At 54.0% G+C, this 115343-nt stretch carries 104 protein-coding genes, 5 tRNA genes and 1 pseudogene (1 of these 110 running past the window's edge); 26 read left to right on the forward strand and 84 right to left on the reverse strand.

Going from position 1 to position 115343, the window contains the following annotated elements; genetic code table 11:
* Nucleotides 1-320 precede the first annotated feature (320 nt).
* From C5Y83_RS16245 to C5Y83_RS16265, 4 genes are all read left to right on the forward strand, one after another.
* A complete protein-coding gene (locus tag C5Y83_RS16245) occupies nucleotides 321-1109 on the forward strand; it encodes a class I SAM-dependent methyltransferase (protein WP_105330829.1) in 789 nt (262 codons plus the stop codon).
* 180 nt (nucleotides 1110-1289) lie between these two features.
* Entirely contained in the window at nucleotides 1290-1958 is a 669-nt protein-coding gene (locus C5Y83_RS16255; RefSeq protein ID WP_105330831.1) for a hypothetical protein, read from the forward strand.
* A 60-nt stretch (nucleotides 1959-2018) separates the two neighbouring features.
* Nucleotides 2019-2702, forward strand: a complete 684-nt coding sequence (locus C5Y83_RS16260) for a hypothetical protein (protein ID WP_105330832.1) — start codon at nucleotides 2019-2021, stop codon at nucleotides 2700-2702.
* Nucleotides 2703-2808: 106 nt separating this feature from the next.
* Nucleotides 2809-4956, forward strand: coding sequence for a discoidin domain-containing protein (locus tag C5Y83_RS16265; RefSeq protein ID WP_158262382.1), 2148 nt, complete (start codon nucleotides 2809-2811; stop codon nucleotides 4954-4956).
* An 89-nt stretch (nucleotides 4957-5045) separates the two neighbouring features.
* Here C5Y83_RS16265 and C5Y83_RS16270 read toward each other — a convergent pair whose 3' ends face one another.
* From C5Y83_RS16270 to rpsJ, 34 genes and pseudogenes are all read right to left on the reverse strand, one after another.
* Nucleotides 5046-7106, reverse strand: coding sequence for a LamG-like jellyroll fold domain-containing protein (locus C5Y83_RS16270; protein ID WP_105330834.1), 2061 nt, complete (start codon nucleotides 7104-7106; stop codon nucleotides 5046-5048).
* Nucleotides 7107-7274: 168 nt separating this feature from the next.
* Nucleotides 7275-8339, reverse strand: a complete 1065-nt coding sequence (locus C5Y83_RS16275) for an HD-GYP domain-containing protein (RefSeq protein WP_105330835.1) — start codon at nucleotides 8337-8339, stop codon at nucleotides 7275-7277.
* Nucleotides 8340-8341: 2 nt separating this feature from the next.
* Nucleotides 8342-12160, reverse strand: a complete 3819-nt coding sequence (amt, locus tag C5Y83_RS16280) for an ammonium transporter (protein WP_105330836.1) — start codon at nucleotides 12158-12160, stop codon at nucleotides 8342-8344.
* 495 nt (nucleotides 12161-12655) lie between these two features.
* Complete coding sequence (locus C5Y83_RS16285) at nucleotides 12656-13078, reverse strand: carboxypeptidase-like regulatory domain-containing protein (RefSeq protein ID WP_105330837.1); 423 nt, start codon at nucleotides 13076-13078, stop codon at nucleotides 12656-12658.
* Between the two features lie 133 nt (nucleotides 13079-13211).
* On the reverse strand, nucleotides 13212-14198 hold the full coding sequence (locus tag C5Y83_RS16290; RefSeq protein ID WP_105330838.1) for a DUF1559 domain-containing protein: 987 nt from the start codon (nucleotides 14196-14198) through the stop codon (nucleotides 13212-13214).
* A 185-nt stretch (nucleotides 14199-14383) separates the two neighbouring features.
* Nucleotides 14384-15082: a putative metallopeptidase gene (locus C5Y83_RS16295; protein WP_233207256.1), complete on the reverse strand. Its 699-nt coding sequence runs from the start codon at nucleotides 15080-15082 to the stop codon at nucleotides 14384-14386.
* Between the two features lie 256 nt (nucleotides 15083-15338).
* Nucleotides 15339-15902, reverse strand: a pseudogene (locus C5Y83_RS16300) (bL17 family ribosomal protein); the annotation flags it as partial.
* A 65-nt stretch (nucleotides 15903-15967) separates the two neighbouring features.
* A complete protein-coding gene (locus C5Y83_RS16305; protein ID WP_105330840.1) occupies nucleotides 15968-16963 on the reverse strand; it encodes a DNA-directed RNA polymerase subunit alpha in 996 nt (331 codons plus the stop codon).
* A gap of 84 nt (nucleotides 16964-17047) precedes the next feature.
* Nucleotides 17048-17428, reverse strand: a complete 381-nt coding sequence (gene rpsK / locus C5Y83_RS16310; RefSeq protein ID WP_105330841.1) for a 30S ribosomal protein S11 — start codon at nucleotides 17426-17428, stop codon at nucleotides 17048-17050.
* Between the two features lie 122 nt (nucleotides 17429-17550).
* A complete protein-coding gene (rpsM, locus tag C5Y83_RS16315; RefSeq protein WP_105330842.1) occupies nucleotides 17551-17934 on the reverse strand; it encodes a 30S ribosomal protein S13 in 384 nt (127 codons plus the stop codon).
* 160 nt (nucleotides 17935-18094) lie between these two features.
* A complete protein-coding gene (gene rpmJ, locus C5Y83_RS16320) occupies nucleotides 18095-18208 on the reverse strand; it encodes a 50S ribosomal protein L36 (protein WP_105330843.1) in 114 nt (37 codons plus the stop codon).
* A 203-nt stretch (nucleotides 18209-18411) separates the two neighbouring features.
* Nucleotides 18412-19188 carry a type I methionyl aminopeptidase gene (map, locus tag C5Y83_RS16325; protein WP_105330844.1) on the reverse strand — a complete coding sequence of 259 codons (777 nt, stop codon included), beginning with the start codon at nucleotides 19186-19188 and terminating at the stop codon, nucleotides 18412-18414.
* A 2-nt stretch (nucleotides 19189-19190) separates the two neighbouring features.
* Nucleotides 19191-19769 (reverse strand): adenylate kinase, encoded by a 579-nt coding sequence (locus tag C5Y83_RS16330; RefSeq protein ID WP_105330845.1) that lies wholly within the window; start codon nucleotides 19767-19769, stop codon nucleotides 19191-19193.
* 124 nt (nucleotides 19770-19893) lie between these two features.
* Nucleotides 19894-21279, reverse strand: a complete 1386-nt coding sequence (gene secY, locus C5Y83_RS16335) for a preprotein translocase subunit SecY (protein ID WP_105330846.1) — start codon at nucleotides 21277-21279, stop codon at nucleotides 19894-19896.
* Between the two features lie 167 nt (nucleotides 21280-21446).
* On the reverse strand, nucleotides 21447-21944 hold the full coding sequence (rplO, locus tag C5Y83_RS16340) for a 50S ribosomal protein L15 (RefSeq protein WP_105330847.1): 498 nt from the start codon (nucleotides 21942-21944) through the stop codon (nucleotides 21447-21449).
* Nucleotides 21944-22426 carry a 30S ribosomal protein S5 gene (gene rpsE / locus C5Y83_RS16345; RefSeq protein WP_105330848.1) on the reverse strand — a complete coding sequence of 161 codons (483 nt, stop codon included), beginning with the start codon at nucleotides 22424-22426 and terminating at the stop codon, nucleotides 21944-21946. The genes rplO and rpsE overlap by 1 nt, the downstream gene beginning before the upstream one ends.
* A 78-nt stretch (nucleotides 22427-22504) precedes the next feature.
* Entirely contained in the window at nucleotides 22505-22870 is a 366-nt protein-coding gene (gene rplR / locus C5Y83_RS16350; RefSeq protein WP_105330849.1) for a 50S ribosomal protein L18, read from the reverse strand.
* A gap of 75 nt (nucleotides 22871-22945) precedes the next feature.
* Entirely contained in the window at nucleotides 22946-23491 is a 546-nt protein-coding gene (rplF, locus tag C5Y83_RS16355) for a 50S ribosomal protein L6 (protein WP_105330850.1), read from the reverse strand.
* Between the two features lie 108 nt (nucleotides 23492-23599).
* Entirely contained in the window at nucleotides 23600-23998 is a 399-nt protein-coding gene (rpsH, locus tag C5Y83_RS16360) for a 30S ribosomal protein S8 (protein WP_233207310.1), read from the reverse strand.
* A 13-nt stretch (nucleotides 23999-24011) separates the two neighbouring features.
* A complete protein-coding gene (locus tag C5Y83_RS16365) occupies nucleotides 24012-24197 on the reverse strand; it encodes a type Z 30S ribosomal protein S14 (protein ID WP_105330852.1) in 186 nt (61 codons plus the stop codon).
* Between the two features lie 74 nt (nucleotides 24198-24271).
* On the reverse strand, nucleotides 24272-24844 hold the full coding sequence (gene rplE / locus C5Y83_RS16370) for a 50S ribosomal protein L5 (RefSeq protein WP_105330853.1): 573 nt from the start codon (nucleotides 24842-24844) through the stop codon (nucleotides 24272-24274).
* Nucleotides 24845-24905: 61 nt separating this feature from the next.
* The gene (rplX, locus tag C5Y83_RS16375) at nucleotides 24906-25241 is read right to left on the reverse strand and encodes a 50S ribosomal protein L24 (protein ID WP_105330854.1); all 336 of its coding nucleotides are present in this window, start codon (nucleotides 25239-25241) and stop codon (nucleotides 24906-24908) included.
* On the reverse strand, nucleotides 25241-25609 hold the full coding sequence (rplN, locus tag C5Y83_RS16380; protein ID WP_105330855.1) for a 50S ribosomal protein L14: 369 nt from the start codon (nucleotides 25607-25609) through the stop codon (nucleotides 25241-25243). The genes rplX and rplN overlap by 1 nt, the downstream gene beginning before the upstream one ends.
* A 63-nt stretch (nucleotides 25610-25672) precedes the next feature.
* Nucleotides 25673-25987, reverse strand: a complete 315-nt coding sequence (rpsQ, locus tag C5Y83_RS16385; RefSeq protein WP_105330856.1) for a 30S ribosomal protein S17 — start codon at nucleotides 25985-25987, stop codon at nucleotides 25673-25675.
* A gap of 32 nt (nucleotides 25988-26019) precedes the next feature.
* Nucleotides 26020-26220 carry a 50S ribosomal protein L29 gene (gene rpmC, locus C5Y83_RS16390; RefSeq protein WP_105330857.1) on the reverse strand — a complete coding sequence of 67 codons (201 nt, stop codon included), beginning with the start codon at nucleotides 26218-26220 and terminating at the stop codon, nucleotides 26020-26022.
* 68 nt (nucleotides 26221-26288) lie between these two features.
* Nucleotides 26289-26726 (reverse strand): 50S ribosomal protein L16, encoded by a 438-nt coding sequence (gene rplP / locus C5Y83_RS16395; RefSeq protein ID WP_105330858.1) that lies wholly within the window; start codon nucleotides 26724-26726, stop codon nucleotides 26289-26291.
* Nucleotides 26665-27387: a 30S ribosomal protein S3 gene (rpsC, locus tag C5Y83_RS16400; protein ID WP_105330859.1), complete on the reverse strand. Its 723-nt coding sequence runs from the start codon at nucleotides 27385-27387 to the stop codon at nucleotides 26665-26667. Before rpsC ends, rplP begins: the two co-directional genes overlap by 62 nt.
* Nucleotides 27388-27434: 47 nt before the next feature.
* Nucleotides 27435-27785 carry a 50S ribosomal protein L22 gene (rplV, locus tag C5Y83_RS16405; protein WP_105330860.1) on the reverse strand — a complete coding sequence of 117 codons (351 nt, stop codon included), beginning with the start codon at nucleotides 27783-27785 and terminating at the stop codon, nucleotides 27435-27437.
* Between the two features lie 85 nt (nucleotides 27786-27870).
* Nucleotides 27871-28143: a 30S ribosomal protein S19 gene (gene rpsS, locus C5Y83_RS16410; RefSeq protein ID WP_105330861.1), complete on the reverse strand. Its 273-nt coding sequence runs from the start codon at nucleotides 28141-28143 to the stop codon at nucleotides 27871-27873.
* A gap of 49 nt (nucleotides 28144-28192) precedes the next feature.
* Complete coding sequence (rplB, locus tag C5Y83_RS16415; RefSeq protein ID WP_105330862.1) at nucleotides 28193-29053, reverse strand: 50S ribosomal protein L2; 861 nt, start codon at nucleotides 29051-29053, stop codon at nucleotides 28193-28195.
* A gap of 52 nt (nucleotides 29054-29105) precedes the next feature.
* Nucleotides 29106-29432: a 50S ribosomal protein L23 gene (rplW, locus tag C5Y83_RS16420; RefSeq protein WP_105330863.1), complete on the reverse strand. Its 327-nt coding sequence runs from the start codon at nucleotides 29430-29432 to the stop codon at nucleotides 29106-29108.
* Between the two features lie 58 nt (nucleotides 29433-29490).
* Nucleotides 29491-30123, reverse strand: coding sequence for a 50S ribosomal protein L4 (gene rplD / locus C5Y83_RS16425; RefSeq protein ID WP_105330864.1), 633 nt, complete (start codon nucleotides 30121-30123; stop codon nucleotides 29491-29493).
* 35 nt (nucleotides 30124-30158) lie between these two features.
* Nucleotides 30159-30848 carry a 50S ribosomal protein L3 gene (gene rplC, locus C5Y83_RS16430; RefSeq protein WP_105330865.1) on the reverse strand — a complete coding sequence of 230 codons (690 nt, stop codon included), beginning with the start codon at nucleotides 30846-30848 and terminating at the stop codon, nucleotides 30159-30161.
* A 114-nt stretch (nucleotides 30849-30962) separates the two neighbouring features.
* Nucleotides 30963-31280, reverse strand: a complete 318-nt coding sequence (gene rpsJ / locus C5Y83_RS16435; RefSeq protein WP_146117800.1) for a 30S ribosomal protein S10 — start codon at nucleotides 31278-31280, stop codon at nucleotides 30963-30965.
* A gap of 363 nt (nucleotides 31281-31643) precedes the next feature.
* Between rpsJ and C5Y83_RS16440 the strand changes: the two genes are divergently transcribed.
* The gene (locus tag C5Y83_RS16440; protein ID WP_158262383.1) at nucleotides 31644-31910 is read left to right on the forward strand and encodes a hypothetical protein; all 267 of its coding nucleotides are present in this window, start codon (nucleotides 31644-31646) and stop codon (nucleotides 31908-31910) included.
* A gap of 17 nt (nucleotides 31911-31927) precedes the next feature.
* Here C5Y83_RS16440 and fusA read toward each other — a convergent pair whose 3' ends face one another.
* From fusA to C5Y83_RS16530, 18 genes are all read right to left on the reverse strand, one after another.
* Complete coding sequence (fusA, locus tag C5Y83_RS16445; RefSeq protein ID WP_105330868.1) at nucleotides 31928-34006, reverse strand: elongation factor G; 2079 nt, start codon at nucleotides 34004-34006, stop codon at nucleotides 31928-31930.
* A 125-nt stretch (nucleotides 34007-34131) separates the two neighbouring features.
* Complete coding sequence (gene rpsG / locus C5Y83_RS16450) at nucleotides 34132-34602, reverse strand: 30S ribosomal protein S7 (RefSeq protein WP_105330869.1); 471 nt, start codon at nucleotides 34600-34602, stop codon at nucleotides 34132-34134.
* A gap of 83 nt (nucleotides 34603-34685) precedes the next feature.
* On the reverse strand, nucleotides 34686-35054 hold the full coding sequence (rpsL, locus tag C5Y83_RS16455; protein WP_105330870.1) for a 30S ribosomal protein S12: 369 nt from the start codon (nucleotides 35052-35054) through the stop codon (nucleotides 34686-34688).
* A 326-nt stretch (nucleotides 35055-35380) separates the two neighbouring features.
* Nucleotides 35381-39829 carry a DNA-directed RNA polymerase subunit beta' gene (gene rpoC, locus C5Y83_RS16460; RefSeq protein ID WP_105330871.1) on the reverse strand — a complete coding sequence of 1483 codons (4449 nt, stop codon included), beginning with the start codon at nucleotides 39827-39829 and terminating at the stop codon, nucleotides 35381-35383.
* 130 nt (nucleotides 39830-39959) lie between these two features.
* On the reverse strand, nucleotides 39960-43709 hold the full coding sequence (gene rpoB / locus C5Y83_RS16465; RefSeq protein WP_105330872.1) for a DNA-directed RNA polymerase subunit beta: 3750 nt from the start codon (nucleotides 43707-43709) through the stop codon (nucleotides 39960-39962).
* Between the two features lie 354 nt (nucleotides 43710-44063).
* The gene (gene rplL, locus C5Y83_RS16470) at nucleotides 44064-44477 is read right to left on the reverse strand and encodes a 50S ribosomal protein L7/L12 (protein ID WP_105330873.1); all 414 of its coding nucleotides are present in this window, start codon (nucleotides 44475-44477) and stop codon (nucleotides 44064-44066) included.
* A 132-nt stretch (nucleotides 44478-44609) separates the two neighbouring features.
* Nucleotides 44610-45134, reverse strand: a complete 525-nt coding sequence (gene rplJ / locus C5Y83_RS16475; RefSeq protein WP_105330874.1) for a 50S ribosomal protein L10 — start codon at nucleotides 45132-45134, stop codon at nucleotides 44610-44612.
* 58 nt (nucleotides 45135-45192) lie between these two features.
* Nucleotides 45193-45870, reverse strand: a complete 678-nt coding sequence (gene rplA / locus C5Y83_RS16480; RefSeq protein ID WP_105330875.1) for a 50S ribosomal protein L1 — start codon at nucleotides 45868-45870, stop codon at nucleotides 45193-45195.
* Between the two features lie 52 nt (nucleotides 45871-45922).
* Nucleotides 45923-46348 carry a 50S ribosomal protein L11 gene (gene rplK / locus C5Y83_RS16485; protein WP_105330876.1) on the reverse strand — a complete coding sequence of 142 codons (426 nt, stop codon included), beginning with the start codon at nucleotides 46346-46348 and terminating at the stop codon, nucleotides 45923-45925.
* A gap of 159 nt (nucleotides 46349-46507) precedes the next feature.
* A complete protein-coding gene (gene nusG, locus C5Y83_RS16490; protein ID WP_233207257.1) occupies nucleotides 46508-47356 on the reverse strand; it encodes a transcription termination/antitermination protein NusG in 849 nt (282 codons plus the stop codon).
* A gap of 78 nt (nucleotides 47357-47434) precedes the next feature.
* Nucleotides 47435-47902 (reverse strand): preprotein translocase subunit SecE, encoded by a 468-nt coding sequence (gene secE, locus C5Y83_RS16495; protein ID WP_105330877.1) that lies wholly within the window; start codon nucleotides 47900-47902, stop codon nucleotides 47435-47437.
* A 107-nt stretch (nucleotides 47903-48009) separates the two neighbouring features.
* A tRNA-Trp gene (locus tag C5Y83_RS16500) sits at nucleotides 48010-48082 on the reverse strand.
* 57 nt (nucleotides 48083-48139) lie between these two features.
* Nucleotides 48140-49336: an elongation factor Tu gene (gene tuf / locus C5Y83_RS16505; RefSeq protein ID WP_105330878.1), complete on the reverse strand. Its 1197-nt coding sequence runs from the start codon at nucleotides 49334-49336 to the stop codon at nucleotides 48140-48142.
* Between the two features lie 79 nt (nucleotides 49337-49415).
* A tRNA-Thr gene (locus tag C5Y83_RS16510) sits at nucleotides 49416-49487 on the reverse strand.
* A 168-nt stretch (nucleotides 49488-49655) separates the two neighbouring features.
* Nucleotides 49656-49726, reverse strand: a tRNA-Gly gene (locus C5Y83_RS16515).
* Nucleotides 49727-49782: 56 nt separating this feature from the next.
* A tRNA-Tyr gene (locus C5Y83_RS16520) sits at nucleotides 49783-49864 on the reverse strand.
* A gap of 100 nt (nucleotides 49865-49964) precedes the next feature.
* Nucleotides 49965-50037, reverse strand: a tRNA-Thr gene (locus C5Y83_RS16525).
* Nucleotides 50038-50432: 395 nt separating this feature from the next.
* Nucleotides 50433-52106 (reverse strand): sigma-70 family RNA polymerase sigma factor, encoded by a 1674-nt coding sequence (locus C5Y83_RS16530; protein ID WP_105330879.1) that lies wholly within the window; start codon nucleotides 52104-52106, stop codon nucleotides 50433-50435.
* 749 nt (nucleotides 52107-52855) lie between these two features.
* On the opposite strand from C5Y83_RS16530, the gene C5Y83_RS16535 reads away from it, so the two are divergent.
* A complete protein-coding gene (locus C5Y83_RS16535; protein WP_105330880.1) occupies nucleotides 52856-54112 on the forward strand; it encodes a hypothetical protein in 1257 nt (418 codons plus the stop codon).
* Nucleotides 54113-54186: 74 nt separating this feature from the next.
* Nucleotides 54187-54948 (forward strand): DUF3891 family protein, encoded by a 762-nt coding sequence (locus C5Y83_RS16540; protein WP_158262384.1) that lies wholly within the window; start codon nucleotides 54187-54189, stop codon nucleotides 54946-54948.
* 6 nt (nucleotides 54949-54954) lie between these two features.
* On the opposite strand, the gene C5Y83_RS16545 is transcribed toward C5Y83_RS16540, so the two are convergent.
* The 11 genes from C5Y83_RS16545 to C5Y83_RS16595 form a co-directional block, all read right to left on the reverse strand.
* A complete protein-coding gene (locus C5Y83_RS16545) occupies nucleotides 54955-55659 on the reverse strand; it encodes a VIT family protein (RefSeq protein WP_105330882.1) in 705 nt (234 codons plus the stop codon).
* 167 nt (nucleotides 55660-55826) lie between these two features.
* Nucleotides 55827-56033: a small basic protein gene (locus tag C5Y83_RS16550; protein ID WP_105330883.1), complete on the reverse strand. Its 207-nt coding sequence runs from the start codon at nucleotides 56031-56033 to the stop codon at nucleotides 55827-55829.
* Nucleotides 56034-56190: 157 nt separating this feature from the next.
* Nucleotides 56191-57069, reverse strand: a complete 879-nt coding sequence (locus C5Y83_RS16555; RefSeq protein ID WP_105330884.1) for a serine/threonine protein kinase — start codon at nucleotides 57067-57069, stop codon at nucleotides 56191-56193.
* A gap of 237 nt (nucleotides 57070-57306) precedes the next feature.
* Nucleotides 57307-58167: an acetyl-CoA carboxylase, carboxyltransferase subunit beta gene (gene accD / locus C5Y83_RS16560; RefSeq protein WP_105330885.1), complete on the reverse strand. Its 861-nt coding sequence runs from the start codon at nucleotides 58165-58167 to the stop codon at nucleotides 57307-57309.
* Between the two features lie 55 nt (nucleotides 58168-58222).
* Complete coding sequence (locus C5Y83_RS16565; RefSeq protein WP_105330886.1) at nucleotides 58223-58810, reverse strand: histidine phosphatase family protein; 588 nt, start codon at nucleotides 58808-58810, stop codon at nucleotides 58223-58225.
* 16 nt (nucleotides 58811-58826) lie between these two features.
* Complete coding sequence (rpe, locus tag C5Y83_RS16570; protein ID WP_105330887.1) at nucleotides 58827-59522, reverse strand: ribulose-phosphate 3-epimerase; 696 nt, start codon at nucleotides 59520-59522, stop codon at nucleotides 58827-58829.
* A 219-nt stretch (nucleotides 59523-59741) separates the two neighbouring features.
* A complete protein-coding gene (gene scpB, locus C5Y83_RS16575; protein WP_105330888.1) occupies nucleotides 59742-60497 on the reverse strand; it encodes an SMC-Scp complex subunit ScpB in 756 nt (251 codons plus the stop codon).
* A 117-nt stretch (nucleotides 60498-60614) separates the two neighbouring features.
* Nucleotides 60615-61463, reverse strand: coding sequence for a sugar phosphate isomerase/epimerase family protein (locus tag C5Y83_RS16580; RefSeq protein WP_105330889.1), 849 nt, complete (start codon nucleotides 61461-61463; stop codon nucleotides 60615-60617).
* 41 nt (nucleotides 61464-61504) lie between these two features.
* Nucleotides 61505-62158: a hypothetical protein gene (locus tag C5Y83_RS16585; RefSeq protein ID WP_105330890.1), complete on the reverse strand. Its 654-nt coding sequence runs from the start codon at nucleotides 62156-62158 to the stop codon at nucleotides 61505-61507.
* 87 nt (nucleotides 62159-62245) lie between these two features.
* Nucleotides 62246-63385 (reverse strand): Gfo/Idh/MocA family protein, encoded by a 1140-nt coding sequence (locus C5Y83_RS16590; RefSeq protein WP_105330891.1) that lies wholly within the window; start codon nucleotides 63383-63385, stop codon nucleotides 62246-62248.
* Between the two features lie 76 nt (nucleotides 63386-63461).
* On the reverse strand, nucleotides 63462-64496 hold the full coding sequence (locus C5Y83_RS16595; protein WP_105330892.1) for a sugar phosphate isomerase/epimerase family protein: 1035 nt from the start codon (nucleotides 64494-64496) through the stop codon (nucleotides 63462-63464).
* A gap of 494 nt (nucleotides 64497-64990) precedes the next feature.
* On the opposite strand from C5Y83_RS16595, the gene C5Y83_RS16600 reads away from it, so the two are divergent.
* Complete coding sequence (locus C5Y83_RS16600) at nucleotides 64991-66145, forward strand: aldose 1-epimerase family protein (RefSeq protein WP_158262385.1); 1155 nt, start codon at nucleotides 64991-64993, stop codon at nucleotides 66143-66145.
* Nucleotides 66146-66148: 3 nt separating this feature from the next.
* Here the strand turns inward: C5Y83_RS16600 and C5Y83_RS16605 are convergent, their stop codons facing one another.
* Both C5Y83_RS16605 and C5Y83_RS16610 read right to left on the reverse strand, forming a co-directional pair.
* On the reverse strand, nucleotides 66149-67180 hold the full coding sequence (locus tag C5Y83_RS16605; protein WP_105330894.1) for a nucleoside hydrolase: 1032 nt from the start codon (nucleotides 67178-67180) through the stop codon (nucleotides 66149-66151).
* A 60-nt stretch (nucleotides 67181-67240) separates the two neighbouring features.
* Nucleotides 67241-67957: a class I SAM-dependent methyltransferase gene (locus C5Y83_RS16610; RefSeq protein ID WP_199195062.1), complete on the reverse strand. Its 717-nt coding sequence runs from the start codon at nucleotides 67955-67957 to the stop codon at nucleotides 67241-67243.
* Between the two features lie 251 nt (nucleotides 67958-68208).
* Here C5Y83_RS16610 and glgC point away from each other — a divergent pair, with 251 nt between their 5' ends.
* Both glgC and C5Y83_RS16620 read left to right on the forward strand, forming a co-directional pair.
* Complete coding sequence (gene glgC, locus C5Y83_RS16615; RefSeq protein WP_105330895.1) at nucleotides 68209-69468, forward strand: glucose-1-phosphate adenylyltransferase; 1260 nt, start codon at nucleotides 68209-68211, stop codon at nucleotides 69466-69468.
* Between the two features lie 125 nt (nucleotides 69469-69593).
* Nucleotides 69594-71006: an N-6 DNA methylase gene (locus C5Y83_RS16620; protein WP_105330896.1), complete on the forward strand. Its 1413-nt coding sequence runs from the start codon at nucleotides 69594-69596 to the stop codon at nucleotides 71004-71006.
* Nucleotides 71007-71009: 3 nt separating this feature from the next.
* Here C5Y83_RS16620 and C5Y83_RS16625 read toward each other — a convergent pair whose 3' ends face one another.
* Together C5Y83_RS16625 and C5Y83_RS16630 are read right to left on the reverse strand one after the other, a co-directional pair.
* Complete coding sequence (locus C5Y83_RS16625; RefSeq protein ID WP_146117802.1) at nucleotides 71010-72083, reverse strand: site-2 protease family protein; 1074 nt, start codon at nucleotides 72081-72083, stop codon at nucleotides 71010-71012.
* A 187-nt stretch (nucleotides 72084-72270) separates the two neighbouring features.
* A complete protein-coding gene (locus tag C5Y83_RS16630; protein ID WP_105330898.1) occupies nucleotides 72271-73908 on the reverse strand; it encodes an HDOD domain-containing protein in 1638 nt (545 codons plus the stop codon).
* Nucleotides 73909-74177: 269 nt separating this feature from the next.
* On the opposite strand from C5Y83_RS16630, the gene C5Y83_RS16635 reads away from it, so the two are divergent.
* Complete coding sequence (locus C5Y83_RS16635; RefSeq protein ID WP_233207259.1) at nucleotides 74178-75104, forward strand: DUF1559 domain-containing protein; 927 nt, start codon at nucleotides 74178-74180, stop codon at nucleotides 75102-75104.
* Between the two features lie 123 nt (nucleotides 75105-75227).
* Here C5Y83_RS16635 and C5Y83_RS16640 read toward each other — a convergent pair whose 3' ends face one another.
* The 3 genes from C5Y83_RS16640 to C5Y83_RS16650 all read right to left on the reverse strand — a co-directional run bounded on the left by C5Y83_RS16640 (nucleotide 75228) and on the right by C5Y83_RS16650 (nucleotide 78479).
* Nucleotides 75228-76463 carry an LL-diaminopimelate aminotransferase gene (locus C5Y83_RS16640; protein WP_105330900.1) on the reverse strand — a complete coding sequence of 412 codons (1236 nt, stop codon included), beginning with the start codon at nucleotides 76461-76463 and terminating at the stop codon, nucleotides 75228-75230.
* 135 nt (nucleotides 76464-76598) lie between these two features.
* A complete protein-coding gene (locus C5Y83_RS16645; protein WP_105330901.1) occupies nucleotides 76599-77693 on the reverse strand; it encodes a glycosyltransferase in 1095 nt (364 codons plus the stop codon).
* A gap of 24 nt (nucleotides 77694-77717) precedes the next feature.
* The gene (locus C5Y83_RS16650; RefSeq protein WP_105330902.1) at nucleotides 77718-78479 is read right to left on the reverse strand and encodes an alpha/beta hydrolase-fold protein; all 762 of its coding nucleotides are present in this window, start codon (nucleotides 78477-78479) and stop codon (nucleotides 77718-77720) included.
* A 109-nt stretch (nucleotides 78480-78588) separates the two neighbouring features.
* Between C5Y83_RS16650 and C5Y83_RS16655 the strand changes: the two genes are divergently transcribed.
* Complete coding sequence (locus C5Y83_RS16655; RefSeq protein ID WP_105330903.1) at nucleotides 78589-79824, forward strand: serpin family protein; 1236 nt, start codon at nucleotides 78589-78591, stop codon at nucleotides 79822-79824.
* Here the strand turns inward: C5Y83_RS16655 and C5Y83_RS16660 are convergent.
* Nucleotides 79776-80210, reverse strand: coding sequence for a hypothetical protein (locus C5Y83_RS16660; protein ID WP_146117803.1), 435 nt, complete (start codon nucleotides 80208-80210; stop codon nucleotides 79776-79778). The genes C5Y83_RS16655 and C5Y83_RS16660 overlap by 49 nt on opposite strands.
* Before the next feature lie 300 nt (nucleotides 80211-80510).
* On the opposite strand from C5Y83_RS16660, the gene hpt reads away from it, so the two are divergent.
* The 3 genes from hpt (at nucleotide 80511) to C5Y83_RS16675 (ending at nucleotide 83116) form a co-directional block, all read left to right on the forward strand.
* The gene (hpt, locus tag C5Y83_RS16665; protein WP_105330905.1) at nucleotides 80511-81041 is read left to right on the forward strand and encodes a hypoxanthine phosphoribosyltransferase; all 531 of its coding nucleotides are present in this window, start codon (nucleotides 80511-80513) and stop codon (nucleotides 81039-81041) included.
* Nucleotides 81038-82222 carry a glycosyltransferase family 4 protein gene (locus tag C5Y83_RS16670; RefSeq protein ID WP_105330906.1) on the forward strand — a complete coding sequence of 395 codons (1185 nt, stop codon included), beginning with the start codon at nucleotides 81038-81040 and terminating at the stop codon, nucleotides 82220-82222. The genes hpt and C5Y83_RS16670 overlap by 4 nt, the downstream gene beginning before the upstream one ends.
* Nucleotides 82223-82315: 93 nt before the next feature.
* Nucleotides 82316-83116 carry a hypothetical protein gene (locus C5Y83_RS16675; RefSeq protein ID WP_146117804.1) on the forward strand — a complete coding sequence of 267 codons (801 nt, stop codon included), beginning with the start codon at nucleotides 82316-82318 and terminating at the stop codon, nucleotides 83114-83116.
* A 33-nt stretch (nucleotides 83117-83149) separates the two neighbouring features.
* Here the strand turns inward: C5Y83_RS16675 and C5Y83_RS16680 are convergent, their stop codons facing one another.
* From C5Y83_RS16680 to C5Y83_RS16690, 3 genes are all read right to left on the reverse strand, one after another.
* Nucleotides 83150-84082 (reverse strand): SGNH/GDSL hydrolase family protein, encoded by a 933-nt coding sequence (locus C5Y83_RS16680; protein ID WP_105330908.1) that lies wholly within the window; start codon nucleotides 84080-84082, stop codon nucleotides 83150-83152.
* 29 nt (nucleotides 84083-84111) lie between these two features.
* Complete coding sequence (locus tag C5Y83_RS16685; protein WP_105330909.1) at nucleotides 84112-84891, reverse strand: hypothetical protein; 780 nt, start codon at nucleotides 84889-84891, stop codon at nucleotides 84112-84114.
* A gap of 173 nt (nucleotides 84892-85064) precedes the next feature.
* Entirely contained in the window at nucleotides 85065-85409 is a 345-nt protein-coding gene (locus C5Y83_RS16690) for a YciI family protein (protein WP_105330910.1), read from the reverse strand.
* A gap of 365 nt (nucleotides 85410-85774) precedes the next feature.
* Here C5Y83_RS16690 and C5Y83_RS16695 point away from each other — a divergent pair, with 365 nt between their 5' ends.
* Nucleotides 85775-88135, forward strand: coding sequence for a glycoside hydrolase family 2 TIM barrel-domain containing protein (locus tag C5Y83_RS16695; protein ID WP_105330911.1), 2361 nt, complete (start codon nucleotides 85775-85777; stop codon nucleotides 88133-88135).
* On the opposite strand, the gene C5Y83_RS16700 is transcribed toward C5Y83_RS16695, so the two are convergent.
* On the reverse strand, nucleotides 88116-88673 hold the full coding sequence (locus tag C5Y83_RS16700) for a rhodanese-like domain-containing protein (protein ID WP_105330912.1): 558 nt from the start codon (nucleotides 88671-88673) through the stop codon (nucleotides 88116-88118). The two genes, C5Y83_RS16695 and C5Y83_RS16700, sit on opposite strands and share 20 nt — an antisense overlap.
* Nucleotides 88674-89023: 350 nt before the next feature.
* Between C5Y83_RS16700 and C5Y83_RS16705 the strand changes: the two genes are divergently transcribed.
* Complete coding sequence (locus C5Y83_RS16705; protein WP_105330913.1) at nucleotides 89024-90505, forward strand: Gfo/Idh/MocA family oxidoreductase; 1482 nt, start codon at nucleotides 89024-89026, stop codon at nucleotides 90503-90505.
* Between the two features lie 211 nt (nucleotides 90506-90716).
* The gene (locus tag C5Y83_RS16710; RefSeq protein ID WP_105330914.1) at nucleotides 90717-92351 is read left to right on the forward strand and encodes an isochorismatase family protein; all 1635 of its coding nucleotides are present in this window, start codon (nucleotides 90717-90719) and stop codon (nucleotides 92349-92351) included.
* Nucleotides 92352-92377: 26 nt separating this feature from the next.
* Here C5Y83_RS16710 and C5Y83_RS16715 read toward each other — a convergent pair whose 3' ends face one another.
* From C5Y83_RS16715 to C5Y83_RS16725, 3 genes are all read right to left on the reverse strand, one after another.
* A complete protein-coding gene (locus C5Y83_RS16715) occupies nucleotides 92378-93634 on the reverse strand; it encodes a sialidase family protein (protein ID WP_105330915.1) in 1257 nt (418 codons plus the stop codon).
* 107 nt (nucleotides 93635-93741) lie between these two features.
* The gene (locus C5Y83_RS16720) at nucleotides 93742-95202 is read right to left on the reverse strand and encodes an RtcB family protein (RefSeq protein ID WP_199195063.1); all 1461 of its coding nucleotides are present in this window, start codon (nucleotides 95200-95202) and stop codon (nucleotides 93742-93744) included.
* A gap of 216 nt (nucleotides 95203-95418) precedes the next feature.
* Nucleotides 95419-96219 carry a hypothetical protein gene (locus C5Y83_RS16725; protein ID WP_105330917.1) on the reverse strand — a complete coding sequence of 267 codons (801 nt, stop codon included), beginning with the start codon at nucleotides 96217-96219 and terminating at the stop codon, nucleotides 95419-95421.
* Nucleotides 96220-96482: 263 nt separating this feature from the next.
* Here C5Y83_RS16725 and panB point away from each other — a divergent pair, with 263 nt between their 5' ends.
* From panB to C5Y83_RS16750, 5 genes are all read left to right on the forward strand, one after another.
* The gene (gene panB, locus C5Y83_RS16730) at nucleotides 96483-97292 is read left to right on the forward strand and encodes a 3-methyl-2-oxobutanoate hydroxymethyltransferase (RefSeq protein WP_105331878.1); all 810 of its coding nucleotides are present in this window, start codon (nucleotides 96483-96485) and stop codon (nucleotides 97290-97292) included.
* 58 nt (nucleotides 97293-97350) lie between these two features.
* The gene (locus C5Y83_RS16735) at nucleotides 97351-99411 is read left to right on the forward strand and encodes a thioredoxin domain-containing protein (RefSeq protein WP_105330918.1); all 2061 of its coding nucleotides are present in this window, start codon (nucleotides 97351-97353) and stop codon (nucleotides 99409-99411) included.
* A gap of 97 nt (nucleotides 99412-99508) precedes the next feature.
* Nucleotides 99509-100363 (forward strand): YceI family protein, encoded by an 855-nt coding sequence (locus tag C5Y83_RS16740; protein WP_105330919.1) that lies wholly within the window; start codon nucleotides 99509-99511, stop codon nucleotides 100361-100363.
* Between the two features lie 10 nt (nucleotides 100364-100373).
* Nucleotides 100374-101279, forward strand: a complete 906-nt coding sequence (locus C5Y83_RS16745) for a hypothetical protein (protein WP_105330920.1) — start codon at nucleotides 100374-100376, stop codon at nucleotides 101277-101279.
* 190 nt (nucleotides 101280-101469) lie between these two features.
* Nucleotides 101470-101952: a DUF4112 domain-containing protein gene (locus tag C5Y83_RS16750; RefSeq protein ID WP_199195064.1), complete on the forward strand. Its 483-nt coding sequence runs from the start codon at nucleotides 101470-101472 to the stop codon at nucleotides 101950-101952.
* A gap of 11 nt (nucleotides 101953-101963) precedes the next feature.
* On the opposite strand, the gene C5Y83_RS16755 is transcribed toward C5Y83_RS16750, so the two are convergent.
* The 4 genes from C5Y83_RS16755 to C5Y83_RS16770 form a co-directional block, all read right to left on the reverse strand.
* Nucleotides 101964-103091 (reverse strand): DUF6268 family outer membrane beta-barrel protein, encoded by a 1128-nt coding sequence (locus C5Y83_RS16755; RefSeq protein WP_146117805.1) that lies wholly within the window; start codon nucleotides 103089-103091, stop codon nucleotides 101964-101966.
* Nucleotides 103092-103100: 9 nt separating this feature from the next.
* Complete coding sequence (locus C5Y83_RS16760; protein WP_105330922.1) at nucleotides 103101-104297, reverse strand: hypothetical protein; 1197 nt, start codon at nucleotides 104295-104297, stop codon at nucleotides 103101-103103.
* A gap of 120 nt (nucleotides 104298-104417) precedes the next feature.
* Nucleotides 104418-107888 (reverse strand): PVC-type heme-binding CxxCH protein, encoded by a 3471-nt coding sequence (locus C5Y83_RS16765; protein WP_105330923.1) that lies wholly within the window; start codon nucleotides 107886-107888, stop codon nucleotides 104418-104420.
* 61 nt (nucleotides 107889-107949) lie between these two features.
* Entirely contained in the window at nucleotides 107950-109140 is a 1191-nt protein-coding gene (locus C5Y83_RS16770) for an SGNH/GDSL hydrolase family protein (protein WP_105330924.1), read from the reverse strand.
* A gap of 357 nt (nucleotides 109141-109497) precedes the next feature.
* Between C5Y83_RS16770 and C5Y83_RS16775 the strand changes: the two genes are divergently transcribed.
* The gene (locus C5Y83_RS16775; protein ID WP_146117806.1) at nucleotides 109498-110313 is read left to right on the forward strand and encodes a hypothetical protein; all 816 of its coding nucleotides are present in this window, start codon (nucleotides 109498-109500) and stop codon (nucleotides 110311-110313) included.
* On the opposite strand, the gene gmhB is transcribed toward C5Y83_RS16775, so the two are convergent.
* A complete protein-coding gene (gene gmhB, locus C5Y83_RS16780; protein ID WP_105330926.1) occupies nucleotides 110261-110968 on the reverse strand; it encodes a D-glycero-beta-D-manno-heptose 1,7-bisphosphate 7-phosphatase in 708 nt (235 codons plus the stop codon). The two genes, C5Y83_RS16775 and gmhB, sit on opposite strands and share 53 nt — an antisense overlap.
* Before the next feature lie 214 nt (nucleotides 110969-111182).
* On the opposite strand from gmhB, the gene ppk1 reads away from it, so the two are divergent.
* Both ppk1 and C5Y83_RS16790 read left to right on the forward strand, forming a co-directional pair.
* Complete coding sequence (gene ppk1, locus C5Y83_RS16785; RefSeq protein ID WP_105330927.1) at nucleotides 111183-113354, forward strand: polyphosphate kinase 1; 2172 nt, start codon at nucleotides 111183-111185, stop codon at nucleotides 113352-113354.
* A 122-nt stretch (nucleotides 113355-113476) separates the two neighbouring features.
* On the forward strand, nucleotides 113477-114643 hold the full coding sequence (locus tag C5Y83_RS16790; RefSeq protein ID WP_105330928.1) for a S1C family serine protease: 1167 nt from the start codon (nucleotides 113477-113479) through the stop codon (nucleotides 114641-114643).
* On the opposite strand, the gene C5Y83_RS16795 is transcribed toward C5Y83_RS16790, so the two are convergent.
* Nucleotides 114640-115343, reverse strand: partial view of an arylsulfatase gene (locus C5Y83_RS16795; RefSeq protein WP_105330929.1) — the final stretch only. The gene runs 1015 nt beyond the window's last position; 704 of the gene's 1719 nt are visible here — the last part of the coding sequence; the start codon falls outside the window, past its right edge — the gene reads right to left on this strand; it ends in the stop codon at nucleotides 114640-114642. The genes C5Y83_RS16790 and C5Y83_RS16795 overlap by 4 nt on opposite strands.

Genomic DNA, 115343 nt, shown 5'->3' on the forward strand with positions numbered 1-115343 from the left:
ACTTTAGGTTCAAGTGGTTTTCACGAACCCAAGAACCCAAAGTGGGACATCCACCAATCACTCAAGCAAGTCACTACCTTATTTATATAAAAGCCTCTCAGGTCTTATGATCTGAGAGGCTTTTTTTATGCGCGTGTCAGTTCTGCACGCGCCTGCTAGTTACTGGTGATAGCAATATGCACACAGCCACCAGGACAAGACTCGCGTTGTCGGTGACCGCGAAGTTCGTTAAGCTTTTGCCCCTCTTATTGCTACTAGGGGGGAGATAGGCCGATGCTTCTGAGCATTTGCTAGAAACACTCGAACATGCGGAGTCGATCATGATACGCCCATCGAAGACCGATCAGGCCTGGAAACAGTGGGGAGAGGTCGATCCTTATTATGGAGTGATCACCGACGAGAAATTCCGCTCCCAAAGCCTTGATGACCAAGCCCGGCACGAGTTCTTCGAAACCGGCCGGCAGAGCGTCGAACACGTCCTCCAACTTTGCCGCCGACACGTCAATTCTGAGTTCGAGCCGAAAAGCGTGCTCGATTACGGCTGCGGGGTAGGGCGGATGGCGATCGCTTTTGCTCGCGTTGCCCGACAGGTAACCGGAATCGATATCTCCGAAGGAATGCTCGCCGAAGCCCAGGCTAACAAATCGCGACTCGGCATCGAGAATCTTGAACTACTTCAGATCGAAGGCACTCAGCTTCCGATCAAAAAAAAGTTTGACCTAGTTCATTCCTACATCGTGCTACAGCATATTCATCCGCGTCAGGGAATCGAAGTTTTCCAGCAATTGGTCCAGGCGATCTCGCCGGGCGGTGTCGGGGCGATTCAACTTACCTATAGCAACATAAAGAACGCCCCTGGCCTCGGTCTTCCTCCTCGCATTCCTTCATTTCGCAATCTTTGGCGATCGACTTGGGGCAATTCCGCGATGCGCCGCACACTCGGCCAATGGTTCGGCTCCCCTAAAAGTCCTCAGATGCAGATGAATTCCTATCACCTCAATCAGGTTCTGTTTCTCCTGCAAAACGCTGGCGTGAAAGATCTTCACGTCGAGTTCACCAATCACGGCGGCCATCTTGGCGTATTCGTGCTTTTTTCGCAGCCGTGCTAGGACCGGACGACGATCCAAACGTTCGACAAATCGGGCAAGCCTTTGCTACCTCTTGTATAGCGTTTAGCGTAATTCGACTCGATTTTCGGTTGGCGCGGTATTTGCCCGGTTAATAGGTACGCCTCGCGGGCGAAGAGAATCTCTTTTCGCTCAGTACCTGTTTTCTCGAAGGAGACAATCATGCCAGCTTCCCCGCCTCCCTCCTCTCCTACCTACGCAACCATCAGTAATATTGGCTTGTCGGCGATCATTCTGGTAACTCTCGGCATTTGGTGTTACGGCATGTTTGGCCAGAAATCGCGAGTTCCTGTCGACAAATCAGCCGTCGCGAAGGAAGTCTTTGCTCGACTTGATGCCAACAGCGCCACCATAAAGACAGAAGCTCAACAACTCGTCGCCGAAATTACTCCGCCTCTCAGCGAAGCCCTTTACCAGCAAGCCCAGAAAGACTCTAGCCTCTACCTACGGACCCTTCGCCAGCAAGGCGAAACCTACGTTCAAAATGCCGACGAGATTTTCGTGGATGCCGTGAAGGCAGAGTATCGGGATTATCTACAACGACATCGCCAAGTCATCGCGGAGGAATTTCCGGACTATGCGGATGACGAATCGCTCGATCGCTTAATCGCTCACTTTGAACAGGCGGGTGAGGGATTGATCGAACGGTACTATCTCGACGATTTCGCGAACGAAGCGGAACGAACTCAACTTGCATGGAGCAAAATTCAGCCGCTTGAGCCACCCTCCAAAGATGATCCTTCGCTGGAAGAGCAGTTGCTGGAGTATGGTGCCGACTGGTCTGTCTTGGCTTTTACGGACGAGGCCAAACAACAAGTGGTTAGCCCTTAGTCAGGCATCACTCTCTGTCGTTCACCTCGCGCGAAAACCAATTTCGAAAAGGCCAGCTCTATGTCATCCTCAACATCTGACGATTACCAGTTCAACAATTTCTTCCAATCCAATCTATTTACGGCCATCCTCGTTGGCCTGTTTGTTGTGGAAGTCATCGCGATCGGAACATACACCTACCGCGACGTTCGCAGCAAACTGAATCCGACACACTTGGTCGATCAGGCCGAGAAGGCACTTCGCCAAAACTATCCCGACATTCGCAAGAATGTCACCCGCGACATCCAACAAAACGCACCGCAGATCGCCGAGTCACTTAGCAACCAGCTCGTGGCAACAACCCCTGAGGTGCGCCAGTGGCTGGAAGACGCAACGCGGCGGCAATTGAAGTACACGTTGGACGAAACGACCGAATTAAGTGCGGAAGAGTTTCGAGAACTGTTGCAGAACAACCATGATGAAATCGAAGACGCATTTCAACAGCTAGAAGAAGTGCCGCAACTTGCTCAGCAATCGGTTCTCGACCTAGAAACCAATATCGATGAGAGCTGGGGCGTTAACCTGAAAAGTCAGGCGGAGAATGCGTTAGAACTACATCAGCTTCTCAATGACAAGCTCGATCGTCTCACGAGCAACGCGCCGCTCACTCCGAAAGAGCTGCTCGAACGTCGTATGCTGCGGATTTTGCGCACCCTGGAGCGAGAAAGATTACCGGAGTTGCCGCAGATTTCGCCCCCTGAATAGTACCGCACGCAGGTAGATTCGGATGTTCCGACGTGGGGATCCGCACTTTCACTGACCGCCGATGGAATACAATGGAGATCAAAACGTTGTTCTATTGCGAAAGTTTATGAAGAATTACCGCTTGATGTTGTTCGTGTTGGCGTGGCTGCTGATCTCCTTCCTTGTCACGTCCCCCGCCGATTGCTGGGCTGCTGATTCAGTGGCAGCGAATCAATTCATTCCGTATCCCGCCGTTGAAAGCCCGGCATCTGGAATTTCCTGGCCGAAAGGTCAGGCGTTGCCAACGTTCGCAGCGCCGGCTACGAAGCTTGATGTCATCCAAGTCCAATCGCTAACTCGGGACGAGCAGATCACCTTCTCTTCGCTACAAGGGCAGGTGAATCGTCGACAGCCGCGGATTTTCCTCCTTGATGCCCGGAGTGATGCCGGGCGAGATACCTGGCTGAAAACGCCAACGCTTCATCTAAACGCCGGACGCACGTACGATCATCGCGATAAATACGAATTACTTGCCAAATATGCGGACGAGTTCGCAGGCGTGGTGCTATACGATACTGAGCGAAGTCCGCACTACCGAAATGTCGCCGGAACCGTTGCTGGGCTGAAGCATCTGCTGCCTGTCACCTCCCAGGTTTACAAGCACTTTCAGGAAAAAGGGCTCGAGCTGAAAGTCGTCGTTGATCTAACCGAACGGGAAGCGACCTCGCCAATCGATATCTACACGCATCTTCATGAAACGTACTGGCCGCAATGCGAGAAGCGTTTCCTGATAAGCGCTCGCCCAAGTGATCGGGGTGGCGATCTTCATCACACGCGTGACTTGGCCGCGGCATGCGGCGGAGCAATTGTCTGGCTCGACTGTCAGATTAAAGAAGAACGCGATGTAATGCGAAAGTTTCTAGCCGATATGACACCAGGTAGTGCCGTGATGTTGGGTTGGTATACCACCGAGCGATCCGGAATCACCACCGCATCCGAATTTGGAATCGGCACGCTACCGGCCGACCACTATCTAAACGCCACGGTCTACTCTGGTGGCGATCATACCATTCGTATTCCTGCCGTCCCCAAGATGCCGCAACTGGCGAACAAGACGTACGTCGCCATCATCATCAGCGATGGTGATAACATTCAATACAATCAACGGGCCATGCGTCGACTTTGGGATCGCTCGAAATCTCAGCGTGGAGAGGTTCCGCTAACCTGGACCATCTCGCCGGGCCTGGTTGATATCGGTCCAGGCTTACTGAACTACTACTACGACCACGCCACACCTCAAGATTGCTTCGTGTCAGGGCCTTCGGGCATGGGTTACTTGATTCCGTACAACACGCTGACCGAGCCAGGTGCTCCGATCGGCGAGTTCACCAAGAACCACGATGACCTGGCCGCATACACCCAGCTGACCGCAACCTATCTACAGCGATCCGGCTTGCGGGCGATCACGATTTGGGACAATCTTTCGTCCTGGCAACGAAAAACCTACGAAACACATTGCCGGCAGGTTTACGGTATTACAGTTCAAAACTTTCAAGACGTTCCTTCCGTACGAAGCAGCATTGAAGGAGACCGTCTCCGTTTCGAGAAGCTAGTCATTCCGTACACCAGCACATACCAACACTTCCAACAATCGCTCCACCGACGAATGCGAAACGGGAAGGGTGATTCACCGCAGTTCCTGGCGTATCAAGTCGACATCTGGAGCGAAATGAAGCCCGCCAAGATCTTAGAGTTTGTCGAATCCTTCGAACGCGAGTTTCCCGGTCAGATTGAATTCGTACGGGCTGACCACTACTTCAATCTGTTTAATCAGGCACATCAACTTCCCTTTAATTTGATGATGCATCCTGACACGCGCGTATCGATCGACACGGAAGATTCTTCGCTGACTTTGGCTACCGATGGAACCCCTACGACGGTTTGGAAAAGCGATTCGAAGGGTAGCAAGTCCATTCAATTCGACTTGGACGACATCTATCTACTGGATCGCTTGATCGTGCGTCATGCTGGTGCGGCGGGGCTCGATCCTGCTTTTAATACGCGCGAGTTCTCATTACAAACGAGCGTGGATGGCAAAGTCTGGCAGACGGCGGCTCGCGTCGAGAATAACGCCAGCGATGTTACCGATATCGACGTTACGCCTATAACAGCTCGCCACGCACGACTGGTGCTTGAAGATGAGGGACAAGATGGAACGACACGCATTGCGGACATCGAACTCTACGGCAAGACCTCACAGCCATCCACGAACTAGCAAAGTAGCCTCGCAGAGCACAAACAAAAAGAACGCCCGGACCTAATTAGATCCGGGCGTTTGATTTTTACAAAATACTTAGGGTGCGGTTAGTCAAGCGGAGCGGTCAGTTGCGGTGCACCTTGCACGCCAACGCTGACTTTGTTTGGACCACGTTCGACGTGCCAAGGTCCGATCTTCTGGTCGAAGTTCAGCAGCAGAACCGTGTCGTCGGTTGCCTTCAAACGACGTTCTGGCTTGAACGTTTTCGAGTAGAGCGGGGCAGCGGTCACGCGGACTTCGTCCACTTGGCCGTGGAAGAACGAAACAGGACTGCCATTCTTATCAGGGTCGGCCCCGATGAATAGCGGCAAGTTGTTCGTGGTTCGCTTCCAGCTTGGATCTAGTTGTTTCTGATCCACCAATTGGCCATCAACAAACAACGAAATGGTCGTCTCGTCACGAACTGCCGCGACGTGCGTCCATTTACCCGTGGGAACCGCTTCTTCACTATGAACAGCACGGTACTTCCCACCGAGATGGGCGCTTGCCGATGGCTTTCCGTCGTTCAGGAAGATGCTGAATTCGCTGCTTTGTGTCTTAGCAACCAAGCCGACGCGATCCGAGTACGATTCGGCATTGAACCAAGCTTCAACCGTGAACGGCCCTTCCGGTAGCTTCAGTTCGCTGGAATCGATCTCAATCGCATCGCCCGGATTGTTGAGCGACAACGCCCGATTAGCCGCGTCATCTTTGATCATTTCGGGATCAATCTTGAAATCGACCGATGTGGTTACTTCCGGAATCGCGTAACGTGTTGTGCGAGCCAGGTAATCTTGAGCCAAGACCAGATCGATCCCTTGGAACGAATCGTCGAGCGTCTTCCCGTTATACGACACATGGAAGGTGATTTTCTGCGACTCGCCTGGTTTCACGTGTCCGTGTGTGTGATTTGGCGAAATGCTCCAGCGCGAATCTCGACTGCTTGGTGTCAGCGTGAAATCGATTGGACGATCCGAAGGATTATTGATGGTTGCCGTGACCGTTCCCTTCTGAGGTCCATCGGAATTGATGCTCAGCGTGCTTTGAATCTCCGGTTTCTGTTGGGCGAGTTTCACGGCTTGCTGCTGTAACTCGCCAGTGATCTCGCGAACGTTCATCGCTTCGCCAACCGGGAAGGCGGCCATCGCGACTTGCTTCGGACGGACGGTTACCAGGTGATACTGATGCAAATAGCCAGCTTCGGGGACCTTGCTCGATTGTCCACCACCAACGGTCGCCAAAGTAACATACTCGATGCCGTCTTGCGGATCGTATCGCATGTAATGGATGTGGCCAGCGAAGACGGCCGTAACATTGCCGGTATCTTTCAACAACGGATGAACGCGATCTTTCCAATCGTTCCCGTAACCTCCACCGAGCCAACGAGGATGATGTAGGAACAAGAACTGGTGATCGCAGTCTTTACCACGTTCCAAAGCTTGCTTCAAAAAGGCGAACTGTTCTTCGCTCACTTTCTGAGCGGCTGGCTTACTGAAAGTTTTTTCGCCCGTTTCAGGATCTCCTTCATCGGAGAAGAGTACGATGAAGTTGCAATTCTTGTGCTCGAACGAGTACCACAGAGGGCCGAAGTGCATTTCATAGTGCTGCTCGTGCTGCTTCGGCAAAACCTTGGGGTCGTCCAGCGGACGCCAGTAGATATCATGATTACCAGCCACGGGGAACCAAGGGCACAGCAACTCGTTCATGATCGTCTTGAACTCGGTCATCTGGGTGACCCACTTGTCGGTTTTGTTATAACCGTTGATCAAGTCGCCGACCGTCATCACCAAATCAGGCTCGATCAAGTTCACATCGCGAACCGCATCGGCCAGGATGTTGACTCCTTCGTCTGGTCCGCCCGTTCGGTCGCCAAATACGGCAAAGACGAATGCGTCGTCTTCGGTCGGCAAAGGCAACATCACGTTGCTGGAACGAGTGGTGAAGAAACGCTTTTCCGTAGCTTCTTCGGTCGCGTGGTGATCATTGTGGTGATGCATGTGGCGATCGTGCACGAGAAACGGCGTTGGGTTCGCCTCCTTCTCTTGCTCTTTTTCTTGGGCGAAGACTGAGCTGAACGCGATCAGCCCCATCCCGATTGCCATGCCAAATGTACGTTGGTACCGCGTCATATTCTTTCTGCCTTACTTAATCGCGAAAATCGCTAGTCCAAGTCGATTGAAGCTACCCGGGACGATTCCCGTTGTCCAGCGACTTTCGAGCTACGCAGCAAATGGCGCGGTGAAACTTCACATTCCAGCGGGGGTAACCGATACGGAGAAGGCCACTTGCCCCCGAGATCAGGTGGAATGCCCACCAGTCGTGATGCCGGAAGACTCCTCGATAGGATCCGCATAGCGATGAACGAACTGCACGAACTCGTCCTTGCAAGCCTCGAAGGCGCTCACGACATCGGGGTCAAAATGCTGACCGCTGCTTTCCAGGATAACCTTCTCGGCGTACTCCGTTGAATAGGCCTCCTTGTAGATACGTCGCGTGGTCAGCGCGTCGTAAACATCGGCGACCGCCACAATCCGAGCGGCCAAGGGAATACTCGTGCCGCTCAAACCGTAAGGATAACCGGTGCCGTCCCATTTTTCGTGATGCGACGCGGCAATGTCCCTGGCCATCCGCAGAAACCGAGCACGCGGGAACTTCTTCAGAGCCGCGTCGAGGGTATCGGCCCCTAGAAGCGTGTGCCTCTTCATTACCTCGAATTCATCAGCTGTCAGCTTGCCAGGCTTCAACAGCACGCCATCCGGAATGCCTACCTTGCCAATATCGTGCAGGGGACTGGTTTGATAAATCAGACGAATGAATTCACCATCAATGACATCCGCGAATCGTGGCATCCGCGCCATCGCCTCGGCTAGGCAGCGTGAATACTGGCGAACACGCTCGAGATGTTCCCCTGTTTCAGTATCACGTGATTCCGCCAGACGAGCCATCGCGAAGATAACTAAGTCCCGTGTCTCAAGCCCGACCAAACGAATTCCGGCATTGATCCGAGCAAGCAACTCTGGTGGATTGAACGGTTTGACCATGAAGTCGTCCGCACCAGAAGCCATCCCTTCGACGATTTCCTCGTGACGTCCTCGACTGGTTAGCAGGATGCAGTAGATGTAATGCTCCGTAAATCGCTGACGAATGTGTCGGCAAAGTTCCAAACCGTTCATCACCGGCATTTCCCAGTCGGTAATCACGATATGAATCTCGCGAGTCTCCAAAAGCTCGAGCGCTTCACGGCCGTCCAACGCCGTATGCACCAGGAACCCTTCCTGGGACAGGTAATGCTCGATCATCTCGAGAGCAATGTCATCGTCGTCGACGACCAGGATACTTGTCTTGGTTTCCGCCGCGTCCATCTCTACAACGAGGCCTCCTCGGCAGTGCGATTGTTTAAGAGTAAGCCGATGGCTTCCTCGCACAACTCATATTTTTGATTCAACTCTTGAAGCATTAAATCGTACCCGTCGGTCTGCTCTTGGCGTGCCGCGAGTTCGATGTTGGCCGCAACATCGGAAACGGCCTGAGCTCCTACGTTTGCGGCCATTCCCTTGAGCGAATGGGCCACTTGGACCACATCCGGAATCCCACCCGAAGCGACGTGTTCCTGCAGCAGCGTAATCTCAGATCTTGCTTTGGCGGTAAACTTGTTGAGCACTCGTTGGATCAACGCTTGGTCGCCACCACACCGTTCTTCTAGATCGCTTATCGCAATTTGCTCGGAAACGATTGCTGGTGCGGCGATGGTTTCGATCTTGACATCTTCCGTTGCTTCAACAGATTCCGTAATGTTTTCGATCTTTTCAGGAATCGCGTTTGAGCTAGTCGCCGTGATACCAAGTCGGCTTTGATCAAGCTGTTGCAAGATCATCGAAATCAGCTCGACGCGATTCACTGGCTTCATCACGTAACCATCCATGCCCGCTGCCAAGCAGCGTTCCAGGTCACCCTTCACGGCTTGAGCCGTCAACGCGACGATTGGCAAGCCTTGGAGTTCCGTTGCCGTTTGCTCGGTGAACTGGCGGATTTTTCGTGTTGCCTCGAAGCCGTCCATTTCGGGCATTTCGCAGTCCATGAGCACCAAGTCAACATTCCTTTTCATGACTTGCTCGACCGCCTCTCGACCATTTTCCGCTAGGAGGACTTCAAACCCTTCGGCGGTGAGGATCTCGTTAGCCACGATGCGATTGATCTCGTTGTCGTCGACAACCAAGATCTTGGCGTCCGCATGTCGATGGTCATTGGTGCTGACGACGGCCGTTTCCTTGCGTGGCAACTCAGCAGATCGCCGTCCACCAGAGAGATTAACCAGTACGTCGAGCAAGCGGGATTGGCGAATTGGCTTCGTCAGGCAACGCATGTCGAGCTGTTTGAGTTCGTCCTGCGAAATGTTTCGATCGTACGACGTCAGCATCAACAACTTCGTGTTGGTGTGCTTCTCGTTCTGAGTAATCAAATTCGCCAGCGCGATGCCGTCCATTTCAGGCATGATATGGTCGAGGATAGCCAAGTGGTAAGGTGACGTGCGATCGTACGCTTCGTCGAGCAGGGCCAGCGCGCGTTCGCCGTTGCTGGCCGTCGTGACTTCGACCCCCCAAAGCTGCAATTGCTCTTTCAAGACCTGCAGATTCATATGGTTGTCGTCGACCGCTAAAACACGGAGCCCGGTCACATTCGGAATGACGTCACACTGCGAACGCTCGACGCGTTGCAACGGAATACAGAACGCAAAGGTAGATCCCTTACCCGCTTCGCTCTCGACACTGATCTCGCCCCCCATGAGCTCGACGAGCTGTTTGCAAATCGCCAAACCGAGTCCCGTTCCGCCGTACTTTCGTGTGGTAGAGGCATCGACTTGCGAGAACGCTTTAAAGAGTCGTTCGATGCGGCTTTGAGGAATCCCGATGCCGGTATCCTCGACCGCGAAGCGAACGCAGACTTCGTTATTCCCTTTGCCATTGCACTCTCGCTGATCGATCGAGATGTGCAGATTCACACCCCCATGTTCGGTGAATTTGACCGCGTTGGAGAACAAGTTTACCAACACTTGGCGAATCCGTTCGGGATCACCAATGACGGCGTTCGGCACGTTGGGACGAATGCAGCAATTTAGCTCTAAGCCGCGTTCGCGACCTTGTGGGGCGAACAGTTCGGGGACCGATTCCACCAAGTCGTGCAGGACAAATTCAGAAGATTCAAATTCGATTCCCCCAGCTTCGATCTTGGATAGATCGAGAATGTCGTTAATCAAATGCAACAACGTTCCCGCCGAGCTCTTGGCCAGGTCAACAAAGCGGCGCTGACTGGTGTCCAGGTCGGTATTGGCCAACAAGTCCAAGAATCCAATCACCCCATTCAGCGGCGTGCGGATCTCGTGACTCATACTGGCCAGAAAGTCACTCTTGGCGCGATTCGCGGCGTCGGCGGCGTTCTTCTCTTCTTGATAGCGACGAGCCTTACGACGTTCCGTGATATCTTCCACGGTTCCTTCGTAGTAAAGCAGATTCCCTTCCAGATCGCGGCGAGCCGATGCATTCTCAGAGACCCACATCGTTTCGCCATCAGCGCGACGAATTTCGGACTCGAAGGCGAAGACCAGTCCATGCTCAGTGATGATCTCGACGAATTCGTCTCGTCGATTCGGATCGACATAAACTTGCTTGCCAACATCTTCAATCGATTCAGACAGGCTCGCCAAGCTGTCGTATCCCAACATGCGTGCGAGCGCTGGGTTGGCCGTCATGAACTGCCCAGCGGGGGTCGTTTGATAGATGCCTTCCACCGCGTTCTCGAAGATTCCGCGAAAGCGACTTTCGGCCTCGTTTCGATGCTCCATTTCCGATCTGACTCGTTTTAAAACGCGGTTGTATTCCGCGGCAATCTGCCCGACTTCCGTGTGTGGCTCGATGTGAACTGGTCGCGAGAAATCCCCTTCCTCGCGATGCTGGGCCATGTTTGTCAGCAGGTCGATAAGCTCCGTGCTGGCTCCATGTTCCGAAATGTTGAGTCCCGCCATTTCATGTTCGGCGATGGTCCGGAACGGAAAGACTTTGTTGACCAAATAAATGAATGCGAAACCGCCACCGAATGAGAGCACGCAACACGCTGTCACGCCCTGCAATTGAACCAGGAACTGAGACCAGTGGGTCATTCCCTCGCCGAAGTGACGTGTATCGGCGAGAAAGGCCAGCACCAACGTTCCAAAAACCCCCGCACATGCATGGGCAGGGAAAGCGCCGATAACGTCGTCGATTTTCAATCGCGGCAGCAGTTCGGTGACCAGGCAACAAATCAAACCGGCCCCGATGCCAATGACGACCGCCGCCCAAGGCGCCACGATATGGCAAGACGCCGTGATCCCGACGAGCCCGGCGATCGCTCCATTCATGGTGTGACCGACATCGGGACGTCGATGAATGATCCACGACACAATCAGACCGGCCAAGCCACCAAAAGCTCCGGCCAGGTTGGTATTCACAATGATCATGGGAACCTGATCGTTCATCGCGAGGGTGCTTCCCCCGTTGAATCCGAACCAACCGAACCAAAGTAGAAGCACTCCAAACATAGCCAGAGTGAGGTTGTGTCCATGGATGCCTGCTCGCTCTTTGTCAAAGCGACCAAGTCGCGGCCCTAGGACCAGAATCGCAGCCAGCGCGACCCAACCACCAACCGAGTGCACCACCGTGGATCCGGCGAAGTCAATGAAGCCTGATTTCGCAAGCCAACCGGTAGCCTCGCCAGTGGCTGCTCCGCCCCATGCCCAATGTCCAAAGAGCGGATAAACGAAACCGGAAACAAACAGGGCGATGATGACATAGCCACGAAAGCGAATTCGCTCGGCAACGGCCCCGGAAATAATGGTTGTGGCAGTTCCACAGAAGACTAGCTGAAAGAGAAAGAATGCCAGAAGCCACGGGTCGGCCGTCTCATCGAGAAAGAAGCCGGTCGTGCCAAACCAGCCGTGGTAACTCGCTCCGAACATAATCGCGAAGCCAAAAGCCCAGAATACCGCCGAAGAGATACAGAAGTCGATCAGATTCTTCAGAGCGACATTGAAGCTGTTCTTGGCCCGAACGAGACCACTTTCCAGCAGACAAAAACCACCCTGCATCAACATGACCAGAGCAGCGCAGATCAGCATCCAAGCGATATCAAGTTGTGGCAGGGCGGAGGGCATGGCAATCGTGTTCCCAAGTGCAAGCGCAGTAAACCACCAAGGCCACTCATTCCGCCAAGTCTAAGTGGCGACCTTTCGGCTACATGACAGCCACCCAAATGGTGGCTTTGTTAGTAATCAGAAAACCCTAGGTCGTAGATTCTCTTTCTTGCCGAGACGCAAGAGGATGAGTGAACAATGTTTGATCAACTCACCACAGAGGGATTCCTATCGTATTGATTACGACAGTCGTAACGTGCCATTAGGAAGAGGATTGGTCGAAGAGGTAGGGAAGACCGCAAAAGAGAGGGAGTACGGCAACGGCGTTGTTCCGAAAATGCGCAATCAATTTACGTTCTCAGATTCAGCTTATCGGTCGAGAAAATCGGTAGGGAAACGCAGCCGAATTTGCCCGTTGGAAATGTGAGCCATCGACTTTCGTAGGCGTCGGACCGACAGAAAAATGTTGAGAGCAGAGCAGGGAGGCCAGGTACCTCCCTGCCGATGCCTCAGTCGCTAGGAGGTTAACTTGAAGTCGATCGTGTTCTCACCTGCTTTGACTTCTTCGGTGAGTTCGGACTCGTAGTTGTACTCTTTGGGAAGGGTCTCTTTGGAACTCGTCAGTTCGCCATCGGCATCAAACTTTTGATCTTCCTTGGAAATCGTGACCGTGTGCTGACCAACCTTCGCACCTTCGACGTCGACACTGTACATCAGAACATACTTGCCGGATGCGTCCGTTTCACCTGCAGATGGACGACCATCATTTGGCTGAAAGGTAACCGTAGCGCCCTCCACCGGACTTCCATCGAGTGTGACGACACCTGTAACGGTGCCAGTATCGGGCCGATCGCCCGTATTGCCGAAGCAACCCGAAAACAGACCAAGGACTAACAACATGCAAGTCCAATGGTAATTCCGTGGTTTCAGAAGATTCATATAGTTTCCTCATCAAAGAGAGCGAAATCGAAAATTTTAGATACGCTTTCGACATGAATTTAAGAATCAAGGGCGCGAGCATCGGAATGCTCTGCGCCCTTGCTCGAATCACGAAATCACAATCGGGAAAGGCCTACTCAAGACTGACAACCTGACCATCATTCATCAGACCGAAACGTTGGTAGATCCCAAGATTATTCATGTTGAAGTTGCCGTTGACGGCGTTAACGTTGTCACCAACCGTGGCGTTACTGTTGTTGAACGAGATGTTCTCGCTGATGAACTTCACACTTCCATCACCAAACAAGAACATTGCGCCGCCAGGGTGAGAACTGCTAAATGCTTCATTGCAACCGTTATTGCCTTTCGGCTTGGTCTTGAAGTTGAGCGGAATGCTAACACGACCGGTGACATAATTGATCCCGCGAGGACCCGGTCCGCCATCGTTTCGCACACCAGCCCAAACACCGGACGAGCAATCGAAATCACGTTCGCCAACCAGGAACGTATTGCTCGCCCCATCGACCATATCCTGGAATCCTGTTTCGCTATTGCGGAAGAGCGGACCGCTGGGACGATCGTCGAGATCCAGCGAAGCGAATGCCCCAACGCCTAGATAGTTCAGCGTTCCACCAAAGTAGTTCGTCCCAACCGCGGCGGTACCATTGAAGTCGAAAGTTTGGGGAGTGCCTTTGACCGTGTCCTTCGTGCGGTCAGAAGGACAGCGATAAGCTTCAATCGCTTGCTGAACGATATCGCGCTGACTGGCGTTGTTCAGCAGATCGACCAAGCGGCGTTTGTTGGGATTCAGCACGTCATGCAGGGCCGATTGTTCAATTTGTGGCAGAATGAAGACCGGCCAGCCCCACATTTGCGGCCCCGAAGGAGGATTCACGGCCGTCGAACTCCCAATACATCCGGGTGGGAAGGTCTTGTAGGTATCGTGATAGTTGTGCATCGCGATACCGATTTGTTTTAAATTGTTCGTGCACGACATACGCCGAGCAGCCTCACGAGCCTGTTGGACCGCAGGCAATAGAAGCGCGATCAAGACACCGATAATGGCAATGACCACGAGCAACTCGACCAGAGTGAAGCCGAGTGGAGAAGACTTTCGCATGACGATACTCCGTACTGCGAGGGATGAGATAGAATAGATTAGATTTTCCCCATATTCTTTTCTTTACCCTCCACCTTACCGGTCAGGTACTTCGCACGCAACATTTCTGCGTCCTAACTATGAAGTTAATACGCATGAAATTCCCGAATCTGGCAAAACAAGCCCAGCTAGGCAAACTGTGCGCCTTAGGCAGCAACCGGAATTAGCTTGGGTCGTGGAATTTTCACTCCATAAACTCCGCCGCTACTCGCATACAGTTTGCGGAAATCGACTTCCAAGAACTGGTAGAGTCGAGGCGATGGTTTCTTCATCAGGTATTTGGCTGATAGAACAGCCATATGCTCGTCGTATTCTTTCTGCGACGACGAATGAGCATAGCACCGACCAGGATGCCGACGAATGTCTCCGTCGAAATCAGGGCTGATGTGCCACAACTCGTGGAAGATGGTGATCATCTTCTCCGAGAAATCCATATTCTGAAACCGTGGCAGATAGAAGCTCAGAATATAGAGCATCTCGCGGCCATGCTCATCCAATAGCGTCTGCACACCATACTTCCGACCGCGTTTGACCGTGAAACGAGATCCTTGCTCAAATCGCATAGGAGTTAGCGTCGCAAAGATGCCATGCGTTGATTCGACCCTGGCCTGGACCATCGCCACCGCGACGCGAGACATATCGATGTGCGATAACTCCGGCATCCGGTCAACCATGTCGTTGACCAGAACCCTCATCGCATAGGTAAAATCGAAACCGCGTCGTCCAACCGACTGCTGCAAGCGCACCCGCCCAATCGACGGCTTGGGCACACGAGCCGGCATGCTGACCTTTGGCTTCGCAGAAGAAGCCGACTTTCGACGTTTGGGACGAGATGACCGTGTCACTGACTACCCATCCATGAAAAAACCGCTATACCTTGGGAAGTATAGCGGTTCTCTTTATTTTAGGCGACGTGAATCGAAATCAGCCGAAGGACTAACCCTCTTGCTTTTCTTCGCCAGCGTCTTCTGCTGGAGCTTCTTCCGTCTGGCTTTCGGCGACTTCGGCTTCGGGTGCCGCAGCTGGCGCTGGTGCCTTTTCTTCGTCGCTATCGAACGCTGGACGTTCGGCCTCGGTCTTCACGCGGTCGCGTTCGTTACCAACGAATTCCAAAATGGCTTGCATGCCCGCGTCACCCAAGCGTGGCTTGGCCAACTTTAGGATACGCGTGTAACCACCATTGCGATCGACGAAGCGCGGAGCGATTTCGTCGAACAAAATTTCGACGGCACGCTGGTTACCAAGCAAAGCAACCGCACGACGTCGCGCAGCCAAAGCTGGAGCCATCGCAGCGTTCCACTTCTGCCACTCTTCGCTCTTCCGCCAGGTGCGATACTCGTCCGTAGCTGGCTTCGCAGTGGTAGCGTACTTCTTGGCTTCTTCCAAGTGTGGCAGAGCCGCCTTGGCGATCGTGATGACCTTTTCGACGTAAGGACGCAGTTCCTTCGCCTTCTGCACGGTCGTAACGATGCGTCCCTTAACCTTCGGCGTGTTGTGGCCGGTCGAAGGCGTATCCGAAGGGAGATAGTCGCTATACAGGTAGTAGCTTTCGTTGACGTCATCAGGACGTTCGGTCAACAACAAGCTGCTGGCCATGTTGCGAAACAGGGCCTTGCGGTGAGTGGACGAACGTCCGAGTCGTCGGCCTTTTTTAAGGTGTCGCATGGTACTTATTCGTGCTTAACGGGTGCCGAAATTGGCAAGTGTCTTGTTGGGAATCCTGGAACGGTTTAGTGCATTGGGCTGGCGGCCGGGGGCACACGCATACCGAGATGCAAGCCGTATTCCTTCAGCTTCTCGCGAACTTCCGTCAGAGTCGTCTCACCGAAGTTCCGAACTTCCATCAGTTGGTCTTCAGTGCGGCGAACCAGGTCGCGGACCGTGTGGATGTTTTCCGACTCGAGACAGTTGCCTGCACGAACGGAAAGATGCAACTCAGCCAAGCTCATATTGAGCTTCGCTTCCATCACCGGATCCAACCCGCTGGGGGTCGAACGGCTGGGCATATTGATCGTGGCGCCCAATTCGTTGTATTGCACGAACGGGTTGAGGTGCTTCCGCAAAATCTTCGCGGCTTCCACCAAGGCCATCTCTGGATGAGCCGAACCATCGGTCCAGATCTCAAGGATCAAGCGATCGTAGTTCGTCTTCTGACCGACACGCGTTTCTTCAACCGTATAGCGAACGCGGGTCACTGGGCTGAACACGGCGTCGACGGGAATGATCCCAATCTCGTGTTCGGCTGAGCTGTGTTCGGTCGATGGAACGTAACTGCGACCCGATTCGACGACCATTTCCATCATGAATGGAATTTCGCCAGTGACGGTGCAGATGTGCAGGTCTTTGTTAATGATCTCGACGTCAGCATCGCATTGGATGTCGGCACCAGTGATCTCGCAGGGGCCCTGCTTTTCGATCGTGATGACCTTCGTCATTTCCGAATGCTTTTTGACGACCACCGACTTGATGTTCAAGACGATGTCGGTCATGTCCTCGACAACACCAGGAATGCTGGTGAATTCGTGCTGTGCACCGCGAACCTTGATCTGCGTGACCGCTGCACCCTCGAGACTCGAGAGGAGGATACGACGCAGACTGTTTCCGATCGTGGCACCAAAACCACGCTCAAACGGCTCTGCAATGAACTTGCCGTAATTGGAGGAGAGGGTCTCGGTTTCGCAAGTGACCGCACTCGGCAATTCCAACCCACGCCATCGAATATGCATAGTTCGCTCCGTTATGTTCCGTGCTGCTATGAGTGTGTCTTGAGATTCGGCTAATCCGGATCGCCCAAGAGAATGACCGCGATACTAGACGCGACGCTTCTTTGGAGGACGGCAACCGTTATGCGGAATTGGGGTGCAATCTTCGATCGACTTGACCGTCAGACCAGCGGCGGCCAAAGCGGTGATCGCACTTTCACGACCACTGCCCGGTCCGTTGACCTTCACGTCAACTTCTCGCAGACCGAACTTCAGAGCCTTTTCAGCAGCTTGTTGAGCCGCACATTGACCGGCGAACGGAGTGCTTTTACGGCTTCCCTTGAAGCCGCAAGTTCCGGAGCTCGCCCAGCACAGCGTGTCACCCTTGCTATCGGTGATGGTCACCTGGGTGTTGTTGAAGGTTGCCTTGATATGGACAACCCCTTGCTGAACGTTACGTCGCGTCTTTCGCTTTACGACCTTGGCCACTTAACTATCTCCCACCACAACGGGTGTAGCATTTCGCGGAATGATTTTGATGTGCTTGTTTATGCGTAGTGCATCGCGAAACAGGACCGGCGTTGCACTTTCCAGGATTAACAACCCCGAGATTAACGGAGATCCTTCACGCCCTTCTTACCGGCAACGGTCTTCTTCGGCCCCTTCCGGGTACGAGCATTGGTTCGGGTACGCTGACCACGAACGGGAAGACCACGACGGTGACGCAGACCGCGATAGCAAACGATACGGTTGAGACGCTGGATATTCTGCGAAAGCTGACGACGAAGGGGACCTTCGACCGTGTATTCGCTTTCCAGCAGACCTGCCAAACGGCTCAATTCGTCTTCGTGAATTTCAGAAGCTAGGCGATCTTGATCGATGCCAACCTTCACACACAATTCGCGAGCGACAGCCGGGCCGACGCCGTACAAGTACGTCAAGCTGATCCAGGTCTTTTTATCGTTGGGAATGTCCACACCGAGCAAACGTGGCATGGTGATCTCCTGTGGCGGCCCGTTGGGGCCAGATATCGAAAATGTATTGTGCTAGGGATTGCGAACAGAAAGCAGGTGTTTCACTTGCCCGAACCGGGCGACCTCAAAGATTTGAAGAAACACCGTGGCAAAGAGGAAACAAACGCCGGCCGTCCACCATTTAACCTTGGCGTTGCTTATGGCGTGCGTTTTCGCAAATGACATAAACTCGACCGCGACGGCGGACGACTTTGCATTTGTCGCAAATACGCTTTACGCTGGCTCTTACCTTCATGACTCTCTACTTCCAAACCTTGGGCGTTGGGGAAGCGGGACAGTATACCCGACTTCCTCAAATAGTGGCAAGGGGCGAGAATGCGAAAATCTTTCGATTTCGCACCCGATTCATGACATTCCTCTTGACCAGTCCTCTTTTAGCCTCTTGCTGGAGGTACTTTGGCGGCTAACCGTGGCCGAAGTCTTCCCTTCCGAAATAAGCTATGTCGGATCGGCACCGGTCAAAATGCGAACACCGCTGCTGGTCAACGCCAACGTGTGCTCGAAATGGGCAGTTAGACTCTTGTCCTTAGTGGAAAGCGTCCATCCATCGCCATGGAGATAAAGATCTTGCCGTCCGACGGCAACCATTGGTTCAACCGCCAATACCAATCCGGGGCGGAGATCAAAATCTCCTTTCTTCCTAAACTCTCTAGAATCGTAATTGGGCACCTGAGGTTCTTCGTGCATCGTCTTGCCGATTCCGTGCCCCACAAGCGTTGTGATCACCGAAAAACCAGCTGATTCGACCTCGGCCTGCATTTCCTTGGCAACTTGACTCCAGCGTTTCTTAACTGGCAATAGCTCGATCGCAATCTGCAGAGCTCGCTCGGTTACCTGCATCAACTTCCGGGCTTCGTCGCTAATCTCACCCACCGCATAAGTCCACGCAGAGTCGCCGCACCAGCCGCCGATCTTGGCGCCAGTATCAACACTGACGACGTCTCCCTCTTTTAGTACACGGCTCCCTGGGATTCCATGAACGACTTCATCATTTACCGAAATACAGGTTGCCGCCGGAAAAGGAACTTTACCAGGCACGCCCTTAAAAAGCGGAATCGCCCCAGCTTCGGCAAAAAGGTCGTCGACCGCCTTATCGAGCTCGGCAGTCGTGATCCCTGGTTTCACCAAGGCAGACACCTGCTGATGCGCCTGGCGAACAAGTTGGCCAGCGACGTGCATCTTGTCGATCTCGCGCTGCGAACGGAGCGTGATCATGCCTACTTGTCTTGCTCTACCTTGTTCAGGACATCCAGAATCCGCGCGAACACTTCTTCGACGCTTCCGAGCCCGTCGATACGATGCAGCACATCCTGTTCGCTGTAATACTTAATGAGTGGCGAAGTCATATCGTCATAGACTTCCATCCGCTTGCGGATCGTCTCGGCATTGTCGTCGCCGCGATCTTCCTTCTTCGCACGGTCCATCAAGCGGCGAAACAGCTCATCTTGGTCGACCGTCAAATTGAGAACCGCGTCGATCTTTTCGTCATCCACGGCCAAGGCCAGGTCGAGTGATGCCGCTTGAGGCAGTGTCCGCGGAAAACCATCGAGGAGATAACCGTTGCGGCAATCAGATTGAGCGAGACGCTGGCGGACTAATTGAACGACAATCTCGTCGGCAGCCAGTCGCCCACCTTCCATCTGGGCAGCAACCTTCAGACCCAGCTCTGTCTTCTCGCGAATCGCTTCGCGTAGCATCTCGCCGGTAGAGATATGCGGAATGTGAAGCGAGTCCACAAGTTTGTGGGACTGAGTCCCTTTTCCGACACCAGGTGGTCCGAGGAAGATGATCCGCATGGCACAACCGCAGCCTTGGCTGGGCCTCGGTAACCAGGGCGATCACCTCAGCCGAAGTCAAAAAATCGAAATCACCTTCACGTGGGGATCCGGGAAGGTGATACGCGCCGCCGAAGCGATCCGGTTAGCCTTCGATAAGGCCCTTGTAGTTTCGCATCACCAAGTGACTGTCGATCTTCTGTACAAGATCGAATGCCACGCTCACGGCGATCAGCAAACCAGTACCACCGTAGAAGCTGGCAACTTGAGGTGAGACCCCCAGTTCTGCCGAAACGATGGTCGGAATGATGGCAACCAAAGCCAAGAAGCCTGCCCCGACGTAGGTGATACGAACCATCACCTTTTCCAAGTACTCTTCCGTACGACGGCCTGGGCGATATCCAGGAATGAACGAACCGAAGTTCTTCAGGTTCTCTGACACGTCCTTCGGGTTGAAGGTAATCGCCGTCCAGAAGTAGCAGAAGAAGTAGATCAACGCGATATAGCAAGCGACGTAGAGGAAACTTTGCCCGCGAGCAAAGACTTCCGCCAAGCTATTGAACACGGCCCAGTTGGTATATCGTCCCAGTGCTTGGAAGACAAACTGCGGGAACAATAACAAGCTACTGGCGAAAATGATCGGCATCACACCAGCTTGATTAATTCGCAGCGGCAGGAACTGACGCGTTCCACCATAGACGCGACGGCCACGAACATGCTTCGCACTTTGCATGGGGATCTTACGTTGCCCCTGCATGATGAAGACCACGCCGGTAATCACCGCCACAAAGACGACGGCTAACACCACGATATGTTCGATACCAATTTCGCCGGTGGCAAAGTTGGTTAGTTCTGGCTTGGCGTTGTAAAGAAGTTCCAGCAAGGCACCCGGCATCTGAGCGAGAATACCTGCCATGATCAAAAGGCTGATCCCGTTCCCGATACCAAACTCATCGATCTGCTCGCCGAGCCACATCAAGAATACGGTACCACAGGTCATGATCGCCACCGCGACAATCGCCCAGCCCCAATACAAACTCTTATCGAGGTTGGCGGGATCGCTAGACGTCCAAAACGCTTGGTTCACGATACTATTACCGTCCTCCCCAACCCCGGCCATCGTCGCCAGATAGAAGTAACTTTGGACGATACATAACGCCACGGTCGCGTAGCGGGTATATTCGTTGATCTTCTTACGGCCAGTCTCGCCTTCTTTTTGCAGCTCTTCCAGCGGCTTCCAGACGGTGCCGAGCAATTGGAAGATAATCGAGGCCGAGATATAGGGCATGATGCCCAAACCGAAGATAGTGATCTGGTTCAGAGCACTAGCACTGAACACCGACACCTGTTGCAAGAGATCGGAGACGCCGCCGTTGCCTTGCTGGGCAAACATCTCTTGCAGCTTTAGCTGATCGATCATCGGAAGAGGAATCTGCGAGCCGATGCGAAACACGGCCAGCAGAAAGATTGTCAGCCCAATCTTCCGACGCAGTTCAGGAATCGTGAAGATGACGCGTACTTTTTCCAGCATGACAATCTAACCTGAGATGTGGCTAATCCGATTGAAGCCCTGCTAGGGGCCTGGCGAAGGGTGCAATCCGTGAGAATTGCGTGGATAGGAGAATGTACACCAAATTACCTATCCACAGCCAGACCACCCAACAGCTCGAAGCTTAGCGACTCGAAACAGAGTGCTATTTAGCTATTCGCCTGCTTGGCTTGTTCCTTCTTCTCCGCGACGGTCACGCGACGGACCACCGTGGTGCAGGTACCACCGGCCTTTTCGATCTTTTCCTTGGCCGACGCACTGAAGCGGTGTGCTTCCACGGTCAACTTCTTCGACAGATCGCCGTCGCCGAGGATCTTAATTTCGTCGAAGCGGCGCTTGCACAGTCCCTTGGACTGAAGCGTTTCCGCATTAACGGTGTCGCCGTTGTCGAACAGTTCGTTCAGGTCCTTGATGTTGACACAAGAAACCGTATCGGCCCACTTGTTATTAAAGCCGCGTTTTGGCACGTGACGGACGATCGGGGTCTGACCACCTTGGAAGGTAGCACGGTTCGACCAGCCAGCACGGCTACGAGCACCCTTGTGACCACGTTGCGAGGTCTTGCCCCAGCCACTACCGGTACCACGACCGATACGTTGGCGACGCTTGTTCTTCTGAACGCCTTGATTAATTTCGTGCAAACTCATTAGACGGCCACTCCTCGCAGGCGTTGAATTTCATCCTTGGTTCGGAGCTGTTCCAGGGCATTCATGGTGGCTTTCACCAGAACGACCGGATTGGTCGAACCGAAGCTCTTGGTTAGCACGTCGTGAAGACCGGCTGCTTCGCAGACGGCACGGACCGACGCACCAGCAATGATACCCGTACCAGGGTGAGCCGGAAGCATGATAACTTGACCAGCGCCGAAACGACCGATTACCTGGTGAGGAATGCTACCCTCGGTCACAGGAACTTCGATCATCTTACGTTCGGCTTGCTTCACCGCTTTTTGCACGCTTGGTGGAACTTCGTTGGCTTTACCATAGCCCCAACCGACGCGGCCCTTGCCATCGCCAATGACGACCATCGCAGCAAAGCTGAATCGACGACCACCCTTAACCACGGCAGCACAGCGTTTGATCTTGACGACCTTTTCGACGAATCCGCCTTTGCCAGAATCTTTCGCCACTGTATCGGCTCTCCCGTTTGGATGTTGCCAATCCGATGCGGATTAGCGATTCCCAACGCTGTTAGTACTTATGTTCGTTTAGAAGTCCAAACCACCTTCACGAGCGGCCGCGGCAAGCGCTGCGACGCGACCGTTGTAGCGAAAGTGGCCACGATCGAAGCAAACCTGCTTCAATCCGGCTGCCAGGGCCCTTTCCGCGATTGCCTTACCAATGCTGGCGGCTGCATCGCAGTTACCGGCGGTGCCTTCGCTGCGCAGATCTTTGTCACGCGACGAAGCCGACACCAAGGTGCGACCTGCTTCATCGTCGATGATCTGGCAGTAGATGTGATTATTGCTGCGGAAAATCGTCAGCCGAGGGCGTTCTGCATTGCCGCGAGCCTTTCGACGGACATGGTTGCTCCGACGCTTACGCTGTTTGGCGATGAATTTTTGCTTGTTCACGACTTTACTAGCCTCGTAGGTGCCTGGCGAGTAGGCCTGGGCACGTTGACTTCACCGAAATTGGATGGTTACCGATTACTTACCTGCGGCCTTACCTGGCTTCAGCTTGACGCGTTCGCCTTGGTATCGTACGCCCTTACCCTTGTAAGGTTCAGGCTTTCGCACAGCACGCACTTCGGCAGCAAACTGACCAACCCGTTGCTTGTCGATACCCTTGACGACAATGTGCGTCTGATCTGGGCATTTGACATCAAGATCGGTGGGGATCTTCTTATGCACTTCGTTGGCAAAACCAACACGCAGTTGCAGGACGTCGCCAGCGATCGCGGCAAGGTAACCCACGCCCACGACTTCAAGACGCTTTTCGTAACCTTGATCAACACCAAGCACCATGTTCGAGATCAGTGCACGAGTCAAACCGTGCATGGCCTTCGCGGTACGGGTGTCACTCTTACGAGTCACGGTCACGTCTTTACCATCTTCACCCACCTCAACCGTGATTTCCGGATTGGCGGTGTAAGATAGTTTGCCCAATGGGCCTTCTACGTTCACCGTCTGGCCATCAACCGAGACTTTCACTTTCTCGGGTACGGCGACCGGCTTGCGTCCTAGTCGGGACATTTTCTTAACCTTTAAAAGGCAATGGGTCTCTGCGAAGGAGACTGTCCTGCGGGTTGTATGAACTAATGAATCGTTGGGTCAGTGTACGGTTAGTTTGGCGAGAATCGCTTACCAAACTTCGCACAAGACTTCGCCACCGATCTTCTTTTGGCGAGCTTCGCGATCGCTGATCACCCCGTTCGAGGTGCTGATCACGGTAATGCCCATTCCGTTAAGGATCGGACGAAGGTCAGTCGACTTCGAGTAAATACGACGGCCTGGTTTACTGACGCGTTTGATGTGCTGAATAACACGTTCCCCGCTGGGGCCGTACTTCAGTTCCAAACGGATCTGTTTAACTGGGTAATCGTCGGTTTCCACCCAGTCCCAAATGTAACCTTCACGTTTCAAGACGTCGGCTAGGCCGCGTTTTACCTTGGACGTGGGCATTTCGACGTGTGGGTGCTCGACGCGAACCGCATTGCGAATGCGGGTCAACATGTCGGCGATAGGGTCGGTCATCATGATACTTGGGGTCCCCTTACCAACTCGCCTTGCGTAAACCTGGAATCAGCCCTCGATCCGCCAAGTTGCGAATGCAGATACGGCAGACACCGAACTTCCGATACACGGCACGTGGCCGTCCGCACATATTGCAGCGACGCTCACGCCGAGACGAAAACTTCGGCTCGCGAGTGGCCTTGGCGATTTTTGACTTGCTTGCCACGAGGATTTCCTACCTGGAAAACGAATCGACTGGGTAACAAACGTTATATATCTTGCCGCGTTCAGCGAAATTGCTTAGGCGGTTTTCTTCTTTTTCGGTTCATCCCGCTGAAACGGCATGCCCAACATGGCAAGCAGCTCGCGGGCTTCGTCATCGGTGGCACCACTGGTAACAAACGTGATGTCCATCCCTTGCTGACGGGTGTACTTGTCCGGGTTCAATTCCGGGAACACCATCTGCTCGGTCAGGCCCATGGTGTAGTTACCATTGCCGTCGAAACTCTTGCGATTCACACCGCGAAAGTCACGAACCTGGGGAAGTGCCAGGGAAACCAGGCGATCCAGGAATTCATACATCCGTTGGCGACGCAAGGTCACCTTCACACCGATGGGCATGCCTTCGCGAAGCTTAAAAGCAGCAACGCTCTTACGTGCCCGACAAATCTGAGGACGCTGACCGGTGAATTCGGCCATTGCTTCCGCAGCTTCGTCAACGTGCTTCTTTTCGGTGACGGCGGTGCCGACACCCATGTTCACGACGATCTTACGCAGACGCGGCAGATTCATCGGGTTCTTACGACCCAGCTTCTCAGCCAGTGCCGGAAGCACTTCTTTTTCGAATTGTTCTTGAAGTCGTGGTTTGCTCATGGCTTATCTCGAACGTTTACCGGCTCACGCCTATGTTTTGGAAACTGCTCGTGAAGCAGTGTTACTTGGCGGGGCTCAGCGTACCAAGTTCGGCACTGCACGATTTGCAGTAGCGAACCTTGCTGCCGTCCTCTTTGATCTTGGCACCGGTCTTGGTGCGTTTCTTACACTCGGTGCAAACCAGCATCACGTTGGAAATGTCGATTGGCATTTCCTTCGAGAGCTTACCGCCACGTGGGTTACGTTGGCTTGGTTTGACGTGCTTGTAGACCTTCGCAGCCCCTTCGACCAGGATCTTGCCCTTGTCGGAGAAAACCTTGAGGACCTTGCCTCGCAGTTGGCCAGCGCTGTCGGCCCCGGTGATGATTTCGACGGTGTCGTCAACTTTGATATGCATTAGACCACCTCACTCGCCAAACTGACGATCTTCATGAACTTACGATCACGCAGCTCACGAGCGACCGCACCGAAAATACGCGTGCCACGCGGGTTATTGTCTTTGTCGATCAGCACCACCGCGTTACGATCGAAGCGGATATAGCTTCCGTCGGGGCGGCGGGTCGACTTCTTGCAGCGAACGATCACAGCCCGAACGACTGCCTTCTTCTTCACGTCCGCACCGGGCACGACTTCCTTGACCGAGCAAATAATCACGTCACCCAGGCCAGCGGTTCGCTTACGCGTTCCACCCAAAACCTTGATGCACATGACCTGCTTCGCTCCGGTGTTGTCGGCGACGGCCAGTCTTGTTTCTTGTTGAATCATCGCTTCTTAAATCCAACCCTATGCTTCAACTGCATAACAGCGTTAGCGGATGTACGGGAGCCTTTAGCTATCTTGATTTTCCTGCAGCTGAGCAGCCGCTTCGCGTGCCGCCTTCAAGGCAGCCACGTCGACTTCGGTGCTCTTCTCGACAATTCGCACCAATTCCCAACGCTTCGTCTTGCTGCGTGGTCGGCTTTCGATGATCTCGACGCGATCGCCCAGTCCCGACTCGTTGTTCTCGTCGTGAACGTGACAGACCATACGTCGCGAGTAGTACTTGCCGTACAGCGGATGACGAATTCGGCGGGCGATTTCGACGCGTCGCGTCTTATCTTGCTTGTCGCCCGTCACGCGACCGACCAATACTTTCTTGGGCATTGCCGAATATCTCTCTTAAAACTGCGTTTGAATTAGGTGCTGGCCGCGGCGGCACGTTCGTGTTGAATCGTCTTGATGCGGGCAACCAGCTTGCGGTTCTTGGCCAACTCGCTGGGGGCATCCAAACGTTCGGTCTGGGATTGAACTCGCAAACGAAACAGCGTTTCCATGGCGTTCTTCAGGTTCGCCTGGAGCTGGTCGTCGCTCATATCTCGCAATTCACTTGCTTTCATCGCTCTATCGCCTATCCACGTTGAATTCGCGGGCTAAGTGCCGCTAACCATTGTTCGGCACCAGGTGGTTACGCCGAAGCCTCGGTTTCCAGGTCGGGACGACGACGCACGAAGCGGCATCGAACCGGCATCTTGTGAGCCAAACGAGCAAAGCAAATCTTTGCTTGCTGTTCGGTAACACCCTTGAGTTCGTACATCACGGTTCCGGGCTTAACGGTGGCAACCCAACGATCGGGCTCACCTTTACCCTTACCCATACGAGTCTCCAACGGACGAGCCGTTACCGACTTGTGGGGGAAAATCCGAATGTACAACTTACCGATACCACGGACGTACTGCTGAGCAGCAATACGACCCGCTTCGATCGTTTGAGCGGTAATATGACCCGCTTGTGTGGATTGAAGTCCAAAATCGCCGAGGACGACGGTGTTGCCACGAGTGGCATTACCTTTTATACGTCTTCTTTGGCTTTTTCGGTGCTTCACTCGTCTGGGCATCATAGCCATCGGAGTCGTCCCCTTCGTAAAAACCGTTATTAATCCAGACCTGAACCCCGATGTGTCCTTGTGGCGTACGAGCTTCGGTGAAGCCGTAATCAATCTTCGCCCGCAAGGTGCTCAGCGGAATCGATCCTTCAATTTGTTTTTCTCGGCGAGCCATTTCCGCACCACCAAGACGACCGGCCATCTGGATTTTGATGCCACGGGCACCAGCCTCCATGGTGCTTTCGATCGCACGTTTCATAGTGCGTCGGAAGCTGGCACGCTTGGCCAACTGATCGGCGATATCCTCGGCGACCAACTGAGCTCGAAGCTCTGGGCGACCCACTTCTTCAATCTTCAGATTGATTCGGCGACCGACCAAATTTTGTAGTTCTTCCTGCAACTTCTCGACTTCCTGACCCTTCTGACCAATGATCAGACCTGGTCGGGCGACGAACAGCGTCACGCGAACTTCGTCACGCGTACGCTCGATCTCGATCTTGTCGATACCAGCGTTGCGGTACTTCTGTCGAATGCGTTGATCAGGGTGCTTCTGGATGAAGCCGCGGATCTTTTTGTCTTCCAACAAAAGGCCCGGGAAATCACGCTTCGATGCAAACCACTTGCTCTTCCAGCCGACCATCACGCCGGTACGAAACGCAACTGGATTAACTTTTTGTCCCATGCTTGTCTCTCGTCTCGAAGACTGGGCCTGACTCGATGAGCCTGGGCTTAGCCTTGGAGTTCCTCCAGGGTGACGTGAATGTGACAGGTCCGCTTCAAAATCGGGAACGCGCTTCCGCGTGCTCGAGGGCGGAATCGCTTAATGATCGGACCGCCGTCCACGCGAGCTTCGGCGACGAACAGAGCACCCTGATTGGCGGTGCGTCCTTCGTTCTGCTCCGAGTCTTGCGAGTTGCCGATCGCACTCTTGATGACATCTTCCAGCAGACGAGCGCCACGATGCGGTTGGTACCGCAAAATGTCGAGCGCTTCGTCAGCAAGTTTGCCACGCACCAAATCGGCCAGCGGGCGCACCTTTCGCGGGCTGATGCGTGCCAGTCGGTGGGTCGCTTTGAACATGGTTGATCAACTCCTCGATCCACGAGCGTCAGGTCTGGCCCGACATGCCGTGGGCAGCCACGCTGCGTATGCCAATCGGTATGCGTTATTTCTTCTTCTTGTCAGCACCGTGCCCACGGAAAGTACGCGTTGGGGAAAATTCACCCAACTTGTGACCCACCATGTCTTCGGTGACGTAAACCTTCAGGTGGGCTTTGCCGTTATGCACCATGAAAGTGTGACCGACGAATTCCGGGATGATCGTGCAGGCACGAGCCCAAGTCTTGATCGGATCTTTGGTGCCAGCTTCTTCTTGCTGAGCAACCTTCTTGTAAACGTTCGGGTCGACAAACGGCCCTTTTTTCAGGGATCGGCTCATTCTCGAAAACCTCTAGGATCGCGATTCGCGGTCTGGTGTGCTGGGGTTCTTACTTCAACAACTTAAGCAGACCGTAGCGACGCGAACGACGTCGGCGAACGATCGAACGGTTCGAAGCCTTCTTACGATGACGCGTTGCACCACCCTTGGTTGGCTTACCTTGCGGGGTAACCGGATGACGACCACCCTTGGTACGACCTTCACCACCACCGTGCGGGTGATCGATCGGGTTCATCGCAGTACCACGAACGTGAGGGCGACGGCCAAGCCAACGCTTACGACCCGCCTTACCCAACACAACCTTCTCGTGATCAGGGTTGCTTACGCGACCGATCGTAGCTCGGCAGCGACTCGACACGCGGCGAATTTCGCCGGACGGCAAGGAAAGCTGAGCCCAATCGGCTTCACAGGCCATCAAGGTGGCCGAGCTACCTGCACTGCGGCACATCGCACCGCCACGACCAGGCACCATCTCGATATTGTGAACGGTCGTTCCCGCTGGAATATTCTTGAGCGGCAAGCAGTTGCCAACCGAAGGGGAAGCTTCGGGGCCATTCTGAATCTTGTCGCCAGCCTTTAACCCATCTGGGCAAAGGATATATCGCTTCTCGCCGTCCATGTAGTTCAAGAGGGCGATACGAGCACTGCGGTTTGGATCGTACTGAACCGAAGCAACGAGTGCCGGCACACCATCCTTGGCGCGGCGGAAGTCAATAACGCGAAAGCGTCGCTTATGACCACCACCACGATGACGTGCGGTGATTTTACCTTGGTTATTACGACCGCCGGTCTTGGTGATCTTGCGGAGCAAGGCCTTTTCCGGCTTCGCACCCTTGGTCAACTCCTTGAAGTCGCTAACCGAAGCGTTACGACGCCCAGCGGAGGTCGGCTTGTATTTTCGGATACCCATGTTTCGTCTCGTAATCTATTACGTGTCGCAGCTTAGGAAAGGACCGAGTCGATTAATAGAAGTCGATCTTTTGATCTTCAGCCAACGTAACGATGGCCTTCTTCCAGTTGCGGGTCTTTCCATTGCGAAAACGATAACGGCGGGCCTTGCCCTTCCGCGATTGCGTCTTCACGCCGGCGACTTTGACGTCGAACAACTCTTCAACCGCACGGCGAACGTCCAGCTTAGTGGCCGTAGGTGCGATCTCAAACGTGTATTGATTCAAATCTTCCGAAGCCTGAACACCCTTTTCGGTGACAAGCGGACGCAGAATCACCTGGTGTGATTCAAGCGTGCCCTTCGCGGTGGCTTCGTCAATTTTGAAGTATGGCCGTGCCATTTTGGCACCTCTGTCGCTATGTCAGGTTGACTTGAATACTGCTAACGCTTGGCTGCGATTACTCGCTTTTGCCACTGCTGCGGAGGCTGTCCAAAGCGGCCTTGGTAATAAGCAGCTTGCGAGGACGCAACACCGAGTAGGCATTCAGCTCGGCGACCGGGCTAACCGACACGCCTTCAATGTTTCGTGCACTGCGATAGAAAACTGGATCGTGCTTTTCGAGGGCAATCCCAATCTTCTGACCATAGACGCCAAGAGCCTTCAAGGCACCTGCAACGCTTTTGGTCTTAATTTCGCTCTGGGCGAGGTCATCAACGACCATAACCTGCTCGCTCTGAATCTTACTGGCGATCGCCATGCGAGTGGCAATCTTCAAAGCCTTCTTATTCAGGCGGAACGAGTAGTCGCGAGGACGGATCGCAAAAATATGACCACCACCACGGCGAACACCGCTACGCTTGGAACCGGCACGTGCGTTGCCAGTACCCTTTTGGCGATACATCTTCTTGGTCGAACCAGCGACTTCAGCACGTGTCTTCGTACGATGAGTACCTTGACGAAGATTCGCCTGGTACATCACGACGGCGTCGTGCAGCAACTGCTTGTTAATCGACGGAGCGATTTCGGCCGGATCAAGCTCGTACTTGCCGACTTCCTTTCCGCTCTTGTCAAATATGGGCAAACTCACCATGGGAAAATTCTTTCACGCGAGGCGCGATGGATACCTTAGCGAACCATGTTGGTTTCACGGATGATCACGTAACCACCGTTGGGGCCTGGCACGGCACCATTCAAAAGCAGCACGCCGTTCTCTTCGTCGACCTTAACCACCTTCAGGTTACGAGTGGTAACCTTAGCGTTACCGTACTGGCCGCTCATCTTCAGGCCCTTGAAGGTCCGGCTAGGATATGCACTACAGCCAGTACCACCTGAGTGACGGTGAACCTTCTTCACACCATGAGTAGCACGCTGACCAGCGAAGTTATGCCGCTTCATCACACCGGCATAACCGCGACCACGACTCGTGGCAATCACATCGACTCTTACGGTTTCAGCGAGAACGCCAATGCCGATCTCTTGGCCGACTTCATAGCCTTCGGTCGAACCACGAAACTCGCGAATAAATCGCTTGGGCTCACAACCCGCCTTCGCGGCAGCTTCGCCGCCAGCGGCAGCCAACTTCTTGGATCGCTTGCTCGAGAGAGGAGCAACATGACCACGTTCGCTACGAATCGCTAACCGACGAGGCTTGTCGCCGTATCCGATCTGAATTGCCTCGTATCCATCGCGATCCAAGGTTCTCACCTGAAGCACGTGACACGGGCCTGCCTGAACGACCGTTACCGGGATTACTTCCCCAGACTCTGTATAGATCTGGGTCATCCCGACCTTACGGCCGAGTATGCCTTTTGCCATGATTCGTCGCCTTGTAGTCTGTTGCTCGCTTCGCTGGATTAGCCACCGGGCTAATTACCAACCGAAGCTTCCAGCCATTCAGAGACTCTTAAAAACGAGCTGTGAAAAATGAAACTATCGGGTCGTTGCCTTGATCTTGATATCGACACCAGCTGGCAAGTTCAGCTTATTGAGCGATTCGATCGTCTTGGCGGTAGCCTGAACGATATCGATCAGACGCTTGTGCGTCCGCACTTCAAATTGCTGACGTGCCTTCTTGTCGATATGCGGACCAGCGAGAACGGTATAGCGTTCAATGCGGGTCGGCAACGGAATGGGACCATGCACTTCCGAATGGGTCCGCTTCGCCGTATCGACGATGTCGAGAGCACTCTGATCCAAGATCGAGTGATCGTAAGCTTCCATCCGAATGCGAATAACTTCTTTCGCCACGTTGCTGATCCCTATTAACTTCTCCCCGGCTTGCCGGGCTAGTAAATTTCTTTCGCTCCCTAGTCGCTCTCAGAGCTATTCGGGAAACAGATGATATTAAAAATCTGAGGCCGCTTCGTCAATGGGCTCCGGTTCTTATTTCGAACCTTTTTCCGAGACCACGCTCGAAGCGACGGAAACACCTGGTTTTCTCGAGTGAAACAGCATCGAACGGCCACCTGCGGGCAACCGTGTCGCGACCCGAAAAACCGAGCCCCCTTATCTATTCGGAGTGCTCGAATGAGATTTCCCTTGCCCCTCTTCTCGCAAAATAGGAGATTGGGGCGGTGAACCGAGACAACACAAGACAGGGGCCCGCAAACGATGGCACACTTGACTGGCACATCCGGAACTCGTTTTTCTCTCCGCAGCACCTTTGTGATGATCTCGATGACCTGCTTCGGCCTTGCCGTATTCCGTGTTGTCGATTTCAACTTTCACCGCTTTCTTGCGGTGATGGCGATCTCGATGGTCCTGACCTTCCTGGCTTACCAGGGGATCGGCCTCGTCCTTGATATCGCTCAAGACCTGACCGATGCCATTAACGGAGAGACCACACGGCCTAATCAACGCCAATCTAGCGATGACTAACCGGCAAGCTACACATTCTACATAAACTGCTTAATTAGCTCAGGGGGGGCAGCGGCATATTTTAGTGGCTCCATGCTACTAGAGGCCCGACCCTGACTCAGACTTCGCATCGCACTCGAATAGCCAAACAACTCGGCGAGTGGGGCATGAGCCTCGATAATCGCATCACCAGAGCGATTCTCCGTTTTGGCGATCTCGCCACGACGCTTCATGATGTCCCCCACGAAATCCCCCATGTATTCTTCAGGGGTCGTAATCGTGAGCTTCATGATTGGCTCGAGTAAGGTTGGCACTGCGGCTTCCAGACCCTTTTCAAACGCGTCTCCGGCGGCAATCGCGAAGGCTGTTTCGGTCGAGCCGACCTCGGCCGCTTCAGCCCCGAGTATGGTAATTTTGAGATCAGCGAGTGGGAAACCACCGATAATACCGCCACCAACACTGCGGCTACGCAGCTCTTCCATTGCTGCCTCGATCAAGTCAAATGGTACCTGCTCGGGCGGGCACTTCGAGATCACCATCACGGTCGGTTGCTGATCTGGGACATGCTCGACCTGAATTTGAAGCTTCGCAAACAACTGCTGACCTTGAATGATGCGGTGACATTCCCCGGTCACCTTCGCCGACTTTCCAACCGTTTCGCGATAACTCACGCGCGGCTTATGCACCTTCACATTTAGCTTGAAATCACGAAGCAACTTGTGGCGAATCACCTCAAGATGGAGCTCTCCCATCCCGCTAATGATCGTTTGCCCGGTGTCCTTGTTCTCGATGGCATCAAACGTTGGATCCTGCCGTCGCATCATCGCCAACGTCTCCGAGAGCTTATCGCGGTCCGCTGACGACTCCGGTTCGATCGCCATCCCGATCACCGTTTCGGGGAAATTAATCGACTCGAGCAGAATTGGATGCCTCGTATCGCACAACGTATCACCGGTCACCGAGTGACGGAGACCAATGATGCCGACGATATCGCCGCAGCCCACGTGATCGACCTGCTCTTTCCGCGAGGCCTGAATGTGCCAAAGCTGGGCACAGTTCTCCTTGACATCGCGCCCGGGATTCAACAAACGCGAATTCGGCTTCAACTCACCAGAGTAAACCCGGACCCAGGTCATATCACCATGTTTCGCGGGAAGCACCTTAAAAACGAGACCGCAGAACGGTTCGCTCGGATCGGGCGAACGCTTCTCGGCCTGATTTTTCTTGGAGGGATTCGTCCCTACGACCGGCGGCACATCCTTGGGGCTTGGCAGGTAATAGGTGACCGCGTCGAGAATTGGCTGCACGCCGATTCCATCCAATGCAGAACCGCACATCACCGGCTGTAGCTGCCGCGAGAGAGTACCTTCTCGCAGTACGTCGCGAATCAGCTTTGACGGGATGGGCTCCTCAGAAAGACTCAACTCCATCAATTCATTGCTAAGATCGTAAAGCTTCTCGAGCAGGTTATCTCGATACAGCTGAGCCTTGTCGAGATAATCCTCGGGAATATCCTGCACCTCAACCGTGCGATCTTCATCCCCTTCGCCGAAGTGAAGCATCTTCATTTCAATGAGATCAATCACACCACGAAAGGCGTCCTTGACGTGCGGCGGGCCCGCTCCGACCGGGATTTGAATGGGAACGGGATTCGCTTTCAACCGACGCTCGATCTCAGCCAGCACCGATTCAAAGTCCGCCCCTTCGCGGTCCATCTTGTTGATGAACGCCACACGGGGAACCTTGTATCGATCGGCTTGACGCCAGACGGTTTCGCTTTGTGCCTCCACACCTTCCCGTGCGCTGAACACAACCACGCCTCCATCGAGCACGCGTAAACAACGCTCGACTTCCGCTGTGAAGTCGACGTGGCCAGGCGTATCGATCAAGTTGATCGTGTAATCCTTCCAAGGAAACGTGACGCACGCCGAGTAGATCGTAATCCCTCGCTCGGCTTCTTCTGGGTCGAAGTCGGTAGTTGTCGTCCCCTTATCGACCTCACCAACGCGATGAGAAGTTCCGCTGTAGAAAAGCATCCGCTCGGTGACGGTTGTCTTACCGGCGTCGATATGGGCAATCACACCGATGTTCCGAATGTCTTCAAGCTTTCGCGACATGACTCTACTGCCAGCCTGTGCGGCTGAACCCTTCCTGCTACTCAATCCAAGGAGAATAGTTTTGCTGCGATGCGCGCATAAAAAAAGCCGCACTTTTACTGAAGCACGGCTTTCGATGAACGGCTTTACCAGGCGAAGTGCGAAAATGCCTTATTCGCATCTGCCATGCGGTGCACGTTTTCGCGACGGGTGTATGCAGTGCCTTCACGGTTATAGGCGGCAAACAACTCGTCGGCCAGCTTCAAGTGGGCAGGACGCCCCTTCTTTTCACGAACTGCCAATAGCAACCAACGAATCGCAAGCGATTGCTGACGGGTGCGATTCACCTGCATAGGAACCTGATACGCGGCACCACCAACACGCTTCGAGCGAACCTCGACGTGCGGCTTCACGTTTTCCACGGCCTGAGTGAAAACGTCAATCGGCTCGTCATCAGGAACACGCTTCTTCAGTTCATCCATCGCGCCGTAGAAAACTTCCTGGGCGGTCGTCTTCTTGCCGTCTTGCATCAGACAGTTGATGAATTTGCTGGCCAAGATCGACTTGTAGCGTGGATCTGGCTTCAACGTTTCGCGGCTGGCGGTGATTTTACCCATTTTTGGTAACTAACTATTCGCTGTGTTCGTTCTTGAAATATATTCACCCAAGCAACACGCCGGCCCTAGGCCAGGCAGCATGCTTAGCTCTTCTTGGCACCGTAACGGCTACGAGACTGCTTACGACCGTTGACACCCAGGGCATCCAAGGCACCACGGACAACTTGGTACCGCACACCCGGAAGGTCGCGAACACGACCGCCGCGAACCAGCACGATCGAGTGTTCCTGCAAGCTATGGCCTTCACCGGGAATGTACACGGTGACTTCCTTCTGGTTCGACAGACGCACACGAGCGATCTTCCGAAGAGCCGAGTTTGGCTTCTTAGGGGTCATCGTGCGAACCTGCAAACAGACACCACGCTTCTGCGGGCACTTGTCCAAAACGGGAGACTTTGAAAACTTACGCTTCTTCTTCCGCGGACGTCGAATCAGCTGATTAATAGTAGGCATGCAAAAGGCCGTTGCTTCTAATCTGGGCCGCGATAAAAGGAAGGCGGCCGAATTTCTGTGTGCTTACTGTCGCTTCCCAAGGATTATGGGAAGCCCTTTAAATTATCCGATTGCCGAGAACTGTCAACCCGTAATGGGCGTTCAGACGTCGGGTATTTTGCTTCCATCCACTCGGAGTTTTCGTGGCCATCATAAGCCCCAGCGAAGAACACGTCGGGATGTCTTTCCAGATCCGTCTAGAAATGGCACATGGCCACGCGAACGTGGCCATGGCACCTAGCGGATTAACGTTTGGGCGATTTGCATCTTCCCAAACATCCTAATTCTTACAATTCGTCCTCAGTCCCTGGCTCAAAACCTTCGGCACCACCTTGAGGCGGTTGCGGAGGCTGCTGTGGCTGTGGATCGCCGTAGGCAGGACCCTCGGTCGCTGGGATCGAACCGCCACCACCGAGTAAGCTTTCCAGCCCTGGGGCAGGAGCCATTTCGGAAATCGCGGCTGGGCCAGGCTGCTGGGCAGTTTCGCCGTTGTCCTGCAAGAGCGGGAAGCTGTCTTCCAAAGTCCGTTCGCGAGTCCGCGAGGCCAATTCGGCCAAGGCTTCTGGATTGATACGCACTTCCGAATCTTGGAACGAGCGGAAACCAGTACCGGCAGGAATTAAGTGACCTAAGATCACGTTTTCCTTCAAACCGATCAGTTCGTCGATCTTGCCAGCCAGGGCGGCCTCGGTAAGAACCTTGGTCGTTTCCTGGAAGGACGCCGCTGAGATAAAGCTGGAACTTTGAACGGCTGCCTTGGTGATACCAAGTAGCTGGGTCGAAGCACTCGCCGCAGCAGGCTTGGCACCCTTAGCTGGCGTTCCGCCCAATGATTCGATCTGACCGTTCTCTTGTTCGAGCGCTTCCTTTGGCACGATCATGCCTTCGGTGAACTGCTGCGAGTCCCCGGTACCGGAGATTTTCAGACAGCGGGACAACTGATCGTTGGCACGACGGAAATCGAACTTATCCATCACCAAGCCCGGCAACAAGCTGGTATCGCCTGCCGAGTCGACCATCACCTTCCGCAGCATGCGGGCAACAATGATCTCGATGTGCTTATCGTTGATCTCCACACGCTGACTACGATAGACGCCCTGAATCTCGTGAAGCAGGTACTGCTGCACCGCTTCTTCCCCAGAGATACGGAGGATGTCGTGCGGCACCAGCGGTCCGTCGATCAACGACTGGCCAGCTCGGACGTAGTCACCAGTATGAACCAGGAACCGCTTACCGTGTGGCACTAAGTGCTCACGTTCGATGCCAGATTCGCTACGGACGATGATCGTTCGCTTACCACGCTTCTTCTCGGAAAGAATCTCGACGACACCATCGATCTCAGCCATCACGGCTGGATCTTTCGGCTTTCGAGCCTCGAAGATTTCCGTGACTCGTGGCAGACCACCCGTAATGTCCTTAACACCGCCCGATTCACGTGGCGTGCTGGCCACCGTGGTACCGGCCGAAACCTTGGCACCTTCTTCGGCGTCGATGATCGCCTTTTCGGGCAAGTAGTAAACGTCCAGCGGCTTACCATCTTCGTCTTCGATGACCAGCTGCGGATGGAAGTCACCCTTATGCTCCGTGATCATGCGACGTGCGAAGCCAGTCGAGTCGTGCTCGATCATCATCGTCTCGCCTTCGACCACGTCCTCATAACGGACGCGACCACCGACTTCGGCGACGATCGGAATCGAGTAAGGATTCCAGGAGCAGAGAACCTGACCGGTTTTGACCTCGTCGTTCTCTTTGACTTCCAACGTTGCCCCAGTGGGCACGTCGTAGCTTTCGATTTCACGACCCTTGGCATCGACAATCGTGATTTCACCATTGCGGGTGAGCACGATGTTCTTACCTTCGTCGTTGGTCGCCGTACGCATACGGGTAAACTTGACGAAACCGCCACGCTTGGTTTTCTTTTCGTGCTCTTCCGTATCGGTAACGGCCACACCACCGATGTGGAACGTACGCATGGTCAACTGCGTACCAGGCTCACCAATACTTTGAGCGGCGATGATACCGACGGCCATGCCTTCTTCGACCTGATCGCCAGTCGACATGTCCATACCGTAGCAAGCCTTGCAGCAACCCAGACCGCTATCGCAGGTCATGGGACTACGAACCTGAATCCGTTCGAGGCCCATTCGTTCGATCTTGCGAGCCGTATCAGGCGTGATCATTTCGTTTTCGCGAACGATCACTTCGTCGGTGATCGGGTTCACGATGCTTTGACGGCTGACACGCCCCTTGATGGCATCTGCCAGCGAGACTTCGACCTTTTCACCACGGTAAATAACGCCCTTGGTGATACCCTGGGTCGTACCGCAGTCGTCTTGCGTGATCACCACGTTCTGGGCGACGTCGGCCAGCTTACGCGTGAGGTAACCGGAGTCAGCCGTCTTCAACGCCGTATCGGCCAGACCCTTACGGGCACCGTGCGTCGAGGAGAAGTATTCGAGCACCGTCAAACCTTCGCGGAAGTTTGATTTGATCGGCGTTTCGATGATTTCACCACTCGGCTTGGCCATCAGACCACGCATACCGGCCAGCTGACGAATCTGTTCGGTACCACCACGAGCACCCGAGTCGGCCATCAAGTACACCGGATTGATGTAACCATGACCGCCACGATCGTCGTTCTTCATCTCGGTCATCATCTCGGCAGTAATCTGCTCACGAGCATGTGTCCAAGCGTCGAGAACCTGGTTGACTCGTTCCTTGTCGGTGATCACACCACGTTCGTAGAGTTTCTTAAACTTGATCACCTTCTTTTCGGCTTCACCGATGATCTTGTGCTTCGAGTCTGGAGTCACAAGGTCGTCGGTTGCGAAGGAAAGACCACTGCGGGTCGATTCGCGGAAACCAAGCTGGTTCATGTCGTCCAACAGGTTGATCGTGGCCCGACGCCCCAGACGCTGGTAACAGTCGGAAATCACCTTGGACAACTCACTACTACCGAGCGAGTGGTTGTAGAAGTCCATGCCTGGTGGAAGCATCTCGTTGAACAAAACACGACCAAATGTCGTCTCGACGATTCGTGTCGAGTTTTGCTCGTCGTCTTCACCCTTCAGCTTGCGGCCTTCCGGCAGACGGACCTTGATCAGCGCGTGCAGGTCAATGATGCCCTGAGCGAAGGCATAATCTGCCTCGTCCATCGAGGAGAAGGTCATTCCTTCACCTGGTCGGTTTGGCAGGCTGATGGTGATGAAGTTACAACCCATCACCACGTCCTGCGACGGACTCATGATCGGCTTACCATTCGATGGTGCGAAGATGTTATTCGTCGCCAACATCAGCGTGTGAGCTTCGACCTGAGCTTCGATCGAGAGCGGCAAGTGAACCGCCATCTGGTCTCCGTCGAAGTCGGCATTGAAGCCTTTACAGACAAGCGGATGAAGGTGAATCGCATTACCTTCTACCAGGGTTGGCTCGAAGGCTTGGATACCCATTCGGTGCAGCGTTGGGGCACGATTCAAGAGAACTGGGTGATTCTGAATCACCGATTCCAAGATATCCCAGACTTCTTCGTCCTTCCGTTCGAGCATCTTCTTGGCGCTCTTGATTGTGTCGGCATGACCGAGCACTTTGAGCTTGCGGATGATGAACGGTTGGTAAAGTTCCAGAGCGATCTTCTTCGGCAGACCGCACTGATGCAGTTTCATGCGTGGACCAACCACGATCACACTACGAGCGGAGTAGTCAACGCGCTTACCGAGGAGGTTTTCACGAAAACGACCCTGCTTACCCTTGATCATGTCGGTCAAGGATTTCAGTGGGCGGTTGCTACTACCGAGGACCGGACGCTTACAACGATTATTATCGAACAAAGCATCGACCGACTGCTGGAGCATTCGCTTTTCGTTGCGAATGATCACTTCCGGAGCGTTCAAGTCGACCAACTTCCGCAAACGATTGTTGCGGTTGATAATTCGACGGTACAGGTCGTTCAAGTCGGAGGTAGCAAAATTGCCAGAGTCCAACAGAACGAGCGGACGCAAATCTGGAGGAATCACCGGAATGACGTCCATGACCATCCACTCTGGCTTATTGTCGCTATCGCGAATCGCTTCGACAATCTTCAGACGGTTGGTCAGATCCTTACGCTTCTGCTTGGAACCCGTTTCATGGAGATCCTTACGCAGGTCGATCGAAAGCTGGACGAGGTCCAACCCTTGCAGCAGCTTGCGAACTGCTTCGGCACCCATGTCGGCCTCGAACGAACCGGAGCCGAACTGCTCCAGCGCGCCGCGATACTCTTCTTCAGTCAGCGTCTGAAACTTTTCCAGATCGGTACTGCCTGGATCGACGACGACGTAATCCTGGAAGTAGATGACCTTTTCCAGGCTCGAGGTCTTCATCGCCAACAGGTTACCCAATCGGCTAGGCATGGCCTTGAAGAACCAGATGTGAACGATCGGGGCAGCGAGCTCGATGTGCCCCATTCGCTTACGACGAACGCGACTGTGAGTGATTTTCACACCACAGCGATCGCAGATCATTCCTTTGTACTTCATGCCGCGGTACTTACCGCAGGCACATTCCCAGTCTTTTTCTGGGCCGAAGATACGCTCACAGAACAGCCCGTCTTTTTCAGGACGGTACGTTCGGTAGTTGATCGTTTCCGGCTTCTTCACTTCGCCGAACGACCAACTACGAATATCGTGCGGTCGTGCGAGGCTGATCTTAACCGCGGTATAGTCGTTGATGCGGTCGTAAGAGCTTTCGAGAATACTCATGGCCCGTGCTCCTTGTTCTAATCCCACTGGATGTTCGTTTTGGTGCAGATGCAGCCGGTTGCCTAGGTTTGAACCGGCTGCGGGTTGTCAACTGCGGAAACCCATTTCCGCCGCAGTGGCACGCCGCCTTTTACAGGCGACGCTTTTCCAACTGCATATTCAACCCGAGCCCTCGAATCTCGTTGGTCAACACGTCGAAGCTCGCGGGCGTACCGGCTTCCAACGTGTTTTCTCCCTTGACCATCGACTCATAAATCTTCGTCCGTCCTTCGACGTCGTCACTCTTAACGGTGAGCAGTTCCTGGAGGATGTAGGCAGCACCGTAGGCTTCGAGAGCCCACACTTCCATTTCCCCGAATCGCTGACCACCGAAACGAGCCTTACCACCAAGTGGCTGCTGCGTAATGAGCGAGTAAGGCCCTGTGCTACGAGCGTGCACCTTGTCGTCCACCAAGTGGTGCAACTTCAACATGTAGATGTAGCCAACGGTGGTTTCCTGGTTCAATGCCTCGCCCGTACGTCCATCGTGCAGACGTGCCTTACCATGGCGTGGTAAACCAGCTTCCTCCAAGCAATCGTTGATGATCTCTTCCGAAGCACCGTCAAACACTGGCGTGATGGCCTGGAAGCCGAGCTTGGCACCAGCCCAACCTAAGTGGGTCTCCAGAATCTGCCCCACATTCATACGGCTAGGCACGCCGAGCGGATTGAGCATGATCTGAATCGGTGTTCCATCTGGCAGGAACGGCATGTCTTCCACGGGCAAGATCTTGGCGATCACACCCTTGTTACCGTGGCGACCGGCCATTTTGTCACCAACCGAGATCACTCGCTTGGTAGCAATGTAGACCTTAACCATCTGCAACACGCCGCTGCGAAGTTCATCGCCACGCTTCATGCTGTTGAGCTTGCGATCGCGCTGATCGATCGCCAGTTCAATCGCTGGCCATTTGGCAGCGTACAACTGACGGACGCTGGCGACTCGTTCTTCGCTCTTGAGCGATTCTAAAACCTTGTACAAGCGGAACTGTTGAGCTTGCTCGGCGATGTACTTGTTATCTTGATCGCGCGTCAACGGCGTGCCATCTTCATCGGTGACCGTCTTGCCGAGGATCTTTTCGACTTCGCCCACGAATTCTGAGAACAATTCCGAAATTGCGGCGTTGCCCTCGGTTTCGGCATCCTTGAGCGTCTTCTCGAAAGCCTTTCGTTCATCGTCAGAGAGGCTCATACGACGAGCAAACTTCTCGGCTTGAACGACAATACCTTCAATACCGGATGGCACTTCCAGCGAGTCGTTCTTTACGTCCTCACCGGCACGACCAAAGATCGCGTGCAGCAGCTTTTCCTCCGGCGTCAGTTCGGTCTTGCTCTTCGGCGAAACCTTACCAACGAGAATATCACCAGGCTTCACGTATGTACCGACTTGAACGATACCGTTCTCGTCGAGGTTACGAAGCATCTTTTCAGAGACGTTCGGAATATCTCGTGTGAAGTCTTCGCGGCCCAGCTTGGTTTCGCGAATTTCGACGTCGAACTCTTCGATGTGAATCGAGGTGTAGACGTCCTGCTTCACCAATTCTTCGCTGATGATGATCGCGTCTTCGTAGTTGTAACCGTCGAACGACATAAAGCCGACCAACACGTTACGGCCAAGGGCTAACTGACCACCGTGCGTCGCCGCACCATCTGCCAGGACATCGCCGGCCGTAATCTTCTGGCCCATCTTCACGACAGGGTGTTGATTCAAGCAGGTTCGCTCATTCAGACCAACGAACTTGCGGAGTTCGTAAACGTCTTCGGCGTGCTCCGCAACTCCACTGCGTTCAATGATCACCTTCAAGGCGTCGACGTATTTAACCACGCCGTCGTACTTGGCACGAATGATCATGCTGGAGTTCATCGCGACGTCGCGTTCGACGCCAGTTCCAACGATCGGAGGTTCCGCAACCAACAGTGGCACCGCTTGCCGCTGCATGTTAGATCCCATCAACGCGCGGTTGGCGTCGTCGTGTTCCAGGAACGGAATCAATGCGGCAGACACACCCACCATCTGGCAAGGAGCCACGTCGATGTATTCGACTTCCGTCGGCGCGACCATCTCGAAGTCGCTGCGATAACGAGCAATGATCAAGTCGCCCAGCAGCACGTCTTCGTCATCGGTCGGCGTATCAGCCGGAGCCACCAACGCGTCCGATTCTTCGTCAGCACGTAGCCAGACGAAACCTTTATCGATCTTGCCATTGGTAATCTTACGATAAGGCGTGATCAGGAAGCCGTACTCATCCACCGAAGAGTAGAGAGCCAAGCTGGAGATCAGACCAATGTTCGTACCTTCCGGCGTTTCAATCGGACAGATACGACCGTAGTGCGAAATGTGAACGTCGCGAACTTCAAAACCGGCTCGTTTACGATTCAAACCGCCAGGGCCGAGAGCCGACAAACGACGTTCATGCGTGAGCATCGAAAGAGGGTTCGTTTGGTCGACCACCTGCGAGAGCTCGCCACGACCAAAAAAGTATTCGATCGCTGCCGAGATGCTCTTCGGGTTGACCAGATTACGCGGAGTCATATCTTCCGCGTCCTTCAGACTCATTCGCTCTTGAACGGTACGACGGAGCTTCAAGAAGCCCTTACGCATTTCGTCGCAAGCCAATTCATCGATCGTACGCAGACGACGATTACCTAAGTGGTCGATATCGTCGATGCGAGCTCGCTTGTCGCCCGAAGAGAGGTACAGGATATACCGGATAGCAGCGATCAAGTCTTCTGGACGAAGCGTTTGCTTGCCTTCTTCGACGTCGAGGCCCAGCTTCCGGTTCATACGGAAACGGCCGACGCGACCAAGACGATAGCGGTTTTCGTCGTAGAACTTTTCCGCGAAAAGCGTCTTCGCCTTTTCCAGCTGCGGCGGGTTACCCGGACGCAGACGCTGGTAGATGCGTAGCAAAGCTTCTTCGTGGCTGGAGGTGTTGTCCTCCGACAAAGCGGTGAAGATGAGCTGCGTCTTAGGCGGCTCCATAACTTCCACTTCATCGATACCAGCCGAGCAGATCAATTCCGCGATGTTGCGACTAATCTTTTGCCCTGCTTCGAGAATAATCTCGCCAGCACGGTCACTGCTGCTTGGATAGATGATGTCGTCAACCGCGATCTTGTTTTCGATCTTGGTGACGCTGCGGCCATCCTTCACCGATTCGACCGTCGACTCGTAGAAGGCGCGAATCACGTCAGCGTCGCTGCTGAACTCCGGCGACATGGCGCGAAGGAGAGTCGTCGCGGCGAACTTACCGCTCTGGTCGATACGGACCGTCAACGAGTCCTTCTTCGAGACGTTAACCTCAATCCAGCTACCACGCTCAGGAATGATACGGCAGCTCGGAAGTTTCTTGTCCGAGGTCGTGTCTTGCTCCAGAACGAAGTCGACACCTGGGCTGCGGTGCAGCTGACTAACGACGACACGCTCAGCACCGTTGATGATAAACTCACCACCGCCCAACATGACCGGCAAGTCACCGAGGTAGACTTCTTCCTCGATCGGCTCTTCTTTGTTCAGACGCAGCCAAATACGGAACGGACGACCGTAGGTAAGCCGCAGTTGCTTACATTCCTCTGGCGTATACCGCGGCTTGCCCAACTCGTAACGAACGTAGTCGAGCTGATTTTGTCCGTCGTAACTTTGAATCGGAAAGATTTCCCGCAGGACACTTTCGATGCCCAATTCTGGATCGCGAGCTTCTGCCTCGACCTCTGCTTGCAGGAAGTTTTGGTAGCTGAGGGTTTGGATTTTCGTCAGATCTGGCGGAGCCATATAGATCGACTGACTTCCAAACCGACGAACTTCAGTGGGTTCCAGCCGTCGTTGCGACGAGGTAGCCATAAGCGACGCGACTCCTTGGGCGGCAATTCAAAAACAACATGCTTTCACACCATCAGGCGCGGACTTCGATCAGGGATTCAGCCTGGCGTCCGTGTCAAATAGCGAGAAAGCATGTGGTAATACGGGCGGACAATAGAGGTTCAAACCAGAGTGCGCAACCATGGGTGCGCAGCCTGCCGGCAGCAAGCTAGCACACCGGCCTGTGCCGGCGCGCACTCTCACTTGATTCCCATCCATGCAGTCAAAAGAAAAAGAAGATCCAGAAGGCTTCAAAATCACACCTCGCGACGTTGCCTCTAAGTATAGGCGAGGCAACGCCTGAGTGAAAACAGGAAATCAGCCAAATAACGCGTCTTACTTGATTTCGACGACGGCACCGGCTTCTTCCAGTTCCTTCTTGACCTTTTCAGCGTCTTCCTTGGAGACACCTTCTTTGATCTTGCTTGGGACACCTTCAACCATGTCTTTGGCTTCCTTCAAGCCCAGACCGGTGATGCCACGAACGACCTTGATCACGCCGATCTTCTGAGCACCAAAGTCGGTCATGACGACGTCGAACTCGGTTTGCTCAACAGCAGCAGCCGCACCAGCATCGGCACCACCACCTGCCATCACAACACCACCACCAGCGGCGGCTTCGATGCCATGAGCGTCTTTCAGGTAGTCGCCAAGCTCAACAGCTTGCTTCAGGGTCAAACCAGCGATCTGATCGCCCAAACCCTTGATTTCTTCAGATACTTCGACGGTTGCAGTTGCTTCTTCGGACATTTCGGATCTTATCCTTTCAACACGATTTGCAGTGGGGCTTGCCCGCCTGCGCCAGGGAATACGGATGTTTTGTAGTGAGGAAAACGTGGTTGTCGGCAAGTGCCGGACCGACGCTTTGCCGAGAGGAAGGAACTAGCCTTCTTGATTTTCGCCGACCTGCTTGATTTGCGAGGCCAATTTGGCACCTGGGCCCTTAACCTGAGCTGCCAGCGTACGTCCAGGACCCAAGATCTGACCAACCAGGAGAGACAGCTGTTCGGCACGATTTGGCCACTTGCTGATCGCCTTGACGGTGTCTGGGGTCAAGGATTCGCCATCCATGACACCACCCTTAGCGGTGAAGCCAGGGAACTTATCGTCGTCGTTTAGCTTGACGACTTCCTTCGCGAGGTCGACGAAATCTTCGCCGCCCCAGACGATGGCGGTGCTGCCTTCCATTCCTTCAAAGGCTGGAGCGAGGGACGTGCCTTCACAGGCCTTCGCGGCCAGTGTACGACGTACCACCAGAAGGCTCAGGCCCTTCTCGCGGAGCTGCTTGCGAACAGTGAATGTCTTGTCCGCATTCATACCCACAACGTCGACCACCAGCAGGTCGTTCACCCCGTCGAGTCGCTTGGACAAGTCGGAGATCACCAGGTTTTTCAGATACTTACTCATGGCTCAGGGCTTCAGTAACGATGTGTGTTGGCGTAACGCCTTGCGAGTGAGGAACCAATTAGAGTGCGACTTGAACCCCAGGGCTCATCGTGGCACTCAAATTGACGCTACGAACATAGGTGCCCTTCGCCGCTTGAGGCTTGAGGCCATTGATATGATCAACAAAGGCGCGGATGTTGTCTTCCAACTTATCCGCTTCGAATCCGAGACAACCAACCACTGCGTGGACGATGCCAGCCGGGTCGTTACGAAATTCGACTTTACCTGCCTTGTACTCTTTGACGACGCGAGCCACGTCAGGCGTGACGGTACCAGCACGTGGCGATGGCATCAAACCACGAGGACCGAGGACGCGACCGAGAGGACCAACCAGCCCCATCATGTCAGGCGAAGCAATACAGACGTCAAAGTCCAGCCAGCCGTCCTTAATCTTCTTTGCCAGGTCTTCGGCACCAACTTCGTCCGCACCTGCTTCTTGAGCAACCGCAACGTTGTCACCCTTGGCGAAAACGATCACGCGTTGAATCTTGCCAATACCGTGAGGCAAAACCAAGGCACCACGAACCAACTGGTCAGCCTGCTTCGGGTCGATCCCCAAACGCATCGCGATTTCGACCGTTTGATCGAACTTGGTGGTGTTGAACGACTTCAACAGTACGATCGCGTCTTTGAGGGTCAGGGCGTCGCCAGGCACCTTTTCAGCCAGGGCCCGATATCGTTTGGATTGTTTAGCCATCGTCAATCGCCAAATTAAAGGGAGATAATGTTCGCAGTAGTTGGGGCAGGGCCTACTCGGTGACTTCCAAGCCCATGCTCCGAGCCGTTCCTTCGATCATTCGGCGAGCATGTTCCAGGTCGCGGGCATTGAGGTCGGCCATCTTTTGATTGCAGATGTCATCGATCTGCTCGCGGCTAACCTTTCCAACCTTCTTCGTGTTCGGCGTGCCACTTCCTTTGGCCAGACCGGCTGCCTTCTTCAATAGGGCAGCAGCTGGGGGACTTTTGCAAATGAACTCAAAAGTCCGGTCGTTATAAACGGTCACGACAACAGGAATGGGCATGCCGTTGAATTCACGGGTCTTGTCGTTGAACTGCTGGACGAATTGGCCCAGATTCACGCCGTAACGACCCAACGAGGTACCAACCGGAGGAGCCGGAGTGGCCTGACCGCCGGGGACCTGAAATTTCGCTTGACCTACTTGTTCCCGTGCCATTTTGCTATTTCCCGTGCTGCGTGCGATCTGTCATCCGCGACGCAACCGTGTGCTATGAAAACCGTGTGCTTAGTAAACAAAGGCCCCGAGGGTTGTTCTCAGTATCCGCCGATAAAGGGGAGCTAGAAGAATCGACCAACGGTCCGACTGACTATGGGATTAAACTGGCTCCATTTGCCAGTGTTCCATCTCCACAGGCGTCGTGCGGCCGAAAATATTGATCATGACCGTGACCCGGCCATTGGTTTCGTCGATCACTTCGACATCTCCTTCGAAGTTCTCGAAGGTTCCTTCCGTGATCCGAACATGATCGCCAATCTTAAAGCGAATGTTCGTTTTCACTTCTTCTTGTTCGCCTTCGTCGGGCTTGCGCGTCTTCTTGACGATGCGATCCACTTCGTGCGGCAACATCGGAACCGGCTTGCCGCCTGCTCCCGTGAAATCACCAATGCCGCCCGTTTCCCGAACCACGAACCACGTTTCGTCGTTGATCGCCATGTGAACGACGATGTAGCCCGGGTAAAGCTTCTGCTTGGTGACCTTCTTCTTGCCGTTCTTGTATTCCACCAAATCCTCGGTGGGGACAAGAATCTCCCCAAAGTAATCCTCAAGCCCAGCCATCTTTACACGGCGGATCAGGTTCGCACAAATCGACTTCTCGCGATTGCTCTGAACTTTGAGGATGTACCAGTCCTTCTCTGCCGCTTCTTCGGCGGCTTCATCTTCTTCAGTAATCTCTTCGATCGGGCCACGCTTCCTGCCGGAAGCTGCTGCGGGCTTCTCCTCCGTTACAGGCTCACCAGCAGGCACATCCCTCGATTCGTCTGCAACTGGCTCGGCCGAAGCTTCTGACCCGGCAGCGACTTCTTCCGCAACTTCCGCTGCCGCTTCGTCACCACCCACAGTTTCATCCGCGGCATCCTCAGGGACTGCGTTTGGTTCCGACTGGATCTCCGAGTCCTCGGGATCTTTTTGCGGATCGAACGAATTGTCAGCTGAGCTTACCACGAATTAAAACCTTAACCGGCTGTTATTGACCGGACCTGTCTGCGAAGAACGAGCGATGACAACTTCAACTGAAACTTGTCAACCGGCACCTGAACTAGGATCGTTGGGGATGAGCCCAATGGCCTTGAAGACCGTGATCCACAATAAGTCAAAGGTGAACAGCAACAACGCCAGTATGAAGATCAATGCGATCACCACGATGACACTTCGCCACAACTCGGCCTTGGAGGGCCAAGTCACTTTATTCATTTCTGCTTCGACGGCGATCAAAAAGTCCGCGAAAGTCGGCCAATTGATCAGTCGATAGGCAACCCAAAAACCAACTGCTACCAACACGCCTGGAATGGCATATTCGAGCTTATATTGCACCATTGCTGTGTATGCAGCCAACTGCTGATACAGCTGATACGCAGCAATCAAAATCAGAACCCAAATCGCAAGCAATGTCGCTTGGCGGGCAATCCTGCCCTGGGTTCGTTTATATCGATTCGCTTGAACCAGCTCGTTGAGCAGGGAAGCGGAACCGACAGTCTTCTCCTTGGCCATGGTCACTCTCAGTCTTTGGCGTTCTTGCCGCGGCGACGACTAGCAAATGCAATATTGTCGTTTACCGGTGTGACGCGCCCAACAAGTTCGGTAACACCAATGAATAGCAGGGGCGGAGGGACTCGAACTCTCAACATCTGGATTTGGAATCCAGCGCTCTGCCAATTGAGCTACGCCCCTGGAGCATCGCCGAACAAAGCCAACGCTTTGTCCGGCGAGCTGAATTCTAAACAAGTCCTACTCGGTGATCTTGGTAACAACGCCGGAACCGACTGTCTTACCACCTTCGCGAATAGCGAAGCGAACACCTTCAAACATAGCGATCGGCTTGTGCAGCTCGACTTCGATTTTAACGTTGTCGCCTGGCATGCACATTTCAGCACCAACCAAGTTAGCCGTACCGGTAACGTCCGTGGTTCGGAAGTAGAACTGTGGACGATAACCACTGAAGAACGGGGTATGACGACCGCCTTCTTCCTTGCTCAAGCAGTAGATCTCTGCCTCGAACTTGGTGTGAGGATTGATCGAACCTGGCTTGGCGAGAACCTGACCACGGGAAATGTCTTCACGCTTGACACCGCGGAGCAAGCAACCGACGTTATCGCCAGCAACACCTTCCTGCAGGATCTTGTTGAACATTTCAACACCGGTAACGGTGGTCTTGGTCGGCTTCTCGGTCAGACCGAGGATTTCAACTTCTTCACCAACCTTGACGATACCGCGTTCAATACGACCGGTAGCAACCGTACCACGACCTTCGATCGAGAACACGTCTTCGATGGCCATCAAGAATGGCTTGTCGGTTTCGCGTTCTGGTTCTGGAATGTAGCTATCGAGAGCGTCAACCAACTCGGTGATGCACTTGGAAGCTTCCGGATCGGCTGGGCTGTTGTAAGCAGCGAGCGAGTTACCGCGAACAACTGGGCAATCGTCACCTGGGAAGTCGTTCTTGCTTAGCAATTCGCGAACTTCCAGCTCAACCAGGTCCAACAACTCTTCATCGTCGACCAGATCGCACTTGTTCAAGTAGACAACGATGCAAGGCACACCGACCTGACGAGCAAGTAGAACGTGCTCTTTGGTCTGCGGCATAGGACCGTCAGCAGCGGAAACCACCAGGATCGCGCCGTCCATCTGGGCAGCACCGGTGATCATGTTCTTCACAAAGTCAGCGTGACCAGGGCAGTCAATATGAGCATAGTGACGAGTCGGGCTTTCGTACTCGACGTGAGCCACGGCGATCGTCACGGTTTTGGTTTCGTCACGAACCGTACCACCCTTGGCGATTTCCGAATAAGCCTTCATCTTGGCCAGACCCTTAGCAGCCTGAACCGCCAGGATTGCGCCCGTCGTCGTTGTTTTACCGTGGTCGATGTGACCGATGGTGCCAACGTTGACGTGTGGTTTAGATCGTTCAAATACGTCCTTGGCCATTTTCTATGTCTTTCTTACCCCAGTTAAACCGTGAAAAAATTGGGATTTGTTCAAATACGAAAATCAAGGTGCCGTGAAGAGCTGCTGAAGGGACTTGAACCCTTGACCTCTTCCTTACCAAGGAAGTGCTCTACCACTGAGCTACAGCAGCCGAAAAATGGGAAGCATGATTGGGGTTTTGCTTCCGTCACCTTTACCCGGCTACCCGCTTCCGAGCCGCCCAAACGGACAACCCCGATTCTCGATATCAACGCCATCAGCAACCAACATGGCCGCCTGGGCAATTTCGCAACAAGCCGGGTAATGCAGCTCACTGCGAAGCGGGTGAAGGGAATCGAACCCTCGTCTTCAGCTTGGAAGGCTGTTGCTCTACCATTGAGCTACACCCGCAACCTACCCAGGCCTTCTCGTTTTCTTTTCCAATAAAGCCCAGGGTTTCAATTTAGTGGGGGGTACAGGATTCGAACCTGTGAAGGCAATGCCAACAGATTTACAGTCTGTCCCCTTTGACCGCTCGGGAAACCCCCCAACATATCCGCTTTCACCGGACCCCGAAAGCTGCTGCCTCGGGAACCCGTCGTTTTCGGCACTTTTCAATCCAACGTCGGCCCAAAAGTACCGTGAACGAAGCTAGCGGAGGGACTTGAACCCACAACCTGCTGATTACAAATCAGCTGCTCTGCCAATTGAGCTACGCTAGCCCACTACCTGGGCTTTATGGAAAACCAATAAATATAACGAGTCGAGTTTTCCCCGCAAGGCAGGAACATACCACCGGAGGCAAAAATCGACCAAAATCCCATCTGGCATTCAGACACATGCCAAATGCGTTTGTTCGCAGCATCTTCAGTGCCCGACTCGACACCATCGGTCATCCACGGGCAAGGCCGTTGAACCGGCTGTCTTGAGCCAACAATACGCATGCAGCGTCCAGATGACTACACTCACGATCCAGCGGCATTTGCCGAACTGCTGATTGAACACCAAAAAAGAAACGCTCGCCAGCCCTGAGGAAGACTAGCGAGCGCCTGAGTGAGTTACTTTGAAGAAATTTTGCCGGCAAAAGCATTATCACCGGCGATTACCCCGCAAACGACTAATTCGTTTCCGGTAAATCGAAGTTGAAGTCGCGGGCAGCCGTTTTCAACTTGTTCAGGGCCCGGGCTTCAATTTGGCGGATTCGCTCCTTCGTCACACCCAACTCCTCGCCGACCTCCTTCAAAGTCTGCGGTTCGCGGGAGTGATCCAGTCCGAATCGGCGGATAATAATCTTCTGCTCACGCTCGTCCAAGCGATGCAAGATCTTATCGATCTGTCGCTCACGCTGCTGCTGAGCCATTTCCTGCTCGTACTGATCGCTACGCTCGTCGACCCGCGTGGTGAAGTACTCATCCAAGCTAGTGCGGTAACGATCGCGATGGCGGAACTCAACCGGAATAGTTCGGGCGAAGTTCTTCATGATCGCCCAACTGCAGTAAGTGCTGAATTTGTTACCACGCGAGTAGTCAAATTTCTCCGCAGCCCGAATCAACGACATGTTACCGTCGGAAACCAACTCGAAGAAGTCTTCCGTCGCAGCCACATGACGCTTGGCAATCGAAACCACCAATCGCAAGTTGGACTGCACGATCAAGTTCTTCACTTCGCTGGCTAGGTCGTAAAGTCGCTCGATTTCGTCCATGTCGCTCGACTTGGGACGCTGTTCATCAAGCTGTTCGCGAATCTTTAAGGCCTTGTGCTTGAGGAAGTTGAACTTCCGGAACAAGTGATACTCTTGCTCACGGTTCAGAAGCGGCATTTCATACAGCGAGGCTAGGTAGGTCGGCAAGCCGGACGGCACCCGAACCTTACGAGCCGGTTTCTCGTGCGGTGGCATATCACCAAGGATTTCCTCTTCCAACTCCGGCTTTTCAAAGTCGTCGTTGTAGATATTATCCAGCGGCAATTCCATGACGTGGCGGTAACGAATTTCGTTAATCACGCGGTAAATCGATGCGCGAGTTCGCCCATGCTTCTCCGAGAGACGATCGACCGAGACCCCGTGACGATACTCGCCGTAGATGATCTGCTTGGCCGACTCCGTTAGCGGCCCCGTTCCACGCGGGAAAACAGCCTCTTTCGGCATTTCGTCATCATGATTCTTCAGCGTATATCGAATCGTCTCGACACTACGGTTCATCTTGGCAGCGACCCGCTTGGCCACTTCCGACGGTGTACCACCGGCGTTTGCAAGACGACGTGCTCGGTCGATAATTTCCAGCTTTTCCGCTTCCGACAACTGGCTGAAGTGTCGGCCGCGTTCAATACGATCCGGATTATCTTTGACGAATCGCTCGACGCTGGAACGAAGAAACCCGACTCGCTTACGCCCTTCAAACAGAAACTTTCGACTAACTAAGCCTTGCTTCCGCCATCGAGAGATCGTCTTCGTCGAGACGTTGAACCGATCACTCAGTTGTTCGACGGTAAGAACTTCCTCTGGCACGGAATCAACGGAGACATCCGCTGCGTCAGACAAGTCTTCGACCATCAAACGCAAGTCTTCGGCCGCCGATTTGCCAGGCAGCAAAGAACCGACGCTCGGCTGTTCTGGACGGAAATCTGTGAGCCGGTAGTAGATATAATCAACCGGGTATTGTTTGCTTGGGTCAATCTCGGAGATTAGTTTCTCCGCACGATTGGCCTGATCGAGCTTACGATCCCGGGGAGCGTATTTGATTTGCTGATCGCGTAACTGACGCAACGCGACATTTTGATATCCCTTGTTCATGTTGTCCCTCACTCAGTGATCAACAACATCCGTCTGGTTATCCCTGCGAGTTCCGATCGCCCAGACGATGTTTAACTTGGAGCGATCCCCCCTTCCCGGGGAGACACTCAAGCAACGGGACAGCTACCCGCGCTTCGGCAGGCGCCTCTTTCTGTCAGATGCTTGATAAGTTGAGTTGGTCGCACAATAAATGGATTAACAATCAACTATTAGTCTGCAAACCAACTCCTTCTAAGACCTTATACGAGGAAATGACCGCTTTAGTTGTTCATTTGTTCGTACTTTTTTCAAAATCCACCCCATCGGGGGCATGCCAAGCGGGTTGTTCTTCGCGGTAAGTCAATCCACCGTAAGCTGTTGCGAATTCCGTGCCGAATATCGCGACTAACCGCAACTTCGTACGGCTCGGCCAAGGATTGTCAAATCGGTCGCATTATCAGTTACCGCAGCAGAAAGAATCTTTCAACATGCTCTGCGAATATTGACGATTCTCACGTATGTAGCGATTTCGCTTATGACCGCGACACTATAAATCCCAGGCCGATCTCATGTTTTTCGATGCTTGCACGGCAATATTCGTTACAGAAAACCACGGAAAACCGCTCTTTGGCTCTGCCATCGTAAGCTGCGTGGCCCTTGTTTTACTGTGCGGTAGCTCACCTTGCAGCGCTGCGGACACTTGGAAGCTCGAGGAAAATCTCCAGGGCAAAACCAGGCAGATTAGCTCCGACCTGAAGGTCCAGGGAACAATGCGGATCAATCCTGATGGCCGTAAGGTCCGCCACTTCCCCATGGCACTCACAGGTCAATATGTGGCCGTAGAGAGAAATTTGAGTCCAACCACTGCGATTCGCTTTTACAAGAAGGCGGAAACCGAGTCGACGGCGAACGAAAAGCCCTTGAAAGACTCACTACCAACCGTAAAGCGGCTTATCAGCGTCCAAACTGACACTTCTGGCTCCATTCTTTCGAGCCCAGAGTACACCCTCAGCCGAGAAGAGCTTGAGCTAATTAACGTGCCCGGCAATCCAGCAGTGCTGGGAAAACTGCTCCCCAAAGAAGCGATTGGCACCAATAAGACCTGGTCTCCAGATAGCCATGCCCTAGCCCAATGCCTGGGCATCGATGCCGTCAACAGCCACGAAATCACTGGGGTTTTAACCGAAGTCGACAGTGCAGGAGTGGCAAAGATTACGTTTTCCGGCAAGGCGTCCGGTGCCATTCAAGGTGTCGCTACCGAAATCGGGTTGAAAGCCCGGATGAACGTCGACACAAAGCAAAAAATGATCACCTGGTTCGCCGCTTCTATCGAGGAAGAACGAGCCATCGGACACGCAGTTCCAGGGTTTACGGTAACGGCCGTGGTTCGGACCCAGATTCAACCAACCCAGCCGATTGAACAGCTAAGCGATGCAAACCTCGCCAAACTCGATCTCGAATCAGGGGACGGCATGAAAATGCTTTCGTTCACTGGGAAAGAGGCTGGCTTCCGCGTGTTGCACGGCCGTCAGTGGTTTGCCTTGGCAGAAACCGCGAAGCAAACCGTCTTCCGTATGGTTTCCGACGGCGAACTACTCGCACAAGCAAACGTCAACCGCCTAACTAACCTCAAGCCAGGCGAACAAACAACCCTGGAAGGCTTTGAAGCCGAGGTCAAGAAGGCCCTGGGCGAGCGACTTGGCCAAGTAATTGATGCTGCCCAGTCGATCAACTCTCAAGGACTTCGCGAACTCCGCGTTTCCGCCGTAGGCACGGCTGACGGGATGCCGATCACCTGGATCTATTACCTGGTTTCGGACGATCAAGGGCACCGCTACTCGACCGTTTTCACGTTTGAAACAAAGTTGGCCGAGAAATTTGGCCAGGCGGATCGCTCTTTCATGAGCGGCTTTGACTTGATCGAAGATGCCCAACAGCCGACGTCCGCTGGCGAGCAGGAAGAATCGGAACCAGAACAGCCGGCTTTGATCCAAGCTAGGATTGAACCAGCGACGACGATTCGTTGATACGAACAGCATTGGCGTAGAATAACAGTCACAACTTAAGTTTTGATGTTCCCAACTTTGGGAAAGGCCTCATTGTGATTGTTCGTCCTCATCAGGCTCCTAGCGGCGAGTCGCTGCTGTACCTTATTCCACAATCAGTTCACGCAGCCTTATCAGGCGACCTGGCATCGCACTGGGGGCAGAGCGGTTTCCTTCCTCTGGTTCATCCAGAAGTCGTTTGGCCCGCTATCTTTCATCATGACGACGGCTGGATCGCGACCGACAATGCCCCACCGGTCGATCCCGAGACCAAGCGTCCACTCTCGTTTCTGAACACACCAACCGCCGAAGCCCACTCGATCTGGACAAAGTCGATTCAGGGCGCAGCCCGGATCAGCCCGTTTGCCCAATATTTGATTGCCGAGCATTTCATGATGCTACGCGAGCATAGTCATTCGGCTGACTCGGAAGCAGGCCAGCTCTTTCTCAGCAAGTACGAAGAACTGTGCGAAACTTGGCGAGATCGCTGGGAAGAACGTCACCCGGCATGCGACGACCAAGATGTGCAGCTTGCGATTCGCCAACTTCGCTTCTTCGACTGGTTCAGCCTTTGGCTTTGCCTGGCAGAACGCACCGAATCGCACACGTTTGACGAGACTCCTCAAGAGCTTTCGCTTACCGTGATACCCCAAGAAGATGGCATCTTCGTAACCGATCCGTGGCCCTGGACGGTCGATGAGGTACACGTGGCGGTCGGCGGCTGGCTGGTGCCGGATCGAAATTACGACGACACCGAGGATGTACTCAGCGAGCTAACGGACTGGCGGCGACTCAGCTGGCGGTTCGTACCGAAATAGATCGCATCAAGCAACCGACACACCAAATAGCTTGCCAATGAGCGATGTGACAACCATTGCCACAATTCCCCAGAATGCGACTCGCGCGGCGCCTTTCCATGGCGAAGCCCCCCCAGTGACTGCCGACAACGCACCAAGCACGCCCAGACTAAGCACAGTGACAATCGCCACGAGGAAAACAACCATCGACTTCGGAGCGACCGCGGAAACGCCGACCGGCAACGCCGCGCCGATACTGAAGGAAAGGGCAGATGCCCAGGCCGCTTGCAGAGGCCGAGCCGCCAAATGCTCGGAAATCCCCAGCTCGTCTCGTAGATGTGCCTTGAGGGCGTCCTTCTCCATCAGTTGCCGAGCCACCTGACGGGCCAGATCTGGTTCTAATCCGCGCTGAACGTAAATCTCGGTCAGCTCGACTAATTCCCCCTCAGGATCGGCGGCGAGTTCACGCTGCTCAAGTTCGGTGTCGGCTTGTTCCGTATCGGCCTGAGAACTAACCGACACGTACTCGCCTGCCGCCATCGACAGCGCCCCGGAAGTCAGTCCAGCGACGCCAGAAAGGACAACCTGAAAGTAATCTGCATCAGCCGAGGCAACCCCGACGATCAAACTGCCGACTGAGAGAATGCCATCGTTCGCCCCGAGCACTGCCGCGCGGAGCCAGCCAATTCGATCCGCACGATGAAACTCTCGATGAATAGGCCTGGGACTCATCTATCAACACTTTCAAAAGGAAGTCCAACTGAAAGAACCGCCCTGACCAGGGCCCAGCCCATTATGGCGAGGCAGTTCGCCAGTTGGCAGGCGCCTCCGCAATTCAATAAAAAAAGCCCTGGACGAAACCAGGGCTTTTTTGTGTTTTGAGTGGCAGGACAGGCAGACTACTTCTTACCGTCTTCTTCCTTGACCTTCTTCTTCTTCTTCATCGAGATCTTCACGACCTTGGTCTTGGGCAGACCGATCGGCGACGTCGATTCTTCGTTGAAGGAACCTTGGGCCTTCATTTGAGCGATACGTTCGCTGCGTTTCAGAACACTGCGGGTCGAAATACCACCCCGCTTCACTTTCAGGCTTTTATCGATGGTCACGGCAACTCTCCTGATTTATGCGTTATCAGGCGGAAAACGTGCATTCCGCCGGTTAAATGGTCGCCCTAGCGATGGACCGAGGTCCAGGGGAAACGCATTATGATACCAGAGGCCCCATAGCCGTCAAGGCGTAACCAACCCGCCGAACGGGCCGTTTCTAAGCCTCCATTTTCTTGATTCGCTGCAGCTTCGTCAGAAGATCTTTCGCAGTTTCCGGCCGCCGGCGGGGGTCCCGCTCGATGCACGACATGATCAAGTCACCCAGTTCCTGGTTCAGACCAGGCCGCTTTTCAAAGATATCGCTAGGGGCCATCGTGTCGTGGGTCAGGGCATCCCGACCTGTCCCTTCCAAGGCAGCCCAAGGCAATTCGTAAGCCAAGAGGCGGAAACCAGTTACACCTAGTGAAAAGATATCGACCCGCTGGTCGGTCGGACGCCGACGGACGATCTCGGGCGCCATGTAATTGGGGGTTCCTGTACGGTTGCCAGGCGCCATGAACTCAGGCTTGGCGGGCAAGGTAAGGCCAAAGTCGATCAGCTTACACGAGCGACAATCGGGAGCCGCAATGAAGTTACGGGGACAGATATCTCGATGGATATAGCCAGCCTCATGAACGCAGGCCAGAGCATCTGCCATTTGCCGCAATAAGATCAACTGCTTACCTTCCAGCATCGGATCGCGATCGACAATCAGCGAGTTGAGACCCCGACCATCCAAATACTCCATCAGCAAGTATTGCTGACCGGTGATGACCAGGCCATGCTCGATCGTCCGCACGATACACGGATGAGTCAAGGACATCGCGATCTCGCCCTCTTTGGGCCGTTTGAGGCCAGCGAAGCGCGAGTCGAAGAATTGCTGCTTCTCGAGATCGAGAATCTTGAGCCCCAGTGTTCGTCCGGTACCATGCTCGCGAACCTTGTAGAATTCGCTCATCGTCCCAGAAACCGCTTCGCGCAAGATTTCAAATCGCGAGGCGATATCGAGCTTGGGTTGTCCTGCAAAAAAGGACGTGAACTTCTTCAGCAGACTCATTGGGAGGAGGAACTCGTCACGAAGGGGTAAACCTGAAATAGCAATTCAAATTTAGGCCCCTGAACGGATTCCGTCCGACAATTGGGCGCAGGAATGCCCAATTAATGTCTCGGGAAGTTTTGATGAGTTGTCTGTTCCGGTGCCTCTCCCCCCACTTTAAGCTGGCAGGTACCCGAAAACAAGGTCGTGCGTCCGTGCTTGTTAACCGGGTATTTCAGGGAAGAGGCGGTAAAATCATCATTTACCGCAATAGTCGATCGATCGGGCGATCTCGAGCTTTAGCTTATTTCGAGGCACAATTCGGTCGACAAAACCGTGTTCCAGCAAAAACTCGCTCGTCTGAAAACCTTCCGGGAGATCAATCCGGATGGTCGCCTTGATGGTACGTGGTCCGGCAAATCCGACCAATGCTTGCGGCTCGGCGAAGATCAAATCCCCCAGCGAGGCAAAGCTAGCTGCTACACCACCCATGGTCGGATTGGTTAGGACCGAGATGAACAATCCACCAGCTTCATGGAATCTGGCCAAGGCAGCGGTCGTTTTGGCCATCTGCATCAGGGAGTAAATCCCTTCGTGCATACGGGCACCACCACCGGAGCCACTGATGATAATTAGCGGCAGGTCTTGGGCGGTGGCTCGCTCGATCAAGCGAGTTAGCTTTTCGCCTACCACGCTACCCATACTTCCCATGATGAACGCGCTGTCGGTGACGCCAATGGCAACACGGCGGGCACGAATCATGCCGCAGCCGGTCAAAGCCGCATCGCGCAGGCCGGTACGTTTTTGCTCCGAAACGATACGGTCGGCGTATGCTTTCTTATCTTTGAAGCCCAGCGGATCGAGCGAGGTGAGGTTCGCGTCCCACTCCTCGAAGGTCCCGGCGTCGAGTACCTGATCGATTCGCTGCTGGGCGGAGATGGTCCAGTGATAATCACACTCAGGACAGACGCCCAATAGCTGTTCGGCTTGCTTGCGAAAGATCACGGCCTGGCAGCCAGGACAGCGTTGCCATAACCCCTCGGGTACGCCACGCTTCTTCGGCTTGCTGGAATCTTCGCTTTGGGTATCGATATCCGAAGTGACGGATGCCATGCTCATTTCCTCGACGGGAGGTGATGTCGGAGAGGTAGTTTCCAAAGGGTTGGTCGCTGACTTAGACTTTGGAGACGACGGCGTTTTTTTCATACTGGATGAGTTCCCACCATCCACATCGACGTTCAGCTTCCCACAAGTTCCCGAATTCGGTTTGCAAGATCTCGCTGCGAATGATGGATGCCAGAGGTTCAGGGGCGACCACAATCACATTGCCGTCACCTTTTTGATGCTTTTTCCATATCTTGTCTAGGGCGTTCTGCACACGCAACCGTACCTCGCCTAACGTCTCCCCTTGGGGGGGGCAGACCGCCTCTGGGTTTTCTTGCCATAGGCGATAGACGGTTGGTTGGTTTTGCTTGACCTCGGTGATTAGCTTTCCCTGCCACAAACCGGCATTCAGATTGGCCAGCGAATCCATCTGGCGGACCTTCATCCCCAGTGAGGTGGCAAAAGCTTCGGCCGTTTGAGCACATGCCTGGCATGGGCCGCAGTAGATCGCTTTGAAGTCGAGTTCACGGAGTTGATGTACCATTTCCGAGGCTTGACGTGTTCCTTCGTCCGTTAGAGGAACCGCCAATCGACTGCGGATACGACCTTGATGGTCGTATTCTGTCTGCCCGGGTCGTACAAGCACAATGCGTAGCATGGCAAGCTGTTCTCAATTAGGTGGAAACGTGCGCGGTGCGATAGAGCTCGTCGATCGCGGCGCTGTAGTCCGATTGATTGAAAATCGCTGATCCTATTACCAGGAGATCTGCTCCCGCTTCCGTGCAAGCCTGAACTGTTTCCAAGTTCACGCCCCCGTCTACTTCCAAAAGAAGGTCCTTGGGGCCTGCCTTACGCAGAGCCTCAAGCTTCTCGAGTGCTACCGGGTTGAACTTCTGTCCGCCGAAGCCTGCATTCACACTCATAATGAGTATCAAGTCTGCGATTTCCAGGAAAGGCATCACACGCTCAACTGGAATGTCCGGGTTGATAGCAACGCCAGCGCCGGCACCGAGCTCCTTGATTTCTTGCAGAATCCTTGCGGTCTCATCCCCTGCCGCTTCCTCGTGGATGGTAATGATATCCGCGCCCGCCTCATAGAACTGTCGGACGTATCGGCCTGGATTCTCGATCATCAAATGGACATCGAGGGGAAGTTCCGTAAGCTTGCGAAACGCGGCAACAATCGGCATTCCGTAAGTCAAATTGGGGACGAAGTTTCCGTCCATCACGTCCAAATGGAGTGCTTGCACGCCAGCAGCTTCCAACTTCTGTACTTCTCCCCGCATATCGCTGTAGTCGCACGATAGCACGGAGGGGAGAATAAGCGGTGACTGTTGGCGGAGTCGCGCAAGATGCGAACGACGAGACATGCCAGACCTTGATTCAGGGGAAGGATCACTTCACCAAGTTGGGAATTACATGCCCATTGGTTAGCAATCTCCGTTAGAGATCGCAGAAGTGTTCTTAGAGGCGAATTAAGCCCCTCAAATTTCGTTGGGTCAGATTATACATACGACACTAGTGCTCGTCAGCCGCTAAAGCACGCGATCCATGTAAGCTATTACGAACAATACACTTAGGGAGACAACTTAATCGTCTAGACTCTGTGGTTGGGGTAAATCATCAAGGGATGTCAGCCCAAACAGCTGTAAAAATCGCTCGGTCGTTGTATAGCGTTTGATCCGCTTTTCTTCGGGATCGGGCTGCATCCGTAACAGCCGGCGGCGGACTAACTGGGTCAGAATGGGCCCACTCGGCTTGTTTCGCATTTCATCGACCTCTTCCCGAGTCGCTCCCTGGTTGTAGGCAACCAGTGAAAGAACATCGATTGCTGGCTGCGATAACTTCGCCTCGCGGACCTTGCCGTAAAATTTCTCGCGTAGCGGCCGGAATTCATTTCGAAGGCTCATCCGATATGTGTTACCGACGGCGGCGATTTCGTACGGACATCCTTCCGCTTCGTACTTGCGATTCAGCTGGGCGACGAGATCGTCAATTTCGTCCGGCTTCACGCCCCGCATCACCGATGCGGCTTTTTCGGCAGTTAGCTTGTCATTCGAGGCGTTTCCGACAAATAAAAGCGCTTCGAGGATGGTCGTTGGCGAAAGTTCGCAGGGATCTTCCGCAACCGCTTCTTCCGCGAGACGCGAGATGGCTTCGGCGGTCGATTCTTCCTCTGGCTCATTTTTCTCAGGATCGGGCGATTCCTCTTGAAACGGAGAGGCCCGGCCTCCGAGTGCTTCGGCATAAGTCGCCGATAAGCGATCGAGGGATAGACCACCATCATCCCCCGTATCTTCGGCGAACATAGCAGAGAGATCGAATTGTTCTTCCTCGTCGGTCATAAGTCGCACTATATCGGCCGCACGCCTGATCGCTCAAGCCGAAAGCGAACCATTCGAAACGAACATGGCCACGCAAGCGTGGCCATGAGTGATCAACCTCAGAAGCGGGATTGCCGTTTACCAGCGTTTGGCAACCTCTTGCTTCATGAATGCCAGTCCATCTTTGGCAAGTTGCAGTTCGGTATCGAACATCTTTCGCCAGATCTTGGTCGCCGCAGCGATTTCCGGAAGGGCGAGGCCGAATGCTTCAACAACCATCCAACCGTCGTAGCCAACTTCCTTAAGAGCATCGAAATTAGTATCGAAGTCGACGTGGCCCGTGCCAGGCGTAGCGCGGTTGTTTTCAGAGATATGCACGTGATGCAGCACGTCGGCGCAATCACGAATCGCTTGCGCCATGTCCGCTTCTTCGATGTTCGAGTGGAACGTGTCGTACATCATCTTGCAGTTAGGATGATTGACTTCCCGCACGAACTTGGCCGAGTCCTTGTGCACATTCAGCAGATAGCATTCAAATCGATTAAGCGCTTCAACACCCAGCATCACGTCGACGTCGCCCGCATACTCGGCGACTTGACGCATCGATTCCACTCCCCACTTCCATTCGTCGGCCGTCGGTCCGGCACCACTGAAGTAGCCGATGGCCGAGTGATAAGGACCAACCAGCGTTTCGGCACCAAGCGCTGCACAACAATCGAGCGTCTTCTTATTGAGTTCGACACCCTTCGCACGCACGGCAGCATCCGGGCTGATCGGGTTGTCCTCTTCATTACGGACCGTCACCGCCGTGCACTTGAGGTCCATCGCTTTGATCTTTTCGCCATACTTGGTCCACTTGTCGACGTCCAAGTTAAATAGCGGGATTTCAACACCGTCGAAGCCGGCGGCCTTCAATTCTTCGATCACCGGCAACAAGCTGTCATCGGGATCGCCAGACCAAAGCAACAAGTTCATGCCAAATTTCATCGACGGGGTCTCCTGGTCAAACTTCGAGCGAATAGAGGGATCTACGTGGGGTGCACGGTCAACAAGGCCGCGGAGGAGGCCCGAACTTCGCGTCGAAGCTCTGGCAGAAGCGACCGAAATGAATCCGGCAAAGCTCGTAGTTTGACGCGTTGCATGACCTGATTCAACCGGTAGAGCAGTTTTTCGTCGTCGGGATAATCTTCCAAGAAACGGACCTCGACGAAACGTCCGATGAACCAATCGAGCCGGTCGGCAGGTCGTTCGGCAATTCGCTCGACCGTCTGCTGAACGATCGCCCCATCGATCTGTTTCATAGCGGAATAATAGGCGTTCAGCTCTTCGGGATCGTTCTCCATCAAGACCGAATCGAGGAGCAACTCGACTAAGATATGTCCAAGAAAACTAGGCCGTAGTCCGCTGTCCTTACCCAAGAAATCGCGAATCCGCTTGGTGAAATCCCACTGCAAGCGGTTAAATTCCTCGGTCCGGTGAAACCAATCGTCGTCCGCATGATGCTGCACGATGCCGGCCGCAATCTCCGCTTCCCGTGGATCGCTCGATGCGACAAGTGGGGCGGCCTTCTTCGAGCGACAACGACACTTTCGATCGACGACGTTCAACCAATCCGGGACTGCCGTGCCAGCCAAGAAGTAGGGGCGGTCGATGAATCTTCGTCCGTGGGCTAAGTAATTCATGCTACTATCTTTGCCGACCAATAAAAAAGGGAAAGGGCAATCGCTTACCCTTTCCCCATGTTTCATCGAAACTTGGCTGGTGATCGCTTACACGTCTTTCCAACACTTTTCGGCAGCACTGGCCAAAACGGCATCACACACTTTGGCGGTTTCCAGGGCACTACGGAAGGTTGGCTCGCATGGCTTGCCTTCTTGCAGGCTCTTAAGGAAGTCGGCGACCTGATGCACAAAGCTGTGTTCGTAACCGATGATCAAGCCGGGGACCCACCAGTGATCCATGTAGGGGTGTTCGCCGTCGGTGACGTGAATGGTGCGCCAACCTCGGACTTCTCCTTCGTCGGCATGATCGAAGTATTCGAGACGATTCAAGTCGTGCAGATCCCAGCGAATCGAAGCGTGTTCGCCATTGATCTCGAACGTGTAAAGCGCCTTATGCCCACGTGCATAACGGGTCGACTCAAACAAACCGAGCGAACCGTTATCGAAATGGCAGAAGAAGGTACATGCGTCATCGATCGTGACCGGTTCCTTCTTACCGGTACCACTGTGCATACGCTCCTTGACGAACGTTTCGGTCATGGCACTGACGTCTTTGATATTGCCGTTGAGCCAAATGGCCGTATCAATACAGTGCGCTAAAAGGTCGCCCGTCACACCCGAACCAGCGGCTGCGGCATCTAAACGCCAAAGTCCGGCACCGCCTTGGGGGACGTCGGCATTGATCGTCCAGTCTTGCAGGAAATTAGCGCGGTAGTGGAAGATTTTGCCGAGCTTGCCACTATCGATGATCTTCTTGGCCAGCGAAACGGCCGGTAAGCGGCGATAGTTGTACCAGATCGTGTTGGCCACGCCGGCGTCTTCGACCGCCTTGACCATTTCTTCCCCTTCGGCCGCGGTGCGTCCGATCGGCTTTTCGCACAAAACCATCTTGCCCGCCTTGGCGGCGGCAATCGAAATCGGCGCGTGCGTGTCGTTCGGAGTGCAGATATCGATCGCATCGATGTCATCGCGTGCGATTAGCTTTTCCCAATCGGTCTCGTACGACTCGTATCCCCATTGTTCGGCGAACGCTTTGGTCTTTTCTTCGCTACGACCACACACGGCCTTTAAGACCGGTTGGTAATCGAGTTCTGGAAAGAAGTCAGGGACACGTTTGTAACCGTTAGTGTGTGTACGACCCATGAAGCCGTAACCGACAAGGCCGATACGAAGTGGTTTCTTTGCCATGGAGGTATTCTCCCAGAGGAAAGCGCGAAGGCAATTCGCGCGTGGGGTGATAGTTGGAAGGGCTTTCGGCGGAGAACTAGTTCCAGCCGCACTGGTCGCGGACCTTGATCATCGCATCCAGAATTGTGTTCCAGGTCTCTTGTTTCTCGAGCATTTCGTTCGGGAACATACAACCGTCCCAGCAAATGTGCTTGATGCCGCGGTCTTGCGCGCCTTCGAGCCAGTACTTACTGCACTTCACGATATCGAGTTTGCCGTTGGGATCGTCGGCAGGACAGTGGCGTCCGGTCTTATCGTGCGAGCCGGTTCCATGTACGCTTCCGTCGTTCTGAGCGACGTGGAAGTCGATGGTCCACTTCCGCAAAGCGTTGGTCATCTCAGTGTATGCGGCCCAGAACTCTTCTTCGGTGTAGCCTTCCTTAAGTAATGCGTGCTCAGGCGCGTTGTAACCCATGAGGTACAAATAGGTGTGCGCCAAGTCGGCCTGGAAACCAACCGTTTCTGGCATCCCGACTGCCTCGAGCAGTTCGATGATATTCTTCCAGGAATGCATCGCCCCCCAACAGATCTCACCTTCAGCTGCCAGGCGCTCACCGTTGTCGGCGGCCACCTTACCAGCTTCTTGGAAGGTTTCCGCAATTTTGGCTGTGTTGCCGGCAGGATCAGCAGACCATGCTTCCACACCGGAAGCGGAATCAATCCGGATTACGCCATACTGCCGCACGCCATGTTCGTTGAAGATCTTGGCAATGCGGCAAGCCTTCTTCACTGCGAGCACGAAGTTACTTCGTTCTTCGTCAGTCCCCATCGCCGGACCGCCGACGGTGCCGGGCCAGATTGGCGCTACTAACGATCCGATTTTCAGATTGTGCGAAGCAACGAGGTCAGCGATTCGCTTCAATTCGTCGTCGGAAGCATCGGGATCAGTGTGAGGGTGAAACAGGAAGTAGTCGATCCCATCGAATTTGATGCCGTCGACTTCGGCTCCCGCGGTCAGTTCGAGCATGCGTTCCAAGCTAATCGGAGGATGGTCGGTCCCTTCTTCCTTACCAACCAAACCAGGCCACATGGCGTTATGAAGTTTCGGGGACGAGTAGGGATGCTCGCTCATGAGGTGGACTCCAATGGAGATTGTCTGCGGTTAAGGTTGAAAAGTATTTCTCCATGAGACATCCGCTCACCAAGAGCAGGATGAACCACGGACGAGGCTTGCTTACTGAAAACGTTTGGCCAGTTGGCCGCTTCTTCGAAGGCTTTGATTAGCATGAGTCGCACCCGACTCGACCTGCGCCGGTGGTCGAAGCAAAGTCCCATTGGGCGATGCTCTCGATCATCTCAGTCAGTCACTTCGGTGCGAATCGCGATCGGGTAGGAAGGGGTCGCAGCACCGACTTGCATATCAATCGAATTGAATGAGTACAGTGGGTGCACGATGCCGCATAGGAAATCGCCAGTTTTAACAAGTTTTATTCCGCTGACAAGTAAATGCGGTTGATTTCACCGCGTCAGTGCTGGAAAGCAGAGCCTAATCTCCTTATGTTAGCGGATGATCCTCCTTTATCGCCAAAGCTACTTGAGAGACGCAAGCAAGACGGAGCTGCCATCATGAGTAATCGTTGGATCCTGAGTGAATACGATGTGGAATCGGCCTTCCAACAACCAGCCCCATTTCTCAAGACTCTCAAGTCGCATGGTCTGGCGGTGACGCACACTCGCTTGATCGGAGGCCGCCGCGATGGGGTTGAGCTGCTTACCGTTAACAACGGCGATTTCTCCTTTACGACCATCCCAACCCGTGGCATGGGCATTCATCAAGCCAAACACGGCGACACGCAACTTGGTTGGACGTCGCCGGTGGAAGGCCCTGTTCATCCGCGGTTTGTCCCCCTTTCCGAGCCAAGTGGTCTCGGGTGGCTAGATGGCATGGACGAGCTGATCGTTCGTTGTGGACTAGAGAGTAACGGCGCTCCCGAATTCGATTCGGAAACCAATCGTCTGAAGTATGGACTCCATGGTCGGATCGCGAATCAACCGACTGAAGATGTCGTGGTTGAAGTTTCCGAAGATGGCGAACTCTGCATCAGTGGCGAAGTTCGCGAGACACGCTTCCTATGTTACAACGTCGCGATGAAAACCGAGATACGCACGAAAGATGGCGAGAACGGTTTCCGCATTCGCGATAGCATCATCAATCGCTCGGCCCAGGCTACCACGGCTCAGATGCTTTACCACATCAATCTCGGCGCACCAATCCTGGGCGAGGGGGCGTCGGTCGTTTGCCCGGCGGTTGAAGTTTGTCCGCGTAACGATCACGCGGCAACGGGAATCAAGCAGTGGTCGCAGTACGCCGGCCCAACCAACGGGTTTGTCGAGCAAGTTTACTTCATGCAACTGGCGGCAGACGACAAGGGACAAACGTGTGCCCTGTTAAAGAATGCAGCAGGGGACAAGGGCGTGTCGATCCACTTCAACATCAAGCAGCTTCCATACTTTATTATCTGGAAGAATACGGCTGCCACGGAAGATGGCTACGTCACCGGATTGGAGCCCGCCACAAACTTCCCCAATCCTCGATCGTTCGAAGAAAAGCATGATCGTGTGATCAAGTTGGCGCCAAAGGCGACGTATGACATCGATCTGGCTCTGCAATTTCATCCCGACTCGGCCAGCGTCGAAGCAGTCGAGAAAGGCATTAGTGACTTAGCTTTCGCCACCGATGCTAAGGTACACGCAACTCCGCAGGCCAACTGGTGTAGCTAATGGCTACTCAGCGAGCGGCGGCTGGCTGACTAACGCGCGCTGCGTTTCGATCACGCGAATCGCCTGCTGCTTATCCATGGTTAAGTAGCGATCACGTCCCTTCTCTTCGGGAACGAATCGTGTGAATCCGTCCTTGTCGACCGAGACCCTCCCAGGCTCAGAAAGTCCAAAATAATCGTCTTCTGGGCGGACCGCGTAGAGAACACTAGTCAAGTCCCATGTTGGGCGATCATGATTCGGCCCGCTATGCAGAAGATACGACTCTCGCACGATGTGATGGGGAACATAGTCGAAATCACGGGCAATGCTTTCACGTGGGTATGGTGCAGCGATGCCAATCAAAAAGTCGCTCCAAACGACCGGCGAATCTGGAGGCCACTTCGCCGCAAAACGCTGCATCGAGTCGATGCCGTTTCTCACGTTCGCTTCCAGAAAGTGTTCGTTTCCTTTGACGGGGCGAAATGCGCCCGCCATGACGGAAGTTAGTCGAACCTTTTGACGAATCAGTTCTTTCCCGGTCAGCGGACTAATCTCATCGGCTTCTGACTCGACTAACTCGGCCAAGTTCGCGGCCAGGCCAACCTGGATTAGAACTACTGACTTGTCCTGTGCCTCGGCCAATGCTCGTCGCAGCACAGCGACTGCATCTGGGGCATTGTCACTTGATAAAAGATCGTGAGGATAGCGAAACTCACGGCCATCTTTTGTTTTCCCGAGCTTTAAGTACTTGCTGTCCCGCTTCTGGGCATCGCGTGTGACGCCGATTGGAATGTCACCACGTCCATAGAACGTATTCACAGCATCAACGAATGGCGCGGTGAGCGGATTAATCTTAGAAATCGTAACCGCTTTGAGTTCGCATTCTTTGCGATCGGCCAGGGCGTGCAGCATCGCCAGAGCCAGAACATCGTCGACATCGCCGGAGATATCGGTGTCGAAAATCACTGGAATCGGCTCTGACGCCGCTACGTTGGAAATTCCGGCGAAGGTAACCAACAAAGAAAGCAGGGCAGGGGCGAGATAGGTTCGGAGCATCGATGCACTTCTGACGAATACATGGTGGGGCATACGGGGAAGGGAGGATTAGCCTCAATCCTACTTCACGGCGCAGTACGCGCCAAAGCAGGCATTCATGTGCAGCACATCGACTCGCCAGAAGCCCACCTCTCGGCAAAGGTTCAGTTGGTACGCGAGACTCCGCGGGGTGTCTTCTTTCTCGATATAGTCGAATACCGTCTTGCGATACTCATCATCGCGTAACTGCCGCAGGTAGTCACCGTAACGATTCCACTGAACTTGCTGAACAGCAGGAACGTCTTGCCCCATCAAATCGCTAACCAACAAGATCCCGCCGGTCTTCATCGTGCGATAGATCTTGGTAAAAGTCCGCTTCCAATCGTCGTCTTCGCGCAAATGATGCAGCACGGCAGCTGCCATGACGATGTCGTACGAATCGCTTGGGAGCGTCACGTGGCGAATGTCACCGCAATGCGTTTCGACATGATTGGCGTTGCTCTCGCTCAAACGCTCTGCAGCTCGGGTTAACATCGATTGGCTTAGATCGACAAGCGTGCAGTCAAGCCCTGGCTTTTGCTTCAGCAACTGCAATGTGTAGTTGCCTGCACCACAGCCGATATCAAGCACCGAGTTGGCATGAGGATGATGGGTGGCCGCAACCTGAGTGATTAGGTCGAGCACGAGAGGGGCATCCATCGTAGCCGACTGACCGGTTTCTAAATTCGAGAACCGCTCTACATCATTATCGAAACGGCTTCGAATCTCTTCGACCGTCGACTTTCGGATATCACTCACGCACCACCTCAATCGTTAGTAGGGAATTCAACCATAGGACCACGTCGATCCCAATGAGGTTCACCGCGCGATGCAACCGTTATTGCCCGCACGAAGAGTTTCGCAATCGAACAAAGCGGAGACGTGCCAGCATCTTTTCTTCTTTTGATGATTACGCAAAGCCGATAAAATGCAGCAGTCAATTCGGAGGACGCCCCCAACGCTTCCGCTCCTCTCCCCTTACCCCAATCATACCTTGAGGCACGCGACGTATGGAGAACGTACTCACCGTGATTCTTGCTGGCGGCAAAGGATCGCGTCTGGAACCGTTAACACGCGATCGAGCCAAACCGGCCGTTCCCTTTGGCGGCGTTTATCGCATCATCGATTTCGCTCTCTCGAACTGCTTGAATAGCGGTTTTCGCCAAATTCAGCTACTCACGCAATACAAAGCTCAGAGCTTGGATCGGCATACCAATGTCGGTTGGCAGCGGTACTTCTGCCGCGAATTGGGGGAATTCATCGATGTGGTGCCCCCGCAACAACGCATCGACGAACAGTGGTACCAAGGGACTGCTGATGCGGTTTACCAAAACATCTATGCGATCGAAAAGCATCGCCCAAAGTACGTTGTCATCCTGGCCGGCGATCACATCTATAAGATGAACTACGCCAGTATGCTCGACTTCCATATAGATAACGGAGCCGATTTAACTATCGGGGCATTGAAGACAACGATCGAAGAAGCCAAGGCATTTGGCGTCATGCAGATCGATCGCCAGCAGCAAGTTCTCGGCTTTGAAGAAAAGTCCCCCACCCCGAAGACCATCCCAGGCGACGACGAACACTGCCTGGCTTCGATGGGCATCTATGTCTTCAATGCGTCATTCCTATTCGAGCAGCTCTGCCAAGATGCGACCAATCGCAAGAGTGCTCATGACTTCGGCCGTAACATTATTCCGTCGATCATCGACACGCATCGCGTCTATGCATTCCCATTCCGGGACGAAAATCGCAAGCAAGATGCTTACTGGCGAGACGTAGGTACCCTGGATGCTTATTACGAAGCCAACATGGACCTCGTTTCGGTCGACCCACAGCTCAACATCTACGATGAAGCCTGGCCGCTAAGAACCTACCAACCAAACGTACCGCCACCGAAGTTTGTGTTCGGAGGCGAGAGCGATCCGCATCGTCGTGGTCACGCGATGGATAGTATCGTTTGCGGAGGTTCGATCATCTCAGGTGGCGAAGTCGAACACAGTATCATTGGCCCGCGCGTTCGCGTAAACAGCTTCTCCTCGGTTCACGATTCGATTTTGTTCGAGGGAGTAACCGTGGGACGACATTCGCAAATTCGGCGAGCGATTATCGACAAAGGGGTCAACATCCCTGCGGACACCCAAATCGGTTTTGACCTCGATCATGACCGCAGCCGCGGCTTCACAATCACCGAGTCTGGCTTGGTCGTGATCGCCAAGGAAGACTTAATCGAACCGATGATGACCAAGGGCACACCTCGAGTGGCCTAAGCCGCACCAGGCTGCTGTAGTGACTCGCGTTCACACGGTCTCAAAAACTGCCATAGTTCGAATTTCGCGAAACTTCTAAACTGTTTCGCAAAGAGAACTTCCATCGCAAGACCGTGTGAACTGCCATGATTCGCGTCAAGAGCCGTCAAAAGACCGAGTTCGGAGACTTTCAAACTCCCTCCGAACTCGCCGCTGCCGTCTGCCATCGCTTACAGGCCGACGGCGTTTCCCCTGCCTCCGTCTTGGAACCAACATGTGGGCAAGGCTTCTTTTTAGAGGCCGCCGCGCATCAGTTTCCCGAAGCGAAGCTGCTGATGGGGCGGGAATGGAACGCCGATTACGTCGCTTCGGCTAGTTTGCGACTTGATGCGGCGAGTGATCGGCTCGACTTGGCTCAGGCCGATTTTTTCCAAGAAGACTGGCCGCAGCAGATCGAATCACTGCCTGGTCCCGTTCTTATCCTTGGCAATCCCCCTTGGGTGACTAACTCTGAATTGGGTTCGCTAGGCAGTGGAAATCTTCCCACAAAGAGCAACTTCCAGAACGATCGTGGTATCGCTGCCAAGACGGGCAAAGCGAACTTCGATATCTCGCAGTGGATGATCACCCACTTGCTAGAGTCACTTGCCTCGCGCGGCGGGACCTTAGCCATGCTGTGTAAAACGGCTGTGGCTCGCAAGATCTTACTCCAAGCTTGGAAAGCATCTTTGCCGCTTGGCAAATGCTCGATACGCGAGATCAACGCACGCAAACATTTCGGAGCGGCGGTTGATGCCTGCCTGCTGACCTGTGAGGTACGACTCGACAAGGAATCCCAATCATGTGATGTTTTTTCCAGTCTGGAAGCTACCGAGCCAACAACAACACTCGGGCACCACGAAGGCAACCTACTCGCTAATCGAGTTCAGTTCGATCGATACCGGCATTTGCTTGCTTCCCAACCAGGGCCTCGCTGGCGAAGCGGCATTAAGCATGATTGCCGCGATGTGATGCAATTCCGCCGCGAAGGATGGTCGTTGGTCAATGGCCTAGGGGAAGTGGTTGAACTGGAGGCCGATTATCTCTTTCCGCTGATGCCGGCCGGAGCAATCTTCCGCGGAGAAACTGACACACAGCAGATGGTTCTCGTTCCACAATCACGTACCGGCGAGGATACCGCCAAGATCGAAGCCACCGCGCCGCGAACCTGGGCATACCTCCAGCGACACGCCGCGCGGTTGGCCGCCAGGAAGAGTTCGATCTATCGTGGCCGGCCTCCCTATTCGATATTTGGCATCGGCGAGTACTCGTTCGCCACGTGGAAGGTCGCGATCTCGGCGCTGCATAAGTCACTCGCGTTTCGCGTGATCGGCCCCCAAGATCGCCGACCAGTGATGTTGGACGACACGACTTACTTTCTTTCGTTCCGTACCCGCAAAGCAGCCCAGACCGCAGCGAAACGATTGAACAGCGACGAAGTACGGTCTTTCTACGAAGCTTGGATCTTCTGGGATGCCAAACGTCCGATTACCAGCGAGATATTGCAGCGACTCGCCTGAGTACTAGGCCATTTGAATGGCCATCGGCGGGAAACAAAGAATCGGGATGCTCAACGAAAGCACGCCAAGCGTGTAGCGAAACCAACCGATCGGCACGCTATCGTCGCTGGTCGGAGGATGCTCGGGACGCATCAAGAAAATCAGGATCAGCATCACGCTCCAATTGTAGGCTTGCGCCCAGACGATAAAGATGATCGCAACCACGAGAAAAACTCGGGCGATCCAATGGGCCTTCTTGCCAAACAGCGTGTAGGTGACGTGGCCACCATCCAATTGGCTGACCGGAATCATGTTTAATCCGGTCACCAACAAGCCAACCCAGCCGGCCATGAAAAACGGATTGAGTTGGCTTTGATTGATATACATGCCTGGCTCGTACCCGGGAACCTGCATCCACTCCATCATCCACTTCATAGCGATTGGTAGATCGAGTTCGAAGCCGCCTGTGCCAGGCATGGTCAGGTCCATTTGCTGCACCCCGTACCATAAAACAGGGACCGCCACGACCAAGCCAGCAAGTGGCCCCGCCAAACCGATGTCGAACATCTGCTTCCGATCGGCTCGTAGGCCATCCATACCGATCACGGCACCGAAAGTACCAATGGGGGATATCGGGACGGGGATAAAATAAGGCAAGCTGGCCGGCACGCGGTAGCGCACCGCCATAATGAAGTGCCCCATCTCGTGAGCAAACAGAATTCCCAGCATCGCTGCCATGTAAAGAAATCCGGTCCACCAATCCGCAGCATATTGCAGAAGTTCCCGCCGCATCTCGATCGCAGGCGACGACAACAAGTTGTCGTACATCCGTGGAGCACTTCCGCTTCCCCAAACCAGAACGTTGGTTGGGTTCCAATGCGTCATCCCGACCCAAAAGGTCGATAGGCAGGTTGCCAGAAACAAAAAGATGGGCAGCCACACGCGCCGTTTCGGGGCCTGGACGATACGTCTTCGCGAACGCTCGTAGTGCTCGACCTGAGAGGACAACTCGACTGAATCAGCTTCCAACGGATAGCGTCGATCACCGCGCACGGGTTCATCGTGGGAGGAGTTTAGCTCGTCAGCGCGCGAATCCATGGGCTCGTTCATATCGGCAAAGGTAACAGATTTCCGCCACGATGCGGAGACCAGAGAACGCCCCTTAGGGCGCTCACCTACTGCTGTAAGGCTAACGCTGGCGAGCAGTTCGGTCCAGAGTTGATAAGTTTTCGCGAATCGCGGATGCGGGGCCGCTAGCAAAACGAGTTCGTCCCCGTCGTCGGAACTATAACAGCTCTATACTCTTCACAGCATTCCCCCCGCCATTGGAGGCCGCCAACAGGCATCGTAGAGCGGCCTGGAAGATTTCTTTGGGCGGAAGACTCTTCGGCGGGACACAAGCACTTGCCACCCCGCAGCTTAACGACAAATCAACGCCCTGCAGCGAAGGTCGCCGCTGGGCCCAAACTCCGACCATCTCTAACGCCTGGCGGGCAATCGAAACGGTTTGGTGTCGGTCGTGATTCTCGAGCAAGACGGCAGTCGCGGAGTCTCCGCAGGGGATAACTCGGCCCACGGCGTCACTTAGTCGATCGACGATCGCCCCCACAGCACGACGCACCACTTCCACCTCGTCGAGTCCTGCCATCAGAACAAAGTCTTCGAATCCGTTGATCCCAAACAGCGCCACGGAGAAATCGGTGCGTTGATCGCGACATCGTTGCATCCCGCTGGAAATCTCGGAGAGCAATTGCATGTCGGCGGTAACTAGCTGGCGGCCTACGGTCTTCTCAGCGGGAGCGACAACCGTTTTCTTCACGGGTGTTTTCATGCCACTTTGCACGAACTGCTGCATCGATTCGACAAGGTTTTGTCCTTCGGACGATCCTGTCAAACGCTGATTGATTTCACGATCGCCAGTTGCCAGCGGAGCGGCCACACTTTCTGCGATTTGGCTCAGTTGAACATAGGCCTGAGCAACAACATCTCCGTAGTTCACACCCTCTGGAAGAGAAACGGAGAGGACATTGGCAAGCTGATAGAGCTTCTCTTGAATTCCAAGCACAAGATGCTCGACCGTCGCCTCATCATGCTGCGTGGTGCAAGCCAACTGACTCAGGAACTTCGGCATCAGATCGAGACGATGATGCGCCAACACCTCGGCCAGATTATGAGCTAATCGAAGCGTCGCCGACTGGCCGGCAAGTTTCTCGAATCCAACGCCTGAGGATGGATGCCCCTCGCGGATCACTTGAATCAGCGTTTCCGGTAGGTTCCAGTTTTGGAGCAGACGGCAACCCAGGATCGCATGATCGAAGCCCAGGGTTTCCCATTCCATCTCCGACAGATCGGCCCCTTCCTGCAAGACCTTCGCGGCGAAGTTCGCGTAGGCATCTCCCAGGTCTTGAAGCAGGACCAACGCACCGATCTCGGAGAGAAGCCCAGCAATGAACGTTTCATCGCCGTACTTCTTACCTTGCAATGCGGCAATCTCTCTGGCGGCGACAGCTTTGGTCAGCGAAAACTGCCAATATTGGGCTAAGACTTCGACTTCAATTCCCTGAAGCATTTCCTTCGGCAGACTGAATCCCAACACCAACAGCTTGAGCGGTTTGATCCCAAGTAACGCCAACGCTTGATTGAGATCGGAGACCTCGCCTGAGAGGCCAAACAACGGACTGTTGACCACCTTCAGAATCTTGACGGTCATAGCCGGATCGCGTTGGATACATTCCTTGATCTGTGCAACGTTGGCGTTCTCGTTCGAGGTAAGCTGGAGAACTTCCATTGCAACGGTCGGAAGCGAATAGAGCTGTTGAGCTCGCGCGACAAGCTGCACAATGGGGCTGGTCGATTCCGTACTGGGCGAACCTGTCCCAAGTGTCCCGAGGGCACCATCCGCCGTGGTCGTTCCGTGAGTCACGCAGTTCGCCTTTACAACCGAGAAATGCAAGAAACTATTCAGTGCCCGCTTCGTCTTGAAAATATAGGACACAACACCAGCGAGTGAATGGAATAATTAGGCCTGGAAACCAAGCTTACTTGCGTGAAATAGCAGGCAAAGGATTTGCCAGAACCCTACTATCAGGGTAGGCTTACAAGTCGCGGATGCCCCACATTATCGTTATCTCTGATAAAAAACGCCCCAAACGAATGCCGGCTTTGCCCTTCAACCCGAACCCCAGACCCCGCATGGGGTTTACCCTGGTGGAATTGCTGGTCGTGATCGCGATCATCGGGATTCTGATTGGGCTCCTCCTTCCCGCGGTGCAACAAGCACGGGAAGCAGCGCGTCGTGCTCAGTGCGTGAATCAGTTGAAACAGATTGGCCTCGCTTGGCATAACCACACCGACACCTACAACGCTTTCCCGACGGCCGGTTATGTCGATCGTACGTTCGTTTCGTTCGAGAACGGTAAGCCGGGAATGCTTGATAAACAAGCGGCGGGATGGGCTTTCCAGATTCTCCCGTTCCTGGAGCAAGGGAACGTCCACAGTGGTCAATCTGGCGGTACTGACCTCGACATGGCTAAATCGGTAATGAGCTCGCCGATTGCTGGGTACTATTGCCCCAGCCGACGCTCTGCCGAAGCCAATTCGGCAAACGCTACGCCTTGGTGTATGGGCCCGAATCGACAAGCATTCAGCGGCTTTGAAAACTTCGCCCGCGCCCAAACCGACTATGCAGCCACCAACCAGGAAGGGACTGGTGTCCTGGCACGTAACTGGAGTGGAAGTTGCACCAGTGGCTCAGCTTTGCGCAACCTCAATCGCTTTGCCAGTGTCACGGATGGAACGAGCAACACGTTGATGGTTGGTGAGAAGCGAATGAACCGTTCGCTGCTTGGCCAGACGCAAGTTGGTGACAACTACGGCTACACCGCAGGATGGGACAGCACGACCGCAGTTACCCAGGAAACCATTCGCCAGACGACACTCAATCCACTGCCCGACACCCTAACCGGTAACGGAGAAAATCGCTTCGGCTCGTCCCACAACGGCGGCTTCAACGGCGTTTTGGTCGACGGCAGTGTCCGTTTCTTTCCGTTCACGATCGACGTGAACGTCTTCCGCCGCCTCGGCGATAAAGCAGACGGGGAAGTTGTGCAACTGGATTAAGTTCTCACCTCTCTCAAAGAACGACGATCGCATAGAAAAAGCTTCTCCTGCTCACATAGCAATGCAGGAGAAGCTTTTTAGTTATTCGGCCTGAACTTCGATGTGCGTCGAATTTACCCTCGCTTAGTCGAACTTCAGCGAGATTTGCTTCAGGCGTTTTTCGGTCTCGTCCATCAGGGCATCTTCTGCAGCTTCATCGGCAGCGACGTAGGTGACGGAGAAGCGGAGAAACGCGCCCGCATCGTCCCAAGGTACCGTACAGATTGACTGCTGTGTGATCAAATACTGCGAAGCTTCTTCGGCGTTGGCAAAGCTTGGTCCACCTTCGACCCCGGTGGGGCTCTTCGTGTACAGGAAGTAGGTTCCGCCAGGCATTTCGCATTGGAAGCCGCAACGCTTGAGCATGTCGACCAGCTTTTTCAGACGACGCTCGTACTTGGTCTTGGTTTGCTTCGGGATTTGTTCGTTGCCGAGAGCTGCCGCGGCGGCCTTCTGAATTGCAATGAACTGACCGCTATCGCAGTTGTCCTTCACATCACTGAATGCTTGGACCAGCAGAGGATTACCGCAGACCCAACCGATTCGCCAGCCGATCATGTCGAAACCTTTCGACAGCGAATGGACTTCCACGCCAACGTCCTTCGCACCCGGAATGCTCAAAAAGCTGAGCGGTTCGCCTTCAAAGGTCAGCACGGTATGTGCGGCGTCTTGAACGACGACAATATCGTTTTCCTTCGCGAACTTGACGACCTTCTCGTAGAACTCGCGAGTCGCAACCTTGCCGGTCGGACTATTGGGATAGTTGATCACCAACAGCTTGGCCTTCTGCTTCACATCGGCTGGAATGCCATCCAGATCGGGGAAGAAGTCATTCTCAGCGAGCAGCGGCAACTTGTAGACGGTACCACCGTAGTAAGCAGTGTGGGTGCCAGCGACCGGGTAACCAGGAACCGTCATCAGCGTGATGTCGCCGGGATTAATGAAACACGCCGGTAGCATCGCGAGAGCAGTCTTGGAGCCGATGCAGTGGTTCACTTCGGTCGCGGCATCGAGCTCGACGCCGAAGAAACGCTTCATGAAGCCAGCGACCGCTTCCTTGAATTCGCCGACTCCGTTGTCCGCATAACCACGGTTTTCTGGCTTGTTGATTTCTTCCGCCATGACCTGCCGGACGAATTCTGGTGCCATGGCATCGTTTTCGCCGATACCGAAGTCGACCAGCTTGCGATCAGGGTAGTCGGCCAACGCTTTGCGTTTGGCACGTTTGATCTTCTCGAACTTGTAAATCGCGGTTCCCTTACCGTAGTTTTCACCACCAACACGTTCGGCAAACAGCTTCTGGAAGTAGGGATCGCTCATGGTCTTCGTTCTGAGATTACTAGGGTCAAACGGGCGGCCAGAATTCAAACCTACTAGCCTACCGGCGCACTAAAGAGACAACAACCGGGGCAGGGCGGTTCGCCCGAAGTAGGGGCCGCTTAAGTACTTCAGCAATTACAAGCTTTCGTAGAGCGCTGCGTGTCGATCGATCATTTGCTGGACGCTGAACTGCTCGGCGATTGTCTTGCGAGCTGCTTCCGCGAATCGAGCCCGCAGGGGCTCGTCTTCCAGCAGGAAGTTGGCAAAGCGCGAGTACTCTGTTCGTTGTCCTAAGCCCACCAAGTATCCATTCTCGTCGTGCGTCACCAAGTCACGATTACCTGGGATATCGCTCACCGCGACTGGCAGACCGGTGGCCATGGCTTCCATCAGGGCGTTCGACTGCCCCTCGTACCCACTGGCCAGCATGAAAAGGGTGGCATGTTTCATCAAATCGGACACGTCAGTTCGCGGACCAGCGATCCGAACCTTATCGTCGATAGTGACTTGTTCGGTGTAGCGAACCAAACGTTCGCGTTGTGGGCCATCGCCGACGATGACCAGGAACGCGTCATCTCGAATTCGCTTCAAAATCTCCGTCGCCCAAATCAAATCTTTCATTCGCTTCTGTGGCCATAGCCGGCCGACACAGAGCATCATTTTGGCGTGGGGCGGTAACCGCAATTCTTCCCACAGCGTTTCCTTGCTTTTGGTCGGCGGACCATCGATCAGGTCGATCCCATTGGGAATCACGACAAACTTCTGCTTATCTCGTCCCTTTTCCGTGTAGAAATCGACAATGCCGGTGCTGTTAACGACGATCTTGTCGGTCTTGCGATCGAGGTAACGATCGATGATGTGTTCATGCGTGATCTTCCACGGATCGACGCACCGCTCGCCGCATAGTACGTGCGGGACACGAGCAGCGAACGCTGCTTTCCGCCCGTAACTATTCGCGGCGAAAAGCCAAGTGTGGACGATATCAGGTTTCACGCTCTGAATGTGTTTTTTCAACCGCCAGTAAGCCGGCGGATCGATCTTCAGCTTCTTGCCGATCACCGTGACGGGAATCCCTGCTGCCGTTAGCTCTTCTTCATAGGGACCACCACGGGTAAGGGCGCAGACCGAGACATCAAACCGATCGCGTGGCAATCCCTTTGCCAAGAGGGTCAATTGTTTCTCGGCACCCGACCGATCAAGCGTCGGGATGATGAGCATGAGTTTCTTCATGAATGCTTCCGTGACGTGGCTCCACTAGCCGATGCGGCGGCGTTCCTTCTCTAAGGCGTCCCACAGAAACGCCACGACCTTCGGGGCCATTAAACTGTAATAGCCGAAACCGTGACCGCCGCCTGGGGTCTCTAGATCGCATGCGTGCGGCACACCTAGCGATTGGAGTTTCATTCGTAATCGATCCGAGCTTTCCCACCAAGAGGAGTCCTCGGGACAGCAGCAAAAGAACTGATTTCGAGGCCAATTCAGTGGATGAATATGAAGTGTGGCGGTCTCTTGCCGGGCCTGCTCGGCGTTGTCGTACATCTCCCAGAGATTGTCCTCTGGATCGGCTTGCATGCGGTTTTGATAGTCAATCGCCGGACTCACTGCCGCTACGACGGGGAAGATATCTGGGAATTTATAGGCAAATCGCAACGACCCCTGCCCCCCCATGCTAGTGCCAAACAAGGCAATCTTGGGCGGCGTGGCCCCATATTGATGCTCGATGAACGGGAGCACACTTTCCATCAAATACTTCTCGGCGGAACGTTCTGCGTCGAACTCGGGACAGATTCGATCGGTCCACCAACTGCGTTCGGTTACCGGAGCGACGACCGGCAAGCCGACTTTTTCCAAAGCACCGACAAACGCGGGACTATTCCATAACTTGCCCAGGTGAACCCCATGCAAATAGATACCGACGTAGCCGTGCTCGTTTCGCTTTTGCGGCTCGAACAGCTCGCACGTATGGCCATCGACCGTTTCGTTTCGCCAATTTCCGTGGATCGTTGGTTCATTCATAGCAAGGCGCGAACGCGATTTGTTGCGAGGTGTCTTCCGAGGAACTCTTGTTTGTGCCTTGTATGATAACACCCTTTCTATTCGCTTGTCCGCTGTCGATACCTTTCTCATGAATACCCCAATCCAAGACGATGTCCGTCACGTGGTAAGCGGCTTGAATCAGTTCGCGATCGATCTGTATCGACAGCTCGGAGACGATCGGCACCGCCAGTTCTTCTTTTCGCCCTATAGTATCGCGTGCGCGTTCGGCATGACGCTGGTTGGTGCCAAAGAGAAAACGGCTCAAGAGATCGCCGAGGTGCTCCATCTCTCGATCCCACAGCCACGTATCCATCAGGCATTTGCCGAACTGTTCGCAATAACCAACCCAGAAGGAATTCAGTTCAATCTGGCCAATCGCCTGTGGTGCCAGGAAGGGTACCACCTGTTGCCGGAAGCAATCCAAATATTGGACGACGGCTATCAATCACCAATCGGCCGTGTCGATTTCCAGAACCCCAGAACGGCCTGTGCACGAATCAACCAATGGGTCCAAGAGGAAACTCGCGGCAAGATTAAGCGTCTAGTCGATGATCTCCCCGAACGAACGCGGATGATCTTGACGAATGCGATTTATTTTGCCGCCGACTGGATGAGCGAATTCGACGACAACCGGACGAAAGATGCTTACTTTCACGTTGCGTCCGGAAGAACTACAAACATTCAGATGATGCGGCAAACGGGACAATTCCCCTACGCAGAACATCCCTTGGGACAGGTCGTTCAATTGCCTTATCGAGGTTTATCTCAGGAACTCGACTGCTCGTTGCTTTCCGAAGAAGATGTAGACGAGGAGTGGAAAATCCCTCACATCAGCGTGCCCAGTCCAAGCGACTTTGCGATGACAGTAATCCTGCCACGCGAACTGGGCCAGCTCTTGGAGTTGGAATGCCATCTTGAAGAGGTCGTTGCGATATCGGCAAGCTACATGGAAACGAGACGGGTTCGGCTTGAGATTCCTCGCTTCAAAATGAGCTCTCTGGAATTCCTTGCGGAACCACTTAGCAATTTGGGAATGAAGCAAGTCTTCGATCTTTCGCACGCCAATTTCCAGGGGTTCTCGCATGACCCAGAAGGCCTTTTCGTGTCGGAAGCAGTGCATCAGGCAGAAATTGAAGTCAACGAAACAGGAACGGTCGCCGCGGCAGCTACCGCTGTGATGCTGTTGGGGGGCTCCGCCCAAATCGAGCAACCGATTCACTTCCGAGCCAATCATCCTTTCGCATTCTTGATCTCTGACAAACAGACCGGCCTTATTCACTTCATGGGGCGGGAAACCTGTCCAGATTCATCCGTTAGCACATGAGTATCCGTTTCGAACGTCGGTCGTAACAAGGCGTGATCCTCTTCTGAGAGCGTGATCGAGATGGTTGGACAAAGTCCAAACTTACCGCTTTCATCCAATTCGATGGTTCGCAGGTCGATTCCGGCCTCCATCAATTGAATAAGCATGGTTCGCTCAGCAATCGCTGCCAGTAGCGTACGATTTACCTCGATACTCGGATTCGCCGGAATGACTTGCAAGTGATGCTGATAACGTCCATCAAGGATTCGCTCGATGCGATAATGAATCTCACCTTCAGTCGATGAATTGCTAACGGTTAATTGCGTTTGCTCACTCGATGCCTCCTCGAACCAATAAATTGCTTGGTGGCTTAGTCGTTTTACACTTTGCTCGCATCGTTGAACCATTGCCGTATTTTGTTTCTTTATGGCCCTGAACAACAGAAGGACAGCTATTCCAAGAAACAGGCAACCAGCGGCTATCGTCGCGAGAAAAAACAGGATCTCGCTAAATACGTCCCTGTTTGGCGTCAATTCGATCGTATCTTGGACAATTTCGGCAAGCATACTCAGTATTCGCCCAAATCGCCGTTGTATTGATATCTCACCCGACAATTCCCGCGAGTTCGCACCTACAGCACCGGGAAAACTAAGCTTACAATAGGCTACCTGTATTATTCAAAGTTTGGACTGCTGTAGGAACTATTGGTGCATACCCTGATCGAAACCGACCAGCTTGCCCATCGTGTCACCCAGTTAGCCGACGACATTCGCGCCGCCTACGGCAACGAACCGTTGACCGTCCTAGGTGTGATGACGGGCAGCTTGGTGCTGATGGCCGACCTAATCCGTCAGCTGGATATGCCCCTTCGGGTTGGCGTGATGCAGGCTCGTAGTTATCGCGGTACGGCGACGTCGGCTGGTGAGTTGGCATTAAATCTCGAGATGATGCCGCAAGTCGCCGGACAGAACGTGCTTGTCGTCGATGATATCTTTGACACAGGGCACACACTGGAAAACGTCCTGGCCAGCATTCGCCAGCAAAGCCCAACTTCGGTTCGATCGTTGGTTCTATTGAGCAAGTCGGAACGACACGAAGTGGCAATTCGCCCTGACTTTGTCGGCTTTCATATTCCCAACGAGTTCGTCGTGGGTTACGGTTTGGATTATCAAGATATGTATCGCAACCTGCCGTTTGTCGCGGCTCTGGAAGAACACGAGATCGCAACGCACGCATGAGTTCGCTCCGCTTGGCCCTTGTCACTCGCCGATTTTGGCCTTTGGTCGGCGGCGCCGAAATGGTCATGGCCAACCTGGCCGAAGAGCTCACTCGGCAGGGGCACCGTGTGCAGATTATCACCGCCCAGTGGCACCCCAACTGGCCAAAGCAGATTTCGCACCGCGGCATTCCTGTAGTTCGGCTCCCCAATCCGTCGCTTCGTGGCTGGGGCACGGTACGCTACATGATGGGTCTGGGACGCTGGCTGCGTGCCGAGCAAGGCGAGCTTGACGCCGTGTATGTATCGATGCTGAAACATAGCGCAGTTGTCGCGACTTCACGTCTGCGCAATAGCAAAGTGCCGGTCATTCTGCGAGCGGAAGGTGCTGGCGAAACCGGAGATTGTGCTTTTCACGAAACGGCTAACTTTGGTCATCGGATCCGCCGCACTTGTCAGTCGGCCGATGGCTTTGTCGCCCCGAGTCAGCAGATCTTCGACGAGATGGTGTCAGCCGGTTTTCATCGCGAGAAAATGACTTTCATTCCCAATGGAGTCAAAGTTGGTCCTGAACGAACTGCCGAGCAGCGACGCGATGCTCGAGCAGCGTTGGCCGCGGCCAATCCGATCCTAACCTTGGCGGAATCGGCTCCGCTGGTTGTTTTCACCGGTCGACTCCATCCTGGTAAAGGGCTAACCCGCGCGGTCCGAGCCTGGCCATTCGTGTTGCAGAAGTTCCCGAATGCTCGGCTGTGGATTGTCGGCGAAGGTCCGCAGGAAAGCGAACTAACGGCGATGATTGGGGCCATGGGTTTGCAAAGTCGAATCATTCTGCCGGGAGCTTTTGATACGGTTGAAGACGTGTTGGCAGCGGCCGACATGTTTCTGCTTCCGTCGCATCACGAAGGAATGTCGATCGCCTTGCTCGAAGCGATGGCGGCTAAACTACCCTGCGTGGTGAGCGACATACCTGGGAATCGCATCCTGATCCATCCCGACGAAAATGGACTCACATTCCCTGTCGACGATCACAATCAGCTTGCCAGTCATCTGGTCCGTCTTATGGAAGACGTCCAACTATCAGCCCGATTGGGAGAAGCGGCCAGAAAGCGAGTAATCGAGAATTTCAGCCTCGAACGAAGCGCATTCGACCATGTGACATTGTTTGAAAGGCTATCAGAAACCAAACGTCTGACGATGTAGTTGTACCTTGCTCGCATCGGCCAAAGCGAACCATTACGATGGTGGACAGACGTAGCCTCCTTCATCTTTAACGCTTGGCGCCTCGAACTCACCATGAAACGTGCACTGCTGCTCTTAGGTCCGCTTCTCGCTCTAGCAGGGTCAATTGGGTTACTGCTTCATGGATCCGCGATCATCGAAATCTTGCTGGTGCTTACGTATCGATCAGGTACGCCGACCGCTTCACTGGAATCTCTGCTGCAGAATGTGCAGTTGGTAGTCCTGTTCGTGTACATGATGATGGTCGGCCTAACTTTGGCCATCGTGGCGTTACCTTTCCCCGGGCAGCCAAGATACACGACCGTGCTCGGAAAGCTACTTGGTTGCTTGGCTGGTCTGGCCTTGATGGGAGCAGCCTATCATAACGGCAAAATCATCATGAGCATCGAGCATGTTCTCAACATGATTGCAACGAGCACAACGACTCCGAAACAAGCCGAGTTAGAGCAAGCCGTCGCCCAGCACTCGAGTGGCTTAGAAACAGGTCTGCTCGCATACATCGCCGGTTGTGCAGTGCTGCTTCTGGTGGGCATCATCGGCTTTCGAAAAGGGGAGGCCACACGGCTGAGCAGCGGAACCAAGATTGTTATTTCTCTACTAATGCTGACCGTAGTTGCGATTGGGATCGTAGGAGCTTCTGGGCTGGTTTGGTACAACGTCGATCAAGTCATGTACGTCGTCACCGATATTGATACTCCTGCCGAACCTGCAGCAATCGTCAGCCCTCTGATCACGGCGTTTCAGGCAGGCGTCGTCCTTTATGGTGGCATCGGTGGACTTGGTTTCGTCTGTCTATTTACGTATCTACTGACACCGCGATATAAGAAGCCCATTGAGAAGTTGCCAGAAGCGTAACCTGCCGCGCATCGTCCGTCAGCATGTGCAATTCTAATTGCGAAGCGACGTTTGTGCGGCAATTGTGTTGAGAAACACACGGCGGATTGCATCGTAGCCACGATCGTTCGGATCTTCGATGTTGCTATAGAACCAATAATAAGGATCCTCGGCGACGTAAGTCGCTCGCCAGAACTGTCGGCAATGGGAGCCATGTCCGAGGAACGTGTCGTGCAGAGGAACCAAGTGCACATTTTCGCGGCTTGAAGTCACCTCACGAATTGCTTCGTTGTACTGGCCATGAATCGCGAGCGCATCCGGCCAATCTGGCAAGAAGACACTCGGGGCGTCCCCAACGCCGTCGGTCGGATCGTAAATATCGGCGAGATAAATCTCGCAGCCGCCCGGGAACTTCGCTTCGATCTTATCAAGCATCTCATCCAGTCGCTGGCGATACGCTGCGATCCATGGCTTGGCCTGATCGGTCGTTGCACCATACATCGCACACTCTCGTGGGGCGGCGCGACCGTAGCTATGGATCAAATCGTTTCCCCCTGAGGTCATCACGACGATACCAAACACATTGGCATCGTACTGCGGCAAGCGGGACTCAATCGCCGTGAGATGTTCTTTGGACGTCGAGCCCGATACCGCCAGATTCTCTGAGTTAAAATTTGGTAGCACAGCGGAAAGAGACTTCCCTTGCATGTCGGCATATTCGTCCTGAGGATTAGCCAGCATCCGGTTGAAGAATGAGTGCTCTGGCGAATCCGCCCCAAGGCCCGCCGTGATACTATCGCCGACCCCGACCACTTGAACCGAGCGATCGGTCCACGCATCTGAGAACGGTTCAGCCGCTACCTCAGGCCCAGCCGGTCCGTTACCGACCGGACGCAGGATAAAATACTGCACATAAAATAACGCGGCACCGATTGCGATAACTCCAATTATCGAGATCGCAATAAGTCGGTTCTTGTTCCACTTCATGAAGAGCCGCCAATCGTCGCATGATTTGCCTACTCGGTCATGCTGGCTTCGAGTTCAACCAGGGGAGTATGATCAACCTGGATCAATCCGCGGCGTGGACGATCGAAATCGAGCACGACAAACAGCACTAACGTAATCAGTATGTTAAGGCAAAACCACAAACCGAGGAATCGTTTGCCCACCTCACCAGAAGAATGGCCCATAATTCCGCCAGAAACGACGAGACAGATTGCCAATAGCATCAATATCGAAATCGGCATCGGGTTTCGAACCGACCAAGCTCGCATGGCGTTCAAATCGATAACCGCATTTGCGGCTGGAACGATCTGACTCAAGCGAACTTTTTCTCCTTGTCCATGAACGGCCGCTTCCACTTCTTTCCATAGGGATTCCATTTGGACATTCATCGCCGCTTCATCCTCTGCGAGGACATCGTTACGAAGTCCGTTGTAGAAGTAGTCGATCCGGAGCTGAGTGTAATGTTTCAAATGCGATTGAATGTTCGTTGCTTCCGGGGCATCAAGCAGGCCGGCGCGTAAGTAACAGGTGCCAATTGCATTAGCTTCATCCAAGGCCATGCGTTGTCGCTGGTAGTAGCGACTACTGGTCGACGAATAGGAGAATCCTAACAGAAGAGCGACCAGCCCGAGGATGCTGGCCTTCAAGCCATTGCTCACGGCTCGCGAACGTTCGGAATCACCCAGCCCGGCTCTTCGCCCCAAGCGAAACCCGAGTTCATTAGCGACGAACGACATCACGAGCACGCCAAGCACAATCAGCCATGTCGGCAATTCGTAGACAACCGCCATAACGGCCTCAACCTAATTCGCGCAAGTTGCGGACGGCCTGGCCTCAGTGGCCAGTGCGATTCCCAACGGAGAATCACCCTGGATGATCGTCCGTCGATGGCCCAACCTCTACGAAAAACAGGCGAGAAGCGGTAGCCGCCGCTTACCGCTTTTAGCTTTGCCGGATAAGCCAGTTATTCCGGCAAAGCTGCCAACGGGCGTACTTCGACGGTGCCTTTCGCAGCAGGCGGAATCCGTCTGGCGATATCGATCGCTTCCTGCTCGGTTTCGACATCCAGGATATAGTAGCCCCCAAGCTGCTCGGTCGTTTCGGCGAATGGGCCGGTGGTTACCAGCGATTCGCCTTCGCGTACCCGGACACTCTTCGCCGTGGTGATCGACTCCAGTGGGGATGCCGCGACGAACTTACCTTGGCTTTCTAACTCTTGGCAAATCGCCATCGAATCGCGCATGCACTGCTCGCGTTCTTCAGGGGTCCAGCAAGATTCAGCGCCGTAAACCAACAGCATGTACTTCATTACTTGATTCCTTGGGGCTTCGTGGACCGCGAGACACCTCGTCCCGATTCCCACTTCCTTACGATCCTAGTTTGTCCTAGCCGCATTCATCCAGCAACGACCTTTCGAACGCGATATCGATTGGTCGATTCCACGAAGCGGTTTTCGACAACGCCGTCGCAGATTCTCGCGAAGTACGTGATATCGGCCTCTGAAATCGCAAAAACATCCAATTCCGCTGAGTTTTCTTAAGCTTCTGACCACCGCTCGTGGGGCGAATTGGCGGATTTCTTGACAGAATTCGGGACCTCGAAAAGACTAAGACATCTCTTCTCTCTATCAAGGTCCGGCACCCTAAACCGGGGCCACGCAAAGGTTTTCCCTCGATGCATCGATTAGCCACGATTGTTATCTCGCTTCTATCCGCCATCGTCCTGCAGGCTTACTCCCATGCCGCCGAGGTGACGCTCAGGCAAACACAAAATGGTTACCAGCTCCTGGTCGATGACAAACCGTTCGAAATCAAAGGTGCCGGAGGAGATGGCGACAAGGAGCTCTTGGCCAAATCGGGCGGTAATGCGTTTCGAACTTGGGGCATTGGTGACGACACACAAGCTCGACTCGACGAGGCCGAGGCTCACGGGCTGAAGGTCGCTCTGGGGATTTGGCTAGGGCACGAGCGTCACGGCTTTCGGTATGACGATCCGGCGCAAGTGCAAAAGCAGCTGGACGACGCAAAAGCAGCCGTTCTGAAATTCAAAGATCACCCTGCTGTCCTACTGTGGGGCGTTGGGAACGAGATGGAGGGATTCGAGAAGACGACAGATCCCCAAGTTTGGCAGGCCGTAAACGATATCGCCAAGATGATCCACGAGGCCGATCCTCATCATCCGACAATGACGGTGATCGCTGAGATCGGAGGAGACAAGCTACCGTCGATCGATCGATATTGTCCTGATATCGATATCGTTGGAATCAACAGTTACGGTGGTGTCACATCCATCCCCCAGCGATACAAGCAGGCCGGGATCAACAAGCCATACATTGTCACCGAATTTGGACCGCCAGGCACGTGGGAAATTGCCAGCAATGATTGGGGGGTGCCATCGGAATTGACCAGCACCGAGAAGGCCAAGATCTATCGTGATGCCTACGCTAAGTTAGCTGCCGACCAACACTGCCTCGGCTCGTTTGCATTTACTTGGGGCTTCAAGCAAGAAGCGACGGCGACCTGGTTTGGCATGTTCTTACCCGACGGAACGAAAATGGCCGCGGTCGATTCGATGACGGAAGCATGGTCTGGACAATCGCCGGCAAATTTGTGTCCGCGAATTGATCGACTTTCGATTGCAGGCGAATCTGTAGTCGAGCCTGGCGAGGAGGTGAAAGCCCATTTATCGGTTGTCGACCCCGAGGGTGAACAGTTGCAGGTGCAGTGGGTTTTGTTTCGCGAGATGGACGAATTCAACACGATGGGCGACTATCGCCCTGCACCTCCGACGTTCCCGGATGCAATCGTCGAGAGAAGCATAAAAGAAGTGACACTTAAGATGCCACTGATTCCGGGCAAGTACCGTTTGTTTGCCTACATTCGTGATGGGAAAGGAGGAGGCGCCGTTGGCAACGTTCCTCTCAAGGTGAAAGGGACAGTCCCATCACCTAGCAAAGATCGAGGATCGCAAATTACGCTTCCTTTAACCGTCTATGGTGACAACATGAACGGCACACCGTTCATCCCCTCGGGGTACATGGGGGACGTCGATGCAATCGCCATGAACGAAAAAGCCACCATTACGCCACACGCCGGGGAAACGTGCCTGGAAGTCGCTTACAACAAACGAGGCGGTTGGGGCGGTGTCGTATGGCAAAGCCCTGTCAACGATTGGGGGGATCTACCGGGCGGTTTCGATCTGTCCGCGGCTGACACGCTTTCCTTCTGGGCTCGCGGCAGAAAGGGAGGCGAGAAAGTCAAGTTCGGCTACGGTTTGATCGATCACAACAAACCTTACTTCGATACGGCCAATTCAGAAGCCGAGTTCACCTTGAGCAGCGAATGGAAGCAGTATCGCTTGCCACTTACCGGTCGCAATCCAGCAAGAATCAAGACAGGCTTCTATTGGATATTGGCCGGAACCAACGAGCCGATCACCTTTTACTTGGACGACATTGTCTATTCGTCGGAAGGCAGTTCCGCCGAGATGGGCTCTCCGATGCCGTTGCCGTTGAACCTAACGAGCGATGATACGAAGAACCTCCCGTTCGTTCCCTCCGGTTATATGGGAGATACTGGTGCGATTTCGATGGACGAGCAATCCAAATCGCAACCCCATACCGGCCAAACCTGCACGAAAGTCACGTTTAGTCAGGCTGATGGATGGGGTGGTGTTGTCTGGCAAAGCCCAGCCAATGACTGGGGAGATAAGCCAGGAGGCTATAACCTGACCGAAGCCGACCAACTAACGGTCTGGGCTCGTGGCGAATTAGGCGGGGAACGCGTGAAGCTGGGCTTCGGTCTGCTGAATAAGCCAGACGTCGCCTACCCAGATTCGGCCTCAGCTGAGCTCGAGATTACGCTTACCGATCAATGGAAAGCATATCACTTCGACCTGACGGACAAGGACGTCAGGCACATCAAGACCGGCTTCTTCTGGACCATAGCAGGCCAAGGGAAACCGGTCACGTTTTACCTGGACGATATCACGTACGAGCAACGTTCGTCGCTCGCAACTACTCCGACTGTGGAATAGGAAGCGGAGTTGCATTGAGCGTCTGCTGCTTAAGCTGCGTACCCTCGAACGGGATCTTCGTCGTCGCACGATCTAACAACGGCTTCAATTCATAAACGTTTGTGTAGCCATAGCTGTGTAGTGCATTGAACGAATGGATGTTTAGCGAAGCGGCTGGGGCTTTGGGAGCAAACGCGGCTGGTTCGTTCTTAAAGTTGTTGTTGCAATAGATCACCACTCGGGTGTCTTTCGTGGGAATAATCTCTGCCAACGCTTCTTCGGTGAAATCCGGCAAGGAAAGATTCACTGCTCCTCGGACATGCAACAACTTGTACATCGGCCCGCTTCGGGCATCGAGGAGAATTGTCTTCTTGTCCTTGATCATCCCAAGGAAAGTCTCTTCCGAGATGCGACGCTTCTCACGCAACTTGCCCACTTCTTCGACTTGCTTGGTAAATCCTTGATAGTCGATGATCGGATTTCCTTTATCCGCGGCCAGCAAGTAAGTTCCTTCCATCAAGAAAAACGTAACTACTCCCATCAAAATCAACGCACGCATCACTTCGACTCCTCGCAACTTGTCATGCCAGTTGTTTCTGGCCAAATCATATAAATAGGCGCAGACCACCCCCACCTAAAAGGACGATCCTGGAACACCCAAGGATCTTCCACTCGCGAAAATGTTCGATATTCGTGTCGACTTCCCAGCATGGCCAGGGCAACGAGGTCGCACGCATGATTAACACGCGATCGGTCAATATCTGTCAGAAAAAGTCGATATTGCGTACAACTTTCTCCCCATTCCGTTTCGGCTATTGCTTTGCGCTTCTGGGCTTGTTTTGATGGAAACTGATAGGTTTGCACCCCGCCTTATTTGCAACCTGCCTTGAACCTCGGAGATCGCTATCAATGAATCCATCTGAATCGACACGTCGATCCTTTCTGAAAACTTCTGCCGCCGGTGTTGCGGCCGGCTCGCTTGCTTTGCAAGCCAACAAGGCCAAAGCGGCTGATGCTAACTCGAAGCTGCGAATCGGCTTCGTCGGTGTCGGCGGTCGTGGCTTTGGCGCTCACGTTAAGAGCCTCTCGAAGATCGCCAAAGAAGGTGCCAACATCGAACTGGTTGCCGTCTGCGACGTGTACGACGCCAATCGCAATCGCGCTGCCGATTACATCGAACAAGAGAACGGCGGCAAGGTCGCACGCTATGTCGACTTCCGTGAAATGTACGCCAAGGAAAACCTGGACGCCGTTAGCATCGGCACGCCCGACCACTGGCACGCAATTCAGGCCATCGAAGGCATGAAAGCCGGCATGCATGTCTACTGCGAAAAGCCGATGGTCAAGCAGGTCGAAGAAGCGATCGAATTAGTCAAGGTCTGGAAAGACAGCGGCAAGGTCATGCAGGTTGGCGTCCAGGGAACGAGCCTTCCGGTTTGGGATGCGGCTCGCGAAAAGGTCAACGAAGGGATGCTTGGTAAAGTGCTCATGTACCAAACCGAGTACTTCCGCAACTCCGATATCGGTCAGTGGCGTTACTACAAGCTATCCAAAGATATGTCCCCTAAGACGATCGACTGGAAGCGATTCCTCGGTGTTGAAGAAGGACTGGCCGAAGATCAACCGTTCGACCGTGCTGTCTTCGCCCAATGGCGACGCTTCTGGGAATTTGGTTCTGGGATGTATACCGACCTGTTTGTGCATCGCACGACCCAGATGATGAAGGCGACCGGCCTGCGTTATCCAGCACGTGTTACTGGAAGCGGTGGTTTGTACTTGGAATACGACGGTCGTGAAGTGCCAGACGTCGCCACGGTTGTCGCCGAGTTCAACGAAGGTGCACAAGGTCTGGTCACCGCGACCATGGGTGCTTCGGAAACCCCGGTCCAACAGTTGATTCGTGGTCACTTCGGATCGATTGTCTTTGACGATCCTTCGTTCGATGAGTTCTCGTTCGTCCCAGAACGTCCTCAGGTCACGCACATCAGCCCGACCGAACTGCCGTATGAAAAGCAGGTCATTCGCCCTGAAAAGCGTGCTCCTAAAGATCAAACCAAGGCTCACTTCGAGAACTGGATCAAGGCCATCGAAGACAACACGCCGGAAACCTGTAACAACCCGCCAGACTTGGGTGCCGCCGCGATCGTGCTGGTCAACCTGGGTGCTCGCAGCTACCGCGAGGGTAAGATCTATCGCTTCGACGATCAGAAGATGGAAATCAGCGAAGCAGACGGATCATGGTCGAAGCAGTGGGAAAAGCGTTCCAAAGAACGCGGCACCCCTTCACATGTCGCCGGTTGGAAAGCAGGCGACAAAGGTTCGACCATCGAAAACCCAGACTACCAAAGCCTGGAAGGTCCTTGGATCGACGGCAAAGACCCTGCCGCTTAGTCGCTGGTATTCAACTACCATTCATAACAACAACGAAAACGGCACCTTTCGCGGGTGCCGTTTTTTTGTGCGGTTCACTGCCAACAGCAATGTGCTAAGACGGCAACGTGACGATACGCCCGGTGGTTTTTATTTCCCTTTTGACCGATATCCGCTAAGTTAGGAAACATCCTGCCTTTAGCTCCTTCACCCTCCGAGGGGAATTCTATTCATGTCGCTACTCCGCACCTTTACGTGTCTGCTTGGTCTGCTCTGCTCGACTTCTCTGCTGGCGGACGATCTTTCGATGACCCTTCGTTATCAAGAACCGACCGAGCTGAATAGCGATCGATTCCATCAGCTCACCCGCGAAGAAAGCTGGAAACCGCAGCACACTGCGATCATCGTTTGTGATATGTGGGACCTGCATCACTGCCGAAATGCGGTACTTCGCGAGCAAGAGTTCGCGCCTCGGTTGAATGAAGTGCTGAACAAGGCTCGGGAGCAAGGGGTCACCATTATCCACGCCCCCAGTGGATGCATGAAGCACTACCAGGACCACCCGGCCAGAACACGTGCCCAGCTGACTCCCAAAGCTTCCCATATACCGGACGGGATTACTTCCTGGTGCTATCAAATACCCGCGGAAGAGCAGGGGATCTATCCAGTTGATCAGTCCGATGGTGGCGAAGATGACGATCCCCAGGAGCACGCCGATTGGGCCAAGCAACTTGAATCGCGCGGACTGAATCCAAGGGCTCCGTGGACACGTCAAACCGAAGCGTTGACGATCGATCCCGATAAAGACTTCATCAGCGACCAAGGGGATGAAGTCTGGAGTATCCTGGCCGCGGCAGACATCGACAACGTCATCCTGGCTGGCGTACATACAAACATGTGCGTCCTGGGACGCCCGTTTGGCTTGCGGCAGCTTGCTAAAAACGGCAAGAACGTCGTGCTGATGCGCGACATGACCGACACCATGTATAACCCAGGAGCATGGCCCTTTGTCAGTCACTTCTCAGGTACCGACCGGATCATTTCGCACATCGAGAAATACGTTTGTCCGACCGTCACCAGCGATCAGATCGTGGGAGGTGAATCATTTCGATTCGCCAAAGATGATCGTCCGCAGGTTGTGGTCGTCATGGCGGAAGACGAGTACGACACCAATCAAACACTCCCAGAGTTTGCTACTCATTATCTGGGAAAAGACTTCCGTGTGAGCTATGTCTTTGGCAATGCCGAAGAGCGAAATGACATCCCGGGTCTCGACCTGGCGCTTGAGTCAGCGGATGCTGTGCTGCTAAGCGTTCGTCGCCGCGCCTTACCCACAAACCAAATGGTGGCCCTGAGAAAGTTCATCGCAGCCGGAAAGCCAGTCATCGGTATTCGCACGGCCTGCCATGCGTTTAGCTTGCGAGGGCAAGGTGCACCAGATGGAACGGAAACTTGGGACAAGTTCGATCCCGAAGTGTTCGGCGGGAACTACCATAATCACCACAACAACAAGCTCACCTCTCAGGTCAGCCCAATCGCAACGGCGAAGGATCATCCCATTCTGACCGGCGTTTCTCAAGATTCATTCACGCAATACGGTTCACTCTACAAGACATCCCCACTCGCCGAAGGCACGACCGTACTACTCAAGGGAAAGATCGAAGAGTATCCCGCTGAACCCGTGGCTTGGACATTCCAACGAGCCGACGGAGGACAATCGTTTTTCACTTCGCTGGGCCACAAAACCGACTTCGAAAACCCGTCGTTCCAACGCTTGCTTCTCAACAGCGTCTATTGGGCAACCGGCCTGAACGTGCCAAGAGAATTCGACTTGACGGTACCAACTCCACCAGCAAAGAAGATTTAGAACCTCATCGCGAGTCGAACAAGGCTCTACTTAAGCTTCGCCAACGCTCCATTGGGGCGCGACCAGGCCACTCTCGCCAACAGCGTGTTCCCTCGGGCACCGTGTTTGGGTAACCACTCGCCAACGGTAATCCACGACTCACTCGGCGAAGCATTCACGACATGAAAGTTCCCCATCAAGGCGACTTCGTTCGGAGCGTTGACGCCATCGCCGACCAAGGGCAAGGCTACACGTTCCGTCTCTTTCAACAGCACACGACGTTTCGGATCAACCTGACAAATGAACAGCGGAGAACGCCACCGCATGACACCGGTGTTGTTCGCTGCCCTTCGGTTGTACACCAGATATAAAGCGTCCGCGTGGGTCATCCAGTGCTGCTGTGTGGTCGACATTGTTAACAGCTCGCCGTCGTCAAAACTCCAAGCTTGCTTCGCTTCCCAGTTCAAACCGTCGTCACTAACCGATACGTAGCCACGGTCATCTTCAGCTCGAATGGTCAAGTAGTAGCGTCCCTGAAACTCGGTCATTGATGGTTCGAGCAAACCTCGTTTGACTTTATTTTCGAGCGGCGGCCCGACTTCTCTAACGGTCAGCGTCTCTCCGTCGAAACCGCAACGGACTCCGGCCACCATTCGATGACTCTCTCCAGCGCCAAAAGTAAACGCCAACAAAATATCTCCATTTGGCAGCACGACGCGCTGACCACAATTGTTGGTATAGATGTGACTGCCACGCGGGTCGTTCCACAGCAGCTTCTTACGATCACTCCACGTTCCGTCCGCCGATCGAACACAGTACATCGGGAAGCGAGACAACTGATCGCCGCGCGAAAACTTGGGGCCACGATAAAATACGCAGTGCCCCAAAGCCAACGTCGTATCGGTTTGCGGATGATACTGCGGAACGACGTCGCATACCCCCTCCTCAAGCCCTGCGTGACCTTCAACCGGTTTGCGTCCGAAGCCTTCGATCTCAACAGGATCGGTCCATGTCTTTCCCTGATCTTCGGTTGAAGTCCAATGCACCGGTCCGAAATAGTCGGAACCGCTGATCTGCTGCAAGGTCATCAATACCAGTGGATCAGCCGACGGTCGTGGAACCAGGCAAGCCCGCGGATGAAACCACGTGATCGAATTGCCGTCACGATTCTTCCACAATGTTTCGCGAGTTATTCCTTGAATCAAATCCCTGGAAGAAGCGGCGTTGCCAGAGGAGATAGGTAAGGCCAAAGCGGCGGCAGTGGCCAGAAAACCACGGCGGGAAAGCGAATTCGAACAAATCATGGAGGCAGGTCCTGGCGGGTAGGAGTTGCGTGGACTCTTGTTTTACTCCAGAACCAAGGCCATTGCGAGAAATTCCACACGCCGTCGAATTCAATAAGGCGGATCGCTCATCCTTTCACAGTCATGATTGGCCGTAACTCGGCGACCGGTCGCGCCATGCCGGCGTCTTTGATTGTCTCAATCACCGGTCCAATTCCTTTGTAAGCAAAAGGGGCCTCCTGCCGAAGTTCAGCGAGCTTCTTTTGCATGATATCGCGTCTTTGGCTGATTTCCTGGCGACGAAAATCGACGGGTGTCACCACACGGAACTGACGCATGAATGCCTCAAACTCACGTTCAAACCCTTTCATCGACGCACCCCGCGAAACGGCCCTACCCGCTCCATGAGCGGCACTTTGATTGGTACCGGCGAATCCATTACCTGCCAACAAATAGCTACTCGCCCCCATCGAACCAGGGACCAAGACAGGTTCGCCGTAATGGGCAAACGGTGTGTCAGCCATCGCATCGTAACCACGCGCCGGACAGGCTCCCTTGCGATGCACGTATGTTTCGTGTCCATCTTTGTCTTCCTTCCAAATCATGTTGTGGGGGGCATCATAAATAAGATCGAAGGTCGTCTCTCCAAGGCATTGTTCCAGACTTGCCCAGGCCATCAGCCCCAGAAACATCCTATTGGCGAAAGCAAAGTTAGCTGCATTGGACATCGTATCCCAGAAGATTGCGCCGGTGTCATCCACGTCGGGCGCTATAGGTAGAACGTAGATACCGTTCTCAGGATGAGAAATGCCCGTCGGATGAACCTCACGGACTTTGCTGCGATAGAAACTACCGCACGCGTAGCCAACCGACACGCTGCCGGTGTGAACCATCACCGTTACCATTCCCGCTTCAAGCCCCCAAGCGTGGGCTACCTGACCATTAAGAATACGTTCGACGCGTTGAAACTCGACAAAGTGGTTCCCTCCGCCGATCGAGCCAATCTGGCTATCTCGGGAGATACGGCCCGGCTTTCCCAGCAAGCTTTCCAAGCCATAGATGTTACCTGCTTGAAGATTGCCATTTCGGTCGATACGCGAGAGAGTATCCTCTCGGTCCGTTCGATGAAAGTAACTCCACATTCCCTCATCGAACGAGGCATCCACTACATCGAATAAGCCTTCAATCCCCGAGAGCAACATCGCTTCCCGATGCTCCCAGGCCATCGGAATTCTTCGCCCAGCCTCGAAGAACATCGAACGACATGCAGTTTCCAATTCGTCAGCTCGCTGCTTCACTTCGTCGGCATCAAGATTGGTTCGATGCAGACGCATGCCGCAGTTAATATCGTTGCCAATTGCCTGGGGAACAACAAACCCGCTGGTTTCCAAGACAGTTCCCACAGGTATCCCACTCGCCTTGTGAAAGTCGGGCGTTAGCGCAACGTTTCGAATCAGCGGCACTTCCGCAAAGCGATCCGGCATCACCGCATGAACAGCTTCTACCGTCTCGTGTAGTGTCAGCATCGAGTTTAATTCTCGCACTGCCGCCGGTTCGATCGGGACCTTTTCGTTAGCGAAAATGGTCACGTCGATTCCATACGGATTGTCGAGCGTCAGTCGATTCGAGTCGATGCGATTTAATTCGTTGATAGGGAGTTCCTGCGATCATGTAACAACGGGCCTGGATTCGCAAATGGACACTACGCAAGTGCCAAGGTTCGCATCGTCCGCGCATGAAAAAGGTCGGACGTCGTGTTCCCACGATGTCCGACCTTTGTTGTCTCGTGATATCTTCCGCCTGAACTAGTTCGACATATCGAAGATGCTCTTCGCTTCACCGGGCTTTTCCGCTTCGGCTTCCTGCTCTTCCTTCTTCTGCTGACGGCTCTTGCGGCGTGCCTCTTTGGGATCTTCTGGGGCGGTGAATAGTTTGGCGGCTTCGATTTCGACTTCACCCTTCATTGTGGCATCCTTTTCACTGGTATACCAAACCGTCCCTTTTACCTTATCGCCAATTTGAATCAGGCTGGGCTCGTGCAACTCGACTTTGATTTTGGCGTCTTCCGCGACTTCCACCAATACTTTTGCTCGACCAGCCGTCACGTTCCAGCGTCCGTCACGGGCAATACTAGTTAGTCGCCCAACAACGGTCACCTTAGCGGTCTCTTCCGTTGAACTACTGCCTCCATCATCGCCAAGTGTCGGCAAAGCGTCCGCTTGACTAACTCCCATCACAATACTTGGGCCTGGGGGAAACACACTAATCTCGCTCACCGCTTCCTGGCCAACCCCTTTCTTGTCAACTGTGGCGTCGAAGGTCACCAGCATACCTTGCCGGACCCAGCCTTTTTCCGCTTCGCCTCGGATTGTAATTTCATTGGGTTTCGAGTCGACCAAGATCACCCAGTCCTCGTCACCTTTTTCAGGCGTCAGCTTGATGTATTTACCACGAGCGTCGGCCAACTTGCCGGTAATCTCTTTCTTCTCCGGCTTCTTTTGAGCTGCTTGTCCCTGAAAGCCCGGAGCTTGTGCAAGGAGCGGGGAGACGGTGAGTAGGGTGACGAGTGCGCACGACAAGGCAAGAGAAGGGGAGTGGCGAAACATAACAGTCCTGAATAGCACCAAGTGGGGGAGAAGCACGGAGGGTTGTTATCTGTACAGAATAACGCTCTCAAGGCGGAAATGCCAATTTTTTTGAAAGATACCTTACCGCCTTGAATTCTACTTTGATCAATAACTGTTGAATAATCCTTGACTTCTATCGGCAAATTCTTCGGTTTGACTCTTCCACTGCCGGTTGTCCCCACGGCACCTTGCCGCGAAAATAAGTGCTGACAGGTTCGACACTTGCACAGAAAGCCCCAATCATGTCCACGCACCCCGCGAAGAGTGCTCGACTGACCGTTCCTCAATTCGTTGCCCGAAAGACGGAAGGCAAAAGGCTAACGGTCCTTACTGCGTACGATTACCCAATGGCCCGTTTGATCGACGAAGCCGGAATCGACGCCATTCTGGTCGGAGATACCCTTTCGATGGTCGTTCAGGGGCATGATTCGACGATCCCGGTGACTCTGGATGAAATGATTTACCATGCCAAGATGGTCACCCGAGCGGTTACCAACGCCTTGGTCATCGTCGACATGCCGTTCCCCTCGAACCTGCTTGGCGTTCACGAAGCGATTCGTAACGCGGGTCGAATCTTGAAGGAAACGGGGGCCCAAGCGGTTAAGCTCGAAGGGGGCGCCGATCAAGCTGAGGTGATTTCAGGTCTGGTCAATGCGGGCATCCCCGTGATGGCCCACATTGGCCTTCGACCGCAACTTGTCCACCAGATGGGCGGTTACAAGGTTCAACGCGATCACGAACGCCTAATGAACGATGCTCAGGCCGCAGCGGATGCGGGTGCGTTTAGTATCGTCCTGGAATGTATCCCTCAGGAGTACGCTGCCGAGATTACAAAGATGATCCCCATTCCGACCATTGGAATTGGCGCTGGCACCTCCTGCGATGGCCAAGTCTTAGTGCTGCATGACATGCTTGGCCTCACCTCGGGGCATGTCCCTCGCTTCGTGAAGCAGTATGCCGGTATCGGCGAGTCGATTACCAACGCCGTCCGCCAATATTGCGAAGACGTTCAAAAGGGGGAATTCCCTGGGCCGGAACATTCGTTCCGCTAAGCCTTACTCGCCGAATCTCAAACCGTGCGGCGGCACGTCGCGCTAAGGAGCACCGAACATGCCGAACCGACTTGAGCACGAGTCCAGCCCCTATTTGCTACAACATGCCAACAATCCGGTCGACTGGTTTGCCTGGGGGGAAGAGGCACTGCAGGTTGCCAAAGACCAAGACAGGCCGATCTTCCTCTCGATCGGCTATTCGGCCTGCCACTGGTGCCATGTTATGGAGCACGAAAGCTTTGAGTCACAGGAAATTGCTGATTACTTAAACGCGCATTTTGTCTGCATCAAAGTCGATCGAGAAGAACGGCCTGACCTTGATCAAATCTATATGAACGCGGTCCAGCTACTGACAGGTCAGGGGGGCTGGCCGATGTCAGTATTTCTGACCCCAGAACTCAAGCCATTCTTCGGTGGAACCTATTGGCCACCGACGGCAAGTCGAGGCATGCCCGGTTTCGATCAAGTCATCCGCGCCGTGGTCGATGCTTGGAGCAATCGTCGCGAGATGGCTCGACAGCAATCAGACATACTCACCGAGCGACTCCAAAGCATCGGAACTGGCTCGGCCGAATCGGTCGAAATAGCCCCAGGTCGCGTTGGGATGGCGGTCCGCCAGATGGAGCAATCATTCGACGATCGCCATGGTGGATTTGGGCAAGCTCCCAAGTTCCCGCACACCATGAACGTGGATCTTCTTTTGCGAAACTACGTTGAAACACGCAACGAACACTCCTTAAAGATGGCCCTCACCACGCTCGACAAAATGGCCATGGGTGGCATCTACGATCATCTTGGCGGTGGCTTTGCTCGGTACAGCGTCGACGCGAAATGGCTTGTCCCTCACTTTGAGAAGATGCTGTACGACAATGCTTTGCTGGTCAACAACTACGTTGACGCATTCCGTTTAACCAAACTGCCACGCTATGCTCAAGTGATTCGCGAAACGTGCGACTATATATTGCGGGATATGACCGACGAGGCCGGTGGCTTCCACAGTACCGAAGATGCCGACAGCGAAGGTGAAGAAGGGAAGTTCTACGTTTGGACGCCCCATGAGATTCATAAACTATTGGGCGACGAAATTGTCGCGGAACGTTTCTGCCAGGTTTACGATGTGACCGAGTCTGGCAACTTCGAGGGGCACAGCATTCTGAACCTCAAGCAGCCACTCGCGCATATTGCCGAAGGACTGGGAACCTCCGAGGAGGAACTCGCTGAAGAAATGGCCAACGCCCGGCAAGTGCTATTCAATGCACGTTGCGATCGCGTTCGCCCCGGCAAAGACGACAAAATCTTGGCGAGCTGGAATGGTCTGATGATCGAAGCATTCGCGAAAGCAGGTGCAGCATTGGGCGAACCAAGCTATCTTGAAGCGGCTTCGCGTGCGGCGAAGTTTGTGACCGACAAGATGACCGATGCAAACGGGCGTTTGCTGCACACGTATCGTCATGGTAAAGCAAAACTACCTGCATACTTGGACGACTACAGTTATCTGGCATCAGCGATGTTTGCTCTCTACGAAGCGACCTTCAATGAGAACTGGCTGGACGAGTGCCACCGCTTGATGCAAATTGCCATCGAGCATTTTTACGACCAAGAGGATGGTGGTTTTTTCTACACCGCCGACGATCACGAAGCATTGATCGCGCGGAACAAAGATTTCTACGACAACAGTATTCCGAGCGGCAACGGTATGGCCGCCCTGGTCCTGGCGAAGCTTGGCAAGCTGATTGGCGACGACGAACTGTTGAATTTGGCTGAAGCAACCATCGTCGCAGGGGCCGACGTTTTACAGAAACACCCGATTGCCGCCGGGCAGTTATTGATCGCTTACGATTTTCTTCAAAGCCCCGTGCAGCAAGTTGTCCTCGCAGCCGACGCGAGCGACCCTTCGGTGAAGGATCGGATCGCCGAGTTGCATTCCAATTACCTTCCCCGCACACTCCTGGCCGCACAATTTGGTGTTACTTCGACGAGCGAACATTTGAAATCACTTCTCGCCGGTAAGAAACCGATCGAGGGTGAAGCGACCATTTATGCCTGCCAGAATTTCCAGTGTCACGCACCGGTATCCGCAGTGAGTTACCTGTCGGACCTTGCCGCGAATGGCAAGTGACCGTGGGCTATGGTTTAATGACGGTCGTGCATAGATCGCCGCTAATTCGCCAGCGAACCATTCCAGTCAATCAACCAATATTAAGAGGAACAAAGAGATGATGAGACTACTGGGAATCTTGATAATCACCGGGTTCTTCTGCGTTGGCTGTAACCCACCTGCCGGAGAGCCAGATAGTGGCGACACGTCAGACACAAATTCGACAACGCCAGCCGCAACCAACGATACGCTTCCACCACCAACAACCAAAGCGTCGCCTGAAGAAAAACCTGCCCCTCCAGCCGAAGCTCCGGCGGAAGAACCAAAGGCGGAAAGCTTGAACGGAGTCGATCCCGCTGCGGCGGCCCAGCCGACACCTGCCGACTCAGTGAAAGGTTTGCTCGACGATGGCTCGACAGAAGAAAAACCGGCTCCTGAATCGGGAGCAGAAATGAAGAAGCCAGAAGCAACCGAGACCGTTTCGGTCGCAGCATCCGGTCCCGTCGAAATGAAATTGACGCCCGACAATACGCTGATTCAGTTCGTGGGCACCCACGTCGGTGACGATCCGAAACCACGTACCGGTAATTTTGGCAAGTTTAGCGGTACCGCTAAAGCGGATGGTGACAAGCTGACTTCCGTTGAAGTGACCATTGAAACCACTTCGCTCGACGCAGGCATTCCCGATTTGACCAACCACTTAAAGAACGCTGACTTCTTCGATGTTCGCCAACATCCAAAAGCGACCTTCAAAACCACCAAGATCGAAAACGGCGACGACGGTACCAAGATCACAGGCGACCTGACAATGTTAGGGAACACCAAGTCGATCACATTTCCGGCAAAAGTAACCGTAGGCAAAGACGTGAAGCTTGAAGCTGAGTTTGTCATCGATCGACTCGAATTCGGCATGGACTATAGCCCGGACAAGGTCCACAAAGATGTCACCATGACCATCAAGGTTGGCAAGTAGAACGAAGTTAATGGACATCACCAAAGACGTTATCTGGGGCCTCGCCGTTCCGCTCTTATCGGCGGCCGGGCTCCGCTGGTTGTTGGCGATTCTCGCCGATCGCTTCTTCCTGGCGAACCACTCAACGGGTACCGATACGTCGGAAGCGTCTTCGACGAAACAGGTTTTCGCCTGGGAAACGTGTTTGCCTCTGGCCCTCGGTGCCGGCGTCGGTTACTTCGTTCTCAACCTGGGACCGTGGATGCCGAAAGCCAATTATGAGTGGATCACCGCTGGAGTTGGCCTGGCGATTCTCGTCTCCACAATTGTCGGTTTCTTTGGCCAGCACTGGGCGGTTCGGTTTATCGTATTACCGATTGCCTATGCGGCAACCATCGTAGCAACCGGCTATTTTCTGATGCCTACTTGGGACGATCTTTGGCCAGACTATTGGACCTATCTCGTATGTTGGTGTGTCGGTTGTTTTATTCTATCGGTGAAGCTGGATCATTCCAAAGAACTGGATACGTGGCCGTTTGCCGTAGTCCTGTTGGGCAGCAGCTTGGCAACCGCGGGCATCGTGTTTCGATCAGGTAGCATGCGATTCGCTCAAATCACCGTGTTATCGTTCGCGGTCGTCTTGGGTCTAACGTTAATTGGGTTCGTCATGCGGCGACCGCTACTTCGTGGGTTAGGACTGCCAATGGTCGTTTTTTTGGCAGGCATGTTGCTGATCGCGCAAACGAATTCGTTCAGCAATGTTCCCTTTCTCAGCTACTGGCTACCTTTGGCGGGCATTCTTCTTTCTTTGATCGCCGAGCGTTTGATTTCAGTCACACGCTTCCCCAAACTGCATGCGATATCGGTTGTCTTGGCGGCCGCGATTCCGTCGACGGTTGCTGTAGTGATGGCGGTTGTCGAAACGATGCCAGAGTGATTCGATTCCAGCCAAGCTTGTTCGTCCCTCCAAATCTTCCGAATTTGCGATTGTTTGCAAATCGTGAAATAGAAACGCATTAGCATCGTTTTGCTCCTCTTCCTCTCAATTTCGCTAAACCTTGGTATAGCGATTGCAAATGATGAGTTCGGCAGCCATCGTGCCTGAAACCATCAAGGGAAGAGTTACCATGACCATGCGATACCTTAGCCCGAATACCGCTCACCTTGCCCCCCGACGTCCTCGCTCGCCGGAGGCGGTCAAGAAGATTGATAAACGTCTACAGTCACTGTCGAAAGAAGATCGGCAGAAGCTGATTGCTCGACTTCGCAAGATCGCTTATCTATTCGACGACGCCGTGAAGATCCCAGGCACAAACATCACGTTGGGTTGGGATGCCGTTCTAGGCCTTGTTCCCTTTGTCGGTGATGCCACAACCACGGCGGTCTCAGCTTACTTCCTATGGGAGGCGAAACGGCTAGGTGCTTCGCGCTGGACGATGGTCAAGATGGTTGGCAACGTGCTAACCGACTTCGTCGTGGGCCTTGTGCCACTGGTGGGTGACTTGGCCGATATCGGCTTTCGCGCCAACCGCCGCAACATGCGATTGCTCGAGAAAGAACTTGATCGCATCGAGCGAGAGAGCGGGCAGTCTGAGGTAGGCGTAAAATAACTTTCCGCAGCCTAATACCACCAACCACTGCGGAGGAGAACCGTGTCGCTCATGTCGAGCGTTGTAGGATCGTATTTGTATTCCATTTTGCGACCGAATACATAGCCGATCTCGACGAATGACTTACCGCCGCCCTCGGTCTTGCGTTCCATGCCGATGAGTAGGCGGTAATCGGTCAACGTGAGATCGTCGTTCTGCCCGAGTGGATGTTCGACACTCCAAGTACCACCGCCAAATTCGCCGGCAACATACCACCAGTCTTCATAGCCATCCCCGTAATTAAATAGCTGTAAGTAACGGGGTTTAGGAAATGTGAGTTCTAGACGGTAATCATCCGACGGCGTCCAGATTAGCCCTGCCACCGGAAGAAGCGAGTAGTCGTCTCGATTGAGATAGACGACCCCCAGTAGGAACTGAAGCGTGTCGGTCGATTTGTACGACATGATTGCCATTCCGCTCACTCGGAAGGCATCACTATTGGTCATCTGGAAATCGCTGTAAACACCAGGCGTGACCGAGAGTACGGTTCCCCACTTTGGTGAAAGCTGCGACATCCAGGTTGTTGTCAAGTAAGCCTGATACAGTGTGGCTGGGGCTTGAACCGAATCCGGACCAACGAGAAAGAACATTCCATAGCCAGGAGTCACCAACAGCGGTGATTCTCGTGTCGGCGCTGGAAACCCCAGCGTCGCGCTGCCGCTGACTTCCGTGATTCCGATGTTGTCACCGCTGCCAGCGATCCAAGTACTTTGAATTGCCAACGTCTGCAGAACGCCATCTTTCGAGGGCTTTAGTTTCGGCCGCGAAGTAAAAACCTCGTCTTCGGTCAGAAACAATGCGTCTTGTTTCTCGACATCCTCCGAGATCATATTTAACTCTGGCGGATTCTCCGCGACCAACTTTGCTGGAACCGGAGGACTTCCCGGCTTTCCGTTCCTTGGATAAGGGGGTAATTCGTAACCGCCTGGAAAGACTTCCGTTGCTGGTATCCGATCGATCGGCTGAAAGCTACCTTCTCGCTGGACGGTACCAATGTCGCGTTGAGCCCACAGTTGAGCTTGCGCGTGCACCGGCGTTGCTAGTCCCCAAAGAAAACCAACCAGCAGTAGTAATGCAGCGAAGGAGTGTGATTGCTTCAAAGCTCGGCCTTAGAAATTGAACCCGCAACGTAGCATCAAGGTGTCATCCACTTTCAGGTTTGGCGTGGGGGAACGATACAAGAGGTTTCGATCCCACACATAGCCAATTTCCGCGTAGGCCCGCAGGCGATTCGGGTGCGTCGCTTCCAATCCAATAAAGACACGATAGTCGTTAATATCGATTTGGTCGCTGACGTCTTGATTCGTGTTGAAGTCGTACCGCTGAATCGTCCAACTTCCTCCACCATACTCACCGCCGACATACCACCAGATCTTGCGATCGCCGAAAGTTGTCCAGTACTTGGAAAGCCGTGGATAGGGGAACGTGATATCGAATCGTGTCAGACTATCGGGCTCCCAGAGAATACCAACCACCGGTAAGATTTTGACATCCAAGCGGTCGATGTAGACGGCTCCTGCTTTCAGAGTCATCGTCGGCGTCAAACGAACGTTGCCGACACCCAGCCCCTGAAGCCGCAAGCTGTCGGTGTTCATCGTCTCGAAGTCGGTATAGATACCCGCACGGAAGCCAAGCTCGGCATACAAGCGTGGTGTTAACTCTGGGTTCCAGGCGAAGTCTAAGTAAGCACTGTAAGCGTTCCCTGGCAGGTCCTGCACCATCGTCGATGGACCGTCCCACAAGTGCAGCACAAACGCCGGTGTCACCAACAGCGGGTGCTCGCTGAACAGAAAATTTGGGAACAGAGCGGTCACCGAGGTTTCAAAGTCTTGAATCCCAAGCGTGTCTGCCTGATCGCTCAATCGTGGTAGGAACGTGTACTGAAACGACAGATTTTCCATGAACCGTTCGTACGGGATTTGGTACGACGGTTGTGGCTGAGCAAAGGGTTGCGCCGGCTGGTACAGTGGCTGTGGCTGCTGTGGATAGAACGAGTTCGGACCGGTTGCAAAGCTCGACGGAGGCGTCGACGGGGCCGGTGGATAACTTGCTGGCGGAGCGTAACTGCTGGTCGGCGGCGGAGAAGCATAGGCTTGTCCGCTGTAGGAAGGTGCGCTGAAGTTGCCGTACTGCGGCGTCGTTGCGTACGGATCCCAACCTGAGATCGATGCCCCCGCTGTGCCGCTTGGCGGGGCAGGCGCAATCGTCGCTTGGGCCCATGCTACTTTTCCTGTCGATAACACGACAAGGGCTAGCAGCGAGCGCACCAATAAACTGGCCAACGGCAGATGAGAAATTTTTTTCACGATTTCGCTCAAGTCCCCCGTCAACACGTGACGATATTAATTAGCTGGACCGGAGCGTGTAACTACCAAAGGGGCAACTTGCAGGTCAAGGCAAGATTGCCCCATTTTCAATGTCTCACCTTATTTCTCGCTGGTGGTGGCCAGTCGACCGGTGGACTTCTCTTCCATGACGCGAACCTTGACAGGCTTTTGCCGGGCTTCCAGATTTACTGCTAGCGTCAACTTATGGGTGCCTGGCTGCCAATCGACTTCCAGCGTATCGGCCGTCGGAACCGGCTTTCCGTCCAGCCATACCGAGAGCCCTTCGGGACCTTCTAGCGACAGCTGAAACTTTCCGCCGGTCGCGACTTCAATGTCAGTTTGCAGATAGCCAAACGGAGGCTGATTGCGATGGGGCTGATAGACGGGCAGTTCTGCCAAAGGCACTCCACCGTCTACCTGACTGAAGATCGGATTCCAAACAAACGCTGGGTTCCCTGCGGCAACCGTATTGTTGCTGGTCCGATTGATTGCCCGATTCGATTCGTTGTTATAAGCCAACGTATTCCACTTCCGTAGATAACGTTGATTTCCAATCGAGAATGCTTCATCTTTGCCCAACTTCGACAGGAAGGTAGAAAGGTCGACGATTTCCTGAGTGGTCAACTCATCGATCGATCCGTCCGGCATCAGTGAGCGTCCTTCAGCGCGATCGTCGATCGTTTCCTTGGCAATCTCCATCTCGCGTCCTTCACCGTCACGCAGGACCAGGAGGTCCTTGCTTTCACGAATGGGAATTCCGGTTAGAACTTTGCCTTCATCGGTCAGAATAATCAGCGAGTGGAAATTCTCTTTCACCTTGGCGCTGGGTCGCAAAAGAGACTCGACGATGTAATCAGGCTGGGCACTTGCCCCTAAGCTGATCAAGTTCGGGCCAACCTTTCCGCCGGCTTCACCGATCGCATGACACTTGAAACAGTTCAATTCTGCCTTGCGGAAGATCTTTTCCCCGGCATGTGGATCACCCGATGTCATGGCCAGCTTTGTGATCTCGGCTAGTTCCTCGTCCGACCACTGCCGCACGCCACCAGTCAAACCACCGGCAGCTTGAATCGCTTCAATTAGTTCCGGTGCAGCCTGAGCACTGCTACGTGCGGCACGCAAAGCGAGCTGGGCCTGATCACGAGCCAAGGTCTTTCCCTTCAATGCCTCGGCCAGGCGAACTTGTCCTTGTTTGCGGCTGATAAACGGAGCCAGAATGGACGTCGCCGGAATATCGTTGCCTTCTTTCACAAGGAGTGCTGCGGCCTGATTCGACGCTTGCGGCAAGGCAAACGCAGCAAGGCTTTCGAGTGCGGCCAGGCGAACTTCCTGGCTGGCATCTTTGTTGTTGATCAGATCGACCAATAGTTTGGCCGTGGGCTGTCCCGGAATCTTAGCGAGTGCACGAACGGCCGCCACACGAGCTGCCGGAGGCAAATCCTTCTCGCCTGCTGCATACGAACGCACCACGTCTTGCGAGGCGACATTCCAAGCAATCGCGGTATCGAATGCCAAGGCCGAAACCTCGGGCGAGGACGAACTATATAGGCTCTCGATCTTCGCGAGGTCTCCTTCCGGCTTCGTCTTCCGAGCTTCCATGGCAACTAGGAACGACTTTAAGATTGGGGCAATCTGTCCATCCTCTTCAGCACGGTTACCACCCGGCAAGATCGAAGTGAACAACTTACCTAGCAACGCGGCATCGCCACGCTGTGCCGCCAGTTGCACCAGGCGTTGGGCAGTTGGTGCATCGTCCGAGGGAACGATCGCAATCGCAGCCTCCGCAACGGCGGCATCAGGAATGGCTTCCATAGCGAATGCCCAACTGGCCGGATGCGCCTTGGCATCTTCCAGAATCTTCGATTTCGTGTTTCCATCGGCGATTGCTTGCTGCAGTGCCGGCACCCACTGGGGAGCCAAATCGTTCGCTAACTGCCAGACAGCAAAATCGAGGAAACGATCCATCGGCTCACGTGTGGCTTCAAGACCAACGATCATGGCTTCTGGGCTAGGAACCGTCGCCAAGGCTCGCACACCTTCCAGGCGAACCCGAGGGTTTTCATCGCGAACTGCGGCAGTGAAAACCACCAATGGGCTCGAAATCTCATCATGCCACTGCGAGGCAACCCGAACTGCAGCTGCGCGAATATTGTGGTTCGGGGAGGCCAGCATCTCTTTTAAGAGCGGCTCGTTGACCTCATCCAAAGCTTGATAAGCCCACAAACCTTCTAAGAAGTAATGAGCCGTCGAGGGATCATCCTTCGCCAGCGACTTCATCCAGGTAGCAAGCTGCGGCAAGACTTCCGATCGTGGTTGCTGTTTGAGTTGTTGTTTTGCTTGTGTGCGAACCCACATGTCAGGCGACTTGAGCGAGGCCAACAATTGCTCGACGGAAGCAGTTTCCAGGTTCATTGGCTTGGCAAGCGGACTCCCCTTCTTGGTCACACGCCAGATGCGACCGTGCACGTGGTCGCGTCGAGGATCGCGGAAATCAACTTCGCCATGCTGAATGATCGGGTTGTACCAGTCGGCGATGTAGATCGCCCCGTCCGGTCCCATTTTGACGTCGACCGGGCGAAACGCGCCGTGATTCGCTTTGATGACATCCTCAGCCTGACGACTCGCGAACCCGGAACCATCCTCCTCAAGCACAAATCGGCAGACACGATGAGCGCGGAAATCATTGGTTAAGGCGCTCGTTTGCCAATCGGCTGGTAAGTGCGAACCACCAACGAGTTCCAGACCACAATGCTTCGGGCTGCCTGGATTCAAACCTTGCACTAAACGCCGAGCATCTGCCGCCGTGACGTAGACAGCTCCTGGAAAGATGTAATTTATCCCTTCACCGTAGGCACCATCGGTTGCGAAATCAGCTCCCCATTGGTTGAAGTGATGCCCCCAGGAATTGACAAACCCGCGGCAGTACACATCCAGTTCCATCGTTTCGGGACGGAATTGCCAGATGCCGCCAGCATTCAAACGACGTACGCCGTGTGGAGTTTCGATGTGGCTGTGAATGTAGATCGATTGATTGAAGTACATCATGCCGTCGTAGCCCCACCGCAGCGTGTGCAAAATGTGGTGGGTATCTTCGGTACCAAACCCTGAAAGAACAACTCGCTTCTCGTCGGCTTTGCCGTCACCGTCGGTATCTTTCATGTGCAGCAGTTCGGTACTGTTCGCAACGTACACACCACCATCACCAGGAAGTACGCCAGTCGGAATCAGTAGGCCATCGGCGAAGACCGTTGACTTATCAGCCGTACCGTCGCCGTTGCTATCTTCCAGCATGATGATCTTGTCGTTGGCAACTTGGCCAGGTTCGATTTGCGGATAGACTTCGCTGGAAGCGACCCACAATCGACCTTGGGCGTCGAAATTGATTTGAATCGGACTGGCGATCATCGGATCGGACGCGAAAAGGTTCACTTCAAACCCTTCCGCCACGGTGAACGATTCCTGTTCGACGTTAGGATTCGTATCGGGGATGACCTTCAGATCTCGCTGAGCCCACACCAAGGTAGGCATCGCGATCAGCAACAACAGCAATGTAAGAGCAGGGCGGAGCATGAGGACGTTTATCTCACAAGGGAGGTAGGTGATTCGAAGCAAGTCGGATGAGGTGGGCCGGTTAGTCGATGTGAACGGTGACCGGAACGGCCTGTTTCAGCTCGAAGATCTTCTGGTCTTGTTCTTCGATCAGCGGATCGAACTGAGGAATCTCGACCGCGTTGTTGCCCTGTTCATGTTTGCGGAACAGGTAGAGGTAGGTCTCGTTTTGCGGACGGAACCGATCAAAGAAGAGTTGGTTCTTTCGCAAGATCGCCTGGCGAAGCTCTTCCGTCTTTTCCATAAGTGGTTTGGCGGGGACTTGGACCGACTTATCCCATTGAGCGGCTGAAGCGGCCACCTTTGGATAGTCATTCACACCAATCGTATGCTCTCCGGCAGAGAGCCCTTCTACATGGAGAACTATCCGATCTTGATACTCTCCGGTAGGAGAGCGGGGATAAGGTAGATCCCAGTTGCCGGAAAGTTCGCCGGCTGCACTAACGGTATGGTCGTACGTCGTTTCAAATCCAAGTAGGTCAGCCATCTTCTGCGAAAGATACCAATAGCCAACATTCGTGAAGTGCTGACCGTTACTCGTCAGATACTGCGGAAGCTTCTCTGCCGTAACCTTTGTAATGTCACCGCTCAACTCCGTGAGATCAAGCGACTGATAGCCACGATCGTATGCCAACTGCTTGATCGCTTGCTGATATAACTTGACGTTCGCGTTGTACGCGGCCGGGTCGGGCAGGGGAGCAGGATGCTTTTCCATCAACGGTGGAGTGATCAATACAATCCGCTCCGTCTTCTTCTGAAGGTCATCAAGCAGCTTCGTGTAGTTCGCCTTGAACGACTCCAATCCGGCTTCCCCTTGAAAGGCTTCGTTCGTGCCGTAACCAACGAGGATGACGGTCGGATTAACCAGATCAACCGATTTCATCAGATGGTTGTAGCCTTCCTTCTGATCACCGAACCGGGCACGTGAGATCGCCGTCGCTTCGTCGCCGCTCCAGCCGAGGTTTCGAATCGCAAGTTTCTTATCAGGATTGGCAATCTGAATAGCGAGTTCGAAGTAGCCGTGGTACTGAGTGCGTTCGATAAAGGTTCCCCCAATCAACGCAATCCGATCACCATCGCGAAGCTCAAGCCTCTCGCCGTCATTTTCACTCTCCGATTGAGCGAGAAGGGTTTCTCCTAAAGACAGCGAAAGAACGATCGCAACACTCAGTAGCAGCAATCGAGACATTAGCGGTGTACGAAACACAGGCATGCTCCAGATTCGAGCGGATTGATGGGAGAATGGGGTGAGTTAGGTAGGAGATATTAGTTTAGCCCGCCGAAAACAGAACTTCCAGCTAGGCCGATTAGACCACCTCACGTTGGAAATAATTGGTGACAATTTGCCCGAATTCATCTCTAGAGTCACATTCGTGTTAAACTAGAAGATCGTCTTGGGGGTTACGTCCAGTACTCCCATTAGGTCGTCACGGCCCAACGAAACGAAGTCCATCCGGAGTCTCACATGCTGCTGAGTTCCTGCCCACGTTGCCACGATTCAATCCGCATCCCAGCGACTGCTCAGGTGAAATCGGTCGTGCGCTGCCCTCGTTGCCGTGAAGAATTCCCGATGCATGAGATCATGGATCAACTCCCACCGGAAGCGGAGATCGTTTCTGGCCCTGGAGCGATTGGGCATACCGTGATGCCCACCAATCTGGCGGATGCGACGGAATACGTTCTCGCAGGGGAAGAAGCACGCGAAGCGGATCCCGATTTTCGCTTCAAAGAGACCGGCTCGCTCAAGAGTGACGTCCCACCAATGGCGAAGATCGATTCGTCTCGCCCTCCCCGTCGACCGAAACGCCCCGAACCCAATATGGCCGCAGAGCTCGTCAAAGTGGTAGTGGGTGGCTTGGTCGGACTTACGTTAGCGTACCTGATTGTGCTTTGGGTCTTAAAGCAAGACCCGCTGCAACTGGCAGAGAAGTTTCCAGCTCAAGCGTATATCGTTTTTCCCGAACAGTTTCGTACCGCTGAGATGAAGAAATACGCTCGCGGAGACAACGCCACTCCCGCTGAAGAAGAAGAGGAAATCGAACTAACGGTCGAAAAGATCTCGATCGACAAGTTCCCTGAGCCTGAAACCACCCCAGCGGAGGAAACGGCGGACAGGCCTCCTGTAATCGAACAACCGCCTACGGAAGAGGAAGTGGTGGTCGAAGAACCGCTGGAGCAGCCTGCTCCACCCCGAGAGGATACATCCGACATAGAAGACGGCCCAGACGTGTTGTCGCTCGAGGAAGAGATCTCGATGGCGACCCAGGCAACGGAATTACTAGGTGAGATCGGCGCTCAAATTCCGCCGCTTCCCGGCAGCGAGCCTGTCGCCCCTACGAACGTGGGTAACGTTGACCTATCTCCGGTCGATAGTGACGAAAACTAGCAGCGAACTTGGGCGGCTTGATCCCTTGTGGCTGCGATTGGCTAACAGTCCCTAGGATCTGCTCGACCGCAGCGGTCAAGTCGTCCACGACGTTCGTGACGAGGGCCGCTCCTGTCGCTTCTGCCTCACGCAAGAGCTCTTGTTCGGTTTCTTTTCCGTAACCAGTGCGAACCAAGATTCCACGAGCTCCGGCGCTCACGGCCGCTCGAAGATCGGATCGCTTATCCCCCACCAGATAGGCCTGGGCGAGAGACACGTTCTCCTGAGCAGCTGCGGCACTCAGCATGCCAGCTCGCGGCTTACGGCATTCGCAGTCGACCATATACTGTTTGACAATCGCCGCCGGATGGTGCGGACAATAGTAATACGCATCAATCGACGCACCTTGATCGGCCAACAACTTATCAAGGTAGTTGTGAACCTCTTCGACTTCGTCTTCGGTAAAAAAACCGCGGGCAATACCCGATTGATTGGTGACGACAATGACAGGGATGCCGGCTTGATTCAGACGAGCAATTGCCTGGGCAGCACCCGGAATCAGCCGCAACTGGTGGGGTGAGCTGAGATACTGAACTTCCTCGTTGATCGTTCCATCGCGGTCCAAAAAGACCGCGGGGCGTCCTGGGCCAGTCCAGATTTTGGTATCGATCGTCATGCCAGCATTCCGTGCGGTGGATCCAGTTCCTCGTCCAATTCGAGGGGGCAGTTTTACCGTTTTCCCATGGCTTCCCCAAGGTCAATCTTCACAATGAATTCCCGACGAAAGTCGACACCCATGGCCCCAACTGGGGTGTCTTTCCGCTAAAATAAGGTCTCTAGCCCCGGTGAGTTCAGCGCAAGAGTTTGGCAGCAAAAGGCTCGAAGGACAGATGACGCAGGAAATTACGGCCCGATTAATCGACCAGAACCTGAAGACCTCAACCACCGAGTCGGAGTTCTCCGATCCCTCGTGGCGCGACGCGTATTCCGATCGTGACCTGGGATGGTTGCAATTCAACAGTCGGGTGCTGCACGAAGCTCTGGATCAGCGCAATCCTGCGCTCGAGCGGGTCAAGTTCCTGGCCATCTTCACTTCGAACTTAGACGAGTTCTTCATGAAGCGGATAGGTCTGCTGAGAACACGTAGTCAGGCCGAACGTTTGAAGAACCGAGTAATCGGGCCGGTGCCGATCCAACAGCGTCTGCACGAAATGCGGCAAGTGATCATTCCGATGCTTGAGAAACGTGGACGCTGTTTTCGCCGCGATCTGAAGCCACTGCTAGCAGAGCACAATATCCACCTCTTAGATTGGGATCAGCTGACCGACACCCAGCGCGAAAAGGCCAATCTATTCTTCAATCGCAATGTCTATCCAGCTCTCACGCCGTTGGCCTTGGACCCGGGCCACCCGTTCCCATACATGTCGAATCTATCGACGTCACTCGGTTTCGTGCTCCGAGTTCCCGATTCGGAAGAAAACCTGTTTGCCCGGGTGAAGGTCCCCAACATCTTGCCGCAATGGATCCAGCTTGATCCCGAAGTGGATGATGCCCGAAATTACATCCGCCTGGCCGACTTGATTCATTACAACGCCGAGAAACTTTTCCCAGGCATGTCGATCATCGACTCGACTTTGTTTCGCATCACTCGGAATTCGGAAGTCGAAATCGAAGACGACGACGAATCGGAAAGCATTCGAACCATCGTCGCGGAAGAATTGCGTCAACGAAAGTTCGAACCTGTCGTGCGTTTGGAACTCTCTGAGAATCCCAATCCTTGGGTTCGTTCGTTGCTGATGCATCAATTTGATCTCTCGGAAGACGACGTCTATGAAGTGCCTGGTGAGCTTGATTACGCCGGCATGTGGCCCTTGGCTTCGCTTGATATTAAAGATCTCCGCGACGAGACGTGGAATCCAATCGTTCCACCAGACTTGGCTGGCGAAGAAGCCGACATCTTTTCAGTGATCAAATCAGGCGACTTTCTGGTTCATCACCCGTACGAAAGCTTCGACGCTAGTGTCGAGCAGTTCATCCGGGCAGCGGCCAACGATCCGAAAGTGGTCGCCATCAAGATGACCGTGTACCGCGTGGGAGACGATACCCCGTTTGTGCGAAGCCTTATCCGAGCTGCGGAAACGGGGAAGCAGGTCGCTTGCTTGATCGAGCTGAAAGCTCGCTTCGATGAAGAACGCAATCTGCACTGGGCCAAAGAACTGGAGAAGATCGGAGCGCACGTGGTTTACGGCGTGCTCGGTCTCAAAACCCACACCAAGATCGCATTGGTGGTGCGGCAAGAGTCGGATGGCATTCGCTGTTACGCCCACATCGGAACCGGCAACTACCATGTGAAGACGGCTCGGCTGTACACCGATCTGGGCCTCTTCACGTGCGAACCAACGCTAACAACCGATGTGGTCAACCTGTTTCATGCCCTCACTGGTCGCTCGCGGGAACCAAGCTTCCAAAAGCTGCTGGTTGCTCCAACCAACATGCGCGAGCAATTCCTAGCCAAGATTCGCCGCGAGATCGAGTTCCAGAAGGAAGGCAAGCCAGGTCTGATCATCGTGAAGGTCAACCAATTGGAAGACCCCGAGATGTGCCAGGCAATCATCGCCGCTTCACAGGCTGGCGTGCGAGTCGAATGCATCGTCCGTGGTTTCTCTTGCCTTCGCGCCGGAGTTCCTGGTCTGACAGAAAACGTCACTATCCGCAGCATCATCGGTCGTTTTCTCGAGCATTCTCGGATCTACTATTTCCAAGCAGGTGCCGAGGATCCGCTCGATGGCGAATTCTATATCGGCTCGGCTGACTGGATGCAGCGAAATCTTAGCAATCGAGTCGAAGCCGTAACGCCGATCGATTTACGTGCCCACCGAGAGCGTTTGTGGGAGATCCTCGACGTCCTTATTAAGGATCGTCGCCAATCGTGGGTTATGCTGCCCGACGGTAATTACGAACAATTGCTAGCCACTGACGAAGATGATGATATCTCGCGGCTGGGCACCCACCGTACGTTAATGCTACTAACGCAACAACGCATGAAAGAGCGGATCAAATAATCGGCCTGCTGAGCCTGATTCGCTCTTGAACCGTTCCCCGATCCCATCGTAATACGTAGGGTGATCACCCGTTGTTTTGCGACCTGACAAGAGTTGCTCACTCGTATCAGGAGTCCCGATCAATGCATGCATCTCGAATTTCCCTGACTACTTGTTTTCTCGCGAGCTTGCTGTTCTCCTTCGCATCCTTTGAAGCAAGCTTTGCGCAGCTTCGTTTGGCCCCGCCCCCCAGTGTGGAATGGGCCAATCCACAACAAGGCGAATGGCGTGTCGCCGGCGATTCGGCAGACGAAGATCTTGGTCTTACACCCGATGAGAAACGAAACATCCTGGTCTATGAACGAGGCAATCGAGCCGTAGTTCATATCACCACGCGAAGCGTTCAGATCGACAACTTCTACTTGATGGAACGCCCCGCGGAAGGATCCGGTAGCGGTAGCATTTTGGACAAAACTGGACTCATCCTGACGAACTACCATGTAATCGAAGATGCCCGAGAGATTCGCGTCACACTGTTTAACGGCGAAAGCTATGTTGCCTCGCTTGTCGGGCAAGACCCAGTCAACGATATCGCCGTTCTGAAGATCGACGCTCCGCAGGATGTGCTGTTCCCGGTTCGCTACGGCGACTCTTCGAAACTGCGGGTCGGTCAGCAAGTGTACGCGATCGGGAATCCATTCGGGCTGGAACGAACGATGACGATTGGGATTATCTCAAGTTTGAATCGAGTTCTGCCTTCTCGTTCTGGCCGAACGATGAAGTCGATCATTCAAATTGACGCCGCCCTAAATCGTGGTAACTCGGGCGGACCTCTCTTCGATAGCAGCGGCCGTCTGATCGGCATGAATACGGCGATCGCCTCCCGTACCGGAGAAAACACGGGAGTCGGCTTCGCGATTCCGATTTCTGCGGTGAAGCGAGTCGTACCGCAACTCGTCGAAAATGGCCGCGTCATTCGTCCTGATATCGGCATCACGCGCGTCTACCAAACCGAACAAGGCTTGATGGTCGCTACCGTCGCGCAGGGAGGTCCGGTCGATCAAGCTGGCATTCGTGGATTTCGTCTTGTCCGCGAACAGATCCAGCGAGGGCCGTTTGTGTATGAGCAAACTCGGATCGATCGTAGCGAAGCAGACACGATCATCGGAATCGATGGCCAACGTGTCCAAACCGCCGATGACTTACTTTCGGTCGTCGAAAACAAAAAGCCTGGCGAAGAGGTTGTACTGGCCGTGGTTCGTGGCGGCGAGAAAGTTTCAGTCCCGGTGACGCTTGGGGAGGGGGACTAGTCACCCACGAAATTCACCACAACATCGCCGGTTGTGGTATTGTTCTTAATGAATTCCCGCGGTTGACCTTCCGTCTGTAGCCAAACGTCCAGCAGGCTTGTCCCGCGGGAAAGCTGGAAGGCAGCCCCTGGATGCTGCAGGTCTTCAATGTCGTAAGCTGTCGTATTTCCCAACCACTGCACCATGAGCTTCTGTCCTGGCTTCGCTTCTTGATTTAAGCGAATCTGAACTAAAATCGGATCGACTACTTCGATCTTCCAGCCCAAATGCCGATCCCCTTCGTAGAAGCCATCTTGGTACCGGCAGAGCAGTGTCGATTTTTCTGACTTCTCGTTGATTGGGATCGCCGGAGTCTCGAAATTGCGTGTGGACTTCACATCGGCAAACCATGCATCATATGCCTCAAGTAATTCCTCGACCTTATTCGGCATCGCTGCGGCCAGATCGTGCTTTTCGCCAGGGTCTTTCTCTAAGTCAAACAACTGAATTCCCGTACGGCGATTTGGGGGAACGTCTTTGAGTTTCTCTTGACCGAAGCTACCAACATTTAGCACTAGCTTATAGCGAGGACCGACAACGGCGGCGTTGTGGCGAGGTTCTGGGTCAAGACCACGATGAACTTGAAAGAACAAGTTTCGCGGCTGAACCGAGGAGCTTTTTCCGAACAACTGCGGCCAGAAGCTAATGCCATCCAATCGAT

The organism is Blastopirellula marina, assembly GCF_002967765.1.
GTDB classification, from domain to species: Bacteria; Planctomycetota; Planctomycetia; order Pirellulales; family Pirellulaceae; genus Bremerella; species Bremerella marina_A.

Excerpts from the sequence above, each read along its gene's own strand:
- C5Y83_RS16245 (WP_105330829.1), top strand. The coding sequence starts at position 321 with ATGATACGCCCATCGAAGACCGATCAGGCCTGGAAACAGTGGGGAGAG.
- C5Y83_RS16255 (WP_105330831.1), top strand. The coding sequence starts at position 1,290 with ATGCCAGCTTCCCCGCCTCCCTCCTCTCCTACCTACGCAACCATCAGT.
- C5Y83_RS16260 (WP_105330832.1), top strand. The coding sequence starts at position 2,019 with ATGTCATCCTCAACATCTGACGATTACCAGTTCAACAATTTCTTCCAA.
- C5Y83_RS16265 (WP_158262382.1), top strand. The coding sequence starts at position 2,809 with ATGAAGAATTACCGCTTGATGTTGTTCGTGTTGGCGTGGCTGCTGATC.
- C5Y83_RS16270 (WP_105330834.1), bottom strand. The coding sequence starts at position 7,106 with ATGACGCGGTACCAACGTACATTTGGCATGGCAATCGGGATGGGGCTG.
- C5Y83_RS16275 (WP_105330835.1), bottom strand. The coding sequence starts at position 8,339 with ATGGACGCGGCGGAAACCAAGACAAGTATCCTGGTCGTCGACGACGAT.
- amt (WP_105330836.1), bottom strand. The coding sequence starts at position 12,160 with ATGCCCTCCGCCCTGCCACAACTTGATATCGCTTGGATGCTGATCTGC.
- C5Y83_RS16285 (WP_105330837.1), bottom strand. The coding sequence starts at position 13,078 with ATGAATCTTCTGAAACCACGGAATTACCATTGGACTTGCATGTTGTTA.
- C5Y83_RS16290 (WP_105330838.1), bottom strand. The coding sequence starts at position 14,198 with ATGCGAAAGTCTTCTCCACTCGGCTTCACTCTGGTCGAGTTGCTCGTG.
- C5Y83_RS16305 (WP_105330840.1), bottom strand. The coding sequence starts at position 16,963 with ATGCATATTCGATGGCGTGGGTTGGAATTGCCGAGTGCGGTCACTTGC.
- rpsM (WP_105330842.1), bottom strand. The coding sequence starts at position 17,934 with ATGCCACGTTTGCTCGGTGTGGACATTCCCAACGATAAAAAGACCTGG.
- rpmJ (WP_105330843.1), bottom strand. The coding sequence starts at position 18,208 with ATGAAGGTAAGAGCCAGCGTAAAGCGTATTTGCGACAAATGCAAAGTC.
- map (WP_105330844.1), bottom strand. The coding sequence starts at position 19,188 with ATGATCACGCTCCGTTCGCAGCGCGAGATCGACAAGATGCACGTCGCT.
- C5Y83_RS16330 (WP_105330845.1), bottom strand. The coding sequence starts at position 19,769 with ATGCGGATCATCTTCCTCGGACCACCTGGTGTCGGAAAAGGGACTCAG.
- secY (WP_105330846.1), bottom strand. The coding sequence starts at position 21,279 with ATGCTGGAAAAAGTACGCGTCATCTTCACGATTCCTGAACTGCGTCGG.
- rplO (WP_105330847.1), bottom strand. The coding sequence starts at position 21,944 with ATGAGTTTGCACGAAATTAATCAAGGCGTTCAGAAGAACAAGCGTCGC.
- rplF (WP_105330850.1), bottom strand. The coding sequence starts at position 23,491 with ATGTCCCGACTAGGACGCAAGCCGGTCGCCGTACCCGAGAAAGTGAAA.
- rplE (WP_105330853.1), bottom strand. The coding sequence starts at position 24,844 with ATGAGCAAACCACGACTTCAAGAACAATTCGAAAAAGAAGTGCTTCCG.
- rplX (WP_105330854.1), bottom strand. The coding sequence starts at position 25,241 with ATGCATATCAAAGTTGACGACACCGTCGAAATCATCACCGGGGCCGAC.
- rplN (WP_105330855.1), bottom strand. The coding sequence starts at position 25,609 with ATGATTCAACAAGAAACAAGACTGGCCGTCGCCGACAACACCGGAGCG.
- rpsQ (WP_105330856.1), bottom strand. The coding sequence starts at position 25,987 with ATGCCCAAGAAAGTATTGGTCGGTCGCGTGACGGGCGACAAGCAAGAT.
- rpmC (WP_105330857.1), bottom strand. The coding sequence starts at position 26,220 with ATGAAAGCAAGTGAATTGCGAGATATGAGCGACGACCAGCTCCAGGCG.
- rplP (WP_105330858.1), bottom strand. The coding sequence starts at position 26,726 with ATGGCTATGATGCCCAGACGAGTGAAGCACCGAAAAAGCCAAAGAAGA.
- rpsC (WP_105330859.1), bottom strand. The coding sequence starts at position 27,387 with ATGGGACAAAAAGTTAATCCAGTTGCGTTTCGTACCGGCGTGATGGTC.
- rplV (WP_105330860.1), bottom strand. The coding sequence starts at position 27,785 with ATGTTCAAAGCGACCCACCGACTGGCACGCATCAGCCCGCGAAAGGTG.
- rpsS (WP_105330861.1), bottom strand. The coding sequence starts at position 28,143 with ATGAGCCGATCCCTGAAAAAAGGGCCGTTTGTCGACCCGAACGTTTAC.
- rplB (WP_105330862.1), bottom strand. The coding sequence starts at position 29,053 with ATGGGTATCCGAAAATACAAGCCGACCTCCGCTGGGCGTCGTAACGCT.
- rplW (WP_105330863.1), bottom strand. The coding sequence starts at position 29,432 with ATGGCACGGCCATACTTCAAAATTGACGAAGCCACCGCGAAGGGCACG.
- rplD (WP_105330864.1), bottom strand. The coding sequence starts at position 30,123 with ATGGTGAGTTTGCCCATATTTGACAAGAGCGGAAAGGAAGTCGGCAAG.
- rplC (WP_105330865.1), bottom strand. The coding sequence starts at position 30,848 with ATGGCAAAAGGCATACTCGGCCGTAAGGTCGGGATGACCCAGATCTAT.
- C5Y83_RS16440 (WP_158262383.1), top strand. The coding sequence starts at position 31,644 with ATGGCACACTTGACTGGCACATCCGGAACTCGTTTTTCTCTCCGCAGC.
- fusA (WP_105330868.1), bottom strand. The coding sequence starts at position 34,006 with ATGTCGCGAAAGCTTGAAGACATTCGGAACATCGGTGTGATTGCCCAT.
- rpsG (WP_105330869.1), bottom strand. The coding sequence starts at position 34,602 with ATGGGTAAAATCACCGCCAGCCGCGAAACGTTGAAGCCAGATCCACGC.
- rpsL (WP_105330870.1), bottom strand. The coding sequence starts at position 35,054 with ATGCCTACTATTAATCAGCTGATTCGACGTCCGCGGAAGAAGAAGCGT.
- rpoC (WP_105330871.1), bottom strand. The coding sequence starts at position 39,829 with ATGAGTATTCTCGAAAGCTCTTACGACCGCATCAACGACTATACCGCG.
- rpoB (WP_105330872.1), bottom strand. The coding sequence starts at position 43,709 with ATGGCTACCTCGTCGCAACGACGGCTGGAACCCACTGAAGTTCGTCGG.
- rplL (WP_105330873.1), bottom strand. The coding sequence starts at position 44,477 with ATGTCCGAAGAAGCAACTGCAACCGTCGAAGTATCTGAAGAAATCAAG.
- rplJ (WP_105330874.1), bottom strand. The coding sequence starts at position 45,134 with ATGAGTAAGTATCTGAAAAACCTGGTGATCTCCGACTTGTCCAAGCGA.
- rplA (WP_105330875.1), bottom strand. The coding sequence starts at position 45,870 with ATGGCTAAACAATCCAAACGATATCGGGCCCTGGCTGAAAAGGTGCCT.
- rplK (WP_105330876.1), bottom strand. The coding sequence starts at position 46,348 with ATGGCACGGGAACAAGTAGGTCAAGCGAAATTTCAGGTCCCCGGCGGT.
- secE (WP_105330877.1), bottom strand. The coding sequence starts at position 47,902 with ATGGCCAAGGAGAAGACTGTCGGTTCCGCTTCCCTGCTCAACGAGCTG.
- tuf (WP_105330878.1), bottom strand. The coding sequence starts at position 49,336 with ATGGCCAAGGACGTATTTGAACGATCTAAACCACACGTCAACGTTGGC.
- C5Y83_RS16530 (WP_105330879.1), bottom strand. The coding sequence starts at position 52,106 with ATGAACAAGGGATATCAAAATGTCGCGTTGCGTCAGTTACGCGATCAG.
- C5Y83_RS16535 (WP_105330880.1), top strand. The coding sequence starts at position 52,856 with ATGCGGATCAATCCTGATGGCCGTAAGGTCCGCCACTTCCCCATGGCA.
- C5Y83_RS16545 (WP_105330882.1), bottom strand. The coding sequence starts at position 55,659 with ATGAGTCCCAGGCCTATTCATCGAGAGTTTCATCGTGCGGATCGAATT.
- C5Y83_RS16555 (WP_105330884.1), bottom strand. The coding sequence starts at position 57,069 with ATGAGTCTGCTGAAGAAGTTCACGTCCTTTTTTGCAGGACAACCCAAG.
- accD (WP_105330885.1), bottom strand. The coding sequence starts at position 58,167 with ATGAGCATGGCATCCGTCACTTCGGATATCGATACCCAAAGCGAAGAT.
- C5Y83_RS16565 (WP_105330886.1), bottom strand. The coding sequence starts at position 58,810 with ATGCTACGCATTGTGCTTGTACGACCCGGGCAGACAGAATACGACCAT.
- rpe (WP_105330887.1), bottom strand. The coding sequence starts at position 59,522 with ATGTCTCGTCGTTCGCATCTTGCGCGACTCCGCCAACAGTCACCGCTT.
- scpB (WP_105330888.1), bottom strand. The coding sequence starts at position 60,497 with ATGACCGACGAGGAAGAACAATTCGATCTCTCTGCTATGTTCGCCGAA.
- C5Y83_RS16580 (WP_105330889.1), bottom strand. The coding sequence starts at position 61,463 with ATGAAATTTGGCATGAACTTGTTGCTTTGGTCTGGCGATCCCGATGAC.
- C5Y83_RS16585 (WP_105330890.1), bottom strand. The coding sequence starts at position 62,158 with ATGAATTACTTAGCCCACGGACGAAGATTCATCGACCGCCCCTACTTC.
- C5Y83_RS16590 (WP_105330891.1), bottom strand. The coding sequence starts at position 63,385 with ATGGCAAAGAAACCACTTCGTATCGGCCTTGTCGGTTACGGCTTCATG.
- C5Y83_RS16595 (WP_105330892.1), bottom strand. The coding sequence starts at position 64,496 with ATGAGCGAGCATCCCTACTCGTCCCCGAAACTTCATAACGCCATGTGG.
- C5Y83_RS16600 (WP_158262385.1), top strand. The coding sequence starts at position 64,991 with ATGAGTAATCGTTGGATCCTGAGTGAATACGATGTGGAATCGGCCTTC.
- C5Y83_RS16605 (WP_105330894.1), bottom strand. The coding sequence starts at position 67,180 with ATGCTCCGAACCTATCTCGCCCCTGCCCTGCTTTCTTTGTTGGTTACC.
- glgC (WP_105330895.1), top strand. The coding sequence starts at position 68,209 with ATGGAGAACGTACTCACCGTGATTCTTGCTGGCGGCAAAGGATCGCGT.
- C5Y83_RS16620 (WP_105330896.1), top strand. The coding sequence starts at position 69,594 with ATGATTCGCGTCAAGAGCCGTCAAAAGACCGAGTTCGGAGACTTTCAA.
- C5Y83_RS16625 (WP_146117802.1), bottom strand. The coding sequence starts at position 72,083 with ATGGATTCGCGCGCTGACGAGCTAAACTCCTCCCACGATGAACCCGTG.
- C5Y83_RS16635 (WP_233207259.1), top strand. The coding sequence starts at position 74,178 with ATGGGGTTTACCCTGGTGGAATTGCTGGTCGTGATCGCGATCATCGGG.
- C5Y83_RS16640 (WP_105330900.1), bottom strand. The coding sequence starts at position 76,463 with ATGAGCGATCCCTACTTCCAGAAGCTGTTTGCCGAACGTGTTGGTGGT.
- C5Y83_RS16645 (WP_105330901.1), bottom strand. The coding sequence starts at position 77,693 with ATGAAGAAACTCATGCTCATCATCCCGACGCTTGATCGGTCGGGTGCC.
- C5Y83_RS16650 (WP_105330902.1), bottom strand. The coding sequence starts at position 78,479 with ATGAATGAACCAACGATCCACGGAAATTGGCGAAACGAAACGGTCGAT.
- C5Y83_RS16655 (WP_105330903.1), top strand. The coding sequence starts at position 78,589 with ATGAATACCCCAATCCAAGACGATGTCCGTCACGTGGTAAGCGGCTTG.
- C5Y83_RS16660 (WP_146117803.1), bottom strand. The coding sequence starts at position 80,210 with ATGGTTCAACGATGCGAGCAAAGTGTAAAACGACTAAGCCACCAAGCA.
- C5Y83_RS16670 (WP_105330906.1), top strand. The coding sequence starts at position 81,038 with ATGAGTTCGCTCCGCTTGGCCCTTGTCACTCGCCGATTTTGGCCTTTG.
- C5Y83_RS16675 (WP_146117804.1), top strand. The coding sequence starts at position 82,316 with ATGAAACGTGCACTGCTGCTCTTAGGTCCGCTTCTCGCTCTAGCAGGG.
- C5Y83_RS16680 (WP_105330908.1), bottom strand. The coding sequence starts at position 84,082 with ATGAAGTGGAACAAGAACCGACTTATTGCGATCTCGATAATTGGAGTT.
- C5Y83_RS16685 (WP_105330909.1), bottom strand. The coding sequence starts at position 84,891 with ATGGCGGTTGTCTACGAATTGCCGACATGGCTGATTGTGCTTGGCGTG.
- C5Y83_RS16690 (WP_105330910.1), bottom strand. The coding sequence starts at position 85,409 with ATGAAGTACATGCTGTTGGTTTACGGCGCTGAATCTTGCTGGACCCCT.
- C5Y83_RS16695 (WP_105330911.1), top strand. The coding sequence starts at position 85,775 with ATGCATCGATTAGCCACGATTGTTATCTCGCTTCTATCCGCCATCGTC.
- C5Y83_RS16700 (WP_105330912.1), bottom strand. The coding sequence starts at position 88,673 with ATGCGTGCGTTGATTTTGATGGGAGTAGTTACGTTTTTCTTGATGGAA.
- C5Y83_RS16705 (WP_105330913.1), top strand. The coding sequence starts at position 89,024 with ATGAATCCATCTGAATCGACACGTCGATCCTTTCTGAAAACTTCTGCC.
- C5Y83_RS16710 (WP_105330914.1), top strand. The coding sequence starts at position 90,717 with ATGTCGCTACTCCGCACCTTTACGTGTCTGCTTGGTCTGCTCTGCTCG.
- C5Y83_RS16715 (WP_105330915.1), bottom strand. The coding sequence starts at position 93,634 with ATGATTTGTTCGAATTCGCTTTCCCGCCGTGGTTTTCTGGCCACTGCC.
- C5Y83_RS16725 (WP_105330917.1), bottom strand. The coding sequence starts at position 96,219 with ATGTTTCGCCACTCCCCTTCTCTTGCCTTGTCGTGCGCACTCGTCACC.
- panB (WP_105331878.1), top strand. The coding sequence starts at position 96,483 with ATGTCCACGCACCCCGCGAAGAGTGCTCGACTGACCGTTCCTCAATTC.
- C5Y83_RS16735 (WP_105330918.1), top strand. The coding sequence starts at position 97,351 with ATGCCGAACCGACTTGAGCACGAGTCCAGCCCCTATTTGCTACAACAT.
- C5Y83_RS16740 (WP_105330919.1), top strand. The coding sequence starts at position 99,509 with ATGATGAGACTACTGGGAATCTTGATAATCACCGGGTTCTTCTGCGTT.
- C5Y83_RS16745 (WP_105330920.1), top strand. The coding sequence starts at position 100,374 with ATGGACATCACCAAAGACGTTATCTGGGGCCTCGCCGTTCCGCTCTTA.
- C5Y83_RS16750 (WP_199195064.1), top strand. The coding sequence starts at position 101,470 with ATGACCATGCGATACCTTAGCCCGAATACCGCTCACCTTGCCCCCCGA.
- C5Y83_RS16765 (WP_105330923.1), bottom strand. The coding sequence starts at position 107,888 with ATGCTCCGCCCTGCTCTTACATTGCTGTTGTTGCTGATCGCGATGCCT.
- C5Y83_RS16770 (WP_105330924.1), bottom strand. The coding sequence starts at position 109,140 with ATGCCTGTGTTTCGTACACCGCTAATGTCTCGATTGCTGCTACTGAGT.
- C5Y83_RS16775 (WP_146117806.1), top strand. The coding sequence starts at position 109,498 with ATGCATGAGATCATGGATCAACTCCCACCGGAAGCGGAGATCGTTTCT.
- gmhB (WP_105330926.1), bottom strand. The coding sequence starts at position 110,968 with ATGACGATCGATACCAAAATCTGGACTGGCCCAGGACGCCCCGCGGTC.
- ppk1 (WP_105330927.1), top strand. The coding sequence starts at position 111,183 with ATGACGCAGGAAATTACGGCCCGATTAATCGACCAGAACCTGAAGACC.
- C5Y83_RS16790 (WP_105330928.1), top strand. The coding sequence starts at position 113,477 with ATGCATGCATCTCGAATTTCCCTGACTACTTGTTTTCTCGCGAGCTTG.